Origin of the sequence: Variovorax glacialis (assembly GCF_051216375.1) — a bacterium.
Classification (GTDB): Bacteria; Pseudomonadota; Gammaproteobacteria; order Burkholderiales; family Burkholderiaceae_C; genus Variovorax.
In genome coordinates this window covers 57,672-140,482 of record NZ_JBPJZT010000016.1, presented here as the reverse complement: position 1 = coordinate 140,482, position 82,811 = coordinate 57,672, and the positions used below count along the sequence as shown (strand labels likewise).

Below are 82,811 nucleotides of genomic sequence, written 5' to 3'. Positions count from 1 at the left end.
GGCGGCAAGTTGGGAAACCAGACAAGCCGCGCAATCAAGGCCGGATATAAGGACGCAGCCGACTTCTTCACAGCACGACACGACTTCTTCTTGCAACCCGGGAGGCATCCATATAAGGTTCATCATGGAGATCTACATTCTCGGCATCGACTTGGCCAAGCGTGTCTTCCAACTCTACGGCGCCGATCGCCAGGGCCGCACGGTCTACACCGCCAAGGTCATGCGCACCGCATTCGTCGAGACCGTCCGCGAATCGCGGCCTCGCATCGTTGCCATGGAAGCGTGCGGATCCGCGCACCATTGGGCCCGATGCTTCCGTGCCATGGGCATCGAGGTGCGATTGATCAGTCCGCAGTAGTCACACCGTTCGTGAAGACCAACAAGAATGACCGCAACGATGCGCAAGCGATTGTCGAGGCCGCCAGCCGGCCGACGATGAACTTCGTGACGGTGAAGTCCGTCGAGCAGCAGGACATCCAGGCGGTGCATCGCGTGCGCGAATTGCTGGTGCAGCAACGCACGGCACTGATCAACCAGGCAAGAGGATTGCTAGTCGAGCGAGGCGTGTCCATGGCGCAGACGCACCAGGCATTCAAGCGCGAAGTCCCAAAGATCATCGGCTCGTGCGAGGGCGAGGTGACGAGCGTGTGCCAAGCCATGGTGCTAGAGATCTCGGAACAGATCCACGCTCTGGAGGAGCGGATCAAGCACGCCGAGACCTGGCTCAGGTCATTCATGAAGCAGTCAGCGCTGTGCCGGAAGATCGCCGCCATTGACGGCGTCGGCACCATCACGGCGACAGCCATGGTGGCCTCGGTCGGAGAGGCCAAAGAGTTCAAGAACGGCCGACATCTGTCCGCTTGGCTCGGCTTGGTGCCGCGTCAGCATTCGTCGGGCGGCAAATCGCAGCTCAGGGGAATCAGCAAGCGAGGCGACAAATACCTTCGAACCTTGCTCATACACGGCGCGCGATCTGTCTTGCGCTACTCGGTGGGCAGACCGATGCCCAAAGTCGCTGGCTTCAGGAACTGATCGCGCGGCGTGGCTATAACCGCGCGGCCGTGGCGCTGGCCAACAAGAATGCGCGGGTGATCCAGGCCCTGCTGAGCAGCGACATGCCATATCGCCCGTCGAGTGCCGCGGCGCGCTGAGCGACCGCGATCCCTTGCCAAGCACAACATTCGAGGAGGAATACCCCCAGCACTGGTTTGCGAAGCTTTCGGAAGTGATGACAAAAGTGGTTGGACCAACACCCCGAGCCTGATTTTTCGACCGGCTGCGTCACGCACTCAAGCCGTCAATTTGCTGAGGACAGGTGTGCGGATCTCATCGAGGCTGCGGGCATGTTTCGACGCGCCCCACAGCAAGCCGTATACATGCATGCAGACCGTTTGACGTCACTGAACAGAGCTTGCAAAAGGCGCAGGGTCCATACATGTCGAAAAAATACGATTACCCCTTCGTGCGCTTACTCGCCGTCGGCAATCCCTCGCGCGCCCGTAAACTCACCTGGCGCCGAGCTCGAGGCGACGCGCCGCAGTAGCGCGCGGGTCTTGAGGGATGACAACTTTAGGTTCCAAGGAAGGTGGGGATGACGTCGGAAGCACGCGGCCGGGAATAACCCCAGATGCGGTACTCACGCAGCGGGCAACGTAGCGGTCAGTTCAATCCTTAGCGCCTTCATCACGGCCAACGTCGTCTTCAACGTCGGATTGCCATTCTCGCTGAATGAGCGGTACAACTGTTCACGCGACAGGCCAGTCTGACTCGCAATCTGGGCCATTCCTCTCGCGCGAGCCACGACGCCTAGCGCGTGCGCGATATAAGCCACGTCGTTGGTGTGAAACGCTTCGGCCATGAATATCGCGACCGCTTCATCGGTTGCGAGATCCTCGGCTGGATCGTAAGTACTTAGTTTTTCAGCCATGTCATTCGCTCCATTCGTCGGCCAGTCGCAAAGCGGTCCTAACATCTCTGGCTTGAGAGCCTTTGACACCACCGCACAGCAGCACAATGATCGTGTTGCCGCGGCGCTGGAAGTAGATTCGGTAGCCAGGGCCATGATGAATGCGCAGTTCGCTCACACCACGCCCGACGGGCTCCGCGTCGCCAGCATGGCCAAACGCAAGGCGGTCGATGCGCGAGGCGATCAGTGCCCGCGCCCTGTCGTCCTTCAAGCGCGTTCGCCATTTTTGAAAGGTCGCCGTCTGCTTGATCTCGATCATCAGATTTGATTGTAGTGTATAAACTACATAAAGGCAAGTGCAAGGTGAGCTTTGTGCCGCTACGATGCATGCGCTGGTCGCCCTCCTTGCGCCCCACCGCCGGCGTCCTCAACAGTGCTTTACGTAATTGTGCTTGCTCAATTGTTTATGTAGGGGCAAAGCTGTAATGTCGCGTTCCAGCAAAGTTCAGATGTCGCATATTCGGTCGCCCCGAGCTCCGAGGCATGGCCATGGCGACTGCTGCAGCGACGATCACAATGACCATGCGCGAGGCCGATCGACTCAAGACAGTCCAAGCAGTGGTCGACCGGATGCTTCGGGTTGCGAGGCGCCCACGAGGAAGGTGAAGTTGGAACGGCAGTGGAGCTCCGCGAAGGGGGGCGGCTCGTCGAGATGCATACTGTATATAAATACAGTATTCTGCACCCGGTCCGAGAATTTTCTGGGCCCTTATGGTCACCCCAAAGCAAAATGCCGCCATGTGCTACAGCGCCCAGATCCGAGCCGAGTACAAGCGTTTCGTGCGCCTCTTTGGCGGCGAGCTCAGCATCCGGGCCTTTTCCAAGCTCTACTTCGAGCGCCAGAGCGACCGAAGATCAGGATCCCGAAGGCCGTCGATGCGATGTTCCTCCATCCTCAGACGGACGAGGAACGCGGCGTCAAGGCGCTGATCGACGCCTTCGACGCCGGGCAGGGACCACACTTCGCTCCAGAACGAAGTGTGAATGACTTTGCTCGGGAGGTTCGACCATCGGTGCACGTGCGCTTTGAAGCCAGTTGTTGAAGACCGGTGTGACCAACGATGTAGTTAAGCAGCCGGAAATCGCCCAACTTGAACCATTCGCCACCCCGGGGCCAAGGGAGTTCAAATTCAATGGTGAGCTCTGTGGCGCAGTCCTGCAGGCACGCTAGCTCCTCGACCGTCGGCGTCTGACCGCGTCGAGATTGGCTCTCATACTGCGGACTCTCTCGATGGTGTCGTCGTCTGAGCAGACGTCCAACACGTCGCTGCGACAAAAGCGGCGCCGACAATGAGGGAAGTGGGCCTGAAGGCGGTGATTTTCGACATGTGTGCTCCTCGGGGCGTCAACGTGTGGAGCGGCTGTCGCGCCTGGGCTTCTGAGGGCGACCGTTCAATTTTCTTCAAAGATGCCGTCACCCCAAGATCAGGTCGTCCAAGGTCGCAGACCCAAATCTACTCGGTGTCGACCTTGCCTGACTCAACGCTGCTGTTTGCGGTGTGACCCCACCAAATCGCTCCCGGATCGGACGGTGTCGCCGCCATCTACTACAGTCGAAAAAGCAGCATCGAGATACTTGCGGCTGTCCTTGATGTGCAATTGACGTTCCTCACCGCCAAAACTAACGGACGCGGTACTGGTCCTCGTCCCGGAGATACAGCATGGATTGGCGACGGCGTTCGGCGCATTGTCTTTGAGCCAGCACCGCCCGGACGGCCCTTGAACACCTGGTTTGACATAAGCCCATGATTTGCACCGGGTCTCCGCATTGCAGGTCGCTTGGCATAGGGCGGGATCGGGCCGAGACAAGTCGAAATTTCGGTAGTCCGAACCCATCCGATCCGTGTTGTCCTCCATTCCGACACCTGCTGTGGTTCTCGGCCAACCTATCAAGAATGCGGCTCCGATCGCAGCCAGCAGAGCCATGAACCCGATGATGATTGGTGGGCGCAACAGCATGCCCTTCGACGCGTCGCTCGGCAGCGCTGGTGCTGATGTCGATTGTCGTTCCTCGCTGACAGCTTCGCTCGCCTTTTCTGGCGAATTGCGAGAAAGGTCGGTGGCCAGAATCGCCTTTACCTTTTCGGCCACGATCTGAAGATGCCGCTCTAAGGGCGGCGTCAATGCGTCCATCCAATGGATGTTGCCTAGGAAGTATTTGAACGATTCGGTTGGCGCGATGTTTTCAATTCTGAGCGGAACAATTGTCACGCCGCCATCCGCCGCCACCTCGATTTCGCGCTTGATCTGCTTGGACTTGTTTGCGCTCGTCGAAAAGACTAGCAGGAGCAGTCGACATTCACGAATTGATCTCACGATCGACTCACCCCAATCCGCCCCTGGCATGATGTCTCGCGGAGCGATCCAGCATCGCACGCCGTTGCTTTCGAGGATCGCGCACACCGCATCCGCGGCGGCCTTGTCTTCAGACGAATAGCTAATAAAGACGTCGTGAGCCATAACATCCCTCCAGTCGCACCGGACGCCGCAAAGCGAATGAAACTTGACGATGGCAGCGCGGAGGCGACGAGACTGATTCTAATGATCAACGTGGATAATTTCGGTCGAATAGCTAGGCCATTCGGCTTCACCCTCACAGATCCGAGCATGAGGCCTCTCGCATAGCGATGGCACTCGGCCACCCGCGGCTTGGGGTGGAGAGCGATTCAAATGGTAGGGTGTGCAGACGCCAACTTGCGAGTTCCCGACGCGATTGCCCTCTCTGCAGGCGAGTTCGCTGGCTGGGAAATGGCGCCTGGTGCGCCCTTGAAGTTTGGCCATGCAGATAGAGCCAGCATTGCCATATCCCGCGACACAGCCGAGTCGCGCACCGTCAAGGACAACCCCGACTAGGGAATTCATCATTCGCGCGAGGTGAACCGGGCGCAAGCGCTGTCGTGCCTGGATCGCGGGATTCCCGAGCGCAGATCATGGACGATCGGGCGCACTACGCTGTGGCGCATCCGGTCGGCATACTTGCAAGGAGGCGTCGATCTCGCCGTGTTCGACATCGCACCGTCCCCCCCATCGTTGAGTACGAGGGGCGACTCGGCATGCACGCTGGGGGGAGATTTGCGCCGATTGAGGTAGTCGGCTACGCCGGGGGAATTAGGCCGTATACGCTGCTGATGCGTTCCCAATAGAGCACGGTAAGGGAGCGGATTTCAGCGATCGTAGCCGGGTATCTCAATCTGATCGTAGCCGGCGCTTCAGCGCGATAGTGGTCGATGCTAGGACACACGCGAGTGAGGGGTTGCATGGTATCTCAGTCGCCCAGGATAGCTGAGAGGCGGTGCGTGTTGTCGATTCGGTCCAAAATCGCGTCGGCGATCCTGCGGTCATGTTCGCTCGACTTCGGCAAATTAGCGCGGCTCCGCATGGCCGGCGCGAATATTCGCGACATCACCCTCAACGCTGCGTTTTACGCGTCCGAGGTCGGTGAGCCAGTTTTCATGGTTCATTTGCTGCACTGGGCGCATCACGAAGCGAGCAAGCGCGAGCACTTGGCCAAGCGGAGGCCCGGGGCCTGGCCATCTGGTCGGCGATCGGAAGTTGTGTCGTTCCGCAATGTGGAAAGGGACGCAGGCCGAGGTCAAAATGGCCGAACTGCTCAGGCGGCCGTCTGCGACGACGTGCTGGATGGACTCGGCAGAATCGTCCTGGAGCTATGGTGGTCCTCAGATTCTGGGACGCGAGCCCGCCCGGGATCATCCTGCGGCCATCGTGCAGGGCTCATCTGTTTGGTGGATGCGCGAAGCTTGCGGGGTGTCTATGGTGTTGCTGCGAGATTCCTCGCCCATCGAGCGGTGAAAGCAGCACTCATGAGCGGATCAGTCGATTTCGTCAAGCATCGGCTCGCCGCGCATCGTGCGCATTCTTGGTGCGGCCGGCGAGCTGTCCCGTTGCATCGAAACTTCTTTTGGTGCCAGCCGCGATCGAACGAAGAGCCGTGCATCGGCAAGGCGCTGTACATGCTTGCTGTCATCAGTCCCGCCCTCGACAATCCGGTCGAGGAAAAAATGCCACCCCAACCTCGATTCGAAGGCGATTTTGAACGCGTCGTGCGTGCTGTAGTGGTCGTCGACGTGGTCGAATCGGTTCGCTTGATTCACGAGGACGAGACGAATGCGGTGCAGCGCTGGCGAGCCTATGCGGCGGAAGCCAACGATCGCATCGCACCTGCGCATGGTGGGCGTCTCGTGAAAAGTCTTGGCGACGGACTCATGATGGAATTTCCTGCAGCGCCCGCCGCGGTGCGTGCGGCGTTCGAGTTGCAGCGCCTCAGTCTCGCGACGAGTGAAAGCCTCGAGGACCATCGCAAGATGCGCGTGCGTATCGGGGTGCACGTCAGCACTCTCATCTCGGACGCGCGCGACGTGTATGGGCACGGCGTCAATCTCACTGCACGACTCGCGTCACTCGCCGGCCCGGACGAAATCGTCGTGTCCGCCGAAGTGCGCGACCAGCTCGTTCCGGACCTCGATGCGGAGATCGAAGACCTCGGCGCCTGCTATCTCAAACATCTGCAGGATCCGGTGCGCGCATTCAGGGTCGGTGCGCCCGGCGAGCGACCTCCGATCGAAACCGCGGCGTGGGGCGCTGACCTGAAGGCGACGGTGGCAGTGATGCCCTTCTTCATCCGCGGCGGTGGACAGGCCGAACACGACATCATCGGGCAGGCGCTGGTCGACGACGTGACCGCCGCACTTTCTCGCTCGCCCGAGATCAATGTTGTATCTCGCCTTTCGACCACTGCTTTCCGGGGACGCGAGACAACACTCGACACGGTCGCACTGCATCTTCATGCCGACTACGTCATCTCGGGCTCCCTGGCGATCAGCGGCAGCCGGCTGAGTCTGAATGCGGAACTCGCCGAGGTGCGCTCGCGCCAGGTCATCTGGTCGAAGAAACTCAAGGGTGCAGTCAACGGTGTCATCGTCGGCAAGGACGATCTGGCGGACCGGCTGGTGAGCCAGATCTTCACGGCAATGAGAACCCACGAGGTGCAGCGCGCAACCAGCAAGCTACTGCCGACGCTCGAGAGTCGCACGCTGCTGCTGGCCGGAATCACGTTGATGCATCGTATCTCGCCCGCGGCTTCGCAGCAGTCGCGATTGCTGCTGCAGACGCTGATCGATCGTGAGCCTCGCCTCGCGCCTCCTTACGCCTGGCTGGCAAAGTGGCACGTGCTGCGCGTCACGCAGGGATGGTCCGATGATGTCATGGCCGACGCCAGGCAGGCGCTGGACAACACGCGGCGAGCACTCGACCGGGACGCTTCGCTCTCGCTCGCGATGGTTGTCGAGGGACAGGTCAATACCTACATCCTCAAGCGGCTCGACGCTGCGGAAGACCTCTACCTGGCGGCCTTGCGTGAGAATCCGAACGACTCGCTCGCCTGGCTTCTCAAGGGCACGCTCCACGCATTCAGGGACGAGGGCCAGGAGGCGGTGCGCCATACGCGGCAGGCGATCAGGCTGTCGCCTTTGGACCCCTTGAAGCACTACTTTGATTCGCTCGGCGCGACGGCCGCGCTAGCCGCGGGTCAGTATTCGCGTGCGTCGAGCTTGGCGCAGGCCTCGCTGCGGCTCAATCGAACGCATGCGTCAACCTTGCGCGTTCTGATCACCGCCCTGTGGCAGCTCGGACACGTGGACGAGGCGCGCAGGTGGTCGCGGGAGCTCCTGACGATCGAGCCCAAATTCAAGATTTCCACTTATCTCGAGAGGTCCCCGGCGGCGCAATCAAGGCTCGCGCGGACGATTGCTTCTGCCATGGAGAGCAGCGGCATACCCATGTAGTTCTTTTAAGGAGAATTCGAAATGAGCTATCTCGAAGGTGGAGAGGGCGGCGAAGGCGGTGAGGGCGGAGAAGGAGGAGAAGGGGGCGAAGGCGGTCGGGGTCCGGCCGACGCGCAGCGTTTGTCCACTTTGGGGCTGATCGCTCATCACGACGGAATCGCGGGTGTCTGGAAGTCCAAGTTCCCTGCCTGGATTGCCGACGAAATCCTCCAGACCAGGGTCGGTCCGCTGGATCGGTGGGACCCGCGCATACGGCGGTTCCTTTTCGAAGCCGAGTTGCTTTCTTCGCTGTATTTCGCAGTCGACGCGCCGTTACAGGCAGCGGACACTTCGTACATGGCGACCCTATACAGCTTCAAGGAGGACGGAAGCGCGAACGCCACTGATCCGCCGAACGGCACGTGGGACAAGCTGATCTCGATGGTGCGTCCGCCGGAAGATAAGCTGAAAGGTCAACTCGACCTCGTGAATGGCTATGCCGACCTGCGCCTGGACCGCGCGCGCGAAACCGTCGAGCAGATGACGCTGCAGTTTCCGTACTGGTCCTCCGTGGTGCCCTTGAATCCGTCACGCCACCGATACACCTTTGAAGTCCTCGGCCTGGTGATTCGCCTGGCGAAGTACAGCGAGATGAACTTCAAGAACGCCATGTGCGTTCGCCGCCCCAACGAATACTCGCCCCAGATCCAGCCCTTCCTGCCGACGCCGATCCATGGCTCGCTGCCCAGCGGCCATTCGACCGAGGCACATGCCGTGGCCCGCGTGCTGTATGCCCTCGTGAATCGTTCCGACAAAGCCTCGGACATGGCGGTACTGCTGCGCCAGCAGCTCATGCGGCAGGCAGCCCGCATCGCGATCAACCGCACGGTTGCCGGCCTGCACTACCCAGTCGACAGCATGGCCGGGCAGTTGCTCGGATTGACCATGGGCAGCTACTTCGTCGCTCGATCCGGCCTCACTTACCCGGAAGCCGAACTGGAGAATCCGCCGATTGTCGGGAAGGTAATTCCTTCGACATTCAATGGCAAGGAATATCCGAGTGATCAAGATTTCTCAGGCCTCGAGTTCTACAAGGTCGACACCGACGAGATTAAGGAAGCACCCGGCGGGGCCGCAAAACCCAAGAGGTACGTAGATCCGGATGTCGAGATCGAAGTCGTCCGATCGCCATCCCTCAACTGGCTCTGGCAACTGGCGTATGCCGAGTGGGGAGCCTGATTGTGGTCACGCATGAAAGACAGCGGCGCATAAGCCCCGCGCAGACGTACCTGCGCTGGGCCATCAAGGACGTGAGTCTCTTCCGGAAGCCGGACACATGGCTACCGTTGCTGGTCGAGTTCGCGCCGGGGCTCACGCTCGATGACTTCCGCAAGAGCAACCACCGATTCAAGGATGTCATACGGATCCCCCAGCCGTTTCGGGACGAATCATTTCTGCCGCGGGATTGCAAGTTCTGCGTGTTCTTCGTCTCTCTCGATCGGGAAAAGTGGTTCACGACGCTACGAGCCTTACTCGGAAAGTTTCGTCGCGTGGACATCGGCCCACCGGTGACCATACCGTCGCAGTTCGACGCGTTGGGCGAGGGGGCGCTGGAGTCCGGGATCACCTCGCAGGCCACCGCAGACGCAGATGGCCGGCGCGTCGTGACGGTGGTGATGGACGAGGGCATCGCGTTTGCGCATCCACGCTTCAGGCGCAAGTGTGTCGACGCGGCAGGCGAGCCCGCGGAATGCACGCGCATCGAGTACATCTGGGTTCAGGATGCGAGCGGCAGTATCGGCTCCACGGCGCCGGGCAAGGAGTTCACGGCGAGCGACATAGACAACGCAGTCAACGCTGCGAGGACAGCGGGCAAGGCCGAAGAAAGTGTCTACACCGAGCTCGGGGTTCTCGACATGAAGGTTGAAGGCTACAAGCCGCTGGCCCATCGGCAGGCCCATGGAACGCACGTGCTCGACATGGCCAGCGGATACGACCTCGACGACCCCTACGACCCGCCGCCCGAGACGAGGCCGATCATCGCGGTCGAAATGCCCGAGGCGTCGGTTGGTGACCCGGCCGGGTCAACGCTCAAGCCCCATGCGGCGGCCGGTCTGGTTTACGCCTTGTGGCGTGCGCACGGTCTACGACGCGTCGGCGAAACCCTCCCGGTGGTGGCGAACCTCAGCTATGGACCGCACGAGGGCCCGCACGACGGAAGCTCGTTATTCGAATTCGTGGTGGACTTCCTCACGGCCTTTTCGCAAACGGTTTCGGTGCCCATGCTGCCTGTCTTCTCCGCCGGCAACTACCGGCAATCGCGCGTGCACGCGAATTTCCAGCTGGCCGAAGGCGGCGGGCGGGCGCTTCAATGGCGCCTGCAGCCTTGCGGCCTGACGCCGAGCTTCATGGAGATCTATTTCGAGTCGGGGCCCGAGGTCCACTTGACGCTGATGCCGCCCGGTGGCGCCCCATTTTCGATTTCGACGACGGACGTGCCCAACAAGCTCAAAAAGCCCATGCCCAGCGAACCAGTACAGCCATACACCCTCGAGTTCGTGGATCACGGCGGCGCGCTGCAGAGCTTCGTGCTGGCCGTTGGGCCGACGGCGAGCGATCCCTGGGCAGAAGGAGTCTATCGCGTGGTGCCCTCGGGCATCTGGAAGATCAGCATCCTGGTCAAGAACTCGGTCGACTCGAAGGCCGTGCCTTTCGATGCATGGATCAAGCGCAGCGACACACCCCCCAGCCGGCGCGCCAAGGGCCGGCAGTCGTACTTCGACGACGACGCCTACCAGCGCTTCGACAGCAACACCAGGCCCACGGAATTCGATCCCGTAAGTTCCTCCAGCTACGTGCGTCGGCAGAACACCCTGAGCGGTATCGCGACGGGGCGCGAGCCCTATGTGATCGGTGGGTACCGGCGCGGTCCGGACCGCAAGGACCTGATGCCGACCATCTATACGTCGGAAGCATCGGGCATCCCCGTTCCGGGGCGCGCCATCCTGGGTGTCAACTGGCTCGCGCCTGCCGACGACGCCATGACATGCCTCGGAACGCTCGGCGCGGGCACGCGCGGTGCGGGTCGCGTTGCGATGAACGGAACCAGCGTTGCAGCGCCGCAGGCCGTGCGCTACTACGTAGAGAAGTGGGCCCAAACGGGCGTCAAGCCCGGCCCGATGCCGCCGGCTGCGGCGTTGGACCATGTATCGCCCCGCGTACTGGCGGATGATCAGTTGCTGGTCGCGGGCGTCGGCCTCATGCGACTGAAACCTCCGAAAGGCCACAGATGGAAAGACCGTCAGTACTCGGAGTGACCGGTTTCGGGCGCGACCGTTGCGCGGCTGCCGAAGCGCCCTCGAAGGTGATGTTGGCCTTTGCCTGCGCGCTGACCATCGCCGCCGGGCCCAGGATCGCGTCAGCGCAAACGCTGAGGTGGGCCAGCCAGGGAGATCCGCAGACACTCGATCCGCATTCGCAGAACGAGTTGCTCACGAACTCGATCAACGGGCAGGTGTATGAGACGCTCGTATCCCGCGACAGGAATCTTCGGCTCGTTCCCTCGCTGGCCACCGGATGGCAGCAACTCGGCCCGACGCTGTGGCGGATGACGCTGCGCCCGGGCGTGAAGTTCCACGGAGGTGAATCCTTTTCTGCCGAGGACGTCGTGTTCTCGGTGGCGCGCGCGAAGGACAAGACGTCGAACATCCGCATCTATGCCGCCGGGCTCGGCGAGGTGCGTGCGGTCGATCCGCTGACGCTGGAGTTCTCGCTCGCGCAGTTCAATCCTCTCTTTCTCGAACACGCGGCGCTGGTGCAGGTCATGAGCAAGGCCTGGTGCGAGGAGCATGACGCCGCAAGCGCGCAGAACTTCAAGAGCGGAGAGATCCGATACACGACGCTACACATGAACGGCACTGGGCCTTACGTCCTTGTCTCGCGGCAGCCCGATGTCAAGACGACCTTCAGGCGAAATCCCAACTGGTGGGGGCGCTTCGACGGCAACGTGAAGGAAGTGGAGTACACGCCGATCAAGAACGATTCGACGCGGACCGCGGCGCTGCTTGCCGGCCATCTCGATCTGGTGTTAGATCCACCGCCCCAGGACATGGACCGACTTCGCGAGTCCAACGGCTTGAAGGTCATCGACGGAATCGAAAACCGCATCATCTTCATCGGCATGGACCAGGGCCGGGACGAGCTTCTCTATAGTTCCGTCAAGGGCGCCAATCCCTTCAAGGACGTGCGCGTGCGTCGCGCCCTCTATCACGCGGTGGACATCGAGACGCTGCGCACTTCGGTAATGCGCGGCCAGTCACGGCCGACCGGCGCCATGGCGCCGTCGCCTCTGGGCATCTTCAACGACGCGCAACTAGAGCAGCGCCTGCCCTTTGATCTGGCGCGGGCCCGGGCCCTGATGGCGGAGGCCGGCTACCCGCAGGGCTTCGAGGTGCGGCTGGATTGCCCCAATGATCGCTACATCAACGACGCGCGCATCTGCGTCGCGCTGGCGGGCATGTGGAGCAGGATCGGCGTGAAGGTCGACGTCGTGACCCAGCCGAGGGCGCTGTATTTCGCCAAGGGCGAGAAACTCGACGTGTCGATGTACCTGCTCGGTTGGGGTGGCGCGATCACGGATGCGGACGTCACCCTGTCTAACGTGCTGCGCTCGCGTGGAGACAACGGCATCGGTTACTACAACTGGGGCAATTACAGGGACGCCCGGCTCGACGAATTCGCATCCATATCGGCCATCGAGCAGGATCCGGTAAAGCGCGAGGCGTTGATCAAGGCGGCCTTTCGCGAACACAACGAGCAGGTGCACCACATCCCTCTCCACCGCCAGGTGATTCCGTGGGCGATGCGCGAGAACGTGGAGGCGGTGCACCGGCCGGACAACTGGCTGGAGTGGCGGTGGATCACGATCCGCTGAATCGCCTGAGCGCCCGCTGCGCCGTCGCCGAGGGCGCGGCGCACGCTGCAGCGCAGCGCAGGCAGGTAAATCACCTTCAGCAGATGCGCATCCGCTTGATCAGATTGCGCAGGTCCTCGATCACCGTCTTCGTCCAACTGTCGATCCCGCCTCAGATTAGCTTAACCGCTCGGCGTACTGCGACAGGTCCTTGAGTCCTCCTGATATTTGTGGATGACGTGGAGAGCAGGTCGTTCTCCAATCTGCGGAACGCTACGTCTCGCTTCGTTGAATCAAGTCAATTCTGCAGTTCACTTTGTGGCCAAAATTTGCGTCAGTGGGTTCTTGGTAGATGCGATGGAACGCGACAGTATGCGATCAAATTCTTGGGGCAATCATCTATTGAGGATCCGGTAAATGTTTGACGTCTTACAGTTGGAGTTCTGCCTGCTTCCAGAAGACTCGAACCAGTCTCGGGCGACGCTGCACCGACTTCACGCGCCGGCGCGCGAAGTCCCCGCGAGATTGTCGACTGCGCGGAAAGCGCCAACACAGATTCGACCCTCGACGACATCCTCGGCTGCGGACTCTGGGAGTCGCGCACGGAGGAATTATTTGAGTTCAACCCTGTCTTGCCACCCAGCCTCAGGCTGGTCGATACCGGTGCCCTTCGCTCCCCGTTCTAGTCGCCCCAAATTGCTCCATGCCATCCAGCCGCGCGCGAGGCCGGCGTTGATATTTAGGCGGTCAACCCCTGCGTGTAAGAACGGGACCATCCATCGGAATCTGCGGGTGTAACTTCTATCGTTGCAATGGATCCCCTTCCCCTGGTGCCCGAATGTCCATCGAACCACACTCGAACCTATTGCGGGCAGCCGACGTGGCGACCTGGCCCGACCCAGAATTGACGGACCCGCGTCGGTTGGGGTGGATGGAGGGATCGCCACCCGCGATCGGCAAGCTGATCCGCTTCGCCGATGGGGACCATCTGACGTTTCCAAAGTCGCGCTGGAGCCTCAGCCATCTGCGTGAGCTCATGCCGACCGCGAACGTCTCCCGTGGCGATGCGCCGCCAAGCCGGCTACCCTCAGCGCTGCAATCGTTCGACGATCTCACGTTCGTTTCGATGCATGGCGAGACACTCAGCTGGCGCCAGTCGTTGCTTAGAACCTACTTTGACGGCGTCGTGGTACTTCATCGCGGCGTGCTGGTGTTCGAAGACTATTTCGGAGAAGGTGCTCGGCAGCGAGAGCATGCCATGTTCTCGGTGACCAAGTCTCTCGTCGGCACGATGGCTGCCACGCTGGTGCACGATGGCGTGGTGGACGCAACGGCTCCAGTTGGAGCCATACTTCCCGAACTGAAGACCTCGGCCTTTGGCGACGCCACCGTGCGCGAGGTAATGGACATGCTGGTTGGCGTGGGCTTCTCCGAGAACTACGCGGATCCCAACTCCGGTATCTGGAGCTTCAGCCGTGCCGGCGGGCTGAGGCCTTCGCCTACCGATTACAACGGGCCATGCAGCTTCGCCCAGTTCCTGACAAACCTGAAAAAGGACGGTGAGCACGGCGCTTACTTTAGCTACAAGACTGTCACGGCGCAGGTCCTAAGCTGGATCATCGAAAAAGTCACGGGATCCTCCTTGGCCAGCCACTTGTCGACGAGTATCTGGCAGCAGCTTGGTGTGGCACACGACGCGTCGATCACAGTGGATAGCCACGGCGCAGGCTTTGGCGGCGGCGGCATGTGCGCCACCGTGCGCGATATGGCGCGCTTCGGCGAGATGATGCGCAACGGCGGTAGGAAGGAAGACCTTCAAATCGTACCTGAAGCGGTGGTGGTCGACATCCAGCAAGGCGGTGACCGTGAACGGTTTGCGCGAGCCGAACTCTACCGCGCCACGTTGCGCGGTTGGTCCTACAGAAGCCAGTGGTGGATCAGCCATGACGAACACCGATCCTTCATGGCGCGCGGGATCCACGGGCAGTGCATCTACGTCGATCCGGTGGCTGAAATGGTCATTGCGCGAACCGCATCCCACCCGGTCGCTCTTAGTGTGGCCAACGATCCGATCACGCTTCCAGCGTTTGCTGCGCTGGGTCGATTCCTGGCAGGTAGTCTCTGACCCGCTCGTAAGGCAGCCGCCGCGTACGATGGCCTCCTCGCTGGGTTTTGTAGGTGCCAGTGGACCCACACTGCCCATGGGTCCACTTGATAAGCGCCTGCCTTGGCATTTTGTCGGCTCCGAGCCGAGGGAATTTGCTGCCGCGGCTGCGAAGCGCTTCTGGTATCCGCGGATCGTCTTGCGATCGATGCCCGTGATGCGCTCGATCTCCCGTTGGCTGGCACCGGCGGCCAACAAGGTCCAGATGGTCGTCTGCAAATGCGGCTTCAAGACGTTCACTCCGTTCTCCCCTTATGGCTGAGGGGGAAAAGTAAGCGTCCTGCCCGGAAGCGACTGCCGGCAAAGGCCGGCGCCGCCTACACCGTCACGGCTCGAGGGCCGAGGCGGGGGAATTTACGTGTCGATAACTGGGGGAGTTTGGGTGTCGTTCGGGGCCTTGCAAACGAGGTTCGCTTCGATCGCGCATGCCATCCGCTCACGGACGCGGGCGCGCGGGCCTGACGAAGCGCGAGCAACCACCGTCGTCGCCCGGTCAACGCCATTCTGCGCACAGCCGTTTTTTATCTGCAGAGATTTTGCGAAACAGCAAGGATTGACGATGGGGCCTATTGGTTGGGTTGTGTTGGCGACAGGCGCCATTGCGGGCGTCGCCTTCATGCGCCACAGGATAGGGAAAGAGCTCGAACACGGCCAGCCTACCCGGGGTTGACAATCCCCTCGGGACATGAGCCCCGTCGGCACGCCTTGGGGCTTATTTTTGAACGGCGACCCGCGCCGTCCCTGACCTCGCGCCATCCCTCGCCAGTGGCCTCTGCGTCCTCGGCGCGGTCGAGGTGCTCGGCCTGCAACACCAGAACGTCGTTGCCGAATTGTTGCGCGGCGACCTGGTGCAATCCGCGTCGCCGGCTCTTGCGCGACGCGTAGACGGCTTCCTGGCGGTTAGCCTCGACTAGTGCTTCCTGGACGGAGGGTTCAGCAGTGGCGACCTTGATTGTTTGGGGCTAGCGGTGGCGCCCGCGCTATTCCATCGCCAGTGCGCCAGCAGGCAGGCTCATGTGAGCTGCGGCCGGATGCGCTGCGGTCGTGGCAACGACCTCGGGCGCACGCACCAGCAGGACCGGCACGGTCGCGTAGCGCAGGATGTTTTCCGCGCTGCTTCCAAGCACCATGCGCCCGACACCACGGCGTCCATGCGTGCCGAGCACGATCAGATCCGCAGGTCATCGGCTGGCCTCGGCCGTCACCAACACATGGACGAGGCCGGAGAACGTGTCATTCAGGATCGTGTCGACCTCGATGCCGGTGGCGGCAACGATGGACTTCGCCTGTTCGAGGACCCGTGCGCCGTTTTCGCGAAGGATGCCTAAGAGATCTCCGCCGTAGCCCGCATAGGCTTCCATGCCGAAGGAAAACGAAAGCTCGTCCACGACGTGAATGAGGCGCAGGCGGCCATGCGTGAGCTGGGCGATGCGGATGGCCTCTTCCAAGCCGCGCATAGACGTGGTGCTGCCGTCGACGGGAACGAGAATTCGTTGGTACATGGCGCGCTCCTTTCAGGAGGCTGGTGCATTGATTCGGCAACGGATCCGACACCCCTTCTAGATCCTTGGAGACGAGTGGTCTGTGCGGCAGCGCACGAAAATGGCATCACGGTCGGAATTGCGAGCGGGGGCGCGATTCGCACATCGCGGGAAACGGGACAGTGCCCGGCAAACGGAGAACCTCCCACAATCGGCGGGCGCCTAAGCAACATCTACCCAGCGCCAGAGGACTGTCACTGCGTCACTTGGCGGCCAGTGGATGCATAGGGTCAGTGCATGAGCGTACGCCCAGTCTGACCTCGCGGCTACCGTGCCTGCGAGCAAGTCTTTGTCCAGTAGCGAGTTGGCTTCGATCCAGGGGCCCATACTGCTGCGGACGTGCGCGTAAGGACGCCCAAGGTCATCCCGAAGCCCCTGTTCCGGAAGGAGCGATGGCCATTCGCGCCGAACCGAGAAATGGTTGCCTGCTTGGCGCCCCGCCCGATGCCGAATGGCAGTGCTGGCTGCGTCACCTGGGTTCTCTGCGTTCGCTGGTACCTGCGCTTTAAACTGAGCCTGCGAGACTTTGTCGAGAGGATGGCCGAACGCGGCCCCGCCTTAGCTCACACGACGATCGTGCGCTGGGTGCAACGAGGAATGGCCGGACTCTTCTCCTCTTTGCCTGGGCCCCGGGTGGGTGTCGGCCCTCCGAAGTCATCACCGTGTGATGCGATCATCCGATTGTGAGACATCAGTCTCATTTGTGGCGTTGTGGGTATAGTCAATGCATCTAGCCAGATGTCTACGCCGATACGGAGGCAAAATAGATGGGCACCACCACCTGCCCATTGGACATCGGATAAACCGCGCAAGGGCAGGAGTTCACCCCACGCGCGAGAGGAAACACCCGTGCGCATGCGCAGCCCATGGCTCGGCGACCTGCCCTCTGAGCCGGCGACTTTCATGCGGGTATTGCCTGTCGCGGCGGGTGCGCGCGTGTCCATGCGGTTGGAGGCGATCGCCTCCGGCGCTTACTGCGCTGTTCGTGTTTTGTCGGACGCAAGTGCAACCACCGAATGCCTCAGCAAAGAGTCAAGATTCGTTTCGATGCGCAAAGCGGTCTGCGCATTGATTGCCTCGCCAGAGCCGGTAGGCGTAGCTCTGAATTCAAGAATGACCGTACGACAAACGGAAACATCATGAAAAGCATTCGTCGATTGGCGTTGGCTGGCGTGCTTAGTATGACCGCCGCTGCAGGTACTTGGTCGGCCGAACCGATGAAGCTGCCGCCAATGAAGAAGCAGGCCACGGTCGAGAAGGTGGTCGCTGAACACGTCGATGCGCTCAACAAGAGCGACTGGAACCGCCTGATGGCACAGTACCCTGGCAATGCGGAGATTCACTTGCCCAACGGCCAGGTCGTCAAAGGCCGGGCGGCCATCGGCGAATTGTTTGCCGGCTTCGTCAAGGCGCCGCCAGACGGACTGAAGGGTATCCGTTTCAGCCAGCTGAGCGCGTTCAAGAGCGGAGGAGCGCTTGCAGTGAAATGGAAAGCCGAAGCAGACTTTCTGGAAGAGCCGTATTTCGGTTCCGATGCCTACATCACGCAAGACGGCATGATGGCCGCAATGGTCAGCACATTCGATGGCTCCAAGTTGAAGTTCAAGAAGTAGGCAAGCTCGTTGGGGCGAGGGCACTCAACTCTGGTACATCGGCCAACGCCGTGTGGGTGTCGCCACACGCGGCATGTCATCAAACAACCCGGTGATGAAATCGACAAACGTCCTGACCCGGAGCGTCTGGACGTTGCCACGCGCATAGAGCATGTAGATCGGTGGCGCATCGCTGCTCCAGTCCTGAAGAACGGGCACCAGAACACCAGCCGCGACGGATCGTTCGGCCGTCATCGCGATGACATGCGCGATGCCATTGCCCGCGGCGGCCAGGTCGACGAGTGCTTGGCCGTCGTTGATGCAGAGATTGCCGCCCACCTCCACCGCTTGCGTCTCACCGTCGCGCTCGAAGGTCCATTCCTTGCGCGTGCGCCCGTCCGGGCGCAAATACTCGATGCAGTTGTGGTCCACAAGGTCGCGGGGATGGGACGGGGTCCCATGCTGTGCAAGATACGCGCGCGACGCGCAGGTGACGAATTTCAGATCGGCAACCCGGCGCGCAACAAGCCTTGAATCGGGTGGATCGCCAATGAAGACGCCCACGTCGACGCCTTCCGCTTCGACGCTTTTCGCGCCTGGCGAGATCACCACTTCGAGCTGGAGTTCCGGATGCTCTCGCAGGAAACGGGGCAGCTCCGGCAAGATGCGGTATCTCGCCGGGGTGACGTGGAGCATCACACGCAATCGCCCTCGTGCAACTTGGTGCGCTGAGGATATCTCGCGCTCGGCCGCTTCCAGGTCCGCAACGATGGCCTTGCAGCGGGCGTAGAACCTCGCGCCTTCGTCGCTGAGGCGGGCGCCCTGCGTCGTACGCACGAGCAGTTGGACCTTGAGACCGGCCTCCAGCGCAGAGATCGACTTGCTGACCGCTGACGGCGTCAGGCCCAGCGCCGTCGAGGCCGCGGCGAAGCTTCCCAACTCCGCGGTCCGCACAAAGATGCTGATGCTTCGAAGATGCTCCATGTTCTTCCTCCATGCGAGCGTTGGTCGACACCCCGAAAGTACTGCGCGCGGCATAAACAAGGTGAATTTATTTCACGTCTTGTGTGCCTCTCTCGGGCTGGCGCGATCGGGAGCGCCCGCCTAAGCTGACTGCAAATTGAACGAAAGGGAAATCGGCAATGAGCACGCGGCGCCTGGTTCGACTTTGGGTTCTGCTCTCGTGTCTGGTCGCCATGTCAGCGGCACACGCCAAAGACTTCCCGGTCAAGCCAATCCATTTCGTCATCGGCAGCGCGCCAGGCTCGGTCATCGACCTCGTTAGCCGTCAGATTGCCGAAGGCTTGGCGACGGAGCTTCAGCAGCCCGTGGTTGTCGAGAACCGATTTTCGGCCGGCGGCATCGTGGCGCTGGAGGCATTGAAAGCCAGCCCACCCGACGGCTACACGCTGAGCATTGTCGCCATGCCGCAGATGAGCGTGAGCCCCAGCTTGTTCAAGCAGTTGCCCTATGACCCCGTGAAGGATTTCACGCCCATCGGCATCCTGTACCGCGGACCGCAGTTCCTCGTTGTGAACCCTTCTGTGAACGCGACGTCGCTGGCCGCTTTCATCGCCCACGCCAGAGCCCATCCCGGACGTCTGCGCTACAGTTCCCCCGGCAATGGCACGCCGACGCACGTGCTGATGGAGCAGTTCAAGCACGAGGCGAACATCGACGTGCAGCACATTCCCTACAAGGGGCCCAGCGCGAATACGGCAGTGCTCAGCGGCGAAGTCGATGCGCTCCTGGAGGGCGTCGGGCCCATGATTCCTTACGTTCGCAGTGGTGCCCTGCGCGCGCTTGCCGTCACCGGCTCCCACCGTGTGGACATGGCGCCCGAGATCCCAACGTTCGAGGAGTTGGGGATCATGGGCGTCGATGCGGTGTGGGTCGGGGTCGTCGCCCCGCGCGATCTGAATGAGCCAGTGGTGTCAGTGCTTCATCGGGCCCTCGAGAGGGTGCTGCAGGAGCCCAGCCTTCGCGCCAATTTCGACGCGGCGGGCAGAACGATCCACCTGAGCACGCCTCAGGAGATGACGGCAATCATCGCTGAAGAAATTCCGCGTTGGCGCGAAGTCGTGCAACGTGCTGGCATCGCGCCGCAATAGAGCCGTGGAGCACTTCCTCATGACGACTGAGACCCGAAGCCCATTGCGCATTGCCGAAGTCGTTCTTCGAACGTCGCGATTCGACCAGATGAGAACCTGGTACGCGTCGGTACTCGAGCTTGCTCCGTACTACGAGCATTCACCGCCGGTGGCTGCGCAGTGCGCAGGGGAAGGCAAAAATGGCGAGCCCATATGGACCGGTCCATCGCGGTTGAGTTTCTTCAGATTGCTGTTGGACCATCCCTACATCCAGGTGGTCGCACTGTTCGATATCTCCGCTACGGGATTCGCTGATCCGGCCGGGCCCGGCCTGCATCACATGCAGTTGCGCGACGCGTCGTTGGTGACGATGGCAGAGCGCTACCGACGGCTCAAGGTTCTTCGTATCGAACCGTTCAGAACCGTCGACCACGGTCCGACGCTGAGCTTTTACTATCACGACCCGGATCGGAATGTCGTCGAGATCGCGGCGAGCAAGCACGAGTCCGTAGAGGCCTACCTCGCTGCGCTGGCGCGTCCCGAGTTCAAGCGCAATCCGTCGGGATACCCAGTTGACGCCGACGCTGTGACGGCACTCATCTGCGCGTCGGTTGAGCATCGGTGAATCAGAACTCATCTACGAGCTGAAGCGAGCGACGCAACGCGCCTGAACAATGCCGTTCCAGCTGTATTGGGTTGGTCGTGAACGCCGGAGTGCCATCCCGGCCAACCAAAGGAGACCGCTATGACCCAAATCGTTCCTTCTGCCGTCTTTGCATTCAGGCAACCGGACGCCGACGCATTGCGCGCGCGCGGTGGACCCGATGCGAATGGAGCCCCTCGCTTCAATGCTGCGGCAAGCGAGAGCGCCGAGCAGCGTTTTGACGTCATCGTCATCGGCGGCGGGCAGGCCGGGCTCTCGGTCGGCTACTACCTCGCCCGCAAAGGCCTGCGCTTCGTGATCCTCGACGGCGGCGAGCGCGTCGGTGACAGCTGGCGCCGCCGCTGGGATTCGCTGCGCCTGTTTTCGCCGGCGCGTTTCGACGGGCTGGCCGGCATGCGCTTCCCGGCGCCGCCTCGCTACTTCCCGACCAAGGACGAAATGGCCGATTATCTGGAAAACTATGCGGCGGCTTTCAAGCTACCGGTGCGCACCGGCGTCAAGGTGAGTGGACTGACGCGGGTCGATGGGCGCTATGTGGTCGACGCCGGCGAGGCACTCTATCTGGCTGATCACGTGGTAGTGGCGGCGGCAAGTTATCAGAAGCCGAAGATTCCCCACTTCGCGGCAGATCTGGATTCGTCGATCCACCAAATTCACGCGTCAGGCTACAGAAGCCCCTCGCAGCTGAAGTCCGGGGGCGTGCTGGTGGTGGGCGCGGGCAATTCAGGGGCGGAGATTGCCTCCGAGTTGGCGCGCACGCATCAGGTCTGGTTGGCCGGCCGGCACCCAGGACACATCCCCTTCGAGCATGGCGGCGCCCTCGCCTATTACGTGGTGGTGCCGATACTGTTCCGCCTGATCTTCCACCGGCTGCTTTCGGTCGATACGCCGATAGGTCGCAACGCGCTGCCGAACTTCCTCACGCATGGCACGCCCCTGATTCGCCTGAAACCGAAAGACCTCGACCGTGCCGGCGTCCTGCGCGTGCCGAGCATGACTGGCGTTCAGGAGGGACTGCCGCTACTCGAGGACGGAAGGCGCCTGAACATCGACAACATTGTCTGGTGCACTGGCTTCCAGCCGGGGCTGGACTGGATCAAGCTGCCGGTCTTCGACGCCTCGGGCCGGATCGATCAATCTCGGGGGGTGGTCGCCCATGAGCCGGGACTGTATGTCGCGGGTCTTGCCTTCCAGTACTCCGCGTCGTCGGGAATGATCCACGGCGCGGCACGAGACGCTGAACGTGTCGCCGACACGATCGAAGAGCGGATGCGCGTACATTCATGAACAGCGCTCGCCACGCAAGCTGCGCACACGCCCAGATCCCAACGCGACCAATTGTTTCGCTGAGGTCTCGCGCAGCGCTGAAAGCGCACGCCTTGAAGACTTGGGCGGCGATGCGAAACAGTGCAACGTATTCTTGCGCCGCTGGACCAGGTAGCGACGACGGCGCGGCGTTGGGGCTGCTGAGGACGCGACGTGTTGGCACTACAACCACCAGCGCCGTGCCGACCAAGCAAGGGCGCATCGACTCGTCGAGCGATTCAATCTACCCGGCGTTCGCGGTTCGTGACCAAACATGGCCGACGTACCTGCCGCTCTGAACTATTTCACCTCTTGGTTCATTGATGCTTTGGGTCTGGCTCGAGCTCCGTGCTCGCCGATGAAGCCATACTGTGCGGCAATATCTTTCGCTTGGGCGCTGACCATGTTCGGTGCCGCAATCCGGTCGGCAGCATTCTTCGAATCCGGATGTTGACCATCAAATACCGCGCCGCATGGCCGATCGGACAGCGTGGTCTGTCCGTTGCCGTCCTTGCAGCGGTAGACCCCTGCGTTGGCTGCGGCGCTTGCCGCCCCGATGATCAGAACGATGAACGTCTTGTCGAGTCTCGAAATCACAGGTGGCATGGAGGTCGTCCAAGGTTGTTTCGCCGCATCCTAGACGCGCCTGCAATGGAGACACTCGACCAAACCGTCAAGTAAAGACGATCCGTGACAAAACACGCAGGTTCGCGGATCGTCCCCCTGTCGACCCGCGCTCGCACGAAGCGATGCGCAAGCCATCGTCGAGGCCGCCAGTCGCCTGGCAATGAACTTCGTTACCGTCAAGTCCGTGGAGCCGTCATAAAAGCCGTCCATCGCGTGCGCGAGCTGATGGGCCGATGGGCCATCAGCGCACTGCGCTGATTAACCCGGCCAGGGGCCCGCTGGGTGAACGAGGCGTGGCGTTCGCTAAGTCGCCCGAAGCAGAGCCTTGGGGTTCCGGGCGCTTGCAACGGTGAGGTCGAACATCGGCCAGACAACCGCAATGCAGATCGTCCGGCCAGTTCTGGCGCTTGCAGAGCACACCTCTTTGGACGACGACGTCAAACGAGGCCATCGTTCCGACTACCTGCCCCAGGACCTTGCCGTCCTTCATCACAACCCGGGAGGCCGAGACCGCGACCTCGTTCGTCTGGCGCGCGTTGTCCCCGTTCTGCTTCACCGGGGAGGTCAGCTCCGAGCCCCCGACTGAGGCTGCCCCGCGAAAGCAGGACAGTCCCCAAGGGGTCAGCTTCACCGGAAGGTGGTAGTGCCGCGAAAGATCGGCCAGGCCGAAACGAAAGCACTGGACGTCCATGAACGCCGGCTCGGGAAGCGTCTGTCCGCGTGCACGGTAGCAGTCCCCTACATGCAGCCGCATCTCGTAGACGCCCACGTCAAACAGTTGGGCCTGGCCCTCGAACCCGTCGACCACGCCATGCGCCCTACATTTCCGGCAACCAAAGGCTCCCAGCGTTCGGGCCGTCCTTGCTGGCCACTTGCCTGACGCAGGATCTCCCCCCGCATGCCGATGGCAACAACCCCGTTGGCCACGTCGACGACGTGGATCGACACAGCTTGCATCCTCGCTCCTTGCGTTCCCGCGCCTCAAGCGCAAATGAGCGAACCTAACGGATTGGACGCCGGTCCATCCCTGGCGAGCTCCGCCGGTCCTCGCAGTCCGGAGGCCCGAGCGCAGCGCGCGTCACGAGCTGCAGGGGCTGCAGGCGGATTCGCGCGCGTCGGGAACGACCGACTGCCGTCTTGGCCACCTGAAGCCGGGGCACCGTCAATCAAAGGGCGGCACAGGGCGTCGGAACGCCGTGGGTATCGGCCGGCAAGAAGAGTTCCTCGGTCACTGCCAGCAAGGAACTTCCGAAATCGAGCGGCTGACACGTTGTGCTCGGACGCGGTGCCCGTCAAGCCGGTCCCGCTGCAGGATGAGGAGACTATCGGTTCTTCTTGCGCACGCTGGCCAAGTCGAGCATCCACTGGAACTTCTCCCGGCCTACGTCTGCGATGGTCCTTCTCGCCCGTGGCAATCGTGCCGGCGTTGATGTCGTGAGTCTGCGCCGCCCATCATCGGATGTCGGAGATCGTCGTATTGAGCGTCTTCCCTGCAATGACCGTATTCACCAGGGTGATGTCTTTCAAGTTGTATGCATAAATAGGTCCCGCCACGGTCGCGCTGGCCGGGCCGGCGGCCGTCGGGCTGCCGAAGTCGCAATCCACAATCCTGACGCCCTGGATGGCCGGAACGGCTGGCGTGGGCGCCGGGCCGTTGTAGTCGAATGCAACAGGGCCCTGCGCGACGATGGCCTGGAAGCACGAGCCGGTAACTCCGCCCAGAGTGACGTTCTTCGCCACGACGTTGGAGATGTTGATGTTCTGCAGCAGTGCCGGCCGGGTGCGGATGGCGTCCTTCGCTGGCTGGTAGTCGCAATCGAAGGTGACGATTCCTCCTTGCGAGGCCGAGGGATTGCTGCTCGCCGGCGAGCTCACGCCAATGGGCACGTTGGCGTTGATGGGGCTGCCCGGCAGAAGGCTGCTTCCGTAGCCGGCGCCCGTGAGACTGACGCCATTGGGCAGCGTGACGCCGTCGACGTAGAAGTCCTTGACGTAGCCGCCGCGGTTCATGTTGGTCTTGACCCGGATCGCGATGTTGAGTGCATTCGTGGCCCAGTACTGGTTGAGCATGGCCAGGTTGCGGCAGTAGATCTTCTCGATGCCGCCTCCCATCTCGCTGCCCAGCGTGATGCCGCCATGCCCGCTGTTCATGGTGCAGTTCTGAATGACGTGACGGATCGCCGGGCCGTATTCGCTGTCGAGGTTCTTGCCGGACTTGATGGCGATGCAGTCGTCGCCCGTGTTGAACACAACGTCCTCGCACAGCACGTTGTCGCAGGCGTCCGGGTCGAAGCCGTCGTTGTTCGGCCCGATGCTGTTGACGGTGACCTTGCGGATGACTACGTTCTTGCAGTCGGTCGGATGGTGTTGCCAGAACGGCGTGTTTTGGGTCTGGTAGCCTTCCATCAGCACATCGGTGCAGCCCAGGAACTCGACCATGCAAGGCCGCAGGAAGTGGCCGGTGCCGAAGATGCGTTGTTCAATCGGCACGCCCGCCTCCGACAGTGCCGGCAGGTAGTTCTGATCCTGCTGCCAGGGCGTGACGGGGTTCGTCAGCAACGCGTACAAGGCGTCGGCGATTCCCGGTGCGGCAATCTTCAGGTCGACGTTGAGGGGGTTGACGCTGGCTTGGGACGGCGTGCTTGCGTTCACCACGCCGTAGACGCCCGTGTTGCCCTTCCAGGTCCACCAGCAGGTGCTGGTATTCCCGGTACCGGCAAACGGCGTCATGGCCTGACCGTTGAAGATCGAGGTGTCGCCTTCGCCGGTCACGGCGATGCGGCTCTGGTTGCGTGCGTAGATCGGTGCGCCGTAGTTCAGGCAGTCGTTGGCTTGCCAGCGCCCGTAGTAGAGCTTGCCGTTGGCGCCGCAGTCGATCGGACCGTCCTTGGCATAGTCGGCGGGGTTGTTGCTGAAGTAGATGGTGCAGTTCTGGCTCAGGTGGAAGTTGACGTTGCTCAGCAGGACGATCGGGCCGGCGCAATACCAGGTCCCCGATGGCACCACGACCCGGCCACCTCCCGCGGCATTGCAGGCTCCGATGGCCGCGAGGAACGCCGGGCGCGAATCGAAGGACCCTGGCGCATGGGTCGTGTCGGCACCGACGCTCAAGGGTGACTTCGACGGGTCGGTGTACGGATTGACCGCCGCCACCGTCGCGCAGGTTTGCGCACCGTATTGCGTAACGAGAAAATCCTTGGCGATGAATGCCGATTGATTGACGCCCTGCAGGGAGTCGATGATCTGCGTGCCCAGGCCGGCAGGTCCCCAGATCGGATCGACGGCTGCCGGTGGGACAGGCGCAGGTGCGGGGGCCGGTGCCGGGGCGGGTGCGGCGGCAAGCGGAAGGAATGACGATCCGCCACCCCCGCCGCCACAAGCGGTGATCAACGTGGCGCCGGTCGAGGCGCCGATCACGGCCATGAATGCACGCCGGCCCAGCGGGTTCGTGGTGGCTCCCGACGATGCCGCGCGCTCGGGCTGCTTCTTACCAATGGGCTTGCTGCTCATTTCTCTTTGCTCCGTGTGTTTATTTGAGATTTCGTGAGGGCGGTGGGCGGTAGCGACTACCTGGCCGCTGCGGTTGCAACTGCTGGGACGAAGCGCGACTCCGGTACCCGGTCACCGCTCTTCGCCAGGAAGCAGACGACCAGCGCGGCAAGGATGTCGAATGCCGCGAGCAGCACGAACAGCGGGCTGTAGCCGACCTGCGTGACCAGCACGCCGAACAGCGCGGTAAACGCTGCCGCGCCAAGGTAACCGGCCATGCCGCCCATGCCTGTGGCCGTGGCCACTTCGTTCTTGCCGAACACATCGGAGGTGATGGAGTACAGCGCGCCCGACAGCGTCTGGTGCGCAAAGCCACCAACGCACAACAGCGCGATCGCGACGTACGGACTCGCGACGAATCCGACGCAGGCCGGGCCGATCATGCAGACCGCGCCGACCACGAACACCATCTTGCGCGAGGTGAACAGCGACACGCCGGCGTACTTGTGGAACAGCGGGCTCAGGTAGCCACCCAGCACACAACCGATGTCCGCGGCCAGGAAGGGCATCCAGGCGAACATGGCCACTTCCTTCAGGTTCATGTGGCGCTCGGTCATCATGTAGAGCGGTATCCAGGCATTGAAGGTCTGCCATGCCGGTTCCGACAGGATGCGTGGAATGCCGATCGACCAGAAGTCGCGGCTCACGATCATCTGCTTCCAGCTGCGCTTGCCAGCGGCGGCGGGATCGTTGTACTTGGCTTCCTGCCCCGAAAGGATGTAGTCGCGCTCGGTGTCGGACAGCAGCTTCTGGTCGCGCGGATGGCGGTACACCAGCATCCACACGATGCTCCACGCGATGCCCAGCGCGCCGACGATCAGGAAGGCCCACTGCCATTGCCCGTGCATCAGCGACCAGACCACCAGCGGCGGCGCCAGCAGGGCACCGATCGACGAGCCGATGTTGAACCACCCGATCGCCACCGAGCGCTCCTTGGCCGGGAACCATTCGGTCGTCGACTTGACGCCAGCCGGAATGCCGGCCGCCTCGGTCAGGCCCAGCAGGCCGCGGAAGAAGGCCAGGCTCTGCCAGCCCGTCGACCATGCCGCCGCGGCACAGGCCAGCGACCAAGCCAGGGCAAAGATGCCGAAGCCGAGCTTGGTGCCGATCGCGTCGAGCAGGTAGCCGGCGACCGGCTGCATGAACGCGTAGCAGAGCTGCCATGCGACTACGATGTGCGAGTACTGCTCGGTCGTGATGCTGAGGTCTTTCATCAGCGTGGGCGCTGCCACCGACAGCGTGTTGCGTGCGAGGTAGTTGACGATCAGCCCGGCGGAAACCAGGCCGACCATGTACCAGCGGATGCCTTTGATCTTCATCGCGTTGTCTCCTTGTTTGGTGTGGCTCAGGCGTGGGCGGCTGCAAGCGAGTCGGCCGTTTCGGCCCCGTCATTGCGCGTGTGGTTGACCGCGACGAAGCTGCCGCCCTGGAAGCGCTGGCCCAGCGCATCCAGCGGATTCGGGCGGCCCAGGACCTCCGCCGCAAAGTCTTCGGCGTTCTGTGTCGGGCGGTAGTCGAGACTGGCCGCGGCGCTGCGGTTGTCCCACCAGCTGCGCGTGTTGGCCGAAACGCCCCAGATCGTCAGGAAGCCCACGTCTTCAGCTTCGACGCAGCGGTCGATGAAATGCAGGAAATCCGCATGGCCGAACCAGGTGCTCAGGTGACGCGGCTCGGTTGGACGCTCGACGCAGCTGCCGATACGTACGCAGATGCTTTCGATGCCGTGCTTGTCCCAGTACATGCGCGCCAGGCCTTCGCCCCACATCTTGCTCAGGCCATAGAAGCCGTCCGGGCGCAGCGGGCAGTCGATGTCCAGATGCTCGGTGACCGGGTACATGCCGATCGTGTGGTTGGAACTGGCGAAGACCACGCGGCGCACGCCGTTGCGGCGGGCGCCTTCATAGACCTCGACCAGCGCGCGCAGGTTGTTCTCGATGATCTCTGGCAGGGGTCGCTCCACGCTCGTGCCGGCCAGATGGACCAGGACATCCACGCCCTCCAGCAGGCGATCGACGACCGCGCCGTCGCGCAAGTCGCCATGCATCACGTCTTCGCCCGCGACCAGCGGCACCAGCGGCCTGCTGCCGCCGGCAGAACGCAGCGCAATGCCGCGGCCAATCAAGGCTGAACGAAGCACGGCGCCAAGTTGGCCGCCGGCGCCGCTGAGGGCGATTTTCTTCATGAGGATCCTTTTGTTCGCTGAAAGAGGTTGTACTGAACAAGTATCTAGTTGTCTGATGTCCTATGACTTGCGTTAATGTGCGTCACTTGTGGCGTCATCCGATGCGGGTTTACCCGAAAAAATGTAGCAATTCGTCCCGACCAAGAGGCCAGTGACGTCGCAGTATTGGGAGGTTTTTGTCGGATGTCCGATGACTTACCCAATTACTGATCAGGCGGCGGCAGGCTCGGCCTATCATTGGCGCCATGCAAGACCCCTCGTCGAAGCTCAAGGAAGAGCCCGTCGACGCCGATCCCGGCGCCGCCGCATTGGCCAATCGCCGGCAAGGCAGGGGGTTGACGCACGATTTGGTCGAGGCCCTTGGCGGTCAAGTGCGCAATGGGGCGTTCAAGCCGGGCGACAAGCTCCCGACCGAGTCGGTCATCATGCAAACCTTCGGCGTCAGCCGAGGCGTGGTGCGCGAAGCTCTTTCCCGCCTGCAGGCGGCCGGCCTAGTCCAGACGCACCACGGCGTTGGCACCTTCGCACTCGAGCCGGCAACTCAGGGCCGGTTCCAGTTCGACAGCGCGGTCGATGGCAGCATTTCCGACATGCTCGAAATGCTGGAACTACGCACCAGCATCGAATCAGAGGCCGCTGGTCTGGCGGCGATTCGTCGCACTGACCAGGATCTTCGAGAAATGCGAAGCGCGCTTCATGATTTCGAGCAGCACCTTGATGTCGTTGGTGAGACAGTCGCCCCGGATTTCCGATTCCACCTCGCAATCGCGCAGGCCACCGGCAACCGCTACTTCAGCAATTTGATGAGCCACCTCGGGCTAGAGGTCATTCCGCGTACACGGGTCTCTTCATCCTGGCTCGACGTCGAGCAACGCGCGCAGCACCTGCAGAAGGTGAACCAGGAGCACCAGGACATCTACGCAGCGATCGAGCGCCGCGAACCTGAAGCCGCGCGCGCCGCCATGCGCATTCACCTCGTCAACAGCCGCGAACGACAGAGGAAGGCGCACGGCGACCCCGCCCCTCACTGCCCGTGACAGCTATGGGGTGCGTGCGCCAGCCCGATCAAAGATGTCGAAGCATAAGTTCGTGCCGGCAGGACATGGCGCGAGGTGACAGCAATTGATAAGACCGGAGGTCACCGTGCATTGTGCTTGCCAGCGTTTTTTTTCGGTCAAGTCAACAAGGTTTGCATGCACGAATGTGCACGCTTGCCGGTCGGCGCCTCGAGCATGCCGGCAACCTCGATGAGACCGGGTGCAATCGTCCTCTCCCCTCCAGTCGTGCACTCCACCATAGGCAAAAACTAGGGTAAACCCTTATAATTGCCTCACCATGAAGCACATGATCCATCGCGCGCTGGCCGCGCTCAAGCGCCCCTTCCAGACTGACAGCAACTTCGAAGATGCCTACCTCGCTGGCGCCGTCGACATATATGACCTTGAGCGCCGCATGAGCGAACTCGACCGGCGGCATAGCCAGTGCCCGTTTCATCTCCAGCATTCCGTCTGAACAATCACCTATCGAAAGTCCCGGCTTCCAACGCGCAATGCTCCGAGCAGCTGCGTGTGGTCAACGAGCTTCATCGCCACCAGAGCGACTGGACGCCTTCTCGCTCTCCCACGTTCCTTCGACGGTCAGGACCTTGGCACCGAGAAACACCGTTCGCTGCGCCTCGGAAACCTGTGGCCACACGATGATCTTCAGCGTCCCGGTTTCGTCCTCGAGCGTGGCGAAGATGACGCCGTTGGCGGTTCTGGGGCGCTGACGATGCGTCATGATGCCGCTCGCCCTCACCTTCTGGCGGTCCCTCGCCTTGCTCCGCAGGGCCTCCGAGGTCTCGATTCCCCAGACGGCCAGTTGGTCCCGGATCAAGGCGAGTGCATGCCTGCGCAGGCTCAGGCCCATGGCTGCGTAGTCATCTGAAATCTCTGCGCCCTCGGGCGGCTCGGCAAACGCGACCTCTTCCTCGACGGTCCGTGCCTCGCGTAGCATCTTCGTCGGCCGGGTGTCGACGCCCTTGGCCGCCCACACCGCGTCGGGACGGTGCCCCGCGAGGGTGAGCAGCGCGTCCGCGCCAGAAAGACATTTGAGATCGTGCGCGTCGAGCGCCGATCGCATGGTCAGGTCCTCGACGCTCGCAAATGGCGCCTGCGCACGCGACGCCACGATCCGCTTGACCGCCTCCTCGCGCATGCCCGAAATTCGAGAAGCCCAAGCGGACGGCGCGCAGCGCTGTGGCGTAGGTCGTGTCCCAACGCGGCGATGCAGCGCCCTGGGCCGGTTCCTCCAGGGTGGTCTCCCATTCGCTCACGGCGACGTCGACAGGGCGGACCACGGCGCCGTGCTCGCGCGCATCGCGCACCAGCTAAGCGGGCGCATAGAAGCCCACGGGCTGCGAATTGAGCAAGGCCGCTAGCATCGCGTCGGGATGGTGCCGCTTCAACCAGCAGCTCACGTAGACCAGCAGTGCAAAGCTTGCCCCATGGGATTCCGGAAACCCGCAGCTTCCAAACCCTTCGACCTGCCTGGCCAGACGCACCGCGAATTCCTCGCTGTAGCCCTTCTTGAGCTTCGCTCGACGAGCTTGCGCTGGTGGACCGCTAGGCCGCCGCGCTTGCGACGTGGCGATTCGCTTCGGCAAGCTGCCGGACTCCAGCGCGATCGCCCGCCTCATCGGGCGCTGACCGCTCATTGTCGCTGCGGCGACGGGGTACCTTGAAATGAACGGGATCCCCGAGGAGCCCGAGGCGATCGCGGAACATGCGTTCGTGATTGCAGGGCCGGTCGCTTGGAAGGAACTGCTGTTCCGACAAGGCGATCGACAGATACGGATACAGCCCAAGGGTTGATCAACAGCGCCGTGCGAGCCGGCCTCGGCATTGCGGTCGCGAGCCTTCCGAGCTTCAGCGAGGATCTGGACAGCGGTGCGCTCGTGCAGTTGCTGGTGGGCTGGGAACTGGGCGCCATCGAGGCGCATGCGCTTTTCGCCAGCTGGCAGTCCGCCAAGCAAGCGCCCCCAGCGGCGCGGCCGCATCCACCGGGAGCTTTGGTTATGGAAACTACTTCTGATGTCATCTCTTCCGAACGCGTCGAAGGAACAAATGTCTACGACGCGTCGGGCGATAAGCTGGGCACGATCGACGATCTGATGATCGACAAGTCTCCGGTCAGGTGCGCTATGCGGTCATGGAGTTCGGCGGCTTCCTGGGGATGGGTGCCGATCGCTATCCCGTGCCATGGAACATGTTGAAGTACGACACCGCGCAGGAGGGTTATGTCGTGCCGTTGGAAAAAACCCAGCTCGCAGGCGCTCCCCGCTACGACGACAGTGTCCCGGACTACGACGACACCTACCGAACCAATCTGGACAAGTACTACGGGCTCTGAAGGGCCATGCGAGTGAGCAGCCGTTTCGGACTTCGCATCAGCATGCGCGCCGCGGTGACATGAGCGAGGTCGGCAGGGCGCACTCAACGTTGTCATGGTCGCCGGGGCCCACGGATGGATTTCGCTGTCGAGGCAATGCACGTGTGGCGCCGGCAGCCACTTCAGCGGCTCTGACACCACCTCCGATTGCGATCATGGTCGCCGACCTGAACCGCCGCGGATGCGTTTGTTGAGCCTTGCTGTCAGGCCGCGAGCCTGATCAAGCTTGACCAAAACCCGCTATTTGATATCAAACTTATGGCTTGTCCGGGGAAACATTGGAAGCGGGAAAAGCCCGATTCGCTGGAGCGCATGCGTGAGAAATCGCACGATCGTGGTCGCTATGAGGGAGGCCCTGCCATGACCGTGCAGTAGTTGCGTGCGGGAGTCGGTCGCATTTTCTAAAGTACAACCATGGCCCTCTACATCACTGATCTCTTCACAGCACTTGCTACGGCTGACCATGTCCATATCGATAACCACGCCGTTTGCGGGTTTCACTTCATCGGAACCGCGCTTGCCGTCGTCGTACTCGAGAACGGTGACGAACTGCGCATCCACCGCCAGGTCGTCAAGATCATCGATGGTCTGAGTTCATGCCGGCCTGAAGATTTCGGCGCGCCACATGCCGTCGACTTCATGATGAATGGACCGCGTCCCATGAACGAAAGCGATCTGCCGCAAAAGGTGAGAGAGTCCGACGAAGACTGAGCCGGGCGCGCCAGCCACAAGCGCGGGCGAAGGACAGGCGTTCGATGGCAGCCACCGTGCCCGCTCGTTCCTTCGGACGTTTACTGCGCGGCCGGGTCAGAGCCGCTAGGCGTCCGCACGTACATCGCCCACTTGACCGTGAGAATGTCCGCAGCGATCTTGGCGGCGTTTGCCCCGACGTGGATTCGGCGGGATCGAATTCGAAACCTTCGCTATACCGCACAACCTCCGCGTAGTCCTTGTCAAAAACCATCGGGCCAGTGAGCCCGGCAGGATCGACTCCTGCCGGCACGGCCAGGAACTTGTCGGCATTTGTGGCGCTTTGGTAAAGGTCGACGGTCATCAGGGTCATGTCGCATCCTCGATGGTTGCGGTTCAAAACGAAATCTTGGCCCGCCGAATCACCAAGTGCAATCGGCTTGCGCCTACATCCGTTCGCCCGAACTCAAGGTCGAACTTCGCGCATCGCGGGACGCAGGAGTGGCTTGCACGGCGGTCGGTCCTAGCAGTGCTCTCGTTTCTCGGTCGTTCAGGACGACTCCTCTCTGGGATGCAGGAGCAGGTAGCTGGCCGGGTCGCCTACCTATGGGCAGCCAATGTTGGCATCCTTGCAAACGGGAGCCGGACGAATCGAACTGGTGCCAACTGTTGGGCGCCTTCTCTGGTCTCGCAGCACTGGTCCCGCGTCGGGCGTCCCGGGCCTCGACCGCGGCGGACGGCGGTTCGGGACGCAGCCACAACCAGGCAGCGACGAGCGCCATGCACAGCGGCACAGCCATCCGGGCGGCCTGCGGCACTGGCAGGAACTGGAACAAGATCGCGCTACCCATCATCCCGATGCTCGCCCCCCATTTGGCCCGACGCGGCATGAAGCCGCCCTGTCGCCATTGCCGGACATGCACGCCATACCGCGGATGGCCGAGCAGCCACGACTCCAACGCGGGCCAGCCGCGACCTGCGGCCCAGGCGGCGACGAGCACGAAGGGCACCGTTGGCATGACCGGCAGGAAAATCCCTATCACCCCCAGCAGCAGGCACACCACGGCCAACGTACGCCACAGAAATAGGGCGAAGACTGCGCGCAGGTGAATCATCCTGGCGATCCTTTGGGCTGACGTTGAAGAATGGGTTGAGGGGCTGAGCGTATCGTCACTGACGCGCGGCCATCGACGATCTCGATCTTCACCGGCTGCGCCGTCTTCGTTTGGGGTTCAGGGCGATCCCTCCAATAATTCGGAAGGAAGTCCGCTTCGCCCCCATTCAGGAAAGAAGCCGATCCCACTGTCTCCCCGAAGACATCGGCCAGCGCCTCCTCCGAAATGTCTGCAGGGACGCGCAACACGTGAAGTCCCTTCGAAGAAATTGCAAGCCGCACGGGTTCCATGCCGAGTGGCTCGACTTGCGCTCAGTGAATTGTCTCGTGATCGCATTGGTTGAAGCTGTGAGAACCGTGAGATGTGCATGCCCCTCGGCATGTATTGCCCGAGCAATGAAGAACACCTGAATGTTGGTGGCCAACGTGAACTTCTTGTCACGACTCGACTATGAGGGCGGGCACCGCTCCCAAAGCGGCGCTGTTGCTCATGAGACAGCGGGTCTGGGCACGTGACGGCGTTTGCGCGACTCCGGAAATGCCGTTAAACGCGGCGCGGCCCTGACCGTCCGCTGCAAACGCGATCCTCGCGAGCGCTAGCTTTGGACTGTTGCCGTCGTTCCGTCACAGAAATGATCGCAAACAATGTCGGCGGGGTGCCGTCGAGTCGCCGCCCTGCGCTGGCATGACGGCGCCAGCCGGCCGTTCGCCAATTTGGCACAAGGCTTCGCCGTCCTAGAACCCGAAGTTTGCGGACTCATTGAGAACACATCAGGTGCGTCGCCATGCCGGGCAACAACGCAAGCCGGATCGAGCCGCCTGGCTATGGCGTTGAACGTAGAGCGTCAGTGGCCTGTGTCGACCGGGCTCCGGGGCACAAGAGTCAGATGCCGGAGATCACAGCATCCAGCGCCGCGCCGATGTCGCCGGCACGGTGCCCAACAGACAGCACTGGTCGCCTCAGGAGGCGTTTGTCTATCGGCGCAGCAAGGTGCGGCATCAGGGTCAGCGTCTCGCCGTCGACCTCCAATGGTGGACACAGGTTCACCGGTAGCCTGGCTGCGCTTGCGCCCACGCGCGACAACGGCATGACCAACCGCGTTGGCAAGGCGTCGATCAGGCCGCTTTGCACATCCACCACGAACGGAACCGATTGGCGCGATGCCGGATTTGGGTTTGGGTAGACGTCGAACTGCGGCATCAGCCGTTGTCCCGCCACGCTACGAGACCATCGCTCCAGAGACCGTTGCGCTCGAAGTCGCTATTCTGCTCGGCCAACCACTGTTGATGCGTTTCGTTGAACTCCTTGCGCCGCTGTGCCAGCGTCTTCCGACGGGATGCGGCCGTGAGCGCCTGATAGTGGGCATAGGACATGATCACGGTGTCCGGCCGGCCATCCTTCTCCACGATCACGGGTTCGGTTTTGGCTTGGGCGCAGATCTGGCCGAATCGGTTCTTCGCCTCGGTAGCGGCAACTTGCATGGACGTGCTTTCGTTGACAAGAATGGCCATTTTAGCTAATGAAGCTTTCGACGCCTAGACCTGTCGGGGTCGCGTGCTGGTGAAGGTCTTCCATCCAGCGGTCGTGACGACTCCGCTCGGCCGCACTTCGGCCACGAGGCACTCAGAAGCGCACGAGCGGATCGAACAGCTACTTTGGATGCAGCAATCCGGCCTTGTTGGTCAGCCGGTCAAATACTCAAGCACCTGCGGATCAGGTCGTCTCTTCGCTCAGCATCTCCAAGATCGACCTGATGGCAGCCCGGTAGCCGCCGGGGCCAGGGCCGACGATCACCGCGGTGGCCACCGCGGACATGGAGGAATGGCGGTACGTCTCCTCGCGGCGATGGAGGTTGGAGATGTGGATCTCGATGATTGGACCCGGAAACATCTTGAAGGCCTCCAAAATGGCCATCTTCCGCAACTCCGCCGATCGCGTGGCCGACTGTGTGTTCGTGGTCCTTGGTTACGAAACACTTGTCCGGGAGTCGGTTGTCCACGCCGAACTCGAGGCGGCCTTGCGGGCGTCCGGCGCGGCCGAAGGCGCACTCAGCGGTTCTCTACACGCTCTCGCATTTGGCAACGGCCGAGGACGTCGCCGGCACGAATCCGTCCTGAAGAATTCTCGGATTTCCGCCATCATCTGCACGCCCTAGTAGCGGAAGCTTTCTTCGCCGGCGACGTAGTTGCGATTGGTCATCTCGGGATTGCGGTTCACCAGCGGGCGGCCATACAGTGGATGCAGCAGGCTGCGCACCTCGTGCTCGAGCTCAGTCAGCGGTGCCGAGGTCGCCGGATCGACGATTTGCCGAAAGCGGTACTGGTAGGCATCGTCTTCCTGGGTGATGAGCCCCAGCGCGCGCAGGCGCCGGTAGGGGCCAGAGAAGTCGTTGACGTAGATCTGCACGTGATGCTGGTCGTACGGCGCCGGTGCTGAATCGCCTTCGCGGTAGACGAACGTCTGGCCAGGCCCGACCCGGATGCTCGCGTAGGCGCCTTGCGCATCGGAATGCACAGACACAAGAGCGCCCATCACTTCCCGGTAGAACGTCGCGATGCCGGCCGTCGTGCCGCGCGCCACATCGAGTTCGACCGATGGCAGCCCCAGGCGCATGCGTGCGTAACGTTCACTGGACTCGAAGACCCGAAAGCGATTGCCCCAGGGACAGGTCGCGCTCACGTGGTTGGGATGCACATCGAAACCGAATCGGGTCCCGGCCAGCAGCGAAGCCACCTTCGCGAGCCGCTTCAGCAACGCCTCGCGACAGGGCATCACGACGGAGATGGTGCCGCGCAGGACCATCGGCGCGCCGGTCGGCATGTGAATCTGGCTTCGGCCGATGTTGATCCACATGTTGCCGATGCCCGTGAAGAGGTACGGATCGCGCGTGAGACCAAGGCCCATCACGTAAAAGATGGTCGCCAGTTGCTGGTCGGGGATCTCGACGTTGACGTGCTCCAGCGCGACGATGTTGCCGGTGTCCCCCTGCGTGCGATCGAATGCCCCGGTGTTCATGTTGTCCCTTCAAAGTTTTGCCGCCCCCGCCGACAGTGTCTGCCAGGTGTCCTGACGCGCCGAAGCGAACAGGGCTTCGATGGTGCGCAGCGTGTTCGCCATACCGCACCGGGGCGAACCGGTGACGTCCACCTCGATGCCGCCATCGGGCGATGAACAGAGTACGTTCCCGCTCCTGTCGTTCAGGCAGGATGCGCCGGCCAGCGGACAAATAACGCGCCAATCCGCGTTCGTTGAACATGCCGCGTCAGCCGCGACGGCATTTCCGACGCCGGTCGCGAACGCCACCCCCACCCATGACTGCAATGGGCTTCAGTGTCCTCCACGAAATTTACATCGGCATGCCTCTTGAGTTCATGAGCCACGTTGCGGTTGGTAGTGCAAGCGCGGCCATCCGCCGCAGACGGGGCGCAATAGCAGTTCTCCGCGGCCTGAACGTGCAGAACACTGATCTCTGGCCGGAAAGCCACGGGGTGTCGCATCCCCGTGCTCCAGGAATGAATGCACTGCAGATCACCATTCACACGGATCGCCGCATGCGGCCCCATGGAAAATTGGACCGACCGGCGTCATGGTTTGATTCGGGGCCTTCCGACGCGTTGGCCGATTTCCTGAGCGGCCGATTGAAGGGTCGCATTGCGCGGGAACTGGGCCGCGTACTGATTCGAGGAAGTGACCAGTCCCCCCGCCGGTGAGCCGAGCAGCGCCGACGACAGAATCGATGACGCCTCGGGCATCAACAGATAGGCCGTGATCTTGCGAGGATCGGTTCCAGGTTTGCTCAGCATCGCGACGATCGCGGCATCGACATCGCTCCCTTGGCCGACGCTCTCGATCTGCGCGGTGGCGCGCAGCCAGTTGGCGTACCTCACAGCATCCGTGAGGCCGAACTCGCCGGTGGCGCTTGCGAAGCGTGGCTCGCTGTTGACGAGGAGCTGGGCGATCTCATTCAACGAGCGAGCGGAGTAACTTCCCAGGACCTTGGGATCGTCATGGATCGATCCGGCCAAGATGTCGGCCGCGTAGGGGTTCGCCGAGCCGCGGATCGCCGACAGAAGTTCATCCTGCACGGCCGCAGGCGCGAGCGGCGCCATGTGGGCCAGCTCGCCGTAGTAATCGTCCGCACTCAGGACGCGGGCCTCGAACGCGGTCTTCAGCAGCGCATCGGATCCCGGCAGATAGCCGATGCGCGAGAAGCTCAGTGCCGCGGATCGCGCGACCTCCTTGTTGCTGTCGCCCACCAGGCTGCGCAGATCCAGCAGGATGTCCGCGTTGTAACCGGTCGCGTTGTCTGGTGAGTACAGCCCTCCCAGGATGCGGGCGAGCGCAATCTTCTCGTCGTCGCTGATTCCAGCCCTCAGCAGAGTGTGCGCTGCCAAGGCCGATCGCGTGGCGACAGGCACGCCCTGCGCGAAGATTCGATCGAGCGCATTGCGTCCCTCGATGCCGGGCCTCGAAACATACGAGGCGAGCGGATTTTGCGCGTCCTGCTTGTCCTTCGCGGCCGCGATCTCCGCCGCATACTTTGCGGCGGCTACGGAGAAATCTCGTTCATCTTGACGGGGCGCGGGTGCCGGCGTGACCCGATACGGTGCCGTCGATGCATCCGGTTGCGACTCCATCCATCCCCAGAATGTCCCGCCCAGGGCAATGCCCGCGACGGCGAGAAGGCCGGCTTTTTTCATGCCTGCCACGCCTCAAGTCCATCCCTTCATCGTGTTGAAGAGCCTCGACGGCATCATGACGCCGCCCTGGAGGTCGCGATTCCGGTCCAGCCAGAGTTGAGGAATCGGGTAGATCGACGGCATGCCTTCATCGTCGGCCGTCCGTTCGTAGACGTTCACGATGAACGTGTCGCAACGGTACAGTCCGCGCACGGGCGGACGACCCCACATCAGGGGCTTGGCGCTCGTGTAGTGCTGACCATAGGTGTAGTCGGCGCCGATGAGAAAGGCCTGATAGGCACGCTTGACCAGCGCCATCCTGGCCCGCACATCCTCGAAATCCGTCACTTGCAGGCACGCCGTCCTGAAGCATTTGTTCAACAGGTGGTCGGGGTTGTTGGGAGCGGCCGTTCCCCAGTAGGCAGAACGCGACTTGAAGCTGGCAAGTGATTCGTACTGGATGGCATTGCTGCCCTCATTCAGTACTTCGACGACGACGCTGCCGTCGTACATGCCGGTGTGTCCCAGCGGACCCAGGCCTGAGATCGACAGGTCGCGTCCCACAATGTCGCCCGCCGATTGGGGATCACCCGAGACGACGTCGGAGCCGATGTTCCAGAGCGCCCGACCGCTGCCGTAGATGACCAGATTGCCGTCATCCTGCGCTGCCAGATACGCACCCGGGTCGCCGCCCGTTTGCGAGTTCCAGAGCGGGACGCCGTTGGCGCCGTACACGACGAGGTTGCCATCGCCCTGCATCGGGGCGAGCGCACCGGGGCTCTGAGTCTGGCTGTTCCAGCGCGGGGTCCAGTCCGATGTCCGGTAGTAGACAAGATTCCCGTCGGTCTGCATCACGAGAACGTAGCGGCCGTTGTCGGAACTGATGGATTGGCCCGGTGAAAGCGCCGTGTTGGGCGCCAGGATGCCGGCGCTGGCGAAGCATGCGGCCAGGACCAGTGCGAGGGAACCGAAAGCCCGAAATGGCGTCACCATCACAACCCCCCAGACATGCCTGTCTGCGCGCATCGCGCTGCGCCAGCACGAATCTCAGCGCTGGCCCCGGTCTCGCTTGTGAAGTGCGCAAGTGAGGCGGCAATTGTTTCGCAAAGGCGTGGCAGGTGCAAGCGCGCAGCCTGGTGCTAACGCCCATCTCCAGGAAACAGATGCCTTCCTGACGAAGGGATCGAGGCATCGCATCGAACCGATGCAACCGCCGCTTGACGGCTCAGCGCTGTGACACGGCCACGGTCGTCGCTGAGGCCCTTGGGCATGATCACTACGAAACGACGAAGTCCGCGTAAAGGACAAGGGGCTTCGGAAAGCTCAATCCGAATCTTTTGGCGGTCCTTGCATTCAGGGCCAGGAGGTACTTGGTGGTTTGTTCGACGGGAAGATCCGCTGGCCGCGCGCCGTCAAGAATCCTGGCGACGAAATACGCGGCGCGCTCAATGCCTTCGCGACCGTCCGCCCCGTAGGCCATGAAGCCACCGAGCCATGCGTAGCCCGTATATCCCGCGATCGACGGCAGCCGGTATGCGAGAGACAGCCCGGCCAGCTTCCGCAGATTGATACTGATGCGCTGATCCGCAAGGATGCTGAGCGCGGACGCGCCTTCCTTCTTGCACGCAAGGAATGCGGCGTCGAGTTCATCGACGTCGGTCAGTCTCACTTCAATGAGCTGCACGCCCAGCTTCTCGGCCGCTGCTTGTGTGATGCTGAATTCACGCCGGGCCCGCGGGTTCAGAAAGTCGAGGACAGCGATTCGCGCGCTGCCAGGCACGGCGTCGTGCAACAAGCCGAGTCGCTTGCCGGCATGCTCGGCCGTCGGCATGTAGACGCCGGTGAGGTTATGGCCCGGTCGAGCCAGACTGTCGATCAATCCGAGGTCGACGGGATCGCCGAAGGCGACGAAGACCACCGGAACAGAACTCGTCATGTGCTTGACGGCAACCGCGATGGGCGACGCCATGGCGACAATCACGTCCACCTTCATCGCGAGAAACTCCTCGACGCGCCCGGGCACGTCCGCCCCCTCGCCCAGAAAGCGGGATTCGATCGTCAGATCCCGCCCCTCGCTCCATCCCAGCTGGCCGAGCCTGGTACGGAAGAGGAGTTCGCGCGAGTTCGGTCCGAAAAGCGTTGATGGCCTGCCCAGCCAGAGGATCCCGACGCGGGGCGACCGGGATGACCGTGATGGGCTTGTCTTTTGCGCTGACGCGCCCAACGGGGCGATCAGTGTGGACAGCTCCAGCACGCGTCGTCGAGAGATGCTGCTGTTCATCTTGAGTCACCTCCTGGCCTTGCGGCGACTGCCTGCCGGGGCGGAGTCCGATCGGTTCATCTTCAGTCCTGGCTCATGGCTGCGGCGCTGCGGACCAGGCGTCGTGGCCGTAAAGCCAGGCCACGGCGTCCAGGGACCAGTCCGTCATACCGCGCGCCATCTCCGCATCGCGTTGCTGTTGCGCCGGACCGTCATCGAGGTGGAAGCGCAACTTGTTTGATGCCGACAGCGCTTGCAGCCGCGCCGTTCGGGGAAGTCGAAGGGATTCATACTGCGCCAGAGCGTCCCGGACTTCATCACGGTGTCGTCCGGCAAGGCACGAGGCCAGCGTCGCGCCATCCTCCATGGCCTGCGCCGCCCCCTGCGCCATGAACGGCAGCATGGCGTGACATGCATCACCCAGCAATGTCACTCGGCCCATCGACCACCGCGCCATCGGGCTTCGATCGAACAACGCCCACTTGTAGGTGTCGTCAACCGCTTCCAGGATCGCGCGCACTTGGGGATGCCAATCGGCAAAGGCGGCGCGAGCCTCCGAGATCTCACCTCGATCCATCCAGGATTCGGCGGTCCACTGATCCTGCTCGATCACGGCGACGAAGTTCACCAGTTTGCGCTCGCGGACGAAGTAGTGGACGAAATGCTTGCCGGGGCCCATCCAGACCTGGGACGTCACTTCCAGATCGAGGCTGGAGAGCCGCTCGGCTGGCGCCAGGCCGCGGTAGGCCACGCACCCGGTGAAACGTGCGGCACCGTCTCCATGAAGCGCTTGGCACACCGATGAATGGATGCCGTCGGCCCCGACCAATACATCGACTTCGAGGCGCAAGCCGCTGTGGAACGCAACCTCGACGTGGGGGCCGCGATCGATGAAGCCCTTGAAGCGCTCGCCGATATGCAGTCGCGCGGCGGGGAAGACCCGAATGAGCGCCTCCAACAGGTCCGCGCGATGCATCTGGTAGTGAGGGAACCCGAAGGCAGCCTCCATGGCATGGGCAAGCGGCGTGCGCAAAAGGGTTCGACCGTCGTCCCAGCGTCGCTGGTGCCAGGCGAGTGGCTTCACGCCCGTGCGGGCCAGCATTTCAGCCAAGCCCAAACGGTGCAAGACACGTGAGGCGTTGGGACTGACCTGGACACCGGCACCGATCTCTCGCAGCGACCCTGCTTGCTCATAGACGTGGACGTCGACGCCCGCCCGCAACGCGGCCAACGCCGCGGTGAGGCCGCCAACGCCGCCACCGATGACGGCCATCGACACATCCATATGCGCCATATTTCGGTACCGGCTTACGGAGGCGACAAAGCGTACACCGGCGGAAGCCGTTTGTTCAGTCAGTGGGTCGGACTCACCGATTGCGCCGTGCGGTCGGTACCGTTTTCACGACGCGCTTCCCGCCTGCCTGAAGGCCATCCTCTCACAGGAGCCATCTTTGACCGAAATCAGCAGTTTCGAGCGGACGAACGACCTGTGCAGGGGCCACACGCATGCGTGGCAGGCCGAATGCGAAGAACATCACGGACCGTCCCCGTCGGAACTGCACCAACGCTTGCTGGTCAGCTGCAGGGATGAACTTCACTGCAGCTTCATGTGGCGTGTGGCAAGCGTTTCCGTTCCCATGCTTCTGGCGATCACCATCTGGGTAATCCTGACCTCCTAGGAACCGACATCGCGGGCGCACCTCACGAGACCACAGGGTGAGCGCGTCGAGGTCATGAGTCGTTCGCTTCGCGCGGGGCCTGCAGCCGCTTCGGACCGGCCGGAGTCCCCGGATGGATGAAATCATCCTGGAAACGAGCACTTTCGCACGGAAGGTTGCTTCGACTGCACCTGGCCTAAGGATATATACGGGTCCGTTACACAAGGCAGTAACGTGACGATGCGCGCGGCCTCGAGCCTTCGCTCCGGGAACACAGGACGCACATCCATGATCAGAACCTCCGCCGCCTTGGCCGCGTGCCTGGCCCTCGCCGCCATGGGCGCGCAGGCGCAATCCGCCGGTTCGTCCTCGACGGCGGCGCGCTCGGCAACGGCTGCCTTGGCGCAACCGACCGGCGCGCTCAAGGTCGGCCTCATCGGACCGCTCACGGGACCGTCCTCCGACTTTGGCCTTCCGATGCTCAACGGCGTGAAACTGGCCATCGACGAGATCAACTCCTTCGGCGGCTACTTGGGTCGCCCCCTCGAACTCGTGATCAAGGACGATCAGGCCAATCCGGACCTCGGATTGAAGCTCTCGAAGGAGCTCATCCAGGAAAAGGTGATCGCAACCATCGGCTTCTGCAACACCGGCGTTGCGATGAAGTCGATCGATGTCTTCCAGGCGAACCAGGTGCCGTTGCTCGTGCCCTGTACCACCGGCACGCCTGTCACGACCAAATACCCTCCGGCTGAGAGCTACATCTTCCGGAACGCCCCGGCCGATTCGATACAGGCGCCGTTCATGGTGAATGAGATCGTTGCGCGACGGTGGACGAAGGTGGCTGTCTTCGCGGACAACACGGGTTACGGCGAGGCCGGTCTCAAGGACGTGCAGAAGGCCCTGGAAAAGAAGAACCTCAAGCCCGTCTACATCGGCCGCTTCGACCTGGGCGTCAAGGATGTCACCGCGCAGTTGAAGGAGGCGCGCGCTGCCGGTGCGGATGTGATCTTCATCTACACGATCGCGCCGCAGAACGCGGTCATTGCAAACGGTCGCCACGCCATCGGTTGGAAGGTGCCGCAGGTCGGCGCGTGGGCGCTTTCCTTCCCGCTCTTCATCGACGGCGCAAAAGACGCTGCGGAAGGTTCGCTGATGGCGCTCAGCTTCGTGGCGGAGCCGACCAACGAGCGGCGCGCGACCTTTCTTGCGAACTACGCGCGCAAGTTCAACGTGACCCGAATCCCGGTGCCGATGGCCGCGGCGCAAGCGTACGACGCAACCTATCTGCTGGCCCATGCGGTGATGAGCCTGCCGAGCGACAAGCTGAGCGGAGTCCACATCAAGGACGCGCTCGAGCATCCCAAGCGGACCTACTACGGCGTGGTGACGACGTACGACAGACCTTTCAGCAACGACAGGGAAGCCCTGACCGAGAACATGCTGGTCGTGGGCACCGTGAAGAATGGCGGCGTCACCTTTGCGCGGGCCGAAGATGCGACGCGCAACACCATCGTTCAGCGCAAGCTCGCGCGCTTGCCATGACATTCGTTGGCGCCGGGCGTTCTACGCACGTGATGGCTCTGGTGCCCCGAGCCCAAGGTGGATCGCCCAGCCGACGCAAATGAGTGAAGGGGCTCCCGCGCTAACGATTCAGATCACTCGCCGATCAGATGCAGCACGACCTGCCGCCGGTGCGGCTGCAGCCGATGCTCCCACAGAAAGATGCCCTGCCAGGTCCCGAGCGTCAAGCGCCCGTCGCTCAGGGGAATTGACAGCTGCACTGCCGTGAGGGCCGCCCGGATGTGGGCCGGCATGTCGTCTGGCCCTTCATCGCGGTGGCGGAAGTGCGGGTCGCCATCGGCGACCAGACGGGCGAGGAAGGCGTTCAAGTCCGCCTGCACGTCGGGGTCCGCATTTTCCTGGATGAGCAAGCTGGCTGAGGTGTGACGGATGTAGAGAGTGAGAAGCGCGGTCTGCAATCGTTGCGCTCCGACCCAGCTCGCGACCGGGCCGGTGATCTCGACCAGACCGCGGCCCGGCGTCGGGACGTCCAAAGTGGTGACGAATTGATGGAGCATGTGCGCGAATCAGCGGTGTGTCTTTCTGGAAGCGTGGATGGACCAGCGCGGACGCGAGCTTCCAGCCCTCGCATCCTATTCCGCCTGGCTGCGGGGCACATGCGCTTCCTACCTGGCGAGCCTGGCGACGGTCGACGGTTCTCGCGGCCGCCGCGGAGACCATCTTGGGACGGACGTTGGTCCACAGCCGGCGGTGTTGGGAGAAGATCAGACAGCCGCCGCGAGCGCCTCACGTGACCGTTCAAGTGCGGCCATCGGTTCAGAGATGGCGCGGCGTGCCCTGCACCTGCCCGCGCCCGTCGAGCCATGAACACGTTGGTCGTGGTCGTCTGGCTGCGTTGAGTTCTGCGCCTCTCGGACTTCGCCGTGCCCTCTTCCACACCGACGTTGGGCGCCAGCTTGATCCGACCTGCTGCGGGTGCCTACCCCGGAGGAAGCGCCGGTTCCGCACGCTCTCCGCCCTTTGACTTCAAGCGCGACGCTGCAGAGCCAGCGTTGACAAAGTCCACGACGTCGTCGAGGACAGGGGCCACCCCATGCAGCGGCCAGGCAAACGCGCCGATCAGGCTTGCGTGGCCCGCGCGTTCATACAGCTTCAGTGTCGTCGGCACGCCTGCCGCGTGCAGCTTGCCGCTCAGCTGAAGCGTGCTGCGCTGTGGGTTGACCAGACGGTCGTCGGTGGCGGCGCCGAGGAAGCTTCGAGGTGCATTGGATGGCGCGAACTCGATGGGCTGGGCGTGCTTCGGGTAATTGGGATGAAAGAAGACCGGTTGCACCTCGGGGTTGTCAGTCGGAAAGAAGTCGTAAGGCCCAGCGAGCCCAATCCAGCCGGCGAGTTCGGTCGGCGAATGGTCGGTTGCCCTCAGCCATCTCGGATCCAGCGCCAGCATTGCGGCGTTGTAGCCGCCGGCGCTATGGCCCATCACGAAGACGCGATTCGGGTCACCCCCCAGGCTGACGGCCTTCTCCAGACCATAGGCAAGCGCCTCTGCGCTGTCGCGCAGGAAATCCGGGTAACGCACCTCGGGATACAACCGATAGTCGGCGATCAAGGTCAGTACGCCGCGAGCGGCCAGGGCCTTGCCAACGAAGCGGTAATCGGCGCGCGCCCCCGAATTCCAAGAGCCGCCGTAGAAGAAGACGACGACTGGCCATCCGGCGTCCGGTGCAGGCGTCGTGGGGCGATAGATGTCCAGGCGTTGCGCGGGCAAGGCGCCGTAGGCCACATCCGCCTGCACGATGGCGGCATCGGCCGCAGACAAGGCGTTGAGCGTGCCGACCGCCGAACAGCCGCCAATGCAGAGGCCAACTACCGCGAGGGCCGCCAGACGCGCGATGACTTGAGAAAAGCTGTTCCCGGCAAATGACATCTTCACGAAGGATCAAGAAAAGGTGCTGCTTTCTTCGGCAGTGCCTGGTCTTCTACGCACGTAGACGATGATCGGATCAACCGTGTCGCGACTTCGCCCACATCGGCGCGGCGAGGCCTGTGCGCAAATTTCGCTCGAAATCGACCTCCGGCAGGACATCGGGGAGTTGCAGGTCGCCGATCCTCCTGTCGACCAGCTCACGCAAGCGCCGCGATGTGTGCGGCAGCGAGGGGCGGGGATTCAGCACGAGTTAAGGTCGGCCGCGCACACTCCGCGCCCATGACCATGCCTAGGACGCGAAGCAACGTCGCCGCCGACGGCCGGCTCGGGCGGAAAGAGCGCGAATCGACTGTGTTGCGTGCGCTCGGCGAACTCCCTGCCGAATGCCGCACACCCAGCGGCGCGGTGATCGCGCTTCTGCGTCAAGGTATCGACATTCCGCATTCGACCATTGCTCAGATCTTGCTTCGGCTGGAGCGCAGGGGCGTGATCCGCCTGGAGCGCAAGCGATGCTGACCCGTCGTTCTTTAAGCGCGACGGCGCGCAAGCAACACACCTGCCACGACCGGACAGTCGCTCACCCCACGGCGATGCCAACGGGTTGGCATTCGCAACGTCGGTCGCCGCTCCTCCCCTGCCCCATCGCGCCTCAAAACATGATCATCCGGAGGCTGTGACAGATGCGACCCGACATTTAATGTACTAACGCCACCCCTTTTAAGTGCCACCCAAGCACCTTCCCTTCGACTTAACACCCGAAGCACCATTCCCAACAAACACCAAAACTAGAACCCCGTTCCGTTAGTATATTCTCGGGATGCCATCCCTTTCGCTTTTTGACGAGTCCCTGACCACCAGGCCCTGCGCGACGCCTTCGAGCAGTGGCTCTCCGACCAGCGCGCAAGCGGTGCACTACGGCAACCGGGATCGATCGACGTCTATCGCGAGATGTGGCGCGGCTTCATGGGCTGGTGCCTGAGCCAATCGCCCACGGTCACGCTGGCGTCACTCGACGTGCGCGATCTGCAGGCCTTTCAGTCCGCGCGTTTTGGCATGAAGAGGCCCGATCTCTCTCTCACCCCACGTCACGCGCTGCGACTGCTTCGCCTGATCGATCGGGTGCTGCGCCACCACGCGGCGCAGTCCGACGAACCACCGAATACGGCCGCTTCGGACTGGCTTGCCGAGAATCCACAGGTGCGCTATGCGGAGGCTGCCAGCAGCGACCCGTTGCCGGAATATCTTTCGGTGGCCGAGGCAAAGCACCTGATCGCGTTCCTGTCCAACGCGCGGCCCCGCCCCGGGGTCGGCTCCCGTCGCGATGCCCACGCGGCGTTCTTCTGGCAGGAAAACGGTGGATTTTCTCGACTTTTGTCAGAGGGAAGCAACGAAGAGTCGCCCTGAAAGTACGGGGGGAGTACGGGGCGGTTTGGGGAACGGCCCTCGGATGCACGCGCGGCTCAGCGCGCGATCGGATAGTTGCCGGCGAGCTTCACGTAGCCAGTCAGGTTCGGCAACAGGTGGACTCCGCCGGCGACACCGGGCGTTCGGTGTCCTGCCGGTGCGAGAGCGTGCCCTTACCGCCTACCGAGCCGACGGACACGCTGGGTGCGCGCCGCAGTACCGTGTGCTCACTCGAGTTCATCGCACACGAGATGCATGCGCCGGCCCGGTTCCTCGGGCATCGAGAGCACGCTGGCACATGTCACATCGACCCAGCACGAGATCAGCGGCTTCAGCGCCTGCAGCATGTCTTCGCGCCAGGTGATCCAGAGGCTACCGTGCCCGCGGTCGAGCCAGTCGCGGAAGGAGAAGTCGCCCGATGGCAGGTACTTGTGCAGCGTGATGTACTGGGTCAGCACCGTGCGGATGCTGGCCAAGGTATCCGGCGCCCCATGGAAGCAGCCCGCGGCCGGGGTGTCTGCCAGAAGCGCCTTCAGGTCGTCATTGCTGGCCGTGGTCAGCCAGTGCATCAGCCGCTCTGTCGTTCCCGCACCCTGCCTCAAGAGGACCGTCAACGTCTCGCTGACGATGGTGCGCCCCATGCTGTTCCAGGTCTCCTGCTCGGTCGATGGGCTGCGCGGGATCAGGCTGATCGCGTACTGCTCACAGTCGAATGACGTCGCCGGGCCGGCAGAAATAGCGCATCGAGGCACCGTCCGGATCGACGCAGATGATCCGGTCGCCTCGCGCGACCGCGCTCTCGATGTAGTCGCCAATGCAGACGCTTTTCCCCGTGCCGGTCGACCCGCCGACGAAGAACTGCGTGTTCTCGACGTCCTTGGGGATCGGGATACCCGCGAAGAGGAATTGGCCCTGGCCTTTGCGCGTCTGCGACGCCAGCACCTCTGCCCGACCATCCTGGGTTCACGCAGACGCGTCACGAAGACCGAGCCGCCGAAATGATTGGTATATCGCTTTGCGCACGCCGCGAATACCAAGACCCCAAGCATGAGACCAAGCGCGGGACCGATCCAGAGCGCCGGCAGGAATGGCGTTTGCCTGGCCGCGTACCAGAGGCCTTTTGCGAACAGCGTCGCGGGCAACCGGTAATACAACGTCACATTGGCGATCCAGCCTGCAACGATGGCGAGCAGCACGCCAAGCGCTAGCCAGGAGCGCAGGGTGTTGTCGGGCGTGCGATGGTTGACGAACATGGGAACCTCATGGTCCCTTGAGGTACCGCTCGATCGCGCCGACATCGAGAGCCTGGTCCGCCTGCGCCCGAATGCTGTCGCCCACCGACTTGCGCACCATGACGTAAAGGCCGCACAGGATGCTCAGCAGCATTTCGGGATCGGTGCGCGCGTCGTCAGCGCCTCGCAGGCGCTCAATGTTGCTGCCGATCCGGTCGAGCTCTCCGCGGATCTCCTACAGTACGCCGACGTTGAGCTTGAGCGCGTCGAAGTAGACCTGCTTGATGTGCGAGCTCACGCCCGCCACGCCGGAAGCCGCGTGCGCGCGTGCAAGAACCTCGGATTCCTCGTCGTTGAACTTGATCGAGACTACGCTGGTCATTGTCATACCTCCTCAGCCTGCAACCATGCGGGTTTGCGGGCGCGAGGTCGTACCTGACCGACACCAGGTCATACCGAGCTTTCGAGGCTGCATGCGGGTTTGCGGGCACCTCGTAGGTGCGTATGGTGTATCGCCCCTAGGCGAGTCGACGGACCCACTTCCGCCCACTAAACCAGGGCCTTTGATGAGCAGAAGGTGTCGGTCGATCCTTCGGATCGACCGAGAGCGTGACAGCAGGCCGAAGGCTGACTGCATCCGAAACGCACCCAATCTGTAGCTCGTATGTAGTCGTTCCGTAGCGTTTCTGTAGGCGTTCTGTAGTGCCTGCGCATCCCGAATGCACCTGAACTGCATCACTTTTGCGTTCTTCATCTGTGCTCCAATCGATTCTTTGATAGAGACAACGTCCAATTTGAGGTCCACAACGTACCCTTTGGAGCAACGAGATAAGAAGCAAAATGCAACAGCAGGACGTTTTGCAGCGTATGAGGGAGCATGCAAGACCGGGCGCCAGGTCAAGGTCGAGGTGAGGAGCGGCCAGGCTGCAGCAGCCGAGCAAGCCGGGCACCGCCCGGCCGAACCGGGGCCTAGAGCAGTCCGCGCTCCGCGAACGACAGCGACTTCGCGCCGGCCACGATGACGTGGTCCAGGACCCGCACGTCCATCATCGCCAGGGCCGTCGCCAAGGTCCTCGTCAGCAGTTCGTCCGCACGCGACGGCTCGACGCTGCCGCTCGGGTGATTGTGCGAAACGATCAGCGCGCAAGCCTCATGCTGCAGGCAGCGCCGCATGACCTCGCGCGGGTAGACGCTGGTCTGCGTCAAGGTACCGCGGAACAGCTCCTCGAATGCGATGAGCGCGTTGCGCGCGTCGAGGTACATCACCGCGAAGCTTTCGTGCGGCTGTCCGGCGAAGTGAAGCTTCAGGAAGTCCGTCGCGGCGCGCGGCGAATCGAACACCGAACGGCTCGTCAGGTCCTCCACCAGGAGTTCCTGCGCGAGCGCCAGTCCCGTGACCAGCCGATGGCAGCTCGGCAAGGAAGACTGCCGCGCGAAATAGGCCAGCTTGAGCAGCGACCGGCCGTTGGCTTCGTAGAGGGCGTCGGCGTCGGCGCCGAAGAACGGGCGCAGTGCGTCGACGATGCGTTGCTGGCGGACGGTCAGCTCGGTGATTGCGGTCATGAGGAGCTCCTGTGAGACGACACAGGCGGGATTGCCTGCGTGGCCCCAGCTCCCTTGCCGCAGCGCAGTGCTCAAGGCCGCCGCAGGCGCGCCGTACGGCAGGACGGCGCCAAGCACGCGCAGCGCGCGCAGGGCCTTGAACGCGAGAACGGCGAGGTAGCGTCAGGCCTCGCAGGCAAGCCCACCCCGGCCTCCACAGGGAACGCGAAGGAGCCTGGTGTCTGCGTGCGCGAGGCACCAGCGGCGGCGGTCACGCCGGCGCCCGAGCCGCGGCGACAGGTCACTCGGCGCTCCGGGTTCCAGGGCCCTGCCAGACGGCAACCTGTTCGATGAGGTCGACGAAGCGTCGCGCCCGGAAGTCTTCGGGGAAAGTCTGCCCGCCTTCGGCGTCCGCGTCTCGTTCACCCGACGCTCGCGTCGGGTCCGAAGACGGAAATAGCCAGGATCCCTCGGCAGCGCCGCGTCTCGGCGCAGCGCGATCAGGGCTTCTTCGGACGGGTCGTCCAGCATGCCCGTCCGAACCGCGGGCATCGCGCGCGACGGCGGAACGCCCGTGGCCGGCGTATGCTGGCATCAGGCAAGTTGCAGGAGTTGGCGATGCTCTATACCTACGTCGATGAGGACGAAGACAAGGACCCGGTGGGTCCGCGCGACGCGCTGGAGCTGTTCAAGGCAGCGGCCGTGGAGGCAGGACTGATCCGTCCCGGCGATCCGCTCGACCAGAACGTGGTCGACTTCGCCAGGCTCGTCGTGGAGATGTGCGCATCGATCGGCGACAACTATGTCCAGCCCGAGAGCGCCGATGGCGCCACGGTCGGCGATCGCATTCGAGACGCACTGCAGGCGTGATGACGCGCCTGGCCGAGTGATCAGCGGTCGCGGCGCTGCCCTGCCGACCCATGGCACTTGGTGTGAATTCGCCGAAGTCTGCACCGTCCTCCTCTTTGACCGCTGGCCTGGCGCCTTGACCCTCGACGGCCGTTCGTTCAGACGTGACGAGGCCATCCGCATTCGACGGAATCGTGTTGGCTTGCGCAAGCCGAGGCCTCGATGATCTTGTCGGTCATCGCCAGTCACGTCACGGAGGCGAACAAGCCTTGAGCGAAGACCGGTTTGGCGGATTCGGGTGGATCGCTTCCATGCGGCACGCGGTGACGGCGCTGCGATACCCGGGTCGTTCGGGTGACGGTCACGCATCACCGGAAGGTGCCGCTTCGCGGCGCGGCCACCCGCGAGTCCGCACAAAAAAATCCCCGGGACCGTGGTCCCGGGGATTGAAATCCACCAATGAGGGTGGAGGAGACAACCGGACGCCCTCAATCAGGGCGCAAAAATCAGTCGCGGACTGGACCCCCCTCGTGACGCAAGCACCGTGCCTTGCCGGCAGCGGATGATCAGGAAGAGCCTTTCCCCTACAAGCCCGGACACGTGACAGCTTCGGCACGATCTTGCCTGAGAGCATCGCGATGCGGGAACGGCGCGGCGACGTTTTCGTGAGGGCCTTCACGCCCAGGCGCAGTTCTCGGGCAAGAGAGGCTTCGCATGGCGGCTCCGCGCTTGCCAGCGCGTCCCCGCAGCCGGGCAGGCCCGCATGCCGCATCGCGGATTTGGCGCCCGGGCCGAGTGGGCGTGTTGCGGCAGAGACCTGCGCCGCGCACACCGGCGCCCGGGCTTGAGTCCTTTGGTCCAGGTTTGGGCCCGCAGGGCTACACTGGTGCGCGCTCCGTGTCGGCGCCCCGAACTGATTCACCAAACAATGACAAGACTCGTCGTCTGCGGCGACAACGGCGGCCCGGTCCGATGGGACGGGCTGGTTTACGTTCGCGTCGATTCGCGCGCGATTGCGTGCGCGGAAGTCGCCAGGATCGGTGACGGCGGTCAACGTCTCCACGTCGAGCACTTTCGGCCAATCGGAATCAGTGCGGAGCACGCGATCGCTGTACGCAGGCTGACATTGCTCGAGATCATCACCCACGCGCTCGCGCAGGAACCTGCGTTCGCTGCCATCACCGTGTCGTTGCACTATCGAGCCCCGGGCGAGGAGGAAGGGATCGCCGAGGCTGCAGCCCGGGCATCCTTTCTTCGCAGCTTCGGCGCCAGCGAGATCCGGGTCACGCCGGACGTTGCCCAGACGAAGGCGGGGCAATTTGTGGTGAGCGCCCTCTGGGAGCGCAATCCCACCGCGGTGCAGATGCTCGAGGGATGTCTCGCAGCGGAGCGGGTCGGCTACGACCGCTTCGCCGCATCGCCGTCCCTGAAACAACGCATCGAGCGGTGGCTGCGTCCGGCGGCGCAGCGCCGGGACACACACGCTCTCTAGACATTCCGGCGGGCCGCGCCTGCCGGGCAGGCGAGAAGCCTTGCGACGCCGCGTCGAGGACTGACAGCCGCGCGGCGCGCTGTCCAGATGGCGTCCCCCTCCGGTCATCCAGTCGCCGACCACTGGCCGCTCCGGGCTAATTCGTCGCCGGCCACACCGGAAGAACTCGGTATGCATAGCAGGCTCGAAAGCCACAACAGGACTCAATCCGCAAGGATCTTTCGGCCGACACCCTCGGATTCGAACGCTGCCCCCAGTAGCGATCCCATGTGCTCGATCGCCACTGACCACTGCAAGACCGTCTCGACCATCCTCGCGGGCGCAACAGGCATGTGCCAGAGTCGCATGGCCGAGTCTCCCGTCTTGCGCTTGTGCTGAGCGCTGTTCAGTTTCAGTGGCCCATCACTTCGCCAGCGCGAGGCGTGGCACCCGCTGCAGCATTCTCTGGATGCGCCCTCTGCTTGATGAGCAAGGCGACGGCCGCAATCAGTCCGGGCACCGCCATGATGGCGAAGATGTTCGTGAAGCTCACGTTCTGGCGCGACAACTCGGCCACGATGAACGAGCCAGCGATGCCGCCGAAGCGCCCAATCCCCATCATCCAGGCCACGCCCGTCGCGCGCCCTTGCGTCGGGTAGAAGGCGGCCGCAAGCGCAGGCAGCGACGACTGCGACATGTTCATCAACGTGCCTGCAACGAACACCACGACAACGAGCGGACCGACAGCGTTGCCGACGTGTCCGATGGCGAAGATGGCGACCGCCGTCAGTGCAAAGCCGATCATGACCACGCGGTTGGCGTTGAACCTGTCCATCAGCCAACCGAACAAGACTGCGCCCACGCCACCGAGCGGAAACAACGCCGAGATCAAGGTGGCCGTCTGCGCGTCGAGCCCGACGTCCTTGAACAGCACTGGCATCCAGTTGATCAGCGCGTAGAAGATCACCAGACCCATGAAGTAGGTCACCCACAGCATGGCCGAGCCGACGATGTAGGCACGCGAGAGCACCACGCCCATCCCGCCCTTGGCGTTTGTCTTGGCTGCGTGCTCGGTCATGATGAACGAAGTGCCCTGGTCCGCCGCAGGGGAGACATGGCGCAGGACAGCGCGGATGCGCTCGGCTGGCCGTGCCTTGGCCACGAGGTAGCGCACGGACTCGGGCATCAAGACGACCATCAGCACCACGAGGATCAGCGGGACGGCGCCACCCAGCAAAAAGACGCTGCGCCAGCCCCACAGCGGGATCATCCAGGCTGCCAGGAAGCCGCCGAAGGCTGCGCCCAGCGGGAAGCCGCAGAACATCGTGTTCGTGAGGGTGGCGCGGCGCTGGTCCGGGCAGTACTCGCTCATCAGGGTGACGGCGTTGGGCATCGCGGCGCCGAGGCCCAGGCCGGTGACGAAGCGAAGGATCGTGAGCTGGGTCAGATCCGAAGCGAACCCGGAAGCGCCACAGCCGAGGCCGAAGATGGCGACCGACACGATCAGAACCCGCCGTCGTCCAAGGCGGTCGGCCAGAGGGCCAGCGGCGAATGCCCCCAGCGCCAGGCCGAACAGCGCTGCGCTCAGCACGGGCGCAAGCGCAGGCCGGGGCACGCCCCATTCCTTGAGCAGCGACGGCGCGACGAAGCCGATGGCGGCGGTGTCGAATCCATCGAGCAGAACAATCAGGAAGCACATCGTGAAGATCAGCCACTGGAATGGCGAAAACGGATGCTCATTCAGGAAGGACTGGACATTGATTTGCTTGTCATTTGTCATGGCTGTCTCCTTTTGATTTCGACGGGTCGTGATCGCTCAGCGGGGCGCCATGCGCAGTGCGCCGTCGAGCCGGATCACCTCGCCGTTGAGGTGACCGTTGGTGACGATCTGGCAAGCCAGTTCGGCGAATTCCGACGGCTTGCCCAGCCGTGGCGGGAACGGGATCGACGCGGCGAGCGACTGCTGGACGGCCTCTGGCAGCTCCATCATCAGCGGCGTCGCGAACAGCCCGGGCGCGATGGTGCACACACGGATCCCATGCTGCGCCAGATCGCGCGCCATCGGCAAGGTCATGCCGACAAGCCCACCCTTGGATGCGCTGTAGGCCTGTTGGCCGACCTGTCCATCGAAGGCTGCAACGGACGCGGTGAACATCATCACGCCACGCTCGCCGCCATCGTCCGGCTCGAGCTTGGTGCACGCCGCGGCGAACAGGCGGCTCATGTTGTAGGCGCCTACGAGGTTGACGTTGACCACGCGCACGAAGTCTTCGAGCGGCGCGGCGTTGCCGTCCTTGCCGACGATGCGCTTGGCGCTGCCGATGCCGGCCACGTTCATCAGGATGCGCGCCGGTCCATGGGCGCCGGCCGCCTTTGCCAGCGCTGCGCTGACGCTGTCGGCGTTGGTGATGTCGCACTCGCAGGCGATGCCGCCGATGTCCGCGGCCACCTTGGCAGCGAGTGTGGCGTTGCGATCCAGGATCGCAACCCTGGCACCGAGGCGCGCGAGTTCACGTGCAGTGGCTTCGCCCAGCCCGGATGCGCCGCCGGTGACGAGCGCAGCCTGTCCTTCGATTCTCATTTCTTGTCTCCTTGGGGTGTAGCGATGAAAGGGAGGCTGCCTGCGTGGAGCGCCTCGGCCTCTGCCGCGCGATGCTTGAGAACGGCGCGCTGGTTGATGGAACCCTTGTCGGTGATCTCGCCCTTGTCGATTGAAGCGGGCTCGCCCAGCAGTACAGCGCGGGCGATGCGGTTGGCGCTGCCCGTCCCGGACTGCGCGAGCGTGTCGACGAGCGCTTGCAACCACCGCTGCACGGGTTCGCTCGCAATCACGTCGCTCATCGTCGCGCTGTCTGGCAACCCGGCAAGCGCCCTGATCGCCTGTGTGGGGAACAGCATCGCCCCGACCTCTCTCAGGTTGATGCCGGTGAGCACCGCGTCCTGCAGATAGGGCGCGCCGGCCGTGATGATCTTCGCGCGCAGCGGCCCGACGCTGACGAAGGTGCCCGTTGCGAGCTTGAAGTCCTCGGCGATGCGCCCGTCGAAGCGCAGGCCCTTGTGGATGTTGCTCTCGTCGATCCACGTCACGGCATCGCCGCTGGCAAAGTAACCTTCTTCGTCGAATGCCTCTGCGGTCGATTCGGGTGAGCGCCAATAGCCGGGTGTGATGTTCGGACCGCGGTAGCGGATCTCTGTCTTGCCGTCGACGTCGACCAGCTTGATCTTCATCCCCGCGGCCGGCAGGCCGAGGTCGCCTGAATGCACGTCGGGCCCTGTGATGTAGAGCGCGAAAGGTCCGGACTCCGTCATGCCCAGGCCCGTTCCCATCACGATGCGCTCGCCGATCGCCTCTTCCTGCGTGCGATGCAGGCTGTCCCACACGGGTTGCGCCAGCGCGGCGCCGGCATAGAAGAACATTTTCACCCGAGACAGCAGCTTGTCGCGCAGTACCGCATCGTCTTCCATGGCTTCGGCGATCGCCTCGAAGCCGGTCGGCACGTTGAAATAGATCGTCGGCGCGATCTCGCGCAGGTTGCGCAGCGTCTCGGCCATGCCGGCGAGCGTCGGCTTGCCGTCGTCGATGTAGAAGGTGCCGCCGTTGTCGAGCACCAGGCCGACGTTGTGATTGCCGCCGAAGGTGTGGTTCCACGGCAGCCAGTCGACGAGGATCGGCGGTTCATCCTGGAGCGACGGGATCGACTGGCGCATCTGCTGCTGGTTGGCGCACCACATGCCGTGCGTGTTGATCACGGCCTTGGGCAGCTTGGTCGACCCTGAGGTGAAGAGGAACTTGGTGATCGTGTCGGGGCCGATGGCGTCCATCGCGGCGTCGACCGCGGGCGTGGCGGGTGTCGCGAGCAAGTCCGATAGCGATGTGGCGGCGCGGCCCTCGATCGTCCCCTGCGCCAGCACCACTTCGCAATCGGCGGGAATCGTCGTCGTGATGGCGCGGCCGTAGCGCTTGGCGTCGGTTGCGAACACGAGGCCCGGCGTCAGGGTGTTCAGGACATGGCGCAGCTTGTCGTAGTCCTGGCTGACCGTGGAGTAGGCCGGGGAGACCGGGCAATAGGGAATGCCGGCGCACAGGCAGCCCATCGCGACCAGGGCGTGCTCGAGGCTGTTCTCGGAGAGTATGGCCACGGGGCGTTCGGGCGACAAGCCGCGGTCCAGCAAGGCTTGCGCGATCGACCGTGCGCTTTGCAGCGCTTCGCCATAACTCACACGCACCCAATCCCCCGTGCTGCCATCCGCATTGCGGGCGCGTCTTGCGATGAAGGTGCGCTCCGGATCGACCGTGGCCCAGTGCACCAAGCGGTCCGTCATTCGCTGGGCGTAACCGCCCAGAGGCTCCGCGGCTTCCAGGTAGCGCACCCCGGGAGCACCCTCGCGCAGGACGCCGCGCGTGATGCCGAACTTCAGCGGCCGATAGCAGGGCAAAAGTGTTGTCTGGTCCATGTTCTGATCCTGGGCGCCGTGGCGCAATGGGTTGTCGATCAGACCTTGGTGACCTTGGCGGCCCTGCCTTCAAGGAAGTCGCGCACGCGCTCCTTGGCCTCGGGGGCGCTCTGGGCGATGCCGGCAATCAGCGCTTCGGTGAAGTAGCCCTGGTCTGCCGGTTGCTCGGCGATGCGCGGCAGTGCGTGCATCAATGCGTAGTTGGTGAGCGGTGCGTTCTTGGCGACGCGTTGGGCGAGTTCGAAGGCCTTGTCGAAGGCGCTCCCCTGGGGAACAAGGTATTGCGCGAAGCCTGCGCGCTCGCCTTCCTCGGCGTTGTAGACACGGCCGGTCAGCATCATGTCAGTCATGCGCGCCACGCCGATGAGCTTCGGGATGCGCACCGAGCCGCCGCCGCCAACGAAGATGCCGCGCGAGCCTTCGGGCAACGCGTAGAAGGTGGTGGTGTCCGCCACGCGGATGTGGCATGCGCTTGCGAGTTCGAGCCCGCCGCCAACCACCGCGCCGTGCAATGCGGCGATCACTGGCACCGGGCCGTGTTGCACGAGTTCCAGCGCCGCGTGCCACATGCGGGAATGCTGCATGCCCTGCCCGGCGTCACGCTCCTTGAGTTCGCTCAGGTCCAGACCGGCGCAGAAGTGCGGGCCTTCGCCGTCGATCACGGCGGCTCGAATGGCGGAGGGCATCTTTTCGAAGGCATCGCGAAGCGCAAGGATGAGGTCGTCGGAAAGCGCGTTGCGTTTCGTTTCACGTGTCAGGCGAATGATCGCCACGTCATCGCGGTACTCGGTTTGAATGTCGGTGTTGGTCATGGTTTGTGTCCTGGAGTGGATTGAATTATGGTTATGAAACATAACTACTTCAAGCCGGTAATCGTTATGTTTTATAAGTAGTTACCCTACGCTGGAGATCGTCATAGATTACGAAAACCTCATCGCCATCGACACCCACACGCACGCGGAAATCAGTTGCTGGAACCCGTTCGACAACTACGGGTCGGAGTACGACCGTGCGGCCGACAAGTACTTCAAGTCGAGCCGGCGGCCGACCATCCAGGAAAGCATCGACTACTACCGCGAGCGCAAGATCGGGCTGGTGATGTTCGGTGTCGACACCGAGTCGAACCTCGGCCGGCGGCGCATTCCCAACGAGGAAATCGCGGAGGCGGCGCAGAAAAACAGCGACGTCATGATTGCCTTCGCCAGCATCGATCCGCACAAGGGAAAGATGGGCGCCCGGGAAGCGCGCCGCCTCATCGAGGAGCACGGCGTGAAGGGCTTCAAGTTCCACCCCACGATGCAGGGCTACCACCCCTATGACAAGATGGCATGGCCGATCTACGAGGTGATCAACGAGTTCGCCCTGCCCGCTGTATTCCATACGGGGCACAGCGGCATGGGCTCCGGCATGCGGTGCGGCGGCGGGCTGCGGCTCGAGTACAGCAACCCGATGCACCTGGACGACGTGGCGATCGACTTTCCCGACATGCAGATCGTCATGGCGCACCCGAGCTTTCCGTGGCAGGACGAGGCGCTGAGTGTCGCGACGCACAAGCCCAATGTGTGGATCGACCTGTCAGGCTGGAGCCCGAAATACTTTCCGAAGCAGCTCGTGCAATACGCCAACACCTTGCTGAAGGACCGCGTGTTGTTCGCGAGCGACTGGCCGCTGATCTCGCCGGACCGATGGCTCAGCGACTTCGAGACGGCGGGCTTCAAGCCGGAAGTGGTTCCCGGCATCCTGAAGGGCAACGCGAAGCGATTGCTGAAGCTTGTCTAGGCGGCCTTGAAAGCGATCACGGGCCGGGGCCGCGTTGCACGGTCATTCAACCAGGGTTCCGGCGACTGCCTTTTGCGGCGCTGCCTTCTCCGGCTTGGCCGCGAACAACTCTTCGCACAAAGCGCGCAGCCAGCGATTGGCCGGGTCCTGGTGGTAGCGCGCGTGCCAGTGCCATTTGACGGTGAAGGGTGGCACCGGCACCGGGGCAGTCCCAGACCGCCAGGGCGCTGCCTGATCTGGCGCTGGCGCTATACGACGCCGGCGTTTCGCCGATATGCCGTGGCACGGTCGCGAGCAGGTCGGTCGTCGACACGACGGCCGCCAGGCCGAGGAATCCTGGCAGCTCCAGCAGGATGCGCCGCTCGACATGCTGGCGCTCCAATGCCGCTTCGAGCAACTGGACGCCGGTGCCCCCGACGCTGCCGATATGTGCCTCGGCCTTGTAGTCGCGCAGACCCAGGCCCTTGGCGCCGATGCGCGGATGGCGTGCATTCACGAGGCACAACCAGTCCTCCGGATACAGCACCTGTTGATAGAAGCCCGACTCGAGCCAGGGCACCAGGCCGATCGCGAGGTCCGCTTGGCCGGATTGCAACGCCTGCCCGGTCTGGCCGTCGATGCGTGCGGCCTCGAGGCGCACGCCGGGCGCCACGGCGCGTACGTGGGCGAGCAGGCGCGGCAGCAACGTGATGTGACTCGCATCGGTCATGCAGATGCGAAAGCGCCGCGTCGTGGTGGACTCCCGCGGCGCACTGAGCATGAGCGAGGTCCGCGATCGTTTCCGCGCGCTCAAGGAAGTCCTGAAACCGGAAACGCAAACGGGCATGCACGCGCATCACAAGCTGAGCCTCGGTGTGGCCAACAGCATCGTCGCCGTGGAGGAAGGGTGCGACCGCGTGGACGCCAGCCTGGCCGGTATGGGCGCCGGCGCAGGCAATGCACCGCTCGAAGTGTTCGTCGCCGCCGCTGCGCGCATGGGCTGGAACCACGGCACCGACCTCTACAAACTGATGGACGCGCCGACGACATCGTCCGCCCCTTGCAGGACCGCCCGGTGCGCGTCGATCGCGAAACCCTGGCACTTGGCTATGCCGGCGCGTACTCGAGCTTCCTGCGCCATTCGGAAGTCGCTGCCGGCAAGTACGGCCTGAAGACGGTGGACATCCTCGTCGAACTGGGCAAGCGCCGGATGGTCGGTGGCCAGGAAGACATGATCGTCGACGTGGCGCTCGACCTGCTGAAGGTGGCCGGGCATGAACGCGTACATCCGCAGCCCAGCATGAGCGAGGCCGCCTAGGGTCGCGCACGTCAGCCCTGTCGCGCGGCGACGTCGGCGCCTAAGCCCTGGACTTTGGAACGATGCCGCAAAAGTCGGCAATCAGCCTCAGACCTGACCTTGAAGTTCGATTTTCCAAAGACGGGTAGTGGCCGAGACTGCCTGTTCGACAAATTCGCCGATAGCTGCCCTTGGCCAACAGCGCGATCATGCGAAGGTCAGCTACCAAGCGCGGCCGCAAAGTGGTACTCGCGGCCATGAGCGGCCGGTCGCGAGCGTCAGCTTTCGGGTAGGCTACCTAGCGCTTGCAATCCTGCGTGCCTTGGCCTCGCCGGCTGCAAGCTCCTTGCTACTCAGCACGAAGCGGTCTGCATCCGCAAGGCGAGCGACGGCAAGGTCGATGAATCCCCGTACGCGAGCCGGCTGCGAAGTCCGGCTTCCGTAGTAAACGTGCACACCGAGGTGTTTCGTCGCATGCTTCACCAGCAACGGCAGCAGTCGTCCGGCTCTGATGTGGGCAGCAACCGACAAGCCCGAGAGCAAGCCGATGACGTGGCCCGACATCACGGCGTCAACTTCGAGTTCCGTGTCATTCGTCGACAGCGCTGGCGGCAGTTCGCGGCTGACGACCTCGTCGCCCAGCTTCAAGGTCCAGGGCAGCACCCGACCGGTGCCGGGATGGCGAAACATGCTGCATCGGTGGCTTGCCAGTTCTTCGATCGTGCGGGGAGCTCCGTGGCGTTCGACATAAGCCACGGAAGCACAAACGACCAGCTGCACAGGAAATAGATTTCGAGCGATCAACCCTTCTTCCGGTGCAGAGCCGATGCGAAAGCCGACGTCGGCCCGATCGTGCACCCAGTTGCCAATGCGGTCGTCCAACTGGATGTCGGGCTGGATGTCCGGGTGCAGGTTGCAGAACTCGTCGATCACAGGCCACAAAACGGGCAGGAACGACGACTTCGGCGCCACGATGCGCAAGGGCCCGGCGATGTCGTCCTTCGACGTTCGTACGCGGTCTACGGCCCTCGTCAGGGCAGCCAAGGCCGGCTGTGTGGATTCAAGGAACTCCCGCCCCTCGTCCGTGAGCGAGATGGCGCGCGTCGTCCGATGCAAAAGGCGAACACCCAGGTGTTGCTCCAGCTGGGCGAGCGTCTGGCTTGCAGCCTGGGGACTGATACCCAACGATTCAGCGGCACGCCGCAAGCTACCCAACGCGACGGCTCTTGTGAATGTCTCGATCGCTCGAAGCTGGTTGATGGCCATGCTCTTCCTCGGTTGCACGACATTTGATTATCAACCTGTGGCTTGCGAGTGGTTCAACGCTTAGCTGCTTCTCTCTTGATGGTCGCCGGCCTACATTCGTTCTCTTCCGCCGCGCTTTCGTTGAAGCGAGGCCAACTCCGAAGTGAGGAATCGCATGAGCCATGTCATCGTCGTCATCGGGGCCGGATCGATCGGCCAAGCCATCGCACGTCGCGTCAGCGCTGGCAAGAAGGTCATCCTGGCCGACCTGAGCCAGCCCAGCGCCGAGGCCGCAGCCAAAATCATGCGCGACGCTGGCTTCGACGTCAGCACGGCGACCGTGGATGTGTCGTCGCGCCAGTCCGTCGATGCGCTGGTCAAGCAGGCCAGCGCGCTGGGCAACGTTTTCGGCGTCATACACGCCGCCGGCGTATCGCCTTCGCAGGCCTCGCCCCAGACCATCCTGGCCGTCGATCTCTACGGCACGGCACTGGTGCTCGAAAAGTTCGGCAACGTCATCGCCGCCGGAGGCTCGTGCGTGGTGATCTCCTCGCAGTCCGGCCATCGACTGGGTGCGCTTACTGCGGAGCAGAACAAGGCGCTTGCGCTCACGCCGACTGAAGACCTGCTGGCGCTTCCCCTGCTGGCGCCCGACCAAGTCAAGGACTCTCTCCACGCCTACCAGCTGTCCAAGCGCGGCAACACCCTGCGCGTGGCCGCAGAAGCGTTGCGCTGGGGCAAGCGCGGCGCACGGGTCAATTCGATCAGCCCGGGGATCATCATCACGCCTTTGGCGAATGACGAACTGACCGGACCGCGCGGCGCCGGCTACCGCCGAATGGTCAACCTGTGCCCGGCCAAGCGTGCGGGGACGCCCGATGAAGTCGGCAACGTGGGCGCGCTGCTGATGGGCCCGGACGGCGCCTTCATCACCGGCAGCGACTTCCTGATGGACGGGGGCGTCACGGCGTCCTACTGGTTCGGCGAACTCGCGCCGCAGTGAATCGCACTTCGTCATCGACTCGAAAGGACATTTTCCATGAAGCAACGTCAACTCGGCCGCAGCGGCCTTCACGTTTCCGCCCTTGGCCTCGGCTGCATGGGCCTGAGCTACGGGTACGGCCCCGCCACCAACCGCCAGGATGCGATCAAGCTCATCCGCGCCGCGCATGAGCGCGGCGTCACTTTCTTCGACACTGCGGAAGCTTACGGCCCCTTCATCAACGAAGAGGTCGTCGGCGAGGCCCTGGCACCGGTGCGCGACCAGGTCGTCATCGCCACCAAGTTCGGCTTCAAGGGCGGTCACGCCGACGCTGGGCTCGACAGCCGGCCCGAGCGCATCCGCCAAGTCGCGAATGAAGCCCTCAAGCGCCTGCGCACCGACCGCCTCGACCTGTTCTACCAGCACCGCGTCGATCCGAACGTGCCGATCGAGGAGATGGCTGGCACGGTCAAGGAGCTGATCGCCGAGGGGAAGGTGCGTCACTTCGGACTGTCAGAGGCTGGCGTGGAGAGCATTCGCCGCGCGCACGCAGTGCAGCCGGTTGCCGCGCTGCAGAGCGAGTATTCGATGTGGTGGCGCGAGCCCGAGCGCGAGATCCTGCCCGTCCTGGAAGAACTCGGGATCGGCTTCGTCCCCTTCAGCCCGCTCGGCAAAGGATTTCTGACGGGCGCGATCGACGCGTCGACCACGTTCGACAAGACCGACTACCGCAACTCCGTTCCGCGCTTCGCCGCGGACGCGCGAAGGGCCAACCAGGTGCTCGTGGAGCTGGTGCAACGCATTGCTGGCGCCAAGGGTGCGACGCCTGCGCAGATCGCGCTGGCCTGGTTGCTGGCGCAGAAGCCTTGGATCGTGCCCATCCCTGGCACCACGAAGCTGCATCGCCTTGAGGAGAACGTGGGCGGCGCGTCCGTCGAACTGACCGCAGACGACCTGCAGGGCATCGGCCAAGCGCTGGCCGGCATCGAGGTACAGGGCGACCGCTATTCGGCGCAGCGCCAAAAGCTCGTCAACCGCTGATCGAGGAATACATGGACAACTGCACCATCAGTCGCAAGGTCGTCGTCATGACCGGCCGGGAGCTATGGGGAACGCCATGAGGACGAATGTCCTGATCCTCGGCGCCAACGGCCAGTTAGCGCGCCACACGACGCCGTTCTTCCTGAAGCACGACGATGTTCGCCTCACTCTGTATCTGCGCCGTTCGAGCCGACTCAAGAATCCTGATCCGGCTCGCGTCCGGGTCGTCGACGGCGACGTCCTCGACCGTGCGCAGCTCGTAGAAGCGATGCATGGCCAGGACGTTGTGTATGCGAACCTCGCGGGCGACATGGCCCACCAAGCGCGCGCGATCATGGACGCGATGCACGCCGTCGGGGTCAAGCGCCTCATATTCATCAGCTCCATGGGGATCTACGGCGAGGTTCCGGGGGAGCGATACCGAAGCGTGCTGGATCCTTACCGCGACTCCGCGGCTGTCGTCGAGGCTTCCGATCTGAACTACACCAACGTTCGCCCCGGGTGGTTCACACAGGACCAGAAGATCAACTACCGGCTGACCCAGAAGGGACAACCGTTCAAAGGACACAACGTGTCGCTGAACAGTTTGTCCGACCTCGTCGTGAAACTGGCGCTCGACCCAAGCATGGAAGTTCGCCACAGCATCGGCGCAAGCAACCCCTAATGTTCAAGACCCCCCGCGACGCGGGCAGAACAACAAGATGCCCGTGAGGGCAAGAGTAGCGAGGCATCAGGCCTCAGAAGGACTCAACATGGACAAAGTCATCGTAGTGATTGGGGCTGGCGGCATCGGCCTGGCGATCGCCCGTCGCCAGGGATTCGGCAAGCTCATCGTGCTGGCCGATCTGAATGAATCTGTGCTGGCAAGCGCGGCGGAAGCCCTCAAGGCAGCGAGCTACCGTGTCAAGACCGTCGTTGCGGATGTCTCCTCGCGCGAATCCGTAAAAGCCCTTGCTGACGCCGCTGCAGCACTGGGGAGCGTCGTGCAGGTCGTTAATACCGCCGGGCTGTCGCCGAACATGGCGCCGGTTGACCGCGTGCTGGCCGTCGACCTTTACGGCTGCGCAGTCGTCTTCGAAGAGTTCGAGCGCGTCATTGCTGAAGGGGGTGCCGGGCTGATCGTTTCGAGCATGGCCGGGCACATGATGCCCGAGCTGCCTCTCGAGCAGAACCATGCCCTTGCCTTCACGCCTGCGGACGACCTCCTGGCACTCCCTTTCCTGCAACGAGACACCGTGCCCAATTCAATGGTGAGGTACGTGTATGCGAAGCGGGCCAACCATCTGCGAGTGAAGGCGGCCGCCATGAGTTGGGGAGAGCGCGGTGCGCGCGTGAACTCGATCAGCCCCGGCATCGTCATGACTCCGCTGGCTCGACATGAACTCGACTCACCGATCGGCGAAGGCTACCGCGCGATGATCGATGCTTCGCCCACGAAGCGGATGGCCCCGCCGGAGGAAATTGCCATCGCGGCCAGCTACCTGCTCGGCGACGACGCGGGATTCGTTACGGGAAGCGACCTGCTGATCGACGGTGGCGTCATCGCTGCAATGTTTTCCGGCAAGCTGCCCAGCCCGACCTGAAGCTCGTCGTGTCATCTACGTCTCAAGCAAGGATCGAAATATGAAAATCACGCGCAATGGCAGCAGACCCTCCGTCAAGGGGCCGGCTTCTTGGTTCACCGGCAACGTCCGCATCGACAGCGGCTTTCAAGCCGAAGACGAGGGGCGGTCCGGCGGCGCGATCGTCACCTTCGAGCCTGGTGCTCGAACCAACTGGCACAGCCATCCGGGTGGTCAGACGCTGGTCGTTCTTTCAGGCGTCGGATGGACGCAGTGCGAGGGCGGCGATCGAACCGAGATCCGCGCAGGAGATGTGGTCTGGTGCCCCTGCCGCAAGCGGCATTGGCATGGCGCATCGCTCACCACGGCCATGTCGCACCTCGCGATCACCGAGATGATCGACGGCAAGAATGTGGAGTGGATGGAGCCGGTGACCGACCTCCAGTATGAAGCGGGGCCGCTTATAACTGGCTAACCACAGCGCCGTCTCGCGCACGCTGCCTCCGCGAAGTTCGTTATTGCGCATCCTAACGGGAAGGCGACCGGGGCGGCGTGAGCGACTGCTTTGCAGCATCGAGATCCGAAAAGCGTTCGTCTGCTGTGGTGAAGGGTTGTCCGACACCTGCCCTTGGGGCGCACAGACACCGGCACGACAACAGCTTGAGGGCAGGTGTTGGATAGGCCCCCAGGGAGGAAACCGCGGAATTCAACGCAAGAGTTCGGTACGGCACGCGCCTATGGCGATTCGAACTTCGACGCGCGCACTGCTGTCGACGAAGGAGCTGGTCAATGGGCTGAGAATGGTGGCAAGGGGCCGCCGATCGCGCCCGGCGCCTCGTCTCACGCAGTAGGCAGATGGGTCCGCCGAGGGGGTTTGCAGTTCGAGGGCAAGGCGCCCCCGCGTCGGCATTGGCAGACGAAGCGCGCGAGCGTGATGCGGAGAGTGACTTGGTGTTGCCGTCATGGCGGTCGAGCCTGCCGAGGGATTGCCTGGTCGCGCATGATGATCGCCAGAACAATCATGGGATGGCCGCAGTGCGGGCAGGAAAAGGTCGTCGAGATGGCGCTGGATTCGACTTCGGCATCCGGGACTGTCCTGACCTCCTGGTGCAGCAACTCGCGAGCGAGTGCGAGGCTGGCGGTACGCGCTCCGTTGGCCAGCAGCCCATAGTGGCGGATGCGATGGAAACCGCTGGGCAGCACATGCAGCAGGAAGCGCCGCATGAATTCCGCGACATCGAGCGTCATCGTCTTCAAGCGTGTGCGGCCCTTGGAGCGATAGTCCTTCCAACGGAAGGTGACGCCGCGTTCGTCAAGAGCGAGTAGCCGGCTGTTGGAGATCGCAACTCGGTGCGTGTAGCGCGAGAGATAGGCCAGCACCGCCTCGGGGCCGGCGAACGGGCGCTTGGCGTAGACCACCCATTCGCACTTGCGTAGCGGGGCGAGCCAGTCGGCGAAGGCCTTTGCGTCGGCCAGTGCGGCGTGCTCGCCGAAGAATCGCAGCCGGCCGGCATGATGCGCGTTCTGGAGCTCTTCGAGGAAGCGCCGCCGGAAGAGGCGCGACAGCACACGCACAGGCAAGAAGAATCCCGGCCGACAGGCGATCCAGCGTTCGCCGTCGGGCGCCACTCCGCCGCCCGGAACAACTCCATGCACATGAGGATGATGCGTCAGAGCCGATCCCCAGGTGTGCAGCACGAGTGTTGCGCCGATGCTGGCGCCGAGGTGCTTCGGGTCGGCCGCGATGGTCATCAGGGTCTCGGCGGCCATGTCGAACAGCAAGGAATAGATCGTGACCTTGTTGTAGTAGGCGATCGCGCTGATCGGTGCCGGCAAGGTGAAGACGACGTGGTAGTACTCCACCGGCAGCAGATCGGCCTGCCGGGCATCCAGCCAGCGTCTTGCCGCGCTGGCCTGGCACTTCGGGCAATGCCGGTTGCGGCATGAGTTGTAGGCGATCTGGTCGTATCCGCAACCCTCGCAGCGCAGCACATGGCCTCCCAGCGCCGCGCTGCGGCACTGTTCGATGGCCGACATGACCTTGAGCTGGCCCAGGCTCAGATGACCGCGCTGCGCCTTGCGCCAGTCAGGACCGTAAGTTCGGAAGATGTCGGCAACCTCCGTGGCGCGATGCGCCATGAAGACGCAGCTACGCGGGCTGCCCCTCCAGTGGACTGACAACTTCACGCAGTACCCTCGTGCCTACGTGGGTGTAAATGGACGTGGTCTCCAGCTTCTTGTGCCCAAGCATCACCTGGATCACGCGAATGTCCACCTTCTGCTCCAGCAGGTGGGTGGCGAAGCTGTGGCGCAACGTGTGCATCGACACACGCTTGTCGATTCGAGCTGCTGCGGCGGCAGCGACAACGGCACGATTGAGCTGGCGCGCAGTCAACGGGTTCACCGGGTCCATGCCCGGGAACAGCCAGCCATGGGGCAGCATCTTGCCCTGCGAGTGAGCCAGTCGCCACCAGGCGCGCAGCCGCTCCAGCAGTACGGGCGAGAGCATCGCATAGCGATCCTTCTGGCCCTTGCCCTGTTCGACGCGCAGCGTCATGCGCTGGCTGTCGATGTCGTCGATCTTCAGCGCGACGATCTCACCCACGCGCAGCCCGGTGCCGTACGCAATGGAGAGTGCGGTCTGGTACTTGAGGTTGGAAGCTGCGGCGATCAGGCGCATCGCCTCGTCTCGGCTGAGTACCACCGGCAACTTCTGCGGAACACGCACATAAGTCATCTTGGCCATCGCGTCGTCGCGCCCGAGCGTGACGTCGAAGAAGAATCGCAAGGCCGTGATGGTTGCGTTGATCGTGATGGCCGAGACGCCGCGATCGACCAGGTGCAGCTGAAAGCGCCGGAGGTCCTCCGCGGTGGCGGTGTCAGGGGAGCGCTGAAGGAAGGCGGCGAGGTATCGCACGGCACGGATGTAGCCGGTCTCAGTCCTGGGTCGAAGCTTGCGCAGGCGCATGTCGTCCAGCATGCGCTGGCGCAAAGGCGAGATGGATTGGATGGATGCGGTCATGGTCGTGCTCCTGTCGAAGGACGAGGCCGATTGCCTCGCACCCAACATAAGCAGGGACGCAATGACTGAGGACGCCGTGGTCTTGGCGGCGGGCTACCGCGGCAGCGGTTTAGTCCATGGGCCCGTTGCGGGCCTTCAGCATCGAGGGAAGCTGACCTTCGACAAAGTTACTGAGCGGCCAGCTGCTGCCGCTCGCGACGGGCAGCTTCAGGGCAGCAGGAACTTGTTGGTGGCTTTGCCCAGCGCTGCCAGCACCAAGACCGTTTCACTGGGCTATGGCGGTGGCGCCTACAGCGTAGCGGGGCTTCACCACGGCAGGCTGGCCACCCACTGGCGCCCAAGTCTGTCTTGCGGCGCGCGCCCACCGCGTTGTTCGGCCGCATCGGGCGCGAGCGCAGCGGGTCAGGCTATTGCCGCCGTCTTCAAGTGAGCGTACACCGCCGTCTCCAGGTTCATGTAGCCGACGAAGGACGCCGGATCCCCGAATGGCAGGATCTGGGTCGCCCAGAAGCCCCCAATGCCGTTCTTACGGTCGATCCAGTAGAAGAGATTGGCCAGCCCGGCCCAACCGAGTGCGCCGGCCGGCCGGCCGGTAGGCGCCTCTTCGTCGTTCACCATGAACGGCAGCGACCACGATTTCGATTGGCCCGGGAAGAACTCGGCGTCGTTCGACAGCGATGGAATGACCCCGGGCAGCATCGTCACCTTGAGGAGCCCAAGGTGGTTGCGCTCTGCCATGCGCACCGTCTCGGGCTTGAGCACCTGGCCTTGCTCGCCGCGGCCGTCGTTGAGCCACATGCGGATGAAGCGCATGTAGTCGCCCACCGTGCCATACAGGCCGTGGCCACCCATGTGGACTTCCGGCGCCGACGGCAGCTCGAAGTCCATCGGTGCGAGCGAACCGTCGGCGTTGCGCGCGTGCATGCCGGCCAGCCGCGCGCGCAGGCCGTCGTGCAACCCGAAGGTCATGTCGCGCATGCCTAGCGGGTTGAAGATGCGGGTCTGGAACACGTCCCCCAGGCGCTGGCCGGTGATGCCTTCGACCACCTGCCCCACCCAGTCGAGGTTGGAGCCGTACTCCCACTTTTCGCCCGGGTCGAACAGCAGCGGCGTCATCAGCGCAGCCTTCGATGCCGTGATGACGCTCGGCTGTCCCTTCTGCTCGGCCAGCCGCGCGTAGGTGGCGTTGAAGAAGTCGTACCCGAAACCGGCGGTGTGTGTCAGCAACGCCTTCGTCGTCACCTCGCGCTTCGGGGCGCGCAGCCGCGGTTCTCCGTTGGCATCGAAGCCCTCGATGACCTGCAGGCGGCCGATGTCGGGAGCGTACTTGCGTGCGGGCGCATCCAGGTCGAGGCGACCTTCCTCGACGAGCTGCAGCGCCGCCGTCGCGGTGATTGCCTTGGTCGTCGAGAACAACGCAAAGGCGTCGTTGGTCGTCATCGCCTGGTCGCGGTCGAGCCGGCGCACACCGGCCGCGCCCTCGTAGATGTTGCGCTCGCGGTCGGTGACCATCGCAACGACACCGGGCACACGCGGGTTCGACGTGACCACTCCATTGAGGATGGCGTCGGCGGCTTGCTTGAAATTGGCATTCATGCTGTTGTCTCCATGGTGATTGCACTTCGTCGGGTCTGGGCTACTGCATCTCGAAGCCGGCGTAGCCATCGGCTGCGACCTGGTCGCACTTCTGACGGTAGGTGCCGACGCCGCCGGTGTACGACAGCACGCGGCGCGGCTTGCCCGGCACGTTGGATCCCGAATACCACGAGTTGGTTTTCGAGATCAAGGTGGCATTGGCGGTCTCGTCGTGGTGCGCAACCCAACGGTCCTGCGCTTCCCGAGTCGCCTCGATGACCTTCTTGTCCCGGCCGCGCATGAAGCGGATGCAGTTGCTGATCCACTCGGTCTGCTGCTGCAGGCAGGTCGTCATGTTGCACAGGGCGGCAGACGGCGCCAGCGGCACGGCCGTGGTGAACATGTTCGGATACCCGTGCACCTGCAAGCCCATCATCGTGCGGATGTCGCGGCCCCAATCCTCCGTCAGCGAGCGGCCACCGCGGCCGCGGATGTCGATGCGGGTCAATGCCCCGGTGCCCGCGTCGAAGCCAGTCGCCAGGATGATGACGTCGAGCGCGTACAGCGTGCCGTCCGCCAACTCGATGCCCTCGGGTGTCACCCGCGCGATCGGGTTGTCCTTGATGCTGACCGCCTCGACGTTGGGTCGGTGGTAGACCTCCAGGTAGTTGGTCTCGAGCGGCACGCGGTGCGTACCGAAGCCGTAGTCGGTCGGGATCAGCAGCTCGCACAGGCGCGGGTCCTCCAGGCGGGCCCGCATCTTGCCGCGCACGAATGCCGAGATCTCCTCACTCACCTGCGCGTCGAAGAACATCTCGGCAAAGGACGCCAGCCACAACTTGAGCGAGCCGTTGGCGTGGATGTCCTCCAGGACGGCGAGCCGTTGCGCGGGCGTCAGGTCGGCCCAGACGTGCTTGAAGTCGTACTCGAAGCCGGTGAAGGTGTTCGGCACGGTGGCCTTCAGCTCCTCGAAGCGGGCCTTGTAGGCCGCCACTTCCTCGGGACCGTACTTGGGGCTCTTCATCGGAAGCACGTATTGCGGCGTGCGCACGAACACCTTGAGCTGGCCGACCTGGCTGGCAATCGTCTGGATCACCTGGATGCCGGTGGCGCCAATGCCGACCACGCCGACGCGCTTGCCTGCCAGGTCGACCGGATCGCGTGGCCAGCGCGAAGTGTGGAAGATCCGGCCCTTGAAGCTGTCCTGCCCAGGGAAAAGGTTTTCCATCGGCGCCGACAACATGCCGCCGCAGGTGACGACGAACTGGCTGTCGATGACCTCGTCGCGGTCGGTGCGCACTGTCCAGCGCCCACTGTCTTCGTTGTAGTGTGCACTCGTGATCGTGGTCGAGAACTGGATGTCGCGGCGCAGGTCGAGCTTGTCGGCCACGTACTGCATCCAGCGCTCGATCTCGGGTTGCGCGGGGAAGCGCTCGCTCCAGCTCCAGTCCTTGTAGAGGTCCTCGGAGAACAGGTATTGGTAGATGTAGGACTCGGAGTCGAACTTCGCCCCGGGATACGTGTTCCAGTACCAGGTGCCGCCGACATTAGCGGCGGTGTCGTAGGCGCGAACCATCAGACCTTGCTCGCGCAACATGTGCAACTGGTACAGCCCGGCGACGCCAGCGCCGATGATGACGGCGTCGAGTTTCAGCGGCTGGTTGGTGGTCTGCTGCGGCGCGCTGGCCGCCACGTGGGTCGTGCTCATCGAAGGTCTCCTTTGCATCGGTGCTTGCTGCCGGCGGCCCGCCCGGGTCGTCGTCGCAGCGAGAGCAGAAGGTATTCCTCGTAGGGTCGAGGCGTCTTGAAGGATGTGGACAGTTCTTTGAACGATTCCAGGGCTCCGGGAAGACCCTGACGCGTAGCGCGCTGCGCGTCCGCTCGGCATCAGACCTGGCTGCGGTACTGGCCGGGCGTCATGCCCAGCTTGGCGCGAAACATCCGCGTCATGTGCGCCTGGTCGGAGAAGCCGACGGCTGCGGCGATCTCCTTCAGCGACAGGTCGCCCACGCGCAGCAGGTGCCTGGCGCGCTGGATGCGCCGCTCAACGACAAAGGCATACGCCGACGCGTTCAGCGTGCGCCGCAAGTGCCGGTTCAGCGTCCAGACGCCCATGCCGAGGGCTTGAGCCATGTCCTCCAAAGTGATGCTGTGGTGCAGGTGGGCATCCACATAGTCTTCGAGCCGACGGATCTCCCGGTCGGACAGCCGGCAGGCGTCGCCAGGCGCCTTGAATTTGCAGGTGGCATAAGTCCTGAGCAGGTGGACCGCCAGTTGCACCGAAAGCGCTTCGGCGTACATCGGCCCGCCGACGCCTTGCTGCATCGCTTCGCGCGTCACCTCGCCGGCGATGTGGCCGACGATCGGGTCGGAGCCGCGCAACACGTCGTCCAGCTGGACCTCGGCGACCGCCTTGCCCTGCATGTCGCTGGCGACGCGGCACATCAGCTCATCGGTGAGATACACGTGCGAGACTTCGACGTCCTCGGTCCAGTGCCAATGCGAGTCGACCGCCCGCGACAGCAGCGAAAAGTGCCCGGGGTCGCAGGTCGTGCGGGTCCACCGGCCGTCGAACTGGCGGTCCATCGGCGTCTCGCCACGGCGGTAGTGCACGATCATGAAACAGGCCATCGGCGGAATCTCGACATCCTGGCCCCGGTAGCGGTAGCTTCGCTGCGCGACGTCCTTCCAGCCGAGCGCGTCGCTGGCGCTGAGGATCTCGCCGGGCACCCAGATCGGAAGCTCGGCCACCGAAATCAAGCCTGGACGGTTCATGCTGGACCTCGACGTGTTCGGGAGGGCGGTCTATTTCAACGTGCCCCATGCGCGTGTGGGTGGGGCGGCGGGCGTGGCCCGCCACCCATGCAGGCGACGGCCTTTCGTGACCAGCGTATGCCTTGCTGAGCCAGCATGCAACCAAGAGGCGGTGGATGCCATGGGCTTTTCCGGCGAACATGTGCAACTGGTCGCAACGGTTGGGAACGCAGCGATCCTGTGGCGGCGACTGCAAGGCAGTGTGTCGCGGCCGGCGCTGGGTGCTGCGTCGAAGATTCCGCCGGCGCGACCGCAACGCAGCATCCCCCCGCTCAAGATGCCGACGGCCCGTGGTTGGGCGCCGAGGCGAACGCCGGTAGAGGCGCCCGGTCTCCAAGTCAATGCCCTCACCCCCGGCCTCAGGCATCCGAGCTGGGTCCACGCGCTGCCCGACGGCGACGTTCCCGTCGCCGGGGCCTTGTTCCCTCCGGGGCCCGTCAAGGCTCTCTTCGGCGACGCCATGGTCAGCACGATGGGGCGCGGCGGCCGTTTGCGCCAGTCCGAACCGCATTACGTTGTTGTGTGACGCGCGACGGCGACGACGTAGCCAAGACGCGCGAGAGCGTGGTCGGCGCGAAAAGTATGGCAACTCAACGGTGGCCCTGACCCTGGCCATTGCGAGTCAATCGCGAAACCCTCTGCGTCCGACGTCGCAACGCCATGTCAACACTTGCAATGGCCGCGTCAGGCCAAGTCGACGAAGGACAGCTTCACGGCAATGAGTTCGCGTGCGCGTACGACTGCTTGGGGTCGAGGGCGGCGTCGAGCGGCCGCTTTCTGGAAACCACATTGAATGGCTGGTGATGGCCGCGAGTACCAATTCGCGGCTGTGCTTGGCAGCGGACGTTCGGCGTGCTCGCCCGGTTGGCCCAGGGCCGCTATCAGCAAGCTTGACGAACTGGAAGTCCCGGCCGAGCCTGTGTGGAAACTCTCCTGATGGTCGCCTATATTGAGCCAACCCGTCTGAGCGAGGTGGTGGCCTATGAAGCGATTCATCGAAGGCGAGGACCGGCAGCAGGTGACGCTGCTGCCCGAATGCCTTGACGACTATATCGGTGACGACAACCCCGTACGAGTCGTCGATGCCTTCGTCGAGGAACTTGATCTCTATGCACTGGGCTTCGAAGGCGTCGAACCTGCTGCCACTGGACGCCCCTCATATCACCCCTCGGTCCTGCTGAAGCTCTACATCTACGGTTACCTGAACCGTATCCAGTCCAGCCGCCGCCTGGAGCGCGAAGCGCAGCGCAACGTCGAAATGATGTGGCTCACCGGCCGGTTGGCGCCGGACTTCAAGACCATCGCCGACTTCCGCCACGACAACGGAGCAGGCATTCGCAATGTCTGCCGCCGCTTCGTCATCCTGTGCCGCGAACTCAAGCTGTTCACGCATGCCATCGTGGCCATCGACGGCAGCAAGTTCAAGGCGGTCAACAGTCGCGACCGCAACTTCACCCCCGGCAAGATCGACGGTCGTAAGAAGCAGATCGAACAAAGCATCCAGCGTTACCTCGACGCGCTGGAGACAGCCGACCGCACGCAGCCCCCGGAGGTCGAGGCCAAGACCGAGCGGCTGCAGTACAAGATCAAGAAGCTGCGGGAACAGATGAAGAAACTCGATGAGACCAAGGAAGAGTTGAAGAAGGAGCCTGATGGGCAGCGCTCGCTCACCGATCCCGACGCACGTTCGATGAACTCGCAGGCCAAGGGCTCGGGCCTGGTGGGCTACAACGTCCAGGCGGCCGTCGATGCCAGGCACCACTTGATCGTGGCGCACGAGGTGACGAACGCAGGCCACGATCGCGCGCAACTCAGCAAGATAGCAAAGGCTGCGCGCGAGGCGATGGGCAAGACCAAGCTGCAGGCTCTTGCCGATCGCGGGTACTTCAACGGCACGGAACTCAAGGCCTGCGAGGACATCGGCATCACGACGTACGTGCCCAAGCCCATGACCTCGAACGCCAAGGCCGAGGGGCGCTTCGACAAGAGCGACTTCATCTATATAGCGAAGGACGACGAGTATCAGTGTCCCGTCGGGCAGCGGGCCATCTATAGGTTCAACACGTTAGAGAAGAACGGCAACGAGGGTCGCGTCTACTGGACAAGCGCTTGTCCCAGGTGCCCTATCAAGGATCAATGCACGCCTAGCGACTATCGGCACATCCGTCGATGGGAGCACGAGGAGGTTCTTGAACGTGTCCAGCAACGCTTAGACCGTAAGCCCGTCGCGATGACGTTGCGAAGATGCACCGTGGAGCACGTGTTCGGGACCCTTAAACACTGGATGGGATGGACCCACTTCCTGACGAAGAAACTGGAAAATGTAAACACCGAGATGAGCTTGCATGTGCTGGCTTACAACATGAAGCGAGTGATCGCGATCTTGGGTATCTCCAGAACGATGAAGGCAATCAGGTTGCTGGGGGCGTGAGCCCTTTGACGTTGTCTGCAGCTCGCGGATCAACTCAGGAGCATGGTCAAGGGACACGGTTGCGCGACAAGACTACTGGATGACTCCATCGCGGAATGTCGGTGGTCCGTTCGGCATGTCACAAGTCAAAGCCGTTTGCACACGGCCTCGGCCAACACCGGACCTTCATGCCTGCCTTCCAGTTTGCCACGTACTGACCGACGTACATGCCCCACAACCGCAGCTCGGAGCTGCGCTCAGCGAAACAGTTTGGGGGGTGTTCGTAGAATTCACCGCTTTACCGAGACAATCATGACCACTGCCAAGAAGCAAACGGCGTTCACACGCCCCCTGACACCAAGCGTCGAGCTCGCAGCCGTCATTGGCTCCGCACCCCAGCCTCGAACCGAGGTCACCAAGCTGCTGTGGGACTACATCAAGTTGAACAACCTCCAAAACCCAGCGAACAAGCGCAATATCCTTTGTGATGCCAAGCTTCAAGCGGTGATGGGCAAGCCCGAGGTGACGATGTTCGAAATGTCGGGTCTTGTTGGGAAGCACCTGTCCTGAAGAGCGTTGCCGCACGCACGCAGCGGCTCCGCCCGGCTAGGAGCCGACCCGGTCGGTGACCGGCCCCAGACGACGGCCGGAAGCCGACTCTGGCTGTCGTCGTCAATCGACGGTGTCGTACTCCACCAGCAAGTCGCTCATGGCTTCGTCGACTCCGCAGCCGATGTTCCGACTGAGGTCATGCACGAGGTCCAGTCGTTCCATGAGCAGCGGTCGCTGCGCATCCGGCAGTCTCGCAATCGCCTGCAGTGCCCGCTCGAACATGCGCACCAGCGCGACGAAGAAACCCTCGTCCTGAAGACCAACCTCAACGCTGAAGCCTATCGCGCGCTCACAGTAAAAGACCATCAATTCTGCCAAGCCCTCAGCATGGCCAATGGCCTTCCTGTAGTCCGAGATGGACTTCTTGGCCTTGGCCACGGACGCATGCTGGTGTCGCAACATGTCGGGCCAGAGCCAACGGTTGATGTTTGCCTTGTATGGCTCCAGGACATCTTCGCCCAGTCCAAAACGAGCGTGAAGAAAGACTTGGTTGTCTCGATTGGCGGCGTACAGGTCATGCACGAGGCCGACCAGGCCGTCGTGGTCGAAAAGGGTCAGCTTGGCCTTGACGTCGTTCCAGGATGCCGCTTTCATCTTGCTTGCCTTCATCTCTGTACGCTGCCCAAAACTAAGCCAGCAGTCCCCCGCCCGGCGGGCGGGCCGTGTGGCTGGCTTGGGCCGAATGACCAAAGTACCATCGTAGGGGAACCGCCGCCGTGCGGCCGGCTGTAGCCAATCATTGATGGGCCATTGAAGAAGGTCCATCGTCCTGATGAACAGAGGAACGACGCCATGAAATACGACATGGTCAAAGTCGAGGAGGCGCTTCTGGCTCTGCTCGGAGTCTTCGAGTTCGAGAACGGACGCGTGTGGAAGCGCTATGACTTCGCAACCATGGATGGGCTGCATGAAAAAGGGCTCGTCACTGAACCCCACGGCAAGCAAGAGTCCGTCTATCTGACCGACGAGGGTCTGCGGCGCGCCAAGGAACTCGCGGCGAAGCACTTTGGAGCCAACGGGCCGGTGCCGGAGCGCCGATAGCTGCGGCAGAATCCGGCAGCCACTAGCGGTCTTTCCCACCCGCGATGAAAGAATCCGGTCATGCGTCTGAGGAAGTTGGAGCCACACGAAGCGAGTCTCCTGCGCGAGCTGCGGCTGAGAGCGCTTCAGGACGCACCAAGTTCGTTTCGCGACAAGTACGCCGATATAGCGGCGCGACCGTCGTCGTATTGGGAAGATTTGACTCGCTCCGTCACGGAGGCCGACCAGAACGTCATGTTTCTTGCGTACGAGGAAAACATGCCCATTGGCTCGGCATTCGGGCTTGTCGACCGTGTGCGACGCAAAACCGGCGGCGTCGGCGGAATGTGGGTAGACCCCATGAGGCGGAGGCGGGGTATCGGCGTGGCTCTGCTCCGAGCGGTTGTCAATTGGGCCCGCGAGCGAGACTTCGAGCGTCTCAGATTGTGGTGCGTGGTGGACGCCGTCGGCCCAGATTCGCTGTACCGCAATATTGGCTTCCAGGAGACCGGAATCCAACAGCCGCTGTCCGCAGAATCGACGCTCCGCGTCGCAGAAATGGAACTGCTACTCTGATTGGCAGGCGTTCTCGCGCCTCCATCGGCAGGCGCCCACGAGCGGTCATACGCCATGACCTGTCGAAGGTCCGCTCTTGGTCGCGTACCGGGTGTTCAAGCGGGTGGCTACAGCTTTGATTCTGCGCCCGGACCAGGCTGATGTCGTGGCTCAGCAGTCCTAACAGGCCGGCCCCGGTGACAGCGACCGCATACATTTGGCGATGCTGACTTGGTTGCTCTCGCTCGCTCTGGCCCTGTCCTTGCTGGCTGCGGCCGTCTTGGGTGTGTCTGCTTACGGGAAGCGGCGGTGGGCCGACACTGCAGCGGTGCTGGTGGGCACGCTTGAAGCAACCCAGATCGACGATGCGGGTCATTCGCCCGTCACAGACCGCGTCCACTTCCGCGAACTCCAAAGCCTGCCCGCACCGGTGCAGCGCTACTTTCGTGCCGCGCTGACCGAAGGACAACCGATCATCTCGGCATTGACCGTCGAGCTGGTTGGCACCTTCAACCTGTCTCCCACCTCGGAGCGGTGGAAGCCGTTCACCTCGCGGCAAAGGATCGTCACCTGCCGGCCCGGCTTCCTGTGGGACGCTGAGATCGTTGTGCTGCCCGGGTTGGCGGTGCGAGTGCTCGACGCCTACATCGGGGGCCGAGGCATGCTTCGCGCGGCGGTGCTTGGCCTGTTCCAGGTGGCCGCCCTTCACGGCGATGGTGAGATCGCCCGCGGCGAGCTCTTCCGCTTCTTCGCCGAAGCGGCGTGGTATCCGACGGCGCTTTTGCCGAGCCAGGGTGTTCGCTGGGACGCTATCGACGACCACTCTGCATATGCGACGCTCGTGGATGGCCCACTGACGCTGAGACTGCTATTCCGATTCGACGACGCCGGCTTGATCGACTCGGTTCGTGCGGAGGCGCGCGGCGCCATGGTCGGCCGAGAAATGGTCATGATCCCGTGGGAGGCCCGGTGGTCGGACTATCGGACGCGAAACGGCATGACAGTGCCGAACGTCGGCGAGGTCGAGTGGCTTTGGCCGGAAGGGCGCAGGAGCTACTTCCGCGGCACGGTGACGTCAATCCGCTTCGAGTTTCTGTCGTGAACAAGGGCAAGCGCGTCGCTGGAGCGGCCCGACTTCCGCAGGTTCAACCGAACAGCGCGGCTTCCCGTTTGCAGGCTCGTCAGTGACGCCCCAGTCCTTACGACAACGCACACAGACGGATGCTCGTCTGTTATGAGCGGCGGCGCACAGACCACGGGGTATTTCCCGCGCAATCTTCGGTCAACGCTGCGCAGATCAGCGTCGGATCAATGACGGCGGCGCCATTCTCGCGAGCCGATCTCTGATGCGCACGACAACTATCACCCCTACCGGAAGGAATTCCCCTTGGCATTGCACCAAACCATCGAGACGCACGATCAAGCCATTGAGGACGTGTATTCATCCGGCCCCTCAGAGCGCCGTTTGCCGAAATACCGAATGCCCGACCATTCGACGGCCGCGTCCGCAGCCTACAACCTTGTTCGGGACGAACTCATGCTCGACGGCAATTCGAGGCAGAACCTGGCCACCTTCTGCACGACCTGGGTCGAGCCGGAAGTCCAGAAACTCATGGCTGAAGCGCTCGACAAGAACATGATCGACAAGGACGAGTACCCGCAGACAGCCGAACTCGAGAACCGGTGCGTGCACATCATTGCGGACTTATGGCATGCGCCCAAATCGTGGGACACCTTGGGCTGTTCTACAACAGGATCGAGTGAGGCCGCGATGCTTGGGGGACTTGCGCTCAAGTGGCGATGGAAGAAACGGCGTGAGGCTGTCGGCCTGTCCACTGACAAACCCAATTTCGTATGCGGCCCGGTCCAAATCTGCTGGAAGAAGTTCGCGCGCTACTTCGATGTCGAGATCCGCGAAGTGCCGTTGCGTGGCGACGCACTCGGCCTGGAGCCCAGCGACCTGCGGCAATACTGCGATGAGAACACCATCGGGGTGGTGGCAACGCTGGGTGTGACCTTCACTGGCATCTACGAACCTGTCGCAACGCTGGCGCAGGCGCTCGACGAAATGGAGCGTGATCTCGGGCTCGACATTCCGATCCACGTCGACGCGGCGAGCGGGGGTTTCGTCGCTCCTTTCATCCAGCAGGAGATCGAATGGGACTTTTGCATCGAACGAGTCAAGTCCATCAACGCGTCCGGCCACAAGTACGGGCTGGCGCCTCTCGGTGTGGGTTGGGTGATCTGGCGGTCTAAGGCAGATCTCCCGGAGGACCTGATCTTCTATGTCGACTATCTCGGCGGCAACATGGCAACCTTCGCGCTGAATTTCAGCCGGCCGGGCGGCGAGATCATCGCGCAGTACTACAACTTCCTGCGCCTCGGGCGCGATGGCTACAGGCGGATCCAGCAAGCCTGTTCCGATACCGCGAAGTGGCTGGCTCAAGAGGTCGGGAAGATCGGACCTTTCGAATTGGTCTATGACGGAGACGGCGGGTTGCCTGCGGTCTGCTACCGGCTGAAAGAAGGCGTCGATCACGGCTTCACGCTCTATGACCTGTCCGAGCGCGTGCGCATCCGCGGATGGCAGATCGCGTCCTATCCCTTGCCTTCCGACCGCCAGCAGGTGATTGTCCAGCGCGTCCTCATCCGCCACGGCGTGAGCCGCGATCTGATAGGACTGCTGCTCGAAGATCTGCAGCGAGGCGTCGACTATCTGCTCGCGAATCCCGTGCGGCATTCGAGCGCCGGGCCGACGTTCAGCCACGGCGCGATTGCCGAGGCGCCGGCCGACGCGATCTTGCTCGATCGCATGCCCCTGCCGGCCGCCGAGTCGGTGCCACAGGCGCAGCCGGTCCACTAGTTCCAGGGAGCACGCCCAATGGTCGAATTTCTCGGCTTCCTGCAAAGGAATCCCTTCATCCTGCTGTTCCTCGTGGTCGGTCTTTCGATCTGGGCGGGGCGCTGGACAGTGAAGGGCTACGGCCTGGGGCCGGTCGCGTCGGCGATTGTCATTGGCTGCGCGATTGCGACCTGGGGTGCGGCGTATGGTCAACACTTCGAACTCGATAGCTTCACCAAGAGCCTCTTCTACTACCTGTTCATGTACGGTGTGGGATTGCGCGTCGGGCCGTCTTTCATCAACAGCCTGAAGGGCGACGGGCTGAAGTTCACTTTTCTGGCCATCCTTTCGTCCTTCCTCGGCCTGGGCATCGTCGTGGTTGGCACGCGCTGGCTCGCGCTGCCCGTCGGGGCGGCCGGCGGCATCCTCGCCGGCTCGCAGACCATGTCGGCAGCGATCGGCTCTGCCGAGCAAGCGATCACCTCCGGCGTGGTGTCTGTGCCCGCCGGTTCCTCGCAAGCTGCAGCGACCGCGATGATCGCGCTCTCCTACGGCATCACCTACATCTGGGGCACGGTCGGGATCATCTTGATCTGCAAGTACCTCCCGCGCTGGTGGCACGTGGACGCGAGCGAAGCAGCCCATGCGTACGAGCAGGCGCACGGCGTCCCCAATCTGGACGATGCTGGATTGAGCGGCTATCGGCCTTTCGACCTGCGCGCCTATCGGCTCGACAACCCTGAGCTCTTCGGCCAGACCATTGCGCAGTTCCGGGAACGCTTCGCTCAGTACCAGGTTGAGAACATCGAGCGCGGCAAGCAACTGCTGGGCGCAGATCCGACGCTGACGCTTCAGCGTGGCGACGTCATTGCACTGGGCGGCAGCCTCGCGGCGCTGACCTCGCACATGGGCTTGATCGGCCCGGAAATGCCGGACGCGCGTGCGCTGAATATTCCGCTCGACCAGGCGGAAATCGTGGTCACCCATCGCAGCGCGATCGGGCGCGCACTCAAGGAGTTCAGCGCTTCGGCAATCGCCGGGCAGGTCCAACTGACGGGCATCGACCGTGGAGGCGCTCCTCTTTTGGTCGGATTGGAGACACGCCTGCAAAGGCTGGATGTATTGCACCTGGTCGGATTGCGCAGCGCGATCGACAAGGCCGTCTTGATTCTCGGCAAGGTATCGCGTCCCAGCACTGCTACGGATCTGCTCACGCTGTCGTTGGGCATGATCCTCGGCTTTTTGATCGGACTCATCCAGGTACCTGCGTTCGGAGCGTCGGTGGGACTCGGCAACGCCGGCGGCCTGCTCGTGTCGGGCATCATCGTGTCGTCGCTGGTATCCCGCGTACGTTTCTTCGGCAACACACCGAATGCCGCGCGCAACATCCTCGAAGACATGGGGCTGATTTTTTTCGTCGCCATCGTCGGCGTGAATGCCGGAGCAAATTTGCTGTCCCAACTGAGCGGCGGGGTCGCCTTGAAGATTTTCCTGCTCGGCTTCGTCGCGTGCACGATCCCGCCGTTCATTGTGTGGGCGATCGGCTTCCATGTGCTCAAGATCAATCCGGCCGTCCTCATGGGCGGCGTCGCCGGCGCGCGCAGTCATTCGGGCCCGGCGCGCGAGGCCGCGAAGGAAATCGGCAGTTCGGTCCCGTGGATCGGCTTCCCGGTTGCATACGCCGTGTCGGGAATTCTGCTGACCGTGTTCGGCTACTTCGCCATGATCCTGGCCGCATGAGCAGTGACTCGCTCCAGGGGTCTCCAGCAAGATGGTTCTCTGCGGCCAACGGGTGCTTCCGATGTGTAAGCAGCCACAGTCTGCGCGCCACTGCGAACCTTGACCGTCTGCCAACGCGCACAGCGGCAGATGACGGGCCGCACCCCGCTGCTCCCGCGGGCGCTCAGGTCGCGATGTTGGCTGGAAGCAGCCGGTCGTACTCGGTCTTCACGACCGCATAGCACTCGCAGGTGCGCTTCTCCAGCCCGGCGCGATCCAGCACCGAGATGTGGCCCCGCGCGTAGCGGATCAGGCCGGCCTGCTGCAACTTCAGCGCACCCTCCGTCACGCCCTCGCGCCGAACGCCGAGCATATTGGCAATCAACTCCTGCGTCATCAGGAGTTCGCTGCCCTGCAAGCGATCGAGGCTCAGCAGAAGCCATCGACACAGTTGCTGGTCGAGCGAATGGTGCCGGTTGCACACCGCCGTCTGCGCCATCTGCGTGATCAATGCCTGGGTGTAGCGCAGCAGCAAGTGCAGCACCGGACCGGCCCGGTTGAACTCTTCTTTCATGAGATCGGCCCTCAATCGGAACCCCCGGCCGGCGCTCTGCACCACGGCGCGGCTGGGCGTCGATTCTCCGCCCATGAAGAGCGAGATGCCGACGATGCCTTCGTTGCCCACCACCGCGATCTCGGCCGAGGCGCCGTTCTCCATCACGTACAGCAACGACACGATCGACGTGGTCGGAAAGTACACATGACTCAGCGTTCTGCCCGATTCGTAAAGCACCTCCCCCAGCGGCATGTCGACCGGTTCAAGTTCCGGGAACCAGCGCTCCCGCTCGGCGTCCGCCAGCGCGGCAAGCAAGTGATTTTTCAGGGGGTCGGAGGACTTGGGCATCGCGCAAACTCCTCAGCAAGGCAGGCACCCGGGAATGGAGCGCGCCGCCCGCGCGCTCGCGACGAAGCCAGTATAGGCATCGCCGCGCGCCGGTGTGCGGTGTCGCACAGTACCTGCGACGCGAGTCGCTGAATCGAATCAAGGGATGCGCATCGACCTGACCAGTCAGGTCAGCCTGCCGCGGAACTCCACGTAGTCATTGCCAGCCGAAGCGCCGGGTATAGAACTGCTTCACGACCGTCGTGAGCGCACAGTAGGCCACGAGAATGGCGAAGAGCCAGGGAAAGTAGTTCCATGGCAGCGGCTGCAGCTTGAAGTAAGCGGCCAGCGGCCCCATCGGCAACCACAGGCCGATCGCCATGATCGCGAGCGTCATCCCGATCAAGGGCCAAGAGGCACGGCTTTCGAAAAAGGGCAACCTGGGCGTACGGATCATATGAACGATCAGCGTCTGCGTCAGAAGCCCCACAACGAACCAGCCCGATTGGAACAGGGCCTGGCTGCTCACCGTGTTCGCCTTGAACACCCACCACATCAGGGCGAAAGTGCAGAGGTCAAACACCGAACTGACTGGCCCGAAGAAGACCATGAACCGGCCGATGTCCGCCGGATTCCACTGGAGCGGCTTGGCCACGAGTTCCGCATCGACGTTGTCGAACGGAATGCCGGTCTGGGAGAAGTCGTACAACAGGTTCTGCACCAGCAGTTGCAGCGGCAGCATCGGCAGGAAAGGCAGGAAGGCGCTCGCCACCAGCACCGACAATACGTTGCCGAAATTCGAACTCGCCGTCATGCGGATGTACTTGAGCATGTTGCAGAACGTGCCGCGGCCCTCGATCACGCCGT

Annotated in this window: 73 protein-coding genes and 7 pseudogenes (1 of these 80 only partly in view); 36 read left to right on the top strand and 44 right to left on the bottom strand. The window is 63.1% G+C overall.

Annotated elements, in window-relative coordinates; translation table 11 throughout:
- The first annotated feature begins 124 nt into the window (after window positions 1–124).
- Window positions 125–1,151, top strand: a pseudogene (locus ACSFBL_RS29285) (IS110 family RNA-guided transposase).
- Between the two features lie 485 nt (window positions 1,152–1,636).
- On the opposite strand, the gene ACSFBL_RS29280 reads toward ACSFBL_RS29285, so the two are convergent.
- The 3 genes from ACSFBL_RS29280 to ACSFBL_RS29270 all read right to left on the bottom strand — a co-directional run bounded on the left by ACSFBL_RS29280 (window position 1,637) and on the right by ACSFBL_RS29270 (window position 4,426).
- Window positions 1,637–1,927 carry an addiction module antidote protein gene (locus ACSFBL_RS29280; RefSeq protein ID WP_435519321.1) on the bottom strand — a complete coding sequence of 97 codons (291 nt, stop codon included), beginning with the start codon at window positions 1,925–1,927 and terminating at the stop codon, window positions 1,637–1,639.
- Between the two features lies 1 nt (window position 1,928).
- Window positions 1,929–2,225 carry a type II toxin-antitoxin system RelE/ParE family toxin gene (locus ACSFBL_RS29275; protein ID WP_435519320.1) on the bottom strand — a complete coding sequence of 99 codons (297 nt, stop codon included), beginning with the start codon at window positions 2,223–2,225 and terminating at the stop codon, window positions 1,929–1,931.
- 1,220 nt (window positions 2,226–3,445) lie between these two features.
- Window positions 3,446–4,426, bottom strand: a complete 981-nt coding sequence (locus ACSFBL_RS29270) for a TIR domain-containing protein (RefSeq protein ID WP_435519319.1) — start codon at window positions 4,424–4,426, stop codon at window positions 3,446–3,448.
- An 839-nt stretch (window positions 4,427–5,265) separates the two neighbouring features.
- Here ACSFBL_RS29270 and ACSFBL_RS29265 point away from each other — a divergent pair.
- From ACSFBL_RS29265 to ACSFBL_RS29245, 5 genes are all read left to right on the top strand, one after another.
- Window positions 5,266–7,767 carry an adenylate/guanylate cyclase domain-containing protein gene (locus ACSFBL_RS29265; RefSeq protein WP_435519318.1) on the top strand — a complete coding sequence of 834 codons (2,502 nt, stop codon included), beginning with the start codon at window positions 5,266–5,268 and terminating at the stop codon, window positions 7,765–7,767.
- 21 nt (window positions 7,768–7,788) lie between these two features.
- Entirely contained in the window at window positions 7,789–8,985 is a 1,197-nt protein-coding gene (locus ACSFBL_RS29260) for a phosphatase PAP2 family protein (protein ID WP_435519317.1), read from the top strand.
- Window positions 8,973–11,063 (top strand): S8/S53 family peptidase, encoded by a 2,091-nt coding sequence (locus ACSFBL_RS29255; RefSeq protein WP_435519316.1) that lies wholly within the window; start codon window positions 8,973–8,975, stop codon window positions 11,061–11,063. Before ACSFBL_RS29260 ends, ACSFBL_RS29255 begins: the two co-directional genes overlap by 13 nt.
- Window positions 11,036–12,679, top strand: a complete 1,644-nt coding sequence (locus ACSFBL_RS29250; RefSeq protein WP_435519315.1) for an ABC transporter substrate-binding protein — start codon at window positions 11,036–11,038, stop codon at window positions 12,677–12,679. The genes ACSFBL_RS29255 and ACSFBL_RS29250 overlap by 28 nt, the downstream gene beginning before the upstream one ends.
- Before the next feature lie 817 nt (window positions 12,680–13,496).
- A complete protein-coding gene (locus ACSFBL_RS29245) occupies window positions 13,497–14,783 on the top strand; it encodes a serine hydrolase domain-containing protein (RefSeq protein WP_435519314.1) in 1,287 nt (428 codons plus the stop codon).
- 48 nt (window positions 14,784–14,831) lie between these two features.
- On the opposite strand, the pseudogene ACSFBL_RS29240 reads toward ACSFBL_RS29245, so the two are convergent.
- The 3 genes and pseudogenes from ACSFBL_RS29240 to ACSFBL_RS29230 all read right to left on the bottom strand — a co-directional run.
- A pseudogene (locus ACSFBL_RS29240) lies at window positions 14,832–15,062 on the bottom strand (IS21 family transposase); the annotation flags it as partial.
- A gap of 740 nt (window positions 15,063–15,802) precedes the next feature.
- Window positions 15,803–15,988, bottom strand: a complete 186-nt coding sequence (locus ACSFBL_RS29235) for a universal stress protein (protein WP_435519313.1) — start codon at window positions 15,986–15,988, stop codon at window positions 15,803–15,805.
- A gap of 15 nt (window positions 15,989–16,003) precedes the next feature.
- Window positions 16,004–16,324 (bottom strand): universal stress protein, encoded by a 321-nt coding sequence (locus tag ACSFBL_RS29230; RefSeq protein ID WP_435519312.1) that lies wholly within the window; start codon window positions 16,322–16,324, stop codon window positions 16,004–16,006.
- Between the two features lie 1,178 nt (window positions 16,325–17,502).
- Between ACSFBL_RS29230 and ACSFBL_RS29225 the strand changes: the two genes are divergently transcribed.
- Window positions 17,503–17,976 carry a nuclear transport factor 2 family protein gene (locus ACSFBL_RS29225; protein WP_435519311.1) on the top strand — a complete coding sequence of 158 codons (474 nt, stop codon included), beginning with the start codon at window positions 17,503–17,505 and terminating at the stop codon, window positions 17,974–17,976.
- A 24-nt stretch (window positions 17,977–18,000) separates the two neighbouring features.
- Here ACSFBL_RS29225 and ACSFBL_RS29220 read toward each other — a convergent pair whose 3' ends face one another.
- Window positions 18,001–18,939, bottom strand: a complete 939-nt coding sequence (locus ACSFBL_RS29220) for a LysR family transcriptional regulator (RefSeq protein ID WP_435519329.1) — start codon at window positions 18,937–18,939, stop codon at window positions 18,001–18,003.
- Between the two features lie 158 nt (window positions 18,940–19,097).
- Here ACSFBL_RS29220 and ACSFBL_RS29215 point away from each other — a divergent pair, with 158 nt between their 5' ends.
- The 3 genes from ACSFBL_RS29215 to ACSFBL_RS29205 all read left to right on the top strand — a co-directional run bounded on the left by ACSFBL_RS29215 (window position 19,098) and on the right by ACSFBL_RS29205 (window position 21,996).
- Complete coding sequence (locus ACSFBL_RS29215; protein ID WP_435519310.1) at window positions 19,098–20,066, top strand: Bug family tripartite tricarboxylate transporter substrate binding protein; 969 nt, start codon at window positions 19,098–19,100, stop codon at window positions 20,064–20,066.
- A 19-nt stretch (window positions 20,067–20,085) separates the two neighbouring features.
- Window positions 20,086–20,670: a VOC family protein gene (locus ACSFBL_RS29210; protein WP_435519309.1), complete on the top strand. Its 585-nt coding sequence runs from the start codon at window positions 20,086–20,088 to the stop codon at window positions 20,668–20,670.
- Window positions 20,671–20,790: 120 nt separating this feature from the next.
- The gene (locus ACSFBL_RS29205) at window positions 20,791–21,996 is read left to right on the top strand and encodes a flavin-containing monooxygenase (protein WP_435519308.1); all 1,206 of its coding nucleotides are present in this window, start codon (window positions 20,791–20,793) and stop codon (window positions 21,994–21,996) included.
- Window positions 21,997–22,314: 318 nt separating this feature from the next.
- Here the strand turns inward: ACSFBL_RS29205 and ACSFBL_RS29200 are convergent, their stop codons facing one another.
- Window positions 22,315–22,620: a DUF4124 domain-containing protein gene (locus tag ACSFBL_RS29200; protein ID WP_435519307.1), complete on the bottom strand. Its 306-nt coding sequence runs from the start codon at window positions 22,618–22,620 to the stop codon at window positions 22,315–22,317.
- A 139-nt stretch (window positions 22,621–22,759) separates the two neighbouring features.
- On the opposite strand from ACSFBL_RS29200, the pseudogene ACSFBL_RS29195 reads away from it, so the two are divergent.
- Window positions 22,760–22,961: pseudogene (locus ACSFBL_RS29195) on the top strand (IS110 family transposase); the annotation flags it as partial.
- Here the strand turns inward: ACSFBL_RS29195 and ACSFBL_RS29190 are convergent.
- The 4 genes from ACSFBL_RS29190 to ACSFBL_RS29175 form a co-directional block, all read right to left on the bottom strand.
- Window positions 22,883–23,449 (bottom strand): hydroxyisourate hydrolase, encoded by a 567-nt coding sequence (locus tag ACSFBL_RS29190; RefSeq protein WP_435519306.1) that lies wholly within the window; start codon window positions 23,447–23,449, stop codon window positions 22,883–22,885. The pseudogene ACSFBL_RS29195 and the gene ACSFBL_RS29190 overlap by 79 nt on opposite strands.
- 644 nt (window positions 23,450–24,093) lie before the next feature.
- Window positions 24,094–26,151 (bottom strand): glycoside hydrolase family 28 protein, encoded by a 2,058-nt coding sequence (locus ACSFBL_RS29185; RefSeq protein WP_435519305.1) that lies wholly within the window; start codon window positions 26,149–26,151, stop codon window positions 24,094–24,096.
- Window positions 26,152–26,207: 56 nt separating this feature from the next.
- The gene (locus ACSFBL_RS29180; protein WP_435519304.1) at window positions 26,208–27,509 is read right to left on the bottom strand and encodes an MFS transporter; all 1,302 of its coding nucleotides are present in this window, start codon (window positions 27,507–27,509) and stop codon (window positions 26,208–26,210) included.
- 26 nt (window positions 27,510–27,535) lie between these two features.
- Complete coding sequence (locus ACSFBL_RS29175; protein ID WP_435519303.1) at window positions 27,536–28,372, bottom strand: NAD-dependent epimerase/dehydratase family protein; 837 nt, start codon at window positions 28,370–28,372, stop codon at window positions 27,536–27,538.
- A 347-nt stretch (window positions 28,373–28,719) separates the two neighbouring features.
- On the opposite strand from ACSFBL_RS29175, the gene ACSFBL_RS29170 reads away from it, so the two are divergent.
- Both ACSFBL_RS29170 and ACSFBL_RS29165 read left to right on the top strand, forming a co-directional pair.
- Window positions 28,720–29,409 (top strand): FadR/GntR family transcriptional regulator, encoded by a 690-nt coding sequence (locus tag ACSFBL_RS29170; protein ID WP_435519302.1) that lies wholly within the window; start codon window positions 28,720–28,722, stop codon window positions 29,407–29,409.
- Window positions 29,410–29,707: 298 nt separating this feature from the next.
- Window positions 29,708–29,884, top strand: a complete 177-nt coding sequence (locus ACSFBL_RS29165; protein ID WP_435519301.1) for a DUF3563 family protein — start codon at window positions 29,708–29,710, stop codon at window positions 29,882–29,884.
- 60 nt (window positions 29,885–29,944) lie between these two features.
- On the opposite strand, the gene ACSFBL_RS29160 is transcribed toward ACSFBL_RS29165, so the two are convergent.
- Together ACSFBL_RS29160 and ACSFBL_RS29155 are read right to left on the bottom strand one after the other, a co-directional pair.
- Complete coding sequence (locus ACSFBL_RS29160) at window positions 29,945–30,568, bottom strand: OB-fold nucleic acid binding domain-containing protein (RefSeq protein ID WP_435519300.1); 624 nt, start codon at window positions 30,566–30,568, stop codon at window positions 29,945–29,947.
- 172 nt (window positions 30,569–30,740) lie between these two features.
- Window positions 30,741–31,016 (bottom strand): hypothetical protein, encoded by a 276-nt coding sequence (locus ACSFBL_RS29155; protein ID WP_435519299.1) that lies wholly within the window; start codon window positions 31,014–31,016, stop codon window positions 30,741–30,743.
- A 411-nt stretch (window positions 31,017–31,427) separates the two neighbouring features.
- On the opposite strand from ACSFBL_RS29155, the pseudogene ACSFBL_RS29150 reads away from it, so the two are divergent.
- Together ACSFBL_RS29150 and ACSFBL_RS29145 are read left to right on the top strand one after the other, a co-directional pair.
- Window positions 31,428–31,762: pseudogene (locus tag ACSFBL_RS29150) on the top strand (PRC-barrel domain-containing protein).
- Window positions 31,763–32,215: 453 nt separating this feature from the next.
- On the top strand, window positions 32,216–32,512 hold the full coding sequence (locus ACSFBL_RS29145; RefSeq protein WP_435519298.1) for a hypothetical protein: 297 nt from the start codon (window positions 32,216–32,218) through the stop codon (window positions 32,510–32,512).
- Between the two features lie 425 nt (window positions 32,513–32,937).
- On the opposite strand, the gene ACSFBL_RS29140 is transcribed toward ACSFBL_RS29145, so the two are convergent.
- The 4 genes from ACSFBL_RS29140 to ACSFBL_RS29125 form a co-directional block, all read right to left on the bottom strand.
- Window positions 32,938–33,606, bottom strand: coding sequence for a YbaN family protein (locus ACSFBL_RS29140; protein ID WP_435519297.1), 669 nt, complete (start codon window positions 33,604–33,606; stop codon window positions 32,938–32,940).
- 882 nt (window positions 33,607–34,488) lie between these two features.
- Window positions 34,489–34,806: a CcdB family protein gene (locus ACSFBL_RS29135; protein ID WP_435519296.1), complete on the bottom strand. Its 318-nt coding sequence runs from the start codon at window positions 34,804–34,806 to the stop codon at window positions 34,489–34,491.
- On the bottom strand, window positions 34,806–35,117 hold the full coding sequence (locus ACSFBL_RS29130) for a type II toxin-antitoxin system prevent-host-death family antitoxin (protein WP_435519295.1): 312 nt from the start codon (window positions 35,115–35,117) through the stop codon (window positions 34,806–34,808). Before ACSFBL_RS29130 ends, ACSFBL_RS29135 begins: the two co-directional genes overlap by 1 nt.
- 202 nt (window positions 35,118–35,319) lie before the next feature.
- Window positions 35,320–35,520, bottom strand: coding sequence for a type II 3-dehydroquinate dehydratase (locus tag ACSFBL_RS29125; RefSeq protein ID WP_435519294.1), 201 nt, complete (start codon window positions 35,518–35,520; stop codon window positions 35,320–35,322).
- On the opposite strand from ACSFBL_RS29125, the gene ACSFBL_RS29120 reads away from it, so the two are divergent.
- Entirely contained in the window at window positions 35,513–35,761 is a 249-nt protein-coding gene (locus ACSFBL_RS29120; protein WP_435519293.1) for a hypothetical protein, read from the top strand. The two genes, ACSFBL_RS29125 and ACSFBL_RS29120, sit on opposite strands and share 8 nt — an antisense overlap.
- On the opposite strand, the gene ACSFBL_RS29115 is transcribed toward ACSFBL_RS29120, so the two are convergent.
- The 6 genes from ACSFBL_RS29115 to ACSFBL_RS29090 form a co-directional block, all read right to left on the bottom strand.
- On the bottom strand, window positions 35,758–36,621 hold the full coding sequence (locus tag ACSFBL_RS29115) for a VOC family protein (RefSeq protein ID WP_435519292.1): 864 nt from the start codon (window positions 36,619–36,621) through the stop codon (window positions 35,758–35,760). The two genes, ACSFBL_RS29120 and ACSFBL_RS29115, sit on opposite strands and share 4 nt — an antisense overlap.
- A 9-nt stretch (window positions 36,622–36,630) precedes the next feature.
- Window positions 36,631–36,909 (bottom strand): hypothetical protein, encoded by a 279-nt coding sequence (locus ACSFBL_RS29110; RefSeq protein WP_435519291.1) that lies wholly within the window; start codon window positions 36,907–36,909, stop codon window positions 36,631–36,633.
- 281 nt (window positions 36,910–37,190) lie between these two features.
- Window positions 37,191–38,315: a hypothetical protein gene (locus ACSFBL_RS29105; protein WP_435519290.1), complete on the bottom strand. Its 1,125-nt coding sequence runs from the start codon at window positions 38,313–38,315 to the stop codon at window positions 37,191–37,193.
- A 3-nt stretch (window positions 38,316–38,318) separates the two neighbouring features.
- Window positions 38,319–39,278, bottom strand: a complete 960-nt coding sequence (locus ACSFBL_RS29100) for a hypothetical protein (RefSeq protein WP_435519289.1) — start codon at window positions 39,276–39,278, stop codon at window positions 38,319–38,321.
- Between the two features lie 283 nt (window positions 39,279–39,561).
- A complete protein-coding gene (locus ACSFBL_RS29095) occupies window positions 39,562–40,566 on the bottom strand; it encodes an ABC transporter substrate-binding protein (RefSeq protein WP_435519288.1) in 1,005 nt (334 codons plus the stop codon).
- Window positions 40,567–40,639: 73 nt separating this feature from the next.
- The gene (locus ACSFBL_RS29090) at window positions 40,640–41,818 is read right to left on the bottom strand and encodes an FAD-dependent monooxygenase (RefSeq protein ID WP_435519287.1); all 1,179 of its coding nucleotides are present in this window, start codon (window positions 41,816–41,818) and stop codon (window positions 40,640–40,642) included.
- A gap of 673 nt (window positions 41,819–42,491) precedes the next feature.
- On the opposite strand from ACSFBL_RS29090, the gene ACSFBL_RS29085 reads away from it, so the two are divergent.
- A complete protein-coding gene (locus tag ACSFBL_RS29085; protein ID WP_435519286.1) occupies window positions 42,492–43,748 on the top strand; it encodes an ABC transporter substrate-binding protein in 1,257 nt (418 codons plus the stop codon).
- Between the two features lie 113 nt (window positions 43,749–43,861).
- On the opposite strand, the gene ACSFBL_RS29080 is transcribed toward ACSFBL_RS29085, so the two are convergent.
- Both ACSFBL_RS29080 and ACSFBL_RS29075 read right to left on the bottom strand, forming a co-directional pair.
- Window positions 43,862–44,284, bottom strand: coding sequence for a secondary thiamine-phosphate synthase enzyme YjbQ (locus ACSFBL_RS29080; RefSeq protein ID WP_435519285.1), 423 nt, complete (start codon window positions 44,282–44,284; stop codon window positions 43,862–43,864).
- 422 nt (window positions 44,285–44,706) lie between these two features.
- Window positions 44,707–45,654: an alpha/beta hydrolase gene (locus tag ACSFBL_RS29075; RefSeq protein WP_435519328.1), complete on the bottom strand. Its 948-nt coding sequence runs from the start codon at window positions 45,652–45,654 to the stop codon at window positions 44,707–44,709.
- Between the two features lie 279 nt (window positions 45,655–45,933).
- On the opposite strand from ACSFBL_RS29075, the gene ACSFBL_RS29070 reads away from it, so the two are divergent.
- Window positions 45,934–46,170, top strand: a complete 237-nt coding sequence (locus ACSFBL_RS29070) for a hypothetical protein (RefSeq protein WP_435519284.1) — start codon at window positions 45,934–45,936, stop codon at window positions 46,168–46,170.
- 432 nt (window positions 46,171–46,602) lie between these two features.
- Entirely contained in the window at window positions 46,603–47,058 is a 456-nt protein-coding gene (locus tag ACSFBL_RS29065; RefSeq protein WP_435519283.1) for a hypothetical protein, read from the top strand.
- A 227-nt stretch (window positions 47,059–47,285) separates the two neighbouring features.
- Here ACSFBL_RS29065 and ACSFBL_RS29060 read toward each other — a convergent pair.
- From ACSFBL_RS29060 to ACSFBL_RS29045, 4 genes and pseudogenes are all read right to left on the bottom strand, one after another.
- A pseudogene (locus tag ACSFBL_RS29060) lies at window positions 47,286–48,000 on the bottom strand (type IV secretion system DNA-binding domain-containing protein).
- A gap of 318 nt (window positions 48,001–48,318) precedes the next feature.
- Complete coding sequence (locus ACSFBL_RS29055) at window positions 48,319–48,444, bottom strand: hypothetical protein (RefSeq protein WP_435519282.1); 126 nt, start codon at window positions 48,442–48,444, stop codon at window positions 48,319–48,321.
- Window positions 48,445–48,525: 81 nt separating this feature from the next.
- On the bottom strand, window positions 48,526–48,672 hold the full coding sequence (locus ACSFBL_RS29050; protein WP_435519281.1) for a hypothetical protein: 147 nt from the start codon (window positions 48,670–48,672) through the stop codon (window positions 48,526–48,528).
- 587 nt (window positions 48,673–49,259) lie between these two features.
- Window positions 49,260–49,985, bottom strand: a complete 726-nt coding sequence (locus ACSFBL_RS29045; RefSeq protein ID WP_435519327.1) for a JAB domain-containing protein — start codon at window positions 49,983–49,985, stop codon at window positions 49,260–49,262.
- Between the two features lie 465 nt (window positions 49,986–50,450).
- Here ACSFBL_RS29045 and ACSFBL_RS29040 point away from each other — a divergent pair, with 465 nt between their 5' ends.
- A complete protein-coding gene (locus ACSFBL_RS29040; RefSeq protein ID WP_435519280.1) occupies window positions 50,451–50,702 on the top strand; it encodes a hypothetical protein in 252 nt (83 codons plus the stop codon).
- A 907-nt stretch (window positions 50,703–51,609) separates the two neighbouring features.
- A complete protein-coding gene (locus tag ACSFBL_RS29035) occupies window positions 51,610–52,173 on the top strand; it encodes a hypothetical protein (RefSeq protein ID WP_435519279.1) in 564 nt (187 codons plus the stop codon).
- Window positions 52,174–52,564: 391 nt separating this feature from the next.
- Here ACSFBL_RS29035 and ACSFBL_RS29030 read toward each other — a convergent pair whose 3' ends face one another.
- Genes ACSFBL_RS29030 through ACSFBL_RS29015 form a run of 4 tightly spaced genes read right to left on the bottom strand, consistent with a single transcriptional unit; the run spans window position 52,565 to window position 57,419 of the window.
- Window positions 52,565–53,932 (bottom strand): MFS transporter, encoded by a 1,368-nt coding sequence (locus ACSFBL_RS29030; RefSeq protein WP_435519278.1) that lies wholly within the window; start codon window positions 53,930–53,932, stop codon window positions 52,565–52,567.
- A 36-nt stretch (window positions 53,933–53,968) separates the two neighbouring features.
- Window positions 53,969–54,733, bottom strand: coding sequence for an SDR family NAD(P)-dependent oxidoreductase (locus ACSFBL_RS29025; RefSeq protein ID WP_435519277.1), 765 nt, complete (start codon window positions 54,731–54,733; stop codon window positions 53,969–53,971).
- On the bottom strand, window positions 54,730–56,607 hold the full coding sequence (locus ACSFBL_RS29020) for a feruloyl-CoA synthase (protein ID WP_435519276.1): 1,878 nt from the start codon (window positions 56,605–56,607) through the stop codon (window positions 54,730–54,732). Before ACSFBL_RS29020 ends, ACSFBL_RS29025 begins: the two co-directional genes overlap by 4 nt.
- Before the next feature lie 38 nt (window positions 56,608–56,645).
- Entirely contained in the window at window positions 56,646–57,419 is a 774-nt protein-coding gene (locus ACSFBL_RS29015) for a crotonase/enoyl-CoA hydratase family protein (RefSeq protein WP_435519275.1), read from the bottom strand.
- 103 nt (window positions 57,420–57,522) lie between these two features.
- Between ACSFBL_RS29015 and ACSFBL_RS29010 the strand changes: the two genes are divergently transcribed.
- Window positions 57,523–58,386 carry an amidohydrolase family protein gene (locus ACSFBL_RS29010; protein ID WP_435519326.1) on the top strand — a complete coding sequence of 288 codons (864 nt, stop codon included), beginning with the start codon at window positions 57,523–57,525 and terminating at the stop codon, window positions 58,384–58,386.
- A gap of 42 nt (window positions 58,387–58,428) precedes the next feature.
- Here ACSFBL_RS29010 and ACSFBL_RS29005 read toward each other — a convergent pair.
- Window positions 58,429–59,125 (bottom strand): annotated as a pseudogene (locus ACSFBL_RS29005) (LysR substrate-binding domain-containing protein); the annotation flags it as partial.
- Between ACSFBL_RS29005 and dmpG the strand changes: the two are divergent.
- Window positions 59,118–59,683 (top strand): annotated as a pseudogene (gene dmpG, locus ACSFBL_RS29000) (4-hydroxy-2-oxovalerate aldolase); the annotation flags it as partial. The pseudogenes ACSFBL_RS29005 and dmpG sit on opposite strands and share 8 nt — an antisense overlap.
- Window positions 59,684–59,956: 273 nt before the next feature.
- Here dmpG and ACSFBL_RS28995 read toward each other — a convergent pair.
- Complete coding sequence (locus ACSFBL_RS28995) at window positions 59,957–60,928, bottom strand: LysR family transcriptional regulator (protein ID WP_435519274.1); 972 nt, start codon at window positions 60,926–60,928, stop codon at window positions 59,957–59,959.
- Between the two features lie 154 nt (window positions 60,929–61,082).
- Here ACSFBL_RS28995 and ACSFBL_RS28990 point away from each other — a divergent pair, with 154 nt between their 5' ends.
- The 5 genes from ACSFBL_RS28990 to ACSFBL_RS28970 all read left to right on the top strand — a co-directional run bounded on the left by ACSFBL_RS28990 (window position 61,083) and on the right by ACSFBL_RS28970 (window position 64,967).
- Window positions 61,083–61,910, top strand: coding sequence for an SDR family oxidoreductase (locus ACSFBL_RS28990; protein ID WP_435519273.1), 828 nt, complete (start codon window positions 61,083–61,085; stop codon window positions 61,908–61,910).
- Window positions 61,911–61,946: 36 nt separating this feature from the next.
- On the top strand, window positions 61,947–62,930 hold the full coding sequence (locus ACSFBL_RS28985; RefSeq protein ID WP_435519272.1) for an aldo/keto reductase: 984 nt from the start codon (window positions 61,947–61,949) through the stop codon (window positions 62,928–62,930).
- 64 nt (window positions 62,931–62,994) lie between these two features.
- Window positions 62,995–63,594, top strand: coding sequence for an NAD(P)H-binding protein (locus tag ACSFBL_RS28980; RefSeq protein ID WP_435519271.1), 600 nt, complete (start codon window positions 62,995–62,997; stop codon window positions 63,592–63,594).
- Between the two features lie 88 nt (window positions 63,595–63,682).
- A complete protein-coding gene (locus ACSFBL_RS28975; RefSeq protein ID WP_435519270.1) occupies window positions 63,683–64,513 on the top strand; it encodes an SDR family oxidoreductase in 831 nt (276 codons plus the stop codon).
- Window positions 64,514–64,553: 40 nt separating this feature from the next.
- The gene (locus ACSFBL_RS28970) at window positions 64,554–64,967 is read left to right on the top strand and encodes a (R)-mandelonitrile lyase (protein ID WP_435519269.1); all 414 of its coding nucleotides are present in this window, start codon (window positions 64,554–64,556) and stop codon (window positions 64,965–64,967) included.
- A gap of 485 nt (window positions 64,968–65,452) precedes the next feature.
- Here ACSFBL_RS28970 and ACSFBL_RS28965 read toward each other — a convergent pair whose 3' ends face one another.
- The 5 genes from ACSFBL_RS28965 to ACSFBL_RS28945 all read right to left on the bottom strand — a co-directional run bounded on the left by ACSFBL_RS28965 (window position 65,453) and on the right by ACSFBL_RS28945 (window position 71,864).
- Complete coding sequence (locus ACSFBL_RS28965; protein ID WP_435519325.1) at window positions 65,453–66,631, bottom strand: IS91 family transposase; 1,179 nt, start codon at window positions 66,629–66,631, stop codon at window positions 65,453–65,455.
- Window positions 66,632–66,641: 10 nt separating this feature from the next.
- Window positions 66,642–67,514 (bottom strand): tyrosine-type recombinase/integrase, encoded by an 873-nt coding sequence (locus tag ACSFBL_RS28960; protein ID WP_435519268.1) that lies wholly within the window; start codon window positions 67,512–67,514, stop codon window positions 66,642–66,644.
- Between the two features lie 402 nt (window positions 67,515–67,916).
- Window positions 67,917–69,110 carry a methyl acetate hydrolase AcmB gene (gene acmB / locus ACSFBL_RS28955; protein ID WP_435519267.1) on the bottom strand — a complete coding sequence of 398 codons (1,194 nt, stop codon included), beginning with the start codon at window positions 69,108–69,110 and terminating at the stop codon, window positions 67,917–67,919.
- 40 nt (window positions 69,111–69,150) lie between these two features.
- Window positions 69,151–70,797 (bottom strand): flavin-containing monooxygenase, encoded by a 1,647-nt coding sequence (locus ACSFBL_RS28950; protein ID WP_435519266.1) that lies wholly within the window; start codon window positions 70,795–70,797, stop codon window positions 69,151–69,153.
- A 179-nt stretch (window positions 70,798–70,976) separates the two neighbouring features.
- Window positions 70,977–71,864, bottom strand: a complete 888-nt coding sequence (locus tag ACSFBL_RS28945) for a helix-turn-helix domain-containing protein (RefSeq protein WP_435519265.1) — start codon at window positions 71,862–71,864, stop codon at window positions 70,977–70,979.
- Here ACSFBL_RS28945 and ACSFBL_RS28940 point away from each other — a divergent pair.
- The 3 genes from ACSFBL_RS28940 (at window position 71,863) to ACSFBL_RS28930 (ending at window position 74,883) form a co-directional block, all read left to right on the top strand.
- Window positions 71,863–72,429, top strand: coding sequence for a hypothetical protein (locus ACSFBL_RS28940; protein WP_435519264.1), 567 nt, complete (start codon window positions 71,863–71,865; stop codon window positions 72,427–72,429). The two genes, ACSFBL_RS28945 and ACSFBL_RS28940, sit on opposite strands and share 2 nt — an antisense overlap.
- Before the next feature lie 456 nt (window positions 72,430–72,885).
- Window positions 72,886–74,334, top strand: a complete 1,449-nt coding sequence (locus tag ACSFBL_RS28935) for an IS1182 family transposase (RefSeq protein ID WP_435519263.1) — start codon at window positions 72,886–72,888, stop codon at window positions 74,332–74,334.
- 291 nt (window positions 74,335–74,625) lie between these two features.
- Window positions 74,626–74,883, top strand: a complete 258-nt coding sequence (locus ACSFBL_RS28930; protein ID WP_286656933.1) for an SWIB/MDM2 domain-containing protein — start codon at window positions 74,626–74,628, stop codon at window positions 74,881–74,883.
- A gap of 102 nt (window positions 74,884–74,985) precedes the next feature.
- On the opposite strand, the gene ACSFBL_RS28925 is transcribed toward ACSFBL_RS28930, so the two are convergent.
- Window positions 74,986–75,519: a hypothetical protein gene (locus ACSFBL_RS28925; RefSeq protein ID WP_435519262.1), complete on the bottom strand. Its 534-nt coding sequence runs from the start codon at window positions 75,517–75,519 to the stop codon at window positions 74,986–74,988.
- 198 nt (window positions 75,520–75,717) lie between these two features.
- On the opposite strand from ACSFBL_RS28925, the gene ACSFBL_RS28920 reads away from it, so the two are divergent.
- The 5 genes from ACSFBL_RS28920 (at window position 75,718) to ACSFBL_RS28900 (ending at window position 81,082) form a co-directional block, all read left to right on the top strand.
- On the top strand, window positions 75,718–75,966 hold the full coding sequence (locus ACSFBL_RS28920; RefSeq protein WP_435519261.1) for a DUF6429 family protein: 249 nt from the start codon (window positions 75,718–75,720) through the stop codon (window positions 75,964–75,966).
- 60 nt (window positions 75,967–76,026) lie between these two features.
- Window positions 76,027–76,521 (top strand): GNAT family N-acetyltransferase, encoded by a 495-nt coding sequence (locus ACSFBL_RS28915; protein ID WP_435519260.1) that lies wholly within the window; start codon window positions 76,027–76,029, stop codon window positions 76,519–76,521.
- Between the two features lie 202 nt (window positions 76,522–76,723).
- Complete coding sequence (locus ACSFBL_RS28910) at window positions 76,724–77,602, top strand: DUF6920 family protein (protein ID WP_435519259.1); 879 nt, start codon at window positions 76,724–76,726, stop codon at window positions 77,600–77,602.
- Between the two features lie 333 nt (window positions 77,603–77,935).
- Window positions 77,936–79,363, top strand: coding sequence for a glutamate decarboxylase (gene gad, locus ACSFBL_RS28905; protein WP_435519324.1), 1,428 nt, complete (start codon window positions 77,936–77,938; stop codon window positions 79,361–79,363).
- An 18-nt stretch (window positions 79,364–79,381) separates the two neighbouring features.
- Window positions 79,382–81,082 (top strand): aspartate:alanine exchanger family transporter, encoded by a 1,701-nt coding sequence (locus ACSFBL_RS28900; RefSeq protein WP_435519258.1) that lies wholly within the window; start codon window positions 79,382–79,384, stop codon window positions 81,080–81,082.
- Window positions 81,083–81,245: 163 nt separating this feature from the next.
- On the opposite strand, the gene ACSFBL_RS28895 is transcribed toward ACSFBL_RS28900, so the two are convergent.
- Both ACSFBL_RS28895 and mgtA read right to left on the bottom strand, forming a co-directional pair.
- A complete protein-coding gene (locus tag ACSFBL_RS28895; protein WP_435519257.1) occupies window positions 81,246–81,965 on the bottom strand; it encodes a Crp/Fnr family transcriptional regulator in 720 nt (239 codons plus the stop codon).
- Between the two features lie 196 nt (window positions 81,966–82,161).
- Window positions 82,162–82,811, bottom strand: partial view of a magnesium-translocating P-type ATPase gene (gene mgtA / locus ACSFBL_RS28890; RefSeq protein WP_435519256.1) — the 3' portion only. It continues 2,089 nt past the right edge of the window; 650 of the gene's 2,739 nt are visible here — the last part of the coding sequence; its start codon lies off the right edge, out of view — the gene reads right to left on this strand; the stop codon is at window positions 82,162–82,164.

Bases quoted from the DNA above. Each gene is read 5' to 3' on its own strand.
- ACSFBL_RS29280 (WP_435519321.1), bottom strand. From the start codon at position 1,927: ATGGCTGAAAAACTAAGTACTTACGATCCAGCCGAGGATCTCGCAACC.
- ACSFBL_RS29275 (WP_435519320.1), bottom strand. From the start codon at position 2,225: ATGATCGAGATCAAGCAGACGGCGACCTTTCAAAAATGGCGAACGCGC.
- ACSFBL_RS29270 (WP_435519319.1), bottom strand. From the start codon at position 4,426: ATGGCTCACGACGTCTTTATTAGCTATTCGTCTGAAGACAAGGCCGCC.
- ACSFBL_RS29260 (WP_435519317.1), top strand. From the start codon at position 7,789: ATGAGCTATCTCGAAGGTGGAGAGGGCGGCGAAGGCGGTGAGGGCGGA.
- ACSFBL_RS29250 (WP_435519315.1), top strand. From the start codon at position 11,036: ATGGAAAGACCGTCAGTACTCGGAGTGACCGGTTTCGGGCGCGACCGT.
- ACSFBL_RS29245 (WP_435519314.1), top strand. From the start codon at position 13,497: ATGTCCATCGAACCACACTCGAACCTATTGCGGGCAGCCGACGTGGCG.
- ACSFBL_RS29230 (WP_435519312.1), bottom strand. From the start codon at position 16,324: ATGTACCAACGAATTCTCGTTCCCGTCGACGGCAGCACCACGTCTATG.
- ACSFBL_RS29225 (WP_435519311.1), top strand. From the start codon at position 17,503: ATGAAAAGCATTCGTCGATTGGCGTTGGCTGGCGTGCTTAGTATGACC.
- ACSFBL_RS29220 (WP_435519329.1), bottom strand. From the start codon at position 18,939: ATGGAGCATCTTCGAAGCATCAGCATCTTTGTGCGGACCGCGGAGTTG.
- ACSFBL_RS29215 (WP_435519310.1), top strand. From the start codon at position 19,098: ATGAGCACGCGGCGCCTGGTTCGACTTTGGGTTCTGCTCTCGTGTCTG.
- ACSFBL_RS29210 (WP_435519309.1), top strand. From the start codon at position 20,086: ATGACGACTGAGACCCGAAGCCCATTGCGCATTGCCGAAGTCGTTCTT.
- ACSFBL_RS29205 (WP_435519308.1), top strand. From the start codon at position 20,791: ATGACCCAAATCGTTCCTTCTGCCGTCTTTGCATTCAGGCAACCGGAC.
- ACSFBL_RS29200 (WP_435519307.1), bottom strand. From the start codon at position 22,620: ATGCCACCTGTGATTTCGAGACTCGACAAGACGTTCATCGTTCTGATC.
- ACSFBL_RS29185 (WP_435519305.1), bottom strand. From the start codon at position 26,151: ATGAGCAGCAAGCCCATTGGTAAGAAGCAGCCCGAGCGCGCGGCATCG.
- ACSFBL_RS29180 (WP_435519304.1), bottom strand. From the start codon at position 27,509: ATGAAGATCAAAGGCATCCGCTGGTACATGGTCGGCCTGGTTTCCGCC.
- ACSFBL_RS29175 (WP_435519303.1), bottom strand. From the start codon at position 28,372: ATGAAGAAAATCGCCCTCAGCGGCGCCGGCGGCCAACTTGGCGCCGTG.
- ACSFBL_RS29165 (WP_435519301.1), top strand. From the start codon at position 29,708: ATGAAGCACATGATCCATCGCGCGCTGGCCGCGCTCAAGCGCCCCTTC.
- ACSFBL_RS29160 (WP_435519300.1), bottom strand. From the start codon at position 30,568: ATGCGCGAGGAGGCGGTCAAGCGGATCGTGGCGTCGCGTGCGCAGGCG.
- ACSFBL_RS29145 (WP_435519298.1), top strand. From the start codon at position 32,216: ATGGCCCTCTACATCACTGATCTCTTCACAGCACTTGCTACGGCTGAC.
- ACSFBL_RS29140 (WP_435519297.1), bottom strand. From the start codon at position 33,606: ATGATTCACCTGCGCGCAGTCTTCGCCCTATTTCTGTGGCGTACGTTG.
- ACSFBL_RS29135 (WP_435519296.1), bottom strand. From the start codon at position 34,806: ATGCCGCAGTTCGACGTCTACCCAAACCCAAATCCGGCATCGCGCCAA.
- ACSFBL_RS29130 (WP_435519295.1), bottom strand. From the start codon at position 35,117: ATGGCCATTCTTGTCAACGAAAGCACGTCCATGCAAGTTGCCGCTACC.
- ACSFBL_RS29120 (WP_435519293.1), top strand. From the start codon at position 35,513: ATGGCCATCTTCCGCAACTCCGCCGATCGCGTGGCCGACTGTGTGTTC.
- ACSFBL_RS29125 (WP_435519294.1), bottom strand. From the start codon at position 35,520: ATGGCCATTTTGGAGGCCTTCAAGATGTTTCCGGGTCCAATCATCGAG.
- ACSFBL_RS29115 (WP_435519292.1), bottom strand. From the start codon at position 36,621: ATGAACACCGGGGCATTCGATCGCACGCAGGGGGACACCGGCAACATC.
- ACSFBL_RS29100 (WP_435519289.1), bottom strand. From the start codon at position 39,278: ATGGTGACGCCATTTCGGGCTTTCGGTTCCCTCGCACTGGTCCTGGCC.
- ACSFBL_RS29095 (WP_435519288.1), bottom strand. From the start codon at position 40,566: ATGAACAGCAGCATCTCTCGACGACGCGTGCTGGAGCTGTCCACACTG.
- ACSFBL_RS29090 (WP_435519287.1), bottom strand. From the start codon at position 41,818: ATGGCCGTCATCGGTGGCGGCGTTGGCGGCCTCACCGCGGCGTTGGCC.
- ACSFBL_RS29085 (WP_435519286.1), top strand. From the start codon at position 42,492: ATGATCAGAACCTCCGCCGCCTTGGCCGCGTGCCTGGCCCTCGCCGCC.
- ACSFBL_RS29080 (WP_435519285.1), bottom strand. From the start codon at position 44,284: ATGCTCCATCAATTCGTCACCACTTTGGACGTCCCGACGCCGGGCCGC.
- ACSFBL_RS29075 (WP_435519328.1), bottom strand. From the start codon at position 45,654: ATGTCATTTGCCGGGAACAGCTTTTCTCAAGTCATCGCGCGTCTGGCG.
- ACSFBL_RS29070 (WP_435519284.1), top strand. From the start codon at position 45,934: ATGACCATGCCTAGGACGCGAAGCAACGTCGCCGCCGACGGCCGGCTC.
- ACSFBL_RS29065 (WP_435519283.1), top strand. From the start codon at position 46,603: ATGTGGCGCGGCTTCATGGGCTGGTGCCTGAGCCAATCGCCCACGGTC.
- ACSFBL_RS29055 (WP_435519282.1), bottom strand. From the start codon at position 48,444: ATGCTGCTGAGCATCCTGTGCGGCCTTTACGTCATGGTGCGCAAGTCG.
- ACSFBL_RS29050 (WP_435519281.1), bottom strand. From the start codon at position 48,672: ATGACCAGCGTAGTCTCGATCAAGTTCAACGACGAGGAATCCGAGGTT.
- ACSFBL_RS29040 (WP_435519280.1), top strand. From the start codon at position 50,451: ATGCTCTATACCTACGTCGATGAGGACGAAGACAAGGACCCGGTGGGT.
- ACSFBL_RS29035 (WP_435519279.1), top strand. From the start codon at position 51,610: ATGACAAGACTCGTCGTCTGCGGCGACAACGGCGGCCCGGTCCGATGG.
- ACSFBL_RS29030 (WP_435519278.1), bottom strand. From the start codon at position 53,932: ATGACAAATGACAAGCAAATCAATGTCCAGTCCTTCCTGAATGAGCAT.
- ACSFBL_RS29025 (WP_435519277.1), bottom strand. From the start codon at position 54,733: ATGAGAATCGAAGGACAGGCTGCGCTCGTCACCGGCGGCGCATCCGGG.
- ACSFBL_RS29020 (WP_435519276.1), bottom strand. From the start codon at position 56,607: ATGGACCAGACAACACTTTTGCCCTGCTATCGGCCGCTGAAGTTCGGC.
- ACSFBL_RS29015 (WP_435519275.1), bottom strand. From the start codon at position 57,419: ATGACCAACACCGACATTCAAACCGAGTACCGCGATGACGTGGCGATC.
- ACSFBL_RS28995 (WP_435519274.1), bottom strand. From the start codon at position 60,928: ATGGCCATCAACCAGCTTCGAGCGATCGAGACATTCACAAGAGCCGTC.
- ACSFBL_RS28990 (WP_435519273.1), top strand. From the start codon at position 61,083: ATGAGCCATGTCATCGTCGTCATCGGGGCCGGATCGATCGGCCAAGCC.
- ACSFBL_RS28985 (WP_435519272.1), top strand. From the start codon at position 61,947: ATGAAGCAACGTCAACTCGGCCGCAGCGGCCTTCACGTTTCCGCCCTT.
- ACSFBL_RS28980 (WP_435519271.1), top strand. From the start codon at position 62,995: ATGGGGAACGCCATGAGGACGAATGTCCTGATCCTCGGCGCCAACGGC.
- ACSFBL_RS28975 (WP_435519270.1), top strand. From the start codon at position 63,683: ATGGACAAAGTCATCGTAGTGATTGGGGCTGGCGGCATCGGCCTGGCG.
- ACSFBL_RS28970 (WP_435519269.1), top strand. From the start codon at position 64,554: ATGAAAATCACGCGCAATGGCAGCAGACCCTCCGTCAAGGGGCCGGCT.
- ACSFBL_RS28965 (WP_435519325.1), bottom strand. From the start codon at position 66,631: ATGGCGCATCGCGCCACGGAGGTTGCCGACATCTTCCGAACTTACGGT.
- ACSFBL_RS28960 (WP_435519268.1), bottom strand. From the start codon at position 67,514: ATGACCGCATCCATCCAATCCATCTCGCCTTTGCGCCAGCGCATGCTG.
- acmB (WP_435519267.1), bottom strand. From the start codon at position 69,110: ATGAATGCCAATTTCAAGCAAGCCGCCGACGCCATCCTCAATGGAGTG.
- ACSFBL_RS28950 (WP_435519266.1), bottom strand. From the start codon at position 70,797: ATGAGCACGACCCACGTGGCGGCCAGCGCGCCGCAGCAGACCACCAAC.
- ACSFBL_RS28940 (WP_435519264.1), top strand. From the start codon at position 71,863: ATGCTGGACCTCGACGTGTTCGGGAGGGCGGTCTATTTCAACGTGCCC.
- ACSFBL_RS28945 (WP_435519265.1), bottom strand. From the start codon at position 71,864: ATGAACCGTCCAGGCTTGATTTCGGTGGCCGAGCTTCCGATCTGGGTG.
- ACSFBL_RS28935 (WP_435519263.1), top strand. From the start codon at position 72,886: ATGAAGCGATTCATCGAAGGCGAGGACCGGCAGCAGGTGACGCTGCTG.
- ACSFBL_RS28930 (WP_286656933.1), top strand. From the start codon at position 74,626: ATGACCACTGCCAAGAAGCAAACGGCGTTCACACGCCCCCTGACACCA.
- ACSFBL_RS28925 (WP_435519262.1), bottom strand. From the start codon at position 75,519: ATGAAAGCGGCATCCTGGAACGACGTCAAGGCCAAGCTGACCCTTTTC.
- ACSFBL_RS28920 (WP_435519261.1), top strand. From the start codon at position 75,718: ATGAAATACGACATGGTCAAAGTCGAGGAGGCGCTTCTGGCTCTGCTC.
- ACSFBL_RS28915 (WP_435519260.1), top strand. From the start codon at position 76,027: ATGCGTCTGAGGAAGTTGGAGCCACACGAAGCGAGTCTCCTGCGCGAG.
- ACSFBL_RS28910 (WP_435519259.1), top strand. From the start codon at position 76,724: ATGCTGACTTGGTTGCTCTCGCTCGCTCTGGCCCTGTCCTTGCTGGCT.
- ACSFBL_RS28900 (WP_435519258.1), top strand. From the start codon at position 79,382: ATGGTCGAATTTCTCGGCTTCCTGCAAAGGAATCCCTTCATCCTGCTG.
- ACSFBL_RS28895 (WP_435519257.1), bottom strand. From the start codon at position 81,965: ATGCCCAAGTCCTCCGACCCCCTGAAAAATCACTTGCTTGCCGCGCTG.